Origin of the sequence: Pseudomonas sp. PDM03 (genome assembly GCF_014852385.1) — a bacterium.
Lineage (GTDB): Bacteria > Pseudomonadota > Gammaproteobacteria > Pseudomonadales > Pseudomonadaceae > Aquipseudomonas > Aquipseudomonas migulae.
Window position 1 is genome coordinate 1 of record NZ_JACVBM010000019.1, and the last position, 115,343, is coordinate 115,343.

A 115,343-nucleotide genomic window follows, 5' to 3' on the forward strand; every position below is an offset into this window, starting at 1 on the left:
ACGTCAGCAACGGCTGCATCAGCCCGGTCACCCTCAGCGGCCTCGACGCGTATGGCGGTGAACTGACCGTCTACGAAAAAAACCTCACCTACGGCACCGACCCGGACGCACCGGCCCTGACCCAGACTGGCACCTTCAACGTCAACGCGCCGGATGGCCTGCTGACCCTCACCGTCGGCGGCATCGCCGTGGTCACGGCTGGCGTGGCGGCAGGTTTCCCGCAATCGAGCGAGACCGATACCGGCGCGATCTTCACCATCACCGGTTACAACCCGGCGACCGGTGTGGTGAATTACAGCTATACGCTGCGTTACGACAGCGACCACCCGAATCCCGGTGGTGCCGACAGCATCTCCGAGAACTTCGATGTGGTGGCCAAGGATGTCAACGGCAGCACCGCGACCGGGCAGATCAACGTCAACATCGTCGATGACACACCGAACGCCAACCCCGACGCGACCTCGGTGGCGGAGGGCGGCACCGTCAGCGGCAACGTGTTGTGGAACGACGTCGCCGGCGCCGATGGTCCGTTGCTCGGTGGCGGGGTGGTCGGCGTGCGCGCCGGCTCGGACACTTCGACCCCGGTCAACGGCGGGCTCAACACCCACATCAACGGCACCTACGGTTACCTGACCCTGGACGCACAGGGCAACGCCGAATATCACAGCTACCCGAACGGGGTGAACGGTCCTGGCGCGACCGACGTGTTCACCTACACCTTGCGCGATAACGACGGTGACGAAAGCACCACGACGATCACCATCGACGTCAGCAACGGCTGCATCAGCCCGGTCACCCTCAGCGGCCTCGACGCGTATGGCGGTGAACTGACCGTCTACGAAAAAAACCTCACCTACGGCACCGACCCGGATGCTCCGGCCCTGACCCAGACCGGCACCTTCAACGTCAACGCGCCGGACGGACTGCAAACCCTCACCGTGGGCGGCATCGCCGTGGTCACCGCAGGCGTGGCGGCAGGTTTCCCGCAATCGAGCGAGACCGACACCGGTGCGATCCTCACCATCACCGGTTACAACCCGGCCACCGGCGTGGTGAGCTACAGCTACACGCTGCGTTACGACAGCGACCATCCGAATCCCGGTGGTGCCGACAGCATCTCCGAGAACTTCGACGTGGTGGCCAAGGATGTCAACGGCAGCACCGCGACCGGGCAGATCAACGTCAACATCGTCGATGACACACCGAACGCCAACCCTGAGACAACATCGGTGGTGGAGGGCGGCAGCGTCAGCGGCAATGTGCTGTGGAACGACGTCGCCGGTGCCGATGGTCCGTTGCTCGGCGGTGGGGTGGTCGGCGTGCGCGCCGGCTCGGACACTTCGACGCCGGTCAACGGCGGCCTCAACACCCACATCAACGGCACCTACGGTTACCTGACCCTGGACGCCCAAGGCAACGTCGAATATCACAGCACCCCGAATGCCGTGAACGGCCCCGGTGCGACCGACGTGTTCACCTACACCCTGCGCGATAACGACGGTGACGAAAGCACCACGACCATCACCATCGACGTCAGCAATGGCTGCATCAACGCGGTCAGCGACAATGGCGTCACCATCATCACCAACGTCCTGTCGGGCAACGTCACGGTGCCGGGCGACGTGCTGCTGGCCAACGACATCGATGCCAACTCCAACCCGCTGACCGTATCGCCAACCACCTTCAACACCGGCTGGATTGCCAAAGGCGCGGACTTTACCGGCAGCAACCAGAGCTACAGCTTCACCGGCAACAACGCTCAATCGGTGACCATCGCGCGCAGCGCATTCGTCGCCAACACCGCAGCCATGACCGCGGTGCTGGTGGTCAGCGGAGCGTTGGGCGAAGTCAAAAACAACAACAGCAATGACGAGGACCGCATCACCGTCACCCTCAAACAGGGTGAAACCCTGAACCTCGATCACAACCTGGCGGGCGGTCACGTCACCATGGAGTACTCGGTCAACGGCGGCTCGTTCATCGGCATCGGCGATGGCCAGACCATCACCGCCGCAGTAGACGGCACCTACCAGATCCACATCATCAACATCGATGACGGCGGGCACGGCAACGGCAAGGGCGCGGAAAATTATCAACTGACCATGACCGTCGACTACTCCGGCGCCCACAACACCACCCCGGACTATCACGGCACCTACGCCGTCGACGACAACGCAGCGGTGACCATCAGCTATCAGGACGGTCACACCCTAACCGGCACAACGGGTGACGACATGCTGGTGGCGGGCACCGGCAACAACGTGATCAACGCCGGCGACGGCAACGATGTGCTCACTGCCGGTGCAGGCAACAACGAGCTGCACGGTGGTGCCGGCAATGACTTGCTCTACAGCGGCGCGGGCAACGACCTGCTCGACGGCGGCACCGGTATCGACACCGCGAGCTACGCCCATGCCACCGCCGGGGTCAACGTGGATCTGAGCCTGCTCGGCGCGCAAAACACCGTGGGTGCCGGCACCGATACCCTGACCGCCATCGAAAACCTCACCGGTTCCAGCTTCGATGACAAACTGACCGGCGACAGCCACAACAACATCATCACCGGGGGGCTCGGCAATGACGTGCTCAGCGGTGGCGGCGGCGATGACGTGCTCATCGGCGGCCTCGGCAACAACACCCTCACCGGTGGTGCCGGTGCCGACTCCTTCCTGTGGCTCAAAGGCAACAGCGGCCACGACGTGGTCACCGACTTCACGCCAGGCACCGACAAACTCGACCTGTCGCAACTGCTGCAAGGGGAGAGCGGCACGGCGGCGTCGCTGGATGACTACCTGCACTTCAAAGTCACCGGCAGCGGCGATTCACTGGTCACCAGCATCGACGTCAGCGGCATGGCAGGTGCTGCGCCGAACCAGACTATCGACCTGGCCGGTGTGGACCTGGCCAGCCATTACGGTGTGACACCGGGCGCGGGTGGGGTGATTGCCGGGGCGGATACGGCGACCATCATCAACGGCATGCTGAATGACCACTCGTTGAAGGTGGATACCGTGTGACCTGAAACCTTGAACAACAAAACCCGCCATCTCTGTGTAAGGGATGGCGGGTTTTTTGTTGTGCGTTGTTTAGGGAAGTGTCCGACCGGCGGTAGCAAAACCTGTGATTTCTGACAGTAGCCAGACGTTGGTGACTGCCTTTAAATCATGTCATCGGTTGAGTGAAAGCGTTTTTTACAAGCAGTTCGATAAATCGATTTTTTACTCCCGTCGGCCGTCACCCTGGCCTTTCACGACATTGTTTCCCGAACAAGCGCCGGGTCTTTTTTGATCGTGCGTAGATCCGCCACATCCTGGGCAGTTGAAACCCGTTAACAAGGAACTGTGAAATGACTATCTATGAAAAGTATAAAGTGCTGACTCCGCAAGAACAGCGGTTGTACAACAATAGAGTGATGCTGGCCAATCTCCCCAAACGAGTCAATGATAAAGCTGAGTTGCCGAATACAACTTTGTTACCTGCGACTGCCGATGATCCAGGTAATCAGCTCAAGTATAGCGATCGGGTGTTTCCTCTGGTTGTGGATGTTCCTGTGTTTCCCGACGCCAATTCTCGAGAGAGGGCGAGAGTCACTGTGCAGTTGATGTGGGATGGCACCCTGATCGGACCTGTCCAGGATTTTATAACTCCTTTGACTCCCGCCGAAATTGCTGCGAAATTTCCAATGAAGTTTCAAGTTGAAGTCGGACGTATCAACGTTCCTGGGCCGCATTTATTGTCTTATAAGCAGTTTTACGGGCCGAATGATACCGATGCAACAGATCTTGAAATTAATATTGATATGGATGCACCTGTGCCCGTTGGCAAAGTAGGGGTTCCGGCTGAAATTGAAGCAGATTTAACGATTACCAAGTCCTATCTGGATACTCATGGTTTTGTTAGGTTGACAAGCCGAGAGTGGGGAGGGGCAAAGATCGGAGACGAAATTGAGTTTCGATATGGTTCATCGATACCCAACTCCCGACTCATTGAAAGAGTCGTACGCGACGATCTTTCGATCTTGCCTGTGACCGAAAAACTGACCAAGGGATTTATTGGGTCTGCAGAGGGCACGTTTTCGCTGTTTTTTGTCCTGTTTGACCGTAAAGGTAATCAAAGCTTAATATCCGAGTTTCTTTTGCTTGATGTAGTGCTCTCTGAACCTCCGAGAAACCAGACTCTGCTGGTTGGACTGCACGATGATGATCAGATCCTGGTCGAGGATGCACAGACACCGGTTACTGCCATAATCAACTACGAAAACTGGCAGCTTCAAGACAGGCTGCTGTTGAGCGTCGACGGGCAAACTTCCATCGATGTGCCTATTACCCAGGTTCCGTTCCCACTTCAGCTGTCCTATAAATACCTGCATAACGGCAATGTGGGTCCGAAAACGGTTCCGCTTGTCTATCAGATCAAGCGAGGCAAACTTTTACATCCCAGGACTCCTACTCCGAAAGATCTGAACATTGACCTTGATTCGCCACTGCCGATTGATCCGGATAATCCGGGGTTGCCAGGTTTTCCGCATGACAAGCTTCTCCCGGTGACAGTGCAAGGTACGGTAACGACGGACCCTAACAAGATCAGGGCTGTTGACCTGGTTGACGACGTGGATGCGCAGGTACTTATTTATGAGGGGTTCAAGACGGGTCAGGTTGTATCGCTTTATGTAGAAGGAGTTGCCGTTCCGGAGGACCCTGCAAATACAAGAGGCAAGGGTGGCGTCTGGACGATGGATGGTACTGAAACAGCTACAACGATGTTGACCTTTACTATTGCTCCAGAAATTTTTGAAACAAGCGGAAATAATCCGCGCACCAAGGTTCACTACAATGTGACTCACTCGCTCAACGAGAACTTCAATCGTTCAAAAGATCAGGAAGTTGATGTTTTCCTAGTGCCGGTTACTATCCCAAAACCAAAATTCCTGCACACAGTTGATGATCTGGACGGGCCTACCTTAGGTTGTCGTTCGATCAAAGAAGATTCATTGCTGGGCAAGGTCATTGAAGTAGAGGTTCCAGGTGGCGAGCCTAGGCTGGCAAACCAGGAGCTTTCATTTGTCTATCAGGGTTATGTTAACGATCTTTCCAGCCCTCCGGACAATAAACCAGGGGCACCAATAGCGGGCAACACCGTAACAGTGAAAAAAACACCGACTACTGCTGAAGCCAGAGATGGCTTCCTTGTAAAAATCCCTTATGCGCCGTTTGCCCTGACCGATGACGGTTGGGGCGACCTTAAGTATACGGCGTTAATAGATGGGCAACAGGCCTCGGGCGGATCCGATCCGACCAAAGTAACGATGCGAATCAGTGGGGGGACCTGCCCAATCTAATGACTTGTTTAAGGAGGCACCTGGTGCCTCCTTTTTTGTCATCGATGGGAATGGTTTTTATTGCTCCGGGCAATGCTTGGTTTGACGGATTTTCCGTAGTCGAAAGAGATTAGTCCTACATTTTTTCGTAGGAAGCGTCTGTATCGTCCGCACCCTTTGGTGTCTCCCAACAGTTGGCCAACGGAGACCGGATCACGAGAAGGTGCAGGCAAATGACGACTGAATACAAAGTTTTACGCGTACCTGTGGGTACAGGTGCTTTTAAATCGCTGGCGACATTGCCGGCTTTTTTTTTGATGAGTTGTTCAGCGTTTGCGGCAACTATCGTTGATAACGGCAACACGTTGGATGTCGATTCGTCCACGGCGCCAATCACCGATTATCTGGTGAGAAATAACAGCACGTTAAATGTAACGGGCGCGACGACCAACAGTGTCACAGTCACCAGCGGTTCTACCCTGACGATCAATGGTGGAGTCGTCAACGGCAATAGCGGCGGCAACGGTGTAACGATCAACAGCAGTACGGCGACTATCAATCAGACCACGGTGACCGCCGACGCCACCGCTTTGTTGGTCAACCGTCCTAACGGATCGAACCAGGGCTCTACGGTGACGGCTACTGAAAGTCAGTTCAGTGGTGGCGACACTGGCGCCACAGTATCGGGCCTGAGTACTCTCGACTTGATCAACAGCCAGGTGACGGGAATGGCCGCAGGCAGTCGCGGGCTCGACATTTATGGCGGCGCAGTGCGTGCAACGGCGGGTACCCGCATCAGCGGTGATGTTGCGGGTGCATTTATACAAAAAGACCCGGCGAACGTGGGGAACGCTTCCCTGGTACTGGACAACTCTACCGTTGAAGGTCGCAATGGCGCGGCCATTGTTGTGGCGCAGGGCACCGATGCCAGCATCGAGGTGTTGAACAATTCCACGCTGATTGGCAATAACGGCAACGTGCTTGAAGTGGAAGGCGCCTCGACGGCGAACATGCGGGTTGCGAACAGCGCCTTGCAAGGCAATGTGCAAGTGACTGGCAATAGCACCGCCAATCTCACCTTCGATAGCGCTTCGATGGAGGGCAACATCCTGCGCGAAAACGGTTCTACGGCCAATGTCACCTTGAACAATCGCTCATCGTTCACCGGACGCCTTAACAACAGCAACCTCAGCCTTAACAGCGGTTCGAGCCTGACCATGGTTGGCGATGACCGCATCGGCACCCTGACGTTGAGCGACAGCACGGTTAATTTCGGTGCGCCTGGCGTGCCACGTGCGAATCGTCAACTTGAGGTGGGTACGCTCAATGGCAGCGGCATCATTGCCATGCAGGGCAACTTCCAGACCGGTGAAAGTGACTTGCTGAAAGCCGGCTCGGCCACTGGCAGCTATGAATTGGCTGTCAACGCTTCGGGCAAGGACGCGACGTCTCCTCAACAATTGACGCTGGTGCAAATCGGCAATAATCAGGCAGATTTCGCGCTGTTGGGTGGCCGGGTCGATGTGGGGACATGGCAATACGATTTAGCTGAAAGAACCAACGCCTCCGGCGAAGCGGAGTATTACCTGAACCCTACCACCGGGCTCAGCTCCGGTGCTCAATCGGTAGTGGCATTGTTTCAAACAGCCCTTACCGTGTCCTATGGCGAGTTGAAGTCGCTGGAAAACCGCATGGGCGAGTTGCAGGCGGACGACAAGCGCCATGGCCTGTGGGTACGAGCTTATGGCAACAAGTGGAACGTTGACGACGGTTCGACGGGTGTGGGTTATCGTCAACAGCAGCAGGGTGTCACCCTGGGCGCCGATACCCGACTGGGTGACAGTCCCTGGACTGTCGGTATGCTGGCGGGTTACAGCCAGTCCGATCTGAATCTCAGCGGCGGCACTTCGGCCACGGTTGACAGCTACTACTTCGGTCCCTATTTCGGTTGGCGGAATCAGGACAATGGCTACTTCGTTGATGGCGCCTTGAAGTTCAACCATTTCCGTAACGAGTCCAAAGTCGGTATGAGCGATGGCAAACGTGCCGAAGGCGATTACAACAACTCGGCTGTGAGTGCGATGGTAGAAGGGGGTCGCCAAATTGATCTGGGGGATGGCTGGTTTGCCAAACCTTCTGTTCAGGTATCCGCTGCAATCATCCAGGGAGAAAGCTATTACTTGGACAATGGCATGAGCGCTGAAGGTGACGACACGCATTCGTTGCGCACGAAGCTGGGCGTCATGGCGGGTCGAAGCATCAACCTGGGCGACACTCAGGTGCGTCCATACGGGCGAGTGGCGATGGTCCATGAATTTGCATCGAACGATAACAACGTGCGGGTCAATGGAAACTCGATCAATAACAACCTGTCGGGCCGCGGTTTCGAAGTCGGTGCCGGGGTGATGGTTTCAGTGTCCGAGAGGCTGCATCTTGGTGTCGGTGTCGATTATGCCAAGGGTAAAAATATCGAACAGCCCGTGGCTGCCACCTTCAGTGCGAACTATCAGTTTTAAATGTGTGAGACGAAAAAAAACCGCTAAAAGCGGTTTTTTTTTGCACTGCCACAATGGTCTTTGTTAACTGTCGGTAGAACCGTTCGCCGAAACCCGCGTGAACCTTACTTTATTCGATTCGGCGTTATGATCTTTGGAATCAACGGCACTGACCTCATAGGCTCTGCCTACTGTCAATCCGGTGAGAAGTGTCGCCCAATTTCCATCCTCGTTGGCCGACTCTGCTTTCGGGTCGACGGTCCCGTTGACCTTGAGGTTGACCGACGCTAGCGGTTCGGTTTTGCCGCCGACTCTTACATAACTGGAGGTGGTGTTACCGTTATCGATAATTTCCTCTTTGGCATCATGTACTTGAGTGTCACGTGGCGCGATGGACTTTCTGACCTCAAACGAGTACGGGTCAGACTCACCGCCATCGGGGTATTTTGCCTTGGCAACAAGGCGATAATCCCCGAGTGACAGCGGGCCGATGGGGACTTCGTAGCCGTCAGCTCCGATTTGCCCCTCACCTAAAGAGTCGTTGCCGTTGAAGATCTCGACGTACTCGCCTGCTTCGCCTTCGCCTTTGGCAATCAGGTTGCTCTCATAGGTGAAACCGCCGTCATCGACGGTTGTTCCGTGGGTATCAGTCACGGTGTCCAGCGTTACAAGATCCGCCCCTTTAACGGTAAAGGTTCTGGGCGTAGGGGTTACTTCCTCGTCACCGTAGAGTTTTTTGGCTTTCAGGCTGTGCACGCCCGGGTCCAGTTTGATTTTGATTTCCCACTCTCCGTTACCCTTGGCGGTCGCCGGCGGAAATCCTTCTGGATCGTCGTGGTCGAGGAGCTGAACATCCTTGCCTGGCCTGCACTTGCCCACGACGGTGAGGTTTTGGTCGGAGGTAGTGTCACCTTCCTCGACTGGACTGCCGTTCGAGTCACCGACAGCATCGAGAGACAGGCCGATGTCCGCTGCAACGTTGAAGTTTCGTGGGTCGGATGATTTACCTTCGCCGTAGAGTGCCTTGACGGTGATGGTATAGGAGGTGCCTACCAGCAGATTCTTGAGTTCAAGTGTGTAACCGCCATTTTGGTTAACCGGCGCCTCTTCAAGTGGTGTGCTGCCATTGAACGCCTGAACTCTCTGATTCGGCAGGGCTTTGCCTGTGATGCTCACCAATGGGTAGTAGGTCGTTGCGCCTTCATCAATCGTTCCCTCCTCATCTTTCAGGGACTCGATGATGGGGGCCTCGGCGACCACGGTGAAGGTTCGAGGTGGGCTGGAAACAGGTTTGTTGCCGTAATTACCCATGGCAGTCAGGCTGTATTTTTTGACTTCCTTGACCTCGAACAACTCGGTCTTCCATTGGCCTTCCCCGTCGCTTTGGGCGGATGCCAATGTATTGAAGCCGTCCCGTACCAGAATCGGCTTGTCCGGCTCAGCGGTTCCACTGACCGTGAAGAAGGTATCGGAGGTCGTGCCGTTTTGACCTACAAGGACCTCTTTGGAGTCCCTGACGGCTCTGATACTCAATATCAAATCTGTTTCTTCGGGCGAAGTGCCCGACGGGACGTTCGGTTGTCTGGCTGTCATGGTGATGGACTCCGGTCCTGGTGTGAGTGCCGGATTGATTTAATGCGTGAAGCATGAGCATTGACTACTGTCAGAAATAACAGTTGTGGGAGGGTTTCCGATAAGCGGTTGGAGTGACGGCCAGCATCACATCGCAATGGCCCGGATTTTCAGAGTGTTTTTTGCCGAAGAATATATACCGTCACCAGCACCGCACTGGTCAGCATGAACCCGCGCGCCCACGGCAGGGGCACCAGGTAGCAGGACAACAGAATGCTCGCCCACATCAGGCCGATGGCGTAGACCTTGCCCTTGAGCGGAATGCCGTTGCCGTCGAGGTAGTCGCGAATCCACGGACCCAGCCGTGGATGCTCCACCAGCCAGTTGTAAAAACGCGGCGAACTGCGGGCGAAGCAGGCGGCCGCCAGCAGCAGGAAAGGCGTGGTGGGCAATACCGGGAGGAAAATCCCGATCACCCCCAGCGCTACGCTCAGCCAGCCGATGGCCAGCAGCCCGTAACGCAACATCAGGGAGCGGTTGCCTATGGGGTTGTCCATAGGCAAAACCTTAGTGGTGACGTGGCTTGAGGATCGCCGGTTTTTCGTCTGGCGCGTTGCACAGCAGGTACAGCGCGGTCAGGGCTTCCGGGATCTGCACGATCATGTCGTCCATCAGGTTGGCGTCGGCTGCGATGTCGGAGAACTCGGGCTGCTCGTCGAACAGACCCGAACCGACCATGATCGGCAGCAGCATTTCGCTGACTTCGTCTTCGGCGGTTTCGAACCAGGCCGCTTCGCGCAGGAACACGCCTTCCATGAAACCGATGCACCAGCCACGCAGGTCGGAATCGTCCGGATCGTCGCCGAGGTCCAGTTCGCATGGCAGCTCGAACTCTTCATCGGACGCCAGTTGGCGGGCGATGTGAGCCTTGAGGGCCAGCAGGGTGGATTCGATGGCTTCACGCTCGGTGTCGTCGGCGTAATGCGGCTCTTCGGCGAAGAGGGCGTCGATCCATTCACGGTCGGGAACGCTTTCGGAACAGATCGACAGCGCGGTGAGGTAGCCGTGGGCGGCCACGTAGTCCAGCGCCTCGTCATGCAGTTCATCGGCGTCGAGGAAGACTTGCAGGCGGGTTAGTTGCTCAGCGAAGGACATTAAAGGGCTACCTTGGGAATTAACAGATGCGGGAATTCTAGGCCTTCTTGAGCACTCAGGCCAGCCGCGCGGCATATTTGCGCTCAGTGACCTCACGGAACACCGTAATCCTTGTGGGAGCGAGCTTGCTCGCGAATGCTGTGTGTCAGTCGGCGAGGATTTTGATGGTGTACATATCCATTTTTGTGGTTATGGCTGCTATCGGTTTCGCCCTTACGGCGAGTCACTTGGAAGAGCCCCAAGTAACCAAGGGCTCTTGCCCCTTTCGTTCGGTGCCTCGCTCCGGTCCTGCTCCGTGGGCCCGCCGCCATCGGCCATCCCTGGCCGGGGGCGGCTAACCCGGCATCCATGCCGGGTTGCCCACTGCGCAGAACCTGCGCTCGGCCTCTCGAGGGGGCGCTCAGATCAAAAGCGCAAGGCGAGCTAACGCTCGGCCTGATGAGTGGTGGAAATCAAAAGCGTACGCCGATCCCTGTAGGAGCCGGCTTGCCGGCGAAAAACGTCGGGGCAACGCGTTCATTCAGACAGCCCGCGTTATCGTTGGCGTCCATCGCCAGCAAGCTGGCTCCTACAATTTTGACCGTGTGAACCCGATCCTGTGTAGGAGCCGGCTTGCTGCGGGCGGCGTTCCGACGATTGCGTCCGTCCAACCAACACATTAATTGTCTGACCCACCGCTATCGCCAGCAAGCCGGCTCCTACAGGGGGTTGGTGTACAGATTCGGAATGAGTGAGCGCAGCCAAGAAGGACAACGCGGCCCACCAAAGAGCCAGGTCGGCTTTCAGGCCGCCTCGGCGGCTGTGGCGGTAGTCGCCCCCTCGAGAGGCCGAGTGGAGGTTCTGCGCAGTGGGCAACCCGGCATGGATGCCGGGTTAGCCGCCCCCGGCCAGGGATGGCCGATGGCGGCGGGCCCACGGAGCAGGACCGGAGCGAGGGCATGCCGAGCCACAGCGAGGCACCGAACGAAAGGGGCAAAAGCGCTTTGGTTACTTTCCGCCGGGCCGCGCAGGCTTTTCGAAAGTAACTCGCCGTAAGGGCGAAACCAATAGCAGCCATTACCGCAGAAACGGATATGTACCCAACCCCCCCCCAGATCGCGGTGCAACATGAAATATCCCACGGACGTCACATCGTGATCCTCTTCTAAGCGGCACCCTTTGCAAGGAAGCCCTCGGGTATACTCCCGCGCTTTGTGATGCCCTGCTGGCGTCTCGGCTGAAATGTGAAGCGTCATGCAATGCGCACTTACGATTTGTCAGTGCAGCCTGCGTGGTTCTGAACCAGCCTTGCAGGGATGATTCGGTGATTTTTGGAGTTTTTATGCTCGAACAGGCTCAACGCGTCCTCAAGGACATCTTCGGCTACGACAGTTTCCGTGGCCGTCAGGGTGCAATCATTGAGCGCGTGGCCAGTGGCGGCGACGCCCTGGTGCTGATGCCTACCGGTGGCGGTAAATCCCTGTGCTTCCAGGTGCCGGCGCTGTTGCGCGAAGGGCTGGCGGTGGTGGTGTCGCCGCTGATCGCGCTGATGGACGACCAGGTCGCGACCCTCGAAGAATTGGGCGTCGCTGCCGCTGCGTTGAACTCCACGCTGAGCGCCGAGCAGCAGCGCGATCTCGCCGCGCGGATCAAGCGCGGTGAAGTGAAGATGCTCTACCTCGCGCCGGAACGTCTGGTTCAGCCACGCATGCTGGCCTTTCTGCAAAGCCTTGAAATTGCCCTGTTCGCCATCGACGAAGCCCACTGCGTGTCCCAATGGGGCCACGACTTCCGCCGTGAGTATCTGCAACTGGGCCAGTTGGCGGAACTGTTTCCCAATGTTCCACGCATCGCCCTGACCGCGACGGCGGACAAGCGGACTCGCGAAGAAATCGTCGATCGTTTGCACCTGCAGGATGCCGAGCGCTTCCTTTCCAGTTTCGACCGCCCGAACATTTTTTACCGCATCGTGCCCAAGGAGCAGCCGCGCAAACAGTTGTTGGCGTTCCTCGCGGAGCGGCGCAGCGATGCCGGCATTGTCTATTGCCTGTCACGCAAGAAAGTCGATGAAGTGGCGGTGTTCCTCAGTGAACAGGGTTTCCCGGCGCTGCCGTACCACGCCGGCCTGCCCAACGAAACACGAGCGCTGCACCAGAAGCGCTTCCTCAACGAGGAAGGCCTGATCATGGTTGCCACCGTCGCGTTCGGCATGGGCATCGACAAACCCAACGTACGTTTTGTTGCTCACCTCGATTTGCCGAAATCCCTCGAGGCTTACTACCAGGAAACCGGTCGCGGCGGCCGTGACGGTCTGCCGGCGGATGCCTGGATGGCTTACGGCCTGCAAGACGTGGTGATGCTCAAGCAGATGTTGCAGAACTCCGAAGGTGACGAGCGCCACAAGCGTCTGGAGCATCACAAGCTTGATGCCATGCTCTCGCTCTGCGAAGAAACCCGCTGCCGTCGTCAAACCTTGCTGGCCTACTTCGACGAAGACATGCCCGAGCCCTGCGGTCACTGCGACAACTGCGTTGACGGCGTGCAGACCTGGGACGCTACCGAACCGGCCCGTCAGGCGCTCTCGGCTATTTATCGCACCGGCCAGCGTTATGGCGTCGGGCATCTGGTGGATGTGCTGCTGGGCAAGGACAACGAAAAGGTCCGCAGCTTTGGCCATCAGCACCTGTCGGTATACGGTGTCGGCAAGGCGATGGGCGAGAGTGAGTGGCGCTCCCTGTTTCGCCAATTGGTGGCGCGCGGTCTGGCCGACATCGATCTCGAAGGCTATGGCGGCCTGCGCCTGAGTGACACCTGCCGACCGCTGCTCAAGGGCGAAGTGACCCTGGAACTGCGTCGTGACCTCAAGCCGCAAACCACGGCGAAAAGCAGCAAGAGCCAGGCAAGCCAACTGGTTCGCGGCGAGGAACGCGAACAGTGGGAAGCCTTGCGTGCCTTGCGCCGCAAGCTCGCCGAGGAACATGGGGTGCCGCCGTACGTCATCTTCCCCGACTCGACCTTGCTGGAAATGCTCCGTAGCCAGCCGACCTCGCTGTCGGAAATGGCCACGGTCAGCGGTGTCGGTGCGCGCAAACTGGAGCGTTACGGCGAGGCCTTCCTCGAAGTCCTCGGCGGCCAGGTCGAGGCACCAAAAGTGGTGGCCGACGTGCGCCACGAATTGATAACGCTCGCGCGGGCCGGCATGACGCCGCTGCAAATCGCCGGTCAGCTGCAATGTTCGGAAAAGAATGTCTACACCATGCTCGCCGAGGCCATTGGCAAGCAGCAGTTGTCGCTGGAACAGGCGCTGGATCTGCCCGAAGACTTGATGGGGGAAGTGCAGGACGCGTTCCTCGACGGCGAGGGCGAGTTGCCGCCGGTGGCGGAGATTGCTGCGCTGTTTGCCGGTCGTGTGCCGGAAGGTGTTTTGTATTGCGTACGTGCCGCACTGCAATCGGAATTCGAGATCTGACGCTCAAATCCTGAAACGGTTGTATTGATGTAACGATTCAGTACAGAGCAAACCTTGCCTCAAGCCAAGGGTCATGCTTAGCTGACTAATAATTAGTTTTTCTCTATTTCAGTCTAACCATGAGTGTTTTATGCCGTTAACCGATCAACACCGCTTTGGCATGCAACTGGCCCAGATGTCGCGCGGCTGGCGTGCCGAACTGGACCGCCGTCTGGCCGGCCTGGGTTTGTCTCAGGCGCGCTGGCTGGTGCTGCTGCACCTCGCGCGTTTTGACGACGCCCCGACCCAACGTGAATTGGCGCAAAGCGTCGGCGTCGAAGGGCCTACCCTGGCACGACTGCTCGACAGCCTGGAAAGCCAGGGCCTGGTTCAGCGCCAGGCAGTGCTGGAAGATCGCCGGGCGAAAAAAATCGTCCTCTGTGCACCGGCCCTTCCCCTGATCGAACAAATTGAAACCATTGCCACTCAACTGCGCCACGAGTTGTTCGACGGCGTCGATGAGGCGGATTTGAAGGTCTGCATGCGAGTCCACGGGCACATTCTGGCCAACCTGGAAAAATCTTGAGGCATAAGCAAGCGTCGGCTTTTTGAGATACCCCGTTGGGCAGACTATAAAGAACTACCAGGCAATATCGTGTTCGTAACGGATGTGCGAACACGCACTGGTTGGTTCTGGTTATCTAAGGGATGCTCATGCTCGAGAGTTGGCACGTTGTATTGCGGTGTTGCGCCAGGCTGCTGCTGGCCGGTGGGGCTGTCACCTACTCGGCATGGGCGCCTGCACTGGGTCTGGGTGAGATCACCCTGCATTCGGCGCTTAATCAACCATTGCGTGCCGACATCGCCCTGGTGGATGCCGCCGGTCTGGAGGAGGGCGAGTTGTCGGTCAGCCTGGCGACGGCAGACGAGTTCAGCCGTGCCGGTGTCGAACGGCTTTTCTTTCTCAATGAGCTGAAGTTCACACCGATCCTGCGGGGCAATCGCAGCCTGATCCGGGTGAGCTCCAACAAAGCGGTCAACGAACCCTTCCTGAATTTTCTCGTGCAACTGAACCAGCCGAACGGCCGTGTACTGCGCGAGTACACCGTGCTGATCGATCCTCCGGGAACGCCGGGGATTACTCCGGTCACTGACGAACCCGCTGCCAGTTCACCGAACTCTCCATTCCCGAGCGTTACACCTGCTGTTGCGCCTCCACCCGCGGCGAAGAAAACCGCCCAGACGAAGGTTGAGCCGCCGGCCGCTGTACCGGTGATTGATCCCGTCGCAGAACAGCTGGCTGCCAGCGCGCTGCAAAATCAGCAGCTGCAAAAAACCGTCGATGAGTTGAATGCGAAGCTGCAGGCTCAGGACGAACAGATCGCCGGCCAAAAAAAACAAATCATCGAATTGCAAACCCGCCTGGCGGAGGTCCAGCAAGCACCGCCGGCCACACCGCAAGCCGTGGTGCCTGCCCCGGTCGTGGCACAAGAGCCCGAGGCGTTCAACTGGCCGCTGATTATCGGGTTGTTGGCGCTGCTGGGGTTGGTGGTGGGGCTGATTGTTCGTCGGCAACGACAGCAGATTCAGGCATTGCCCGAAGATCTCCCGGTTTTACCGTCGCGGCATGAGCCGGTGCTTGATCGAACCGTAGCGCCAACTGTGAGGGCCGCCCCTGTCCATCACGAGGAGACGCCGTCTGGCGATGTGCTGGAGGGTGTGGGCATTTACCTGACGTATGGGCGTTTTTCCGAAGCGGCAGCATTGTTGCGAGAAGCCCTGGTCAAGGAACCACAACGCACGGATCTGGCGGTGCAACTGCTGGAAGTCCTCGGTAAACAAGGGGATGTGCCAGCCTATGATGCACAGGAAAGCATTCTGCGAGACGCCGGGTTCGATTCCCGGCAACTTCAGGAAATCCGTGCCCGCTACCCGAAGCTGAACAGCGCGGTGCCCGAGGCGGTGACCACCGTTATCACGACGCCGGTAAAATCCGAAGCAGCGCCGGGCGATGAGTTCCAGTTGAACCTGGAGGACCTGTCGATGGATTCGAGTTGGGACCTGGTCAGTCCATTCGAAAACACTAGACCCTCGGACGAATCGCCCAAACCCGAAGAACCGACCCTGGGCGAGCCCGAGCTGGAATGGATCGCCGAGCCGGACTCACAGTCTCTGGATGACGATTTTCTCAATGAATTCGCCGATGCAGGTCAATCGCTTGAGCTTGAACCGTTGAGACTGGAACCGGGGGCGCCGACCAACGCAGGCAAACTGGAACAGGCTCAGACCTGCATCGATGACGGCGATCTGGACAGCGCCATCGAGCTGCTGAACGAGTTGCTCAAGGACGGCGATGAGCCACTCAAACAGACTGCGCGGACGTTGTTGGCCGGTATCCGCTGACGCTCTATCATGGCGGTGCCCCTTGGCTCAGGAGTTTCGCCCGTCATGACCGCGCATAAACCGGAAATCCTCATCACTTACTGCACACAATGCCAATGGCTGCTGCGTGCGGCGTGGTTGGCGCAAGAACTGCTCAGTACCTTTGGCGACGATTTGGGCAAGGTGTCGCTGGTGCCGGGCACCGGTGGCGTGTTTCACATTTTCTGTAACGATGTGCAGATCTGGGAGCGCAAGGCTGACGGCGGTTTCCCTGAGGCCAAGGTACTCAAGCAGCGGGTCCGCGATCAGATTGATCCGGAACGCGACCTGGGCCACAACGACCGCACTCAGTGAGACGCGGCTTCGGCAGCAACCGCTTTCTTGCTTGAACCGCCGGAGAGCCTGCTGGACACGACAATCGCGACGATGATCAACGCGCCGCCGATCAGCATGCGCAGCGTCGGGTTTTCATTGAACAGCAACCACGCCATGGTGATGCCGTACACCGGCTCCAGCGCAAATACCACGGCGGCGGTTCGTGCCTTGATCACCGCGAGGCTGGCGACGAACAGACTGTGAGCGACGCCGGTACAGAATATTCCCAGCAGGCCGATCCACAGCCAGTCAATGGTGCGCACTTCGCTCAGTTGCGGTGCCGCCACCGGCAGCAAACACAACGAGACCACTACGTTCTGACACAGCGCAGCCTGTACCGGCGGAATTCTCCCGGAACTGGCGCGGTTGGTCAGCGACAGCAACGCGAACAGCAGGCCTGAACCTACCGCCCATAACAGGCCGGTGGTGGCGCCGCTGGTCAGATCGAAGTCTGGCGTGACCAACACCAGCCCGACACTCACCAGTACCACCAGCAGGATCTCGTTGGCGCGAATTCGCTCGCGGAAGATCAACCCTTCCAGGATCACGGTGAACGCCGGGAAACTGGCGAAACCGAGGGTCGCGATCGCCACGCCCGCCACCTTTACCGCAATGAAGAAACTCACCCAGTGTCCGGCCAGCAACAAACCGCTGAGCAGCAATCGGCGCCAGTCCACGGCGTCGAGTTTTTGCCAGCGGGTGTGGCTGGCGAATCGCGCGAAAAGGGCCAGGGCGAGCACGGCAAAGGTCGCACGACCGAAGACGATAACGGCGGGGGAGGCGGCGGCGAGTTTGCCGAACACACCGGTCAGGCCAAACATCAATGCGCCGATATGCAGTGCGCCCAGGGCGGTACGGGGAGTCATTGCGATCCTTGATAAACATAACCAACAGAGGTGCAGTCTAGAGGGCTGTCGGTATGCCTGTCTGTCGTCAGGCTCGCATCATTTGTCGCCAGCCTCGCGCCGCAATTTGCCGGGAGAGACACCAAACTCCCGAAGCACCGCCGCTGAAAATGCACTTTGAGAGCTGTAGCCGACCCGACTGGCAATCTCGCCAACGGGCAATGCCGAATCGCGCAACATACTCACGGCCATGTGCAAGCGACGGCTGCGTATGTAGTCCATCGGCGTCTGCCCGCATTCAGCGACAAATCGCGCATGTAGCCGAGCGCTGGACAGCCCGGCAATGCGTGCCAGATCGGCCACTTGCAACGGATAGGCCGCGTATTGATCGATGTGCGCGTTCAAGGCGGCGTACGGCAGACGCCGACCGCCCACCCCTTCGCTTTTGGCGTTGTTGAGGCTGGCCAGCAACAGCACCGCGCCTTGTTGCGCGATCAGCGGGTCGTTGACCTGACTGCCCGCCAGCCAACTGACCAATTGGCTTTGCCCGGCATCCAGCGGCAGGCGCCCGGCATTGTCGAGCAAGCGGCGGCTGGCATCGGCGTGCTCGCCAAGGGACTGAACCACCCATTGATCGCTCGGCACATCCAGCACCAGGCAGCGGCTGCCATTGGCGCTGCCGCACGCATGATGGAAGCCGGACGGGACGACCACGAAACTCTGCTGAACCACCTGGCTGCCATGCCCGTCGACCTCGAAATCCAGCGCACCCGACAACCCGAACACCAGTTGCGCGTGGTCGTGGCTGTGGACGATCAGGTCGTGAGTGTATTGGCGGAGCGTGAGGATCGGTCTCATCGCAGGTCTCCCGATTAAGGTTGCCAGTCTACACCGCGGGCACTCATGTGCGTTGTCACAGGACTGACTTGTCCCTGTCATGGGCAATTAACCCGACCGGCGCAAGCTTGCGCAAACAATCGCAGAGGGTTGCCCATGACCAGCGCCGAGCTCGCCAAACCCAGTCGTAAGCAACGTGTGCGGACCTTGTGGATTTCCGATGTGCATCTGGGCACCCGGGATTGCCAGGCCGAGCACTTGTCGCAGTTTCTCAAGGGCTACCACGCGGACAAGATCTACCTGGTCGGCGACATCATCGATGGCTGGAAGCTGCGCGGCGGCATGTACTGGCCCCAGGCGCACACCAACGTGATCCGACGCCTGTTGACCATGAGCAAGCGCGGCACCGAGGTGATTTATGTCACCGGCAACCACGACGAATTCCTGCGCCGTTACTCGAAGCTGATACTGGGCAACATTCAGTTGGTGGACGAAGCCGTGCACGTGACCGCCGACGGCCGTCATTTGCTGGTGATCCACGGCGACCAGTTTGACGTGATCACCCGCTATCACCGCTGGCTGGCGTTCCTCGGCGACTCGGCCTACGAGTTCACCCTGACCCTCAACCGCTGGCTCAATCATTGGCGCGCCCGGTATGGCTACGGTTACTGGTCGCTGTCGGCGTACCTCAAGCACAAAGTGAAAACCGCGGTCAGCTTCATCAGCGACTTCGAAGAAGCCATCGCCCACGAATGCGTCAAACGCGAATTGCATGGCGTGGTGTGCGGGCACATTCACCATGCCGAGATTCGCAAGGTCGGCGAGGTGGATTACCTCAATTGCGGGGATTGGGTGGAGTCGTGTACGGCGCTGATCGAGCATTGGGATGGCTCGATCGAGTTGTACCGGTTGGCGGATGCCCAGGCGCGGGAGGCGGAGTTGAAGGCCATCAAAATCGCCGAACCGGCCTGACATTTGAGGTGGCCGGACTGGCCCCTTCGCGAGCAGGCTCGCTCCCACAGGGGAATGCTTTCCAAATGTGGGAGCGAGCCTGCTCGCGATGGACCGCGAAGCGGTCCCGCTGGATCTATCAGGCCGGCGCGTGTTCTTCCATCGCCGCCCTGTAAATCGAGTTCTTCGGATGAGCAAACAACCGCTCCATCATCGGCTCGAAGAAGCTCAGCGGTAACGTTTCATACTCGGGATCAAACGCCGCCGCATCATACTTCGCGCAAAACTCGATGGTCGCCTGATACTGCGGATGCCCGCTGAATTGCTCGCGTAAATGCCGGTCCATCCCCAAGTGATGGAAAAAGTAGTACCCCTGGAAAATCCCGTGTTTCTCCACCATCCACACATTCTCGGCGCTGACAAATGGCTTGAGGATCGCCGCTGCAATGTCCGGGTGGTTGTAGGAGCCCAACGTGTCACCGATGTCGTGAAGCAGGGCGCACACCACGTACTCTTCGTCGCGGCCATCGCGCCAGGCGCGGCTGGCGGTTTGCAGGGAGTGGGTCAGGCGATCCACCGGGAACCCGCCAAAATCACCCTCCAGCAGTTTCAGGTGCGCCATGATCCGTTGTGGTAATTGCCTTGCGTAGGCACTGAAGTCGGCGGCGATGATCGCCCAGTCTTCCTGCGTGCCGTCCTGCATGTGGGTGAAGCGGGCATTGGCATTCATCGGCTAGTCTCTCTTTGCTTTTCTATCGCGGCTGCGCCTAGAACGGTACGCGGCCCAGAATCATGTCGCGAAACATCACAAAATCGCCGAGCAGGCTGTAAAACGGATGTTGAAAGGTTGCAGGACGATTCTTTTCAAAGAAGAAATGCCCGACCCAGGCGAAGCTGTAACCCGCCAGCGGAACGGCCAGCAGCAGCGACCAGGCACCTTTGCCGATGGTCAGTGCCAGAATGCAAATAACCAGCGTCGTGCCAATAAAGTGCAATCGTCGGCAGGTACTGTTGCTGTGTTCGCTGAGGTAATACGGGTAAAACTCAGCGAAGCTGTTGAAACGTCTGATGTTTTCCACGACTGCGATCTCTGTGGTTATTGTTCTGACTGCAAGTTGTTCTGCGGGTAGCTTATTTGAGTCTAGAGTGATCATTGGCATCAGCCAGTGACAATGGGCGCCACTTTAGTATCCTTCGGAAATTGGCCGTAGCATGCGGCTCATCATGTAAGTAAACGCCATGAGCGAACGAACGACTTCTGCAAGCTGGGCGATGGGGATTGTCAAAGCACTGGAGATGGACGGCCTGGATTGCCGGGTTCTGTTCAAGCAGCTGGGGCTCGACTACGCGTCACTGGACGATCCGGATGCGCGCTTCCCGCAAGATTCCATGACACGCCTGTGGCAGCGCGCGGTCGAGCTGTCCGGCAACCCGGCGATTGGCCTGAACATGGGCAAGGTAGTACGACCGGCGTCATTCCACGTGGCTGGGTACGCCTTGATGTCCAGTCAGACTCTGGCCGAAGGCTTTCAGCGGCTGGTGCGTTATCAGCGGATCATCGCCGAAAGTGCCGACCTGAGTTTCCGTCTGCTGGATGAAGGGTATGCCCTGATTCTGACGGTCCACGGCGACCATCTGCCGCCGACCCGACAAAGTGCCGAAGCCTCGCTGGCCTGCGCGCTGGCTCTGTGCGGCTGGCTGACCGGGCGCACCCTGCAACCGCGCAAGGTGTTGGTGCAGGGCGAACAGCCCGTCGATCTCGAACCGTACAAACAAGCCTTCCATGCGCCGCTGGTGTTCAACGCGGCTTATGACGCGCTGATTTTCGAGCGCGCCGACATGGAAGCTCCGCTGCCAACCGCCAATGAGGCCATGGCGCTGCTGCATGACCGCTTTGCCGGGGAATACCTGGCGCGCTTTTCCGAAAGCCGCGTGACCCACAAGGCGCGTCAGGTGTTGTGCCGTTTACTGCCTCAGGGCGAACCCAAGCGCGATACCGTGGCGCAGACGCTGCACTTGTCGCAACGCACGTTGCAGCGACGCTTGCAGGAAGAGGGCACGAGTTTTCAGACGCTGCTCGATGACACCCGGCGTGAACTGGCCGAGCAGTATCTGGCGCAGCCGAGCATGACCCTGCTGGAAATTGCCTACCTGTTGGGGTTCGCTGATCCGAGCAATTTCTTCCGCGCCTTCCGACGCTGGTTCGATGCCACCCCCGGCGAGTACCGGGTGCGGCTGATGGATACGCCGAACCAGGTCAGTGCCGCCAGAACGCCGGAATACACAGAACAAACACCGTAATGATCTCCAGTCGGCCGAGCAGCATGCCGAACGACAGAATCCACTTGGCGGCATCCGGAAGGGTGGCGAAGTTGCCCGCCGGGCCAATGGTTTCGCCCAGCCCCGGGCCGACCCCGGAAACGGTACTGGCGGCGCCGGTCAGCGCAGTCATCCAGTCGACGCCGAGCAGCGACAGCAGCAGGGCGATCACACAGATGGTAATGGTGAAGAAGAACGAAAAGGTCAGGATCGAACGCACGATCTCTTCGTCGAGACGATGGCCGTTGTACTTCTGCTTGATCACCGCGCGCGGGTGAATCAACTGGTTAAGGTTGGCCTTGAGCAGAATGTAGGCGACCTGGAAACGGAAAATCTTGATCCCGCCTGCAGTCGATCCCGAGCAACCACCGACAAAGCCAAGATAAAAGAACAGCATCAGCGAGAAATTGCCCCACAGGCTGTAGTCCCCGAGTGCGAAACCGGTGGTGGTCACCACCGACGTCACGTTCAGCGCCACATGCCGCAGCGCGTCCAGCCAATGCAACTGAGTGGTCCACCAGTACCAGGTGGTGAGCACCAGCCACGTCACCAGCAACATGCCGAGCAAGCCTTGAACCTGTTCATCCTTGATCAGCGCCTTGCGGTTGCCACGCAACGTTGCCACGTACAGGGTGAACGGCAAGCTGCCGAGAATCATGATGACGATCGCCACCCAGTGCACCGCCGGTTGCGTCCACTTGGCCAGTGACTGGTCGGAGGTGGAGAAACCGCCGGTGGAAATGGCCGACATCGCGTGGTTGATCGCATCGAACGGACTCATCCCGGCCCACCAGAACGCCAGGCTGCCGAAAATGGTGATGCCGACGTAGGCCGCTACGATCAAACGCGCCACCATGTGCGAACGGGGCATGACTTTTTCGGAACGGTCCGACGACTCGGTCTGAAACAGCCGCATGCCACCGATACGCAGCAACGGCAGAATCGCGACGGCCATACCGATAAAGCCGATGCCACCGATCCAGTGCAGCAACGAGCGCCACATCAGGATGCCGGGGGACATGTCATCGAGGTGATTGAGCACTGTTGAGCCAGTGGCCGTAATCCCGGACATGCTTTCGAAGAATGAGTCGGTGTAGCTGATGTGCTGGGTCAACAGGAATGGCAGCGCCGCGAAGATGCACACCACCAGCCAACTGCTGACGGTCAGCAGGTACATATCCCGCGGGCGCAAGTGCACGTGCTCGGGGCGGCCGGGGATCACCAGCGCCAGGCCGGCGACAAAGGTGATCATGCTGGCCCAGAGGAACGACGGCAGATCGCCGGTGCGATCGAAAATCAACAGGGTGGCCATGGGCACGACCATGGCGATCGCCAGCGTGATCAGGAAGAGGCCGATGATGAAACCAATGAGACGTAAGGTCGGCAACGCCATGAAGTCCGCTCGGGCTGAAAGTAGGAAGGGCGCCATTCTACGCGTGGGGCAGGGCATGTAAACCGGCATCCCCGTGGCACTTGCAGCTAGAATAGCCGGACATTTTTTTCAGGAGGTGGCCGATGCAGGCTCTCGACGCTTTGCTCAACCGTGTTTCCGTTCCACGACTGGTCGACCCGGCCCCTACCGCCGAGCAGCGCGAAGTGCTGTTTAACGCCGCGATGCGTGCGCCGGACCACGGCCACTTGCAGCCTTGGCGCTTCCTGACAGTCGAAGGCGCGGCGCGTGAGCAGATGGGCGAGTTGCTGGCCGAAGCCGCGAAACTGCAGGACAGCGAAGCGTCCGAAGCGGTGCTGGACAAGGCCCGCAATGGTCCGCTGCGCGCACCGTTGGTGGTCGTGGTGATCGCGCGGTTGCAGGATCACGTCAAGTATCCGAAGTCCGAGCAGTTGCTGGCGGCTGGCTGCGCGGCGCACGGAATTCTGCTGGCAGCTTATGCGCAAGGTATTGGCGCGGTCTGGCGCACCGGTGAGCTGGCGTATTCGGCGCATGTGGCCAAGGGCTTGGGGTTGGCTGAAGGGGAAGAGGTGATTGCTTTCCTGTACCTGGGCACGCCGCTGAAAGAACCGCGCGTTGCAGATAAAGTCGATCTGGCTGAATTCGTCAGCGCGTGGCCCGGCAAAGCCTGACACCACCAATCAAATGTGGGAGCGAGACCGGCAAGCCGGTCTCGCTCCTACAGGGGGTTACGGTTGGACCAGGGCTCCGGGTACTAAAGGTAATTCCAGGCTGGCAATGAACCCGCCATCCGGATGATTGGCCAACACCAGACTCCCGCCATGCCGCTCCGCCGCCCGGCGTGCAATCGCCAATCCCAAACCATGCCCGGCCGCCGTCTGCCCCGGCGCCCGATAAAACGGCTCACCCAACTGGCTCAAATGCTCGGCGTCGACCCCCGGCCCATGGTCACGCACGCTCACCACAATCCGCTCACCCTGACGCACTGCCTGCATTTCAATCGATTGCCCCACCGGGTTGAAGCGCTGGGCGTTGCGCAGCAGATTGTCCACGGCGCGCTCGATCATCGTCGGCCAGCCTTTGAGATTCAGTTGTGGTTCCGCGTCGAGGCGAACGTTCTGCTCCGGCGAACCCAGTTGCGCATCCTTTTGCAGCGAGTTGAGCAGCGCATTCAGATCAACGTCTTCTGCGCTGGCGTTATCGGCATCGACCCGCGCCAGCACCAGGATTTCGCTGATCAGCGCTTCAAGCCGGTCGCACTCGCGGGTCAGGCGTGGCCAGAGTTTTTCCCGTTCTTCTGGGTTGGCCCGTTCGGCCAGTGCCAGCGCTATGCGCAACCGGGCAAGCGGTGAGCGCAACTCGTGGGACACATCGCGCAGCAATTGGCGCTGACTGCCGATCAGGCTTTGCAGCCGTGAGCCCATACGGTTGAAATCGTTGGCGAGCACGCCGAACTCATCGCGACGGTTGGCCAGTTTCACCAGGCTGTTCTGCTGGTAGGTGGTTTGCCCCAGATCATGCACCGCGCCGCGCAAGCGGCTTAGCGGTCGGGTGATGGACAGGGTCACGAACAGGCTGAACAGGGTCAGCACCACGAGCGCGATGCCCAGCGCACTCAGTGGCCAGAGCAGGCTTTCGCGGTGCCATGAGTCCAGCTCCGGGTGCGGAATACGATAAATCAGCAGGTAGGTGTCGCCGGTTTTTTCACTGGTGTACTCGGCGGTCAGACGCCGCCATGGCAGGCGTCGGTCATCGTTGTTCTGCCGTGCTTCGAAGGCGGCCGCGCGGCGCGGAAAGGTGCCGCGAACGAGCGGGTCACCGCTTTCGTTGAGCACCTGAACGTCGATGTGATACTGGCGTTTGCGCTGTTCGAGAATGTCCTGGGCGGCTTCTTCGCCCTGGGCTTCGTAGGTTTGCGTCCATTCTTCGGGCAAGGTGTTGAGGCCCGGGTGGCGACTGAGAATCCACGCGTCCTGGTTGAGCATGTGCCCGAGCAGAATGGACAACCCTGCCACCAGAGCGATGGCCAGCCAGAAGCTGGCCAGGATACGCCAGAACAATGAGCGCACAGAAAATCCTCAAGCTGACTGAATTCCATGTGGGAGCGAGCAGGCTCGCTCCCACATTGAACAGGGTGGTATCAGACCCAACGGGGTTAGCCGTTGGGTCCGGGGTCAGCGCATTATTGCGCTTTTTGCGGTTGTTGCGCTTTCCACGCCTTGAACTCGGCCCATTCGGCGCGGCGCTCAGCCTGTTTTTTCTGGATCTCGTCGAATTGCTTCTGTTGATCCGGCTTCAGCAGGGCGCGCACATCGGCCTCGGCTTTCTTGTGGTTGGCGGCCATTTCATCTTTCATGGCTTTCTGGTCCGCCGGCGAGAGTTTTTCCAGGTACTTGTCGACCACTTGCTTACGCTCGTGCATCTGCTCGCCCATGATCTTGCGGATCTGCTCGCGCTGTTCGCGGCTCAGGTCCAGTTGGCTGTACGGGCCTTTGCCGTGCATGCCGTGCATCTGACCGCCGTGGCGCGAGCCGTCCATCGAACCACCCATCGGGCCGGCGCCTTCAGGCATGGCCATGGCAACGGTTGGCAGGGCGGCAGCGAACATCAGAGCGATAAGAGTCTTGCGCATGGTGAATCTCCTTGTCTCGTTCCCGGTACGTTCCGGATGAGTACAGATTACGCAGATCAAGGTCAGCGGCGGTCAGCGGAGCGTAAAGCTTGGGTAAAGACGATTTGGCATCCACCTGACAAACCCCGGCGCCGTATTGACCTGACACCACACCGACCCTGTAGGAGCCGGCTTGCTGGCGATGCAGACAACGCGGTGTATCAGGTAAGCCGCCATCGCCGGCAAGCCAGCTCCTACAGAGGTTTGTATTCACCGAACCTGTAGGAGCCAGCTTGCTGGCGATGCAGACGACGCGGTCATCGCGGGGAATCAGAGGCTGTAGTAATAGCCACGGCTGCGCAGGGCGACGATGCGCGGGCGGCCGTCGGGGTGGGGACCGATCTTTTTGCGCAGGTTGCTGACGTGCATGTCCAGGCTGCGGTCGTACAGGGTGAGCTTGCGACCGAGGGCGATCTGCGCCAGTTCCTGTTTGTCCAGCGGCTCGCCCGGCTGCTTGAGCAAGGCTTCGAGCAAGCGGCTTTCGGAGACAGTGAGGGTGAATTCCTGTTCATCGATGCTGACCACGCCGCGCACCGGGCTGAAACACAAGTCGCCCAGTTCAAGCTGGCTGGACACCGCCGCCGGATGACTGCGGCGCAAGACGGCGCGCAGGCGGGCGGTCAGTTCCCGTGGGTCGCACGGTTTGGCCAGGTAATCATCGGCGCCGAGTTCCAGGCCCAGGATGCGGTCCAGAGGCTCGCCGCGGGCCGAGAGCATGAGCACTGGCAATTCCGGATGGTCGCTGCGCAATTGCTTGAGCAGTTCCAGGCCGCTGCCGTCCGGCAGCATCACATCCAGCACCACCGCCGCCGGGGACGTTTCAGCCAGCGCGCGACGAGCACTCTGACCGTCGTGGCAAGCCCGGACATGAAAGCCTTCCTGGCTCAGCCAACTGACCAGCAGCTCACACAGCTCCTGATCGTCATCAATTAATAACAGCTCGCTCATGACTCACTCAATTTAGCCATTGTCGACGTTTTCGACTTGCACCACTGGCGAAGATACCGCAGAGCAGGGCTAATAGCGCAACTCCTGCGCCGATCACAAACCATTGCTGCTGGTCTGTCAAAAAGCGCGGCAGCGGACTGCTGGCCTGGGCTTCCTTGAGTTGCAGCTTCAGACGCTGATTCTCCTGGCGCAACCGGCTCAGCTGAGGGCTTTCGCGTTCGGCATCTGCACTTTGCAGTTGTTTGCTCAGTTCTTCTCGTTGCTGTTCGCTCACCTTCAAGCGTTGCTGCAACTCGCTGATCTGGCTCCCGGCGCTCAAGGACAGAGGCGTCGAACTACCACCGGCGGCACTTTCTTCACCGTGGGCGGGCGCCACGATCGACAACGTGACCAACATCAGACACAACGGACCTTTGCGCATCGGAGCTCCTGAATCCAATCGATTATTGGGCAGGTTGTCGGCAGGCAAACGAGAATAATGAGCGATTGAGAGCGCGATGAACCGACAAGGTTCATCGCGAGGGAGAGATTTACGGCAGGACTTGCTTGAACGGCTTGACCGAAACGTTGGCGTAGACGCCTGCGGCGATGTACGGATCGGCATCAGCCCAGGCCTGGGCGGCGCTCAGGGAATCGAATTCGGCGACGATCAGGCTGCCGGTGAAACCCGCAGCGCCCGGGTCATTGCTGTCGACTGCCGGGTGTGGGCCGGCCAATACGATACGACCTTCACCTTTGAGCACTTGCAGACGCTCAAGGTGTGCAGGCCGTGCGGCCAGGCGGGCTTCCAGGGAGTTGGCGACGTCTGTGGCAATGATTGCGTAAAGCATGTCAGTCCTCGGTTTTTGGCGTAGTGGTATCGGCGTCGTGCAGGTGGCGGGACAGGTAAATACCCTGAGCGACCAGGAACAACAGCGTCATGCCCAGGCTGCCGAAGACTTTGAAGTCGACCCAGTATTCCTGAAACGTGAACGCGACAAACAGGTTGGCGGCACCGCAGAACAGGAAAAATGCGATCCAGGCGATGTTCAGGCGAGTCCAGACCTGGTCCGGCAGGGTCAGTGCGTGGCCCATGATGCGCTTGATCAGCAGCTGGTCACCGATGAAGTGGCTGCCGATGAACGCCAGGGCAAACAGCCAGTTGACCACCGGGGCTTTCCATTTCAGGAAGGTCTCGCTGTGGAACGCCAGTGTCAGGCTACCGAAGACCAGGCACGCGATGAGCGTCAGCCATTGGCTTTTTTCCAGCTTGCGCTGCTTGATGAAGAGCGTGCCGTACACCACCAGGGAGCTGATGATCAGCATTGCCGTGGCGCTGTAAATACCGCCTACAGTCACTGGATGACCGGCGATGTCGACGACCCGTGGATCGATTTTGAATACGATGAAAAACAGCAGGAGCGGGATGAAATCGATGAATTGTTTCACAGTGGCAGCCAGAAGCAGGATGTGGCGGCATAATAACAAACATATGGGCGCGCGATAGCGCCGGCTGATTTGAGGTTACACATCCCTGTGAATGTTGATTTGCACTGCCATAGCACGGCCTCCGATGGCGCCCTGGCGCCTGCGGTTCTGGTTGCGCGTGCGTTCGAGAAAGGCGTGCGAGTCCTGGCCTTGACCGATCACGACACCCTTGAAGGCCTCGATGAGGCCCGTAGCGCCGCAACGGCGCTGGGGATGCAACTGGTCAACGGCGTCGAGTTGTCCTGCACCTGGGGCGGCGCAACCATTCATGTGCTGGGCTACGGATTTGATGTCAATGCCGCGCCGTTGGTCGATGCCATCGCCAAGTTGCACGATGGCCGTTGGCTACGTTCCGAAGAAATAAGCCGCAAACTGGCGTTGAAGGGCATGCCGGGTGCGCTGGAGGGCGCCCGGGCGATTCAACGGGAACTGGGCGACAGCGGCAACGCGCCGGCCCGCCCGCACTTCGCTGACTGGATGGTGCGCGAAGGTTACGTCAAGGATCGCGCCGAAGCGTTCCGCAAATGGCTGGGCGCCGGCAAGCTGGGGGACGTCAAGCAACACTGGCCGACCCTGGAAGAGACCGTCGAAACCCTGCGCGCCGCAAAAGCCTGGGTAAGCCTGGCGCATCCCTGGCACTACGATTTCACTCGCAGCAAGCGTCGCCGCCTGATTTCTGACTATATTCAAGCTGGGGGCCACGCTATCGAAGTGGTCAATGGCCATCAGCCCGCCGAGCAAGTGGGCAGCCTGGCGATTCTCGCCCGCGAGTTCGGTCTGCTGGTCAGCGCTGGCAGTGATTTTCATGGCCCTGGAGGCTGGTCCGAGATCGGTGAATACCGCCCGCTCCCGGAGGATCTGCCACCACTGTGGTGTCGATTCAAACATGACCCAATTATTGCCGCCGTCTGAACAGGTAGAGAATGTGAGTCAATTTTTCCAGATACATCCGGAAAACCCGCAAGCGCGCCTGATCAAACAGGCTGTCGAGATCATCCGCAGCGGCGGGGTGGTGATTTATCCCACAGACTCTTCCTACGCCATTGGTTGCCAGATCGGCGACAAGAATGCCGTGGAGCGCGTGCGCCGGTTGCGTCAACTGGACGAGAAACACAACTTTGCGCTGATTTGCAGCGACCTGTCGCAACTCGGGCTGTTCGCCAAGATCGACACCGGGACCTTCCGCGTGCTCAAGGCGCACTTGCCGGGGCCTTACACCTTCATTCTCAACGCCACCCGTGAAGTCCCGCGGCTGTTGTTGCACCCGAAAAAACGCACCATCGGCTTGCGTGTGCCAAGCCATCCGATTGCCCTGGCGCTGCTGGAAGAACTCGGTGAGCCGCTGATGAGCGTGACGCTGATCATGCCGGGCGACACCGACCCGCTGAGCGATCCTTACGAAATGCGCCAATTGCTCGAGCATCAAGTGGACCTGATCATCGACGGCGGTTTCGGCGGCATCAAGGCATCCACGGTGATCAACCTCGCCGATGGCGAGCCGGAAGTGATCCGCGTCGGTTGCGGCGACCCGACGCCGTTCATGGCCGAGGCGTAAATGTCTGCAGTAGAACCCGTTATCGACAGTCAGGCCGGCGCCCAGCAAGAACTGCCGTTCGCCATGGTCTATGGCCAGGCGGTGCTGGAAATGCCGCTGGACCTGTACATTCCGCCGGATGCGCTCGAGGTTTTTCTCGAAGCCTTCGAAGGCCCCCTCGACCTGCTGCTGTACCTGATCCGCAAACAGAACATCAACATCCTCGACATCCCGGTGGCGGAAATCACCCGTCAGTACATGGGCTATGTCGAGTTGATGCAGTCGGTACGCCTGGAACTGGCCGCCGAGTACCTGGTGATGGCCGCGATGCTGGCCGAAATCAAATCGCGGATGCTGTTGCCGCGCGCCGAAACCATCGAAGACGAAGAAGACGACCCGCGCGCCGAACTGATCCGTCGCTTGCAGGAATACGAACGCTTCAAGGCAGCCGCCGAAGGCATCGATGGCCTGAGTCGCGTCGGTCGTGATGTGGTGGTGCCCAAGCTGGATGCCCCGGAAGCACGGGCGCGCAAGCTGTTGCCGGATGTGAGTCTGTCAGAGTTGTTGATGTCCATGGCCGAGGTGCTGCGCCGTGGCGACATGTTCGAAAGTCACCAGGTCAGCCGCGAGGCGCTGTCCACGCGCGAACGCATGAGCGACGTGTTGGAGCGGCTCAAGGGTGGCGGTTTCGTGCCCTTTGTCGAGCTGTTCACCGCTGAAGAAGGACGTCTGGGGGTGGTGGTGACCTTTATGGCGATCCTCGAACTGGTCAAGGAATCCTTGGTCGAGCTGGTGCAGAATGAGCCGTTCGCGGCGATCCACGTGCGAGCCCGAGCCGAATAACGAGTTGAATCATGAACCTGACTGAACCCCGCGAGCTGGCGCCATTGCTTGAAGCCTTTCTGTTGGCCTCGGGAAAACCGCAATCGCTTGAACGCCTGTTCGAACTCTTTGAGGAGGGCGAGCGGCCGGAACCGCCGGTCTTCAAGAAAGCCCTGGCGATTCTGGCCAAGTCCTGCGACGGCCGTGCGTTCGAGCTGAAGGAAGTCGCCTCCGGCTATCGCCTGCAGATCCGCGAAAAATTCTCGCCATGGGTCGGGCGTTTGTGGGAAGAGCGCCCGCAGCGGTATTCCCGCGCCATGCTCGAAACAATGGCCCTGATTGCCTATCGCCAGCCGATCACCCGGGGCGAGATCGAAGACGTGCGGGGCGTGGCGGTCAACAGTCACATCGTCAAGACGTTGCTGGAACGGGAGTGGATTCGCATCGTCGGTTATCGCGACGTGCCCGGAAAACCGGCGATGTTTGCGACGACGAAGGCGTTTCTCGATCATTTCAACCTGAAGAATCTTGACGATCTGCCGCCGCTCGCAGAACTGCGCGAGCTGGAGCCTGACCCGGTGCTCGACTTCGACGATGCGCCCGTGCCAGCCGGTTTGCAGGAGCTGGCGGACGCCAGCGCCGAGCCGGAAGAGCCGAAGGAAGAAACCAGTTTCCATACGTTGTTGCTGGAGCTGGACACCATGGAGGAGGGGCTCAAGACCGACTTCGATGACATTTTGCGTGATGGCGAGATGAGCGTGACCGAAGAGGTTTTGGCGCAGCCGGAAGCGGTCATTGAGGCTGAACTTCAAGTCGAACCAGAAGCCACCGTCGAAGAAGAACGGGAAGATGATGTGCTCGGTGTGGCCGAGGCGCGCGAAAAGCTCCTGGCCGCCGTCGCCGCGCTCGAACAGCCGAAACCCGAGCCCGAGCCCGAGCCCGAGTTGTCCGATGAAGAAGCCGAAGCCCGGGCCCTCGCCGAAGCCATCGAAGCCGAACGCCGCGAGTTTGAAGACTGACCCAAATCTCGTAGACGATGAGATCCCTGTAGGAGCCGGCTTGTTGGCGATAGCGGTGGGTCAGTCAATAAATGTACTGGCTGACCCACCGCTATCGCCAGCAAGCCGGCTCCTACAGGGTTGGTGTTCAACCAAAGCCCCCCTGCATCAGCGTCTGCCCAGTCCTCACCGAAGCGGCGCTGCGTCTGATCAAACTCGATACCACCGGTCGGCGGAAATCCAGGTAACTGGCCATTCATCAGCTAGTCTCTGATGCGCAAACGCCGACATGAGCGTATGATTCGCGACCCTTCGGCGATCCCTTCGCCCAAGTACAAGCTTTCAACTCTTCAGGCAAAGCCTGAACAGACCACACCGGGAGGTGCCCAGATGAGTATCAACGACCAGAAAGACGACCAGGAAATCGGCCCAGCAGGCGAGAAACTGCAGAAAGTCCTCGCCCGTATCGGCGTCGGCTCGCGCCGTGACGTAGAAGCCTGGATCAGCCACGGCCGCATCAAGGTCAACGGCAAAGACGCCACCCTCGGGCAGCGCGTCGACATGCACGACGCCATCACCATTGATGGCAAGGTGATCAAGCGCGAAGAAGCCGCCGAGTCGGTACGCCGCGTGATCATGTACAACAAGCCCGACGGTGAAATCTGCACCCGCCTTGACCCGGAAGGCCGCCCAACCGTTTTCGACAAGATGCCACGGCCCAAAGAAGGTCGCTGGATCAACATCGGTCGTCTGGACATCAACACCACCGGTCTGCTGATGTTCACCACCGACGGTGAACTGGCCAACCGCCTGATGCACCCTTCCTACGAAATGGACCGTGAATACGCGGTACGTGTGCGTGGCGAAGTCGATGATGAGATGATCGAGCGTCTGAAGGCAGGCGTCGTCCTTGAAGACGGCCCGGCCAAGTTCACCGACATCAAGCAAGCGCCAGGTGGCGAAGGTTTCAACCACTGGTACCACTGCGTGGTGATGGAAGGTCGCAACCGCGAAGTTCGTCGTCTGTGGGAATCCCAGGGCCTGGTGGTCAGCCGTCTGAAGCGCGTGCGTTTCGGTCCGGTGTTCCTCAACTCCGACCTGCCGATGGGTCGCTGGCGCGAAATGAGCCAGTACGAAGTCGACATTCTGAGTGCGGAAGTGGGTCTGACGCCTGTGGCCATGCCGCAGATGAACGCCAAGAGCAAAGACAAGCTCGACCGGATGCAGCGTAAATCGTCGCGTCCGATGGGCAAGACCGAGCGCGTGCGTTCGTTGCGTCCTGCTATCGGTAACCAGTCCGCCGCTACACCGCGTGATACCCGTGAACCGCATATCGAAGGCGAGCGGCCAGCCCGCAAGCCAGCAGCGCCACGCGCCGACGGCGAGCGTGGTCCACGCACGCCGCGTCCGGCCAACGGTCGCACTGAACGTGGCGAAGGCCGCGGTGCTCCCGCGGGTCGTGGAGAGTCAGGTCGCGGTACGCCAGTGGCGGATCGTCCATCGGACACCAAGCGCCCGGCCAAGCCAGCGCCAAAACGTCCGGGCATCAAGCTGGTCGAGGGTGACAAACCATCGGGCAAGCGCCGCGGCGCGCCAGCTGGTTCGGGCCAGCGTCCGGGCTTCGGTCGTCGCAAGCCTGAGTAAGGGCTGAGCGGCAGATGAAAAACGCCAACCTTTGGGTTGGCGTTTTTTTTTGCCCTGGTTTCGGATCTGCATTGTTGTTGAGGACTTCATCGCGAGCAGGCTCGCTCCCACAGGGGGGCGAGTACTTTCCGAAACATGTGATCAAATGTGGGAGCGAGCCTGCTCGCGAAGGGGCCAGTCGCAGCGCTGCACTATCCATGTTGGAGTGTCGGCGTTACGGCGTGTAACGAAAAATTGACGAAGCCCGCTGATTGGCCAAGTGAAATCGCCGCCACCTGAGCACTGTAAGAAAATACTTACGCCCACAACACACCCGAACGCTTTCCCACCCTCTGGCCCGCTTGTTTCAGCGGCTCCAGAAGGGTGTCATGCGCCCCATGCCTGTCGTGCAGGTGCATAACAAAAAGGAGGCGCAATGTACGCCGTGACTCATCTCCATCTCTCCCCGTGGGGCGGTTTTCCTATCGCTCACGCCGACGACCCGCAAAGGTCTGACTCTCTTTTTGCAGCCGCCCGAAACCCTCGGGGCGGACACAGGCAATCCCGGCAACCGACGCGCTGATCCAGCGGTGTCTGGCAGCAGGGGGTTAGCGGTGTACAATGCGCCGCGTTTTACCTGTGACCTCCTGCGCACCTGCGCAAACCTCAAGGCTATCCGCCTTGTTCACTCCGCCGCGTCACGAGCGTGTCGGGTTCGATTTCGTCACAGATAAAAACAAACAGGTGACGCATGACCGTTGTAAATACGCTGAACTCCTGGTGCCTGCGCTGGGGTTTGATCGGCGCTGCTTAAAGTCGCAACCGAGCAGCAACGTCTATTGAACATCATCAAACCTTGCGTGAGACCCTTTTCATGAGTGGACAAAACTCGCATTCAGGCGAGCTGAAACGCGGCCTGAAGAATCGTCATATTCAACTGATCGCCCTCGGTGGCGCGATTGGTACCGGCCTGTTCCTCGGCTCGGCCGGTGTACTGAAATCCGCTGGCCCGTCGATGATCCTCGGCTACGCCATCTGCGGCTTCATTGCCTTCATGATCATGCGCCAGCTCGGCGAAATGATCGTCGAAGAGCCGGTGGCTGGTTCCTTCAGCCACTTCGCGCACAAATACTGGGGCGGTTTCGCCGGTTTCCTGTCGGGCTGGAACTGCTGGATCCTGTACATTCTGGTGGGCATGTCGGAGCTGACCGCTGTCGGCAAATACATCCACTACTGGGCGCCGGACATCCCGACCTGGGTCTCGGCAGCCGGGTTCTTCGTGCTGATCAACCTCATTAACCTGGCCAACGTCAAAGTCTTCGGCGAGGCGGAGTTCTGGTTCGCGATCATCAAGGTTGTAGCGATTGTCGGCATGATTGCCCTGGGCAGCTACTTGCTGGTCAGCGGGCACGGCGGCCCGGAAGCGTCGGTGACCAACCTGTGGTCACACGGTGGTTTCTTCCCGAATGGCGTCAGTGGTCTGGTGATGGCCATGGCGATCATCATGTTCAGTTTCGGCGGCCTGGAAATGCTCGGCTTCACCGCAGCAGAAGCGGACAAACCGAAAACCGTGATCCCGAAAGCGATCAACCAGGTGATCTACCGGATCCTGATTTTCTACATCGGCGCACTGGTCATCCTGCTGTCGCTGACGCCATGGGACAGCCTGCTGGCGACCCTGAACGCCTCCGGCGATTCCTACAGCGGCAGCCCGTTCGTGCAAGTGTTCTCGATGCTCGGCAGCAACACCGCCGCGCACATCCTCAATTTCGTGGTGCTGACCGCGGCGTTGTCGGTGTACAACAGCGGCACCTACTGCAACAGCCGCATGCTGCTGGGCATGGCCGAGCAGGGCGATGCGCCGAAAGCCCTGGCGAAGATCGACAAGCGTGGCGTGCCGGTGCGTTCGATCCTTGCTTCGGCGGCGGTGACGCTGATCGCGGTGCTGTTGAACTACCTGATCCCGCAAAACGCACTGGAACTGTTGATGTCGCTCGTGGTGGCCACGTTGGTGATCAACTGGGCGATGATCAGCTATTCGCACTTCAAGTTCCGCCAGCACATGAACAAGACCAAGCAGACGCCGCTGTTCAAGGCCCTGTGGTATCCGTACGGAAACTACATCTGCCTGGCGTTCGTGGTGTTCATCCTTGGCGTGATGCTGTTGATCCCGGGCATTCAGGTTTCGGTGTATGCGATTCCGGTGTGGGTCGTGTTCATGTGGGTTTGCTACGGCATCAAGAACAAGCGCAGTGCTCAACAAACGTTGCAGGCTGCAGTGAAATAACGCAGCGCGCAGACACAACAAACCCGGCCATGTGCCGGGTTTTTTGTATCTGGTGTACACACAAAACCCCTGTGGGAGCGAGCCTGCTCGCGATAGCGGCAGGTCAGGCAATGATGATGTCGACTGACACGGCCTCATCGCCAGCAGGCTGGCTCCCACAGGGACGGTGCTAATCAAGGTATCCTGCGCACTCTGAATACGGACGCTTTTCCATGCTGGTGATTTCCAACAATGTGCATCTGCCGGATGCCGAGATCGAATTGACGGCCATCCGCGCCCAGGGCGCCGGTGGGCAGAACGTCAACAAGGTCTCCAGTGCCGTGCACCTGCGCTTCGACATTCCGGCCTCGTCCTTGCCCGAGTTCTACAAGGAGCGGCTGCTGGCGCTGCGTGACAGCCGCATCACCAGCGACGGCGTGTTGATCATCAAGGCCCAGCAATACCGCACGCAGGAGGCCAATCGCGCCGATGCGCTGGAGCGGCTGACCGAGTTGATCCTCAGCGCCACCAAGGTCGAAAAGAAACGCCGTCCGACCAAGCCGACCCTCGGCTCGAAGAAGCGTCGGCTCGAATCCAAGACCAAGCGCGGCAGCATCAAGGCCGGGCGCGGCAAGGTCGATTTCTAGCGGGCGTCTCGTTCTTCACGATACTTGGGCGCTTGCCTGTACAGGTAAACGCTCAGTGCCAAACCGCTCAAAGCGGCGAGGGCGGCGAACAGGAAGATTGAAGCAAAACCAAATCCGGCGGCAATCGCGCCCGCCAATGGTCCGGTAATCCCCAGCGACAAATCGATGAACAGCGAATACGCGCCAACCGCAGCGCCACGGCTGGACGCTGGCACCAGATTGACCGCTTCCACGCCCAGCGCCGGGAACACCAGGGAAAAACCGAAACCGCTCAGCGCCGCGCCGGCCAAGGCCCAATGAGCATCCGGTGCCAGCCACAGCAGCAACAGCCCCAGGGTTTCCACCGACAGGCAGGCAATCGCCACGCGAAAACCACCGAGGCGGTTGATCAGGTTGCCGAACAACAGCCGCGCGCCGATGAAGCTCGCGCCAAACAGGCTCAGGCACAACACTGCGTTGTCCCAGTGTTGCGTGGCGTAATACAGGGTGATGAAGGTGGCGATGGTGCCGAAGCCGATAGAACCCAGCGCCAGGCCGCAACCGTGCGGCAGCACTCGACCGAGCACATGCATGAACGGCAATCGTTCCCCGGCCACGATGGGCGCGGCGGTTTTCGGCCAGGCCAGCGCCAGGCCCAGCACGGCCAGCAACACGATGCTCACGCCCATGCTCCACAAGCCCAACTGACTGACCAACATCACGCCAAGCGGTGCGCCGACAGCCAGTGCGCCATAACTGGCGATGCCGTTCCACGAGATCACTTTGGCGGTGTTCGCCGCGCCTACCCGGCCGATGCCCCAGCCGATCGAGCCCGAGCCCACCAGGCTTTCCGCGCTGCCAAGCACCAGGCGGCCGATCAACAGGCTGATCAGGCTCAGCATCGGCAGGCTTTGGGTCCAGGCCGAAATCAGCATGAATACGCCGCTCAGACCGCAACCGGCGAGGCCATACATGACCGCCAGTTTGCTGCCCTTGTTATCAATGATTTTCCCGGCGTATGGACGGCTGAGCAGGGTGGCCAGGTATTGCACGCTGATCACCAGGCCGGCGACTACGGCACCGAAACCCAGATCGCTGTGGACGTAGCCGGGCAATACGGCCAGGGGAATGCCGATGTTGAGATAGCCGATAAAAGTGAACAGGACGATGGAAACGACTTGCAGCGTGACCGCCAGGGGGCGCTGGTTTTCAGACATGGGTAAAGGTCCACGGGAAAGCAGGATAGATAGGCTGCTTATGATAGCGGCGTGAGAGGCCGCGGGCGTGGAAAAGTAAAACTATTTGCCGGGTGGGGGGCGAATCAGGGTTTGGCGGGGGCGACCAGTTGTGTCGTGACCAGGGCGGCCAGGGCATTTTCTTCGCTGCCGAAACGGGCGAGCAATGCCGCTTGTTTCTCGGGGGAGAGGCGATTCCAGATCTCGATCATCTTCTCGGCGGTGCCGATCAGAACGCTGGCCTGGGTCTCGCTAAAGTCATCGGTCATGGATAAGTGGCTCGGTTTCAGGCGGTGTGGAAAGCGCATGTTAGCGCTTTCCACACGGTCTGGCATTGCGGGTGTTTCAGTCTTCGCTGTCGGCCTGGCGGCGTTCAGTGGCTTCTTTCGGCTCGGGCTGTTGGGCGCCGGCTTGCTGCGTGGGTGTCTGCTCAGTTTCGTGCAGGCTTGGGAAGGGGAGATTAGGGATCTCGTGCATGTTTCGCGCTCCTCGCAAAGTCTGTTGATAGATCTGGTAGATCCGCGCTTTTACAAAGCCTGGGCAGGATACAGCAGGAGAAATGACAATCAGACTTTTATATCCATTTGTTACGACGGATGGGCTTGTCTAGACAGGTTTGTATGGGTGGTGAAAAGCAAGTGTGGGAGCGAGCCTGCTCGCGATAGCGGAGTGTCAGCCAACATCTATGTCGACTGATACACCGCTATCGCGAGCAGGCTCGCTCCCACAGGGGATATAGGTGCTTGAGGTTATTTGCAGACCTTTGCAATGGCTTCGGCCAGCAGATCAAGACGCGTCGCATCAATCCCCGCCACGTTTGCCCGGCCGGTACCAACCATGTAAACGCTGTGATGATCACGCAACTGTTTAACCTGGTCAGGCGTCAATCCGGTGTAGGAAAACATCCCGCGTTGCACACCAATGTGCGCAAAGCGCTCGCGCAAACCATGAGGCTCCAGCGCCTCGACCAGACCGCTGCGCAGTTGGGCGATACGCAAGCGCATGGCTTCCACTTCGTCGGCCCAGAGGCTTTTCAGCTCCGGATCGCCGAGGATCGTTGCCACGACGGCGGCGCCGTGATCCGGTGGAGTCGACCACAAGTTGCGGGCGATATTGGCCAGTTGGCTGCGGATATCCACCAGTTTGTCAGTCGTCTTCGCGCAGACAATCAACGCCCCCGTGCGGTCGCGGTACAGGCCGAAGTTCTTCGAGCAGGAGCTGGTGATCAATACTTCCGGCAGTTCGGCAGCGAACAACCGGGTCGACCACGCATCCTGCTCCAGTCCGTCGCCGAAACCCTGGTAGGCGAAGTCGATCAGCGGCACCAGATTGCGACTGCGCACCACTTCCAGTACCCGGCGCCAGTCGTCATGGGACAGATCGAAACCGGTCGGGTTGTGGCAGCAAGCGTGCAGCAAAACCACATCGCCCTCAGGGGCTTCGTTGAGTGCTGCCAGCATCGCTTCAACATCGAGGCGGTTGTCGCTGCCGACATAAGGGTAGTGGTTAACCTTGACCCCGGCCGTGGCGAAAATGGTTTCGTGAATCGGCCAGGTCGGGTTGCTCAACCACACGCCACGTCCCGGCAGGCACTGGGCGATGAAGTCTGCGCTCAAGCGCAACGCACCGGTGCCGCCTGGCGTCTGGGTGGCGCCGGCGCGTTGTTCGGCGATCAGCGCAGAATTGGCACCGAGCACCAACTCATTGATGGCTTTGCCGAACGCCGGTTCGCCGTGACCGCCGATGTAGGTCTTGGTGGTCTGGCGATCCACCAGGCGTTGCTCCGCAATCTTCACGGCCTGGGGGATCGGCGTCAGGCCAAAGGCGTCTTTATAGACGCCCACGCCAAGGTCGAATTTGCGCGGGTTGGGGTCCTGCGCATAGGCCTCCATCAGGCCGAGAATCGGGTCGCCGGGTACTCGACCTATGGCGTCGAAATGCATTATTTGCGGCCCTCGGCGTCCTTGGCCACTTCGTCAGTGCGCGCGGCCATGATGAAATCGTTGCGGTGCAGGCCTTTGATGGAGTGGCTCCACCAGGTCACGGTGACTTTGCCCCATTCGGTCAGCAGGCCCGGGTGGTGACCTTCAGCCTCGGAGATTTCCCCGACGGCGTTGGTGAACGCCAGCGCGTGCTTGAAGTTCTTGAACAGGAATACCTTCTCCAGCTGCATGACGCTGTCGCGGACTTCGATGTTCCAGTCAGGGATCTGCTTGATCAGTACCGGCAGCTCTTCGTCGCTGACCTGAGGGGCGTCGGCGCGGCAGGCTTCGCAATGGGCTTGGTTCAATGTGGACATGATGTGTTCCTGAATTCGAATGATTGGAAATCGGCCGTCAGTGCAACCACGCTAAACCAAAGCGTCGATTCCTGACAGGCTCACTTGATTCTAAAAGCTGCGGATCACGCGGCTTTCGGCGGAAATTTCGGTGCGTGCAAGCCCAGCTGCATGCCTTGCTTGACCATGCCCATGATGTCTTCGTGGGCGAGGTCGAACAGACGCTTGAGGTTCGGCAGGACGAAATACAAAGGTTGCAGGATGTCGATGCGGTAAGGCGTGCGCATGCATTCCAGTGGGTCGAAGGCCTGATGCTCAGGTTCGTTCGACAGGCTGTAAACGGTTTCTTTCGGCGAGGAAAGAATGCCGCCGCCGTAAATGCGCTGGCCTTCGGGTGTATCGACCAGGCCGAACTCGATGGTCATCCAGTACAAGCGCGCCAGGTACACGCGTTCTTCCTTGGAAGCCTTCAGGCCGAGTTTGCCGTAGGTGTGGGTGAATTCGGCGAACCAAGGGTTGGTTAGCAGCGGGCAGTGACCAAAGATCTCGTGGAAAATGTCCGGCTCTTGCAGGTAATCCAACTCTTCGCGGGTACGAATAAACGTCGCCACCGGAAACTGCTTGTTGCCCAGTAATTCAAAGAAGGTCTGAAAAGGAATCAGCGCGGGTACTCGGGCAACCTGCCAGCCGGTGGTTTCACCGAGGACTTTGTTGATTTCGCCGAGTTGCGGAATGCGGTCGTGGGGCAGACCGAGTTTTTCGATACCGTCCAGGTATTCCTGGCACGCACGCCCTTCGATCACTTTCAGTTGGCGAGTGATCAGCGTGTTCCACACCGCATGTTCTTCCGCGGGGTAGTCGATAAAACCTTGCGCATCGGGCTCGCGAGCCACGTACTGCGTCTGCTTCATGCTGCTCTCCTGCTAGGGGATTTCGTTCTTGTTATGTCCTGCTATGGACTTAGAAATACCTCAGGAATTGCGATGTTGCAGCACGTGTAAGCCGTTGCATGTAGGAAAATTCGTTGGTTTTCGTAAGCTTTTCGTTACGGATTGGCGGCTGTGGCGCAGCGCATGAGTTTTTCGGGTTTGAAATGGCTCACAGGTGTCACATAATCTTGACGACTATCTGAGGGCGCCCAGAGAAATATTTCCCCTGTGGGCCTCGATTGATTGGTAAACCGCTGTATGTAGGAGCCGGCTTGCTGCGGGCGGCGTTCCGACGATAGCGTTCTCAAGGACGCCATCGTCGGAACGCCGCCCGCAGCAAGCCAGCTCCTACAGGGAGCGATCCATCGCCTTAATTTACCTTCGGGCCTTTTATGCGTATCAAAGTCCACTGCCAGAACCGCATCGGCATCCTGCGCGACATTCTCAATTTGCTGGTCGAGTACGGGATCAACGTCGCTCGCGGTGAAGTGGGGGGCGAGCATGGCAACGCGATCTACCTGCATTGCCCGAACCTGATCAATATTCAGTTCCAGGCGTTGCGTCCGAAATTCGAGTCGATTGCCGGGGTCTTTGGCGTCAAGCGTGTAGGCCTCATGCCGAGCGAGCGTCGGCACATGGAGCTTAATGCTTTGCTCGGGGCCCTGGAATTTCCGGTGTTGTCGATCGACATGGGCGGCTCGATTGTCGCGGCTAACCGCGCGGCGGCGCAGTTGCTCGGCGTGCGTGTCGATGAGGTGCCGGGGATTCCCTTGTCGCGTTACGCCGAGGATTTCGATTTGCCGGAACTGGTGCGCGCCAACAAGTCGCGGATCAACGGGCTGCGGGTCAAGGTCAAGGGTGACGTGTTTCTGGCCGACATCGCGCCGCTGCAATCGGAGCATGACGACAGCGAGGCCATGGCCGGTGCGGTGCTGACGCTGCACCGTGCCGACCGGGTAGGGGAGCGCATTTACAACGTGCGCAAACAGGAGTTGCGCGGGTTTGACAGCATCTTCCAAAGCTCGAAAGTGATGGCGGCGGTGGTACGTGAAGCCCGGCGCATGGCACCGCTGGATGCGCCGCTATTGATAGAAGGCGAAACCGGCACCGGCAAGGAATTGCTGGCACGCGCCTGCCACCTGGCGAGCCCCCGGGGGCAGTCGCCGTTGATGGCGCTCAATTGCGCCGGCCTGCCGGAGTCCATGGCCGAGACTGAATTGTTTGGCTATGGCCCCGGCGCGTTTGAAGGCGCCCGTGCCGAGGGCAAGCTCGGGCTGTTGGAACTGACGGCGGGCGGTACGCTGTTTCTCGATGGCGTGGGTGAAATGAGCCCGCGCTTGCAGGTGAAATTACTCAGATTCCTGCAGGACGGTTGCTTCCGTCGTGTAGGCAGTGATGAAGAGGTTTACCTCGATGTGCGAGTGATCTGTGCCACGCAGGTCGACCTGTCGGAATTGTGCGCTCGTGGCGAGTTTCGCCAGGATTTGTATCACCGTTTGAACGTGCTTTCGCTGCATATCCCGCCACTGCGCGAATGCCTGGATGGTTTGACGCCGCTGGTGGAGCACTTCCTTGATCAGGCCAGTCGGCAGATCGGTTGTCCGCTGCCGAAACTGGCGCCGGCGGCCATGGAACGGCTCAGTCACTACCATTGGCCGGGCAACGTCCGGCAGTTGGAAAACGTGTTGTTTCAGGCGGTTTCGTTGTGCGAAGGCGGGACGGTCAAGGCTGAACATATTCGACTGCCGGATTATGGCGTGCGTCAGCCGCTTGGCGATTTCTCGCTTGAGGGCGGGCTGGATGAGATTGTCGGGCGGTTCGAGAAAGCGGTGCTGGAGCGTTTGTATTCCGAACATCCGAGCAGTCGGCAGTTGGGCAAGCGGTTAGGGGTTTCGCATACGACCATTGCCAACAAGTTGCGTGAGTATGAAGTCGGCAAGACTGAGTCCTAGCTGACATTTGCTGTGTTTGTGCCGGCCTCATCGCGAGCAGGGCTCGCTCCTACAGGGGATTGCATTCCAAATGTAGGAGCGAGCCCTGCTCGCGATAGCGGTATCCTGTTCAGCCTCAAGGTCAAGCCTTGCCACTTACCGGCATAACACCGCCGGTTTTTCGTCTTTGACACATTCCCCCATTTCCCCCTGAACGCCCCAAGTCCTTTGTTTGCCGGGCCCCGCGCCGCCAGAAAAAAGTTGGTCTGCAAATTGCTTATCGCTCAGCAGTACAGCGGTGGGCGGCAAACGTCCGGCATGCAGAGGAAAGAGTGTGGACAAGTACCTTTATGTGGCAATGACCGGCGCCAGCCAGAATGCACTGGCGCAGAAGGCTCATGCGAACAACCTGGCGAACATCTCCACCAACGGCTTCCAGAAAGACCTGGAGCAGGCGCGTTCGATGCCGGTGTTCGGTGACAGCTTTCCGGCGCGTGCGTTTGCGATGTCCGAACGTCCGGCCACCGACTTCTCCGCGGGCTCTCTGGTACAAACCGGTCGCGACCTCGACGTCGCGGTGCAGGGCAACGGCTGGATCGCGGTGCAGAACCCCGACGGCGGTGAAAGCTACGTGCGCACCGGCAGCCTGAACGTTGACGCTTTGGGCGTGTTGCGGGCCGGCAACGGCATGCCGGTGATGGGCAACGGCGGGCCGATTTCCGTGCCGCCCGAGCAGCAAATCGAAGTGGGTGAAGACGGCACTGTCAGCATTCGTGCGATGGGCGAAGGCCCTCGAGTGATGGCTGAAGTCGACCGCATCAAGCTGGTCAACCCGGATTTCAAGAACATGACCAAAGGCCTGGACGGTTCGATCCACACCAAGGATGGCAAGCCGGCGCAAGCCGATGCCAACGTCAAACTGGTGTCCGGGTTCCTGGAGTCGAGCAACGTCAATGCCGTGGAAGAGATGACTTCGGTACTGGCGCTGGCCAAGCAGTTCGAGCTGCACATCAAGATGATGAACACCGCCAAAGACGATGACCAGGCCATGGCTCGGGTCTTGCAGATCAGCTAATTATCAGAACGTCGCGCCGTAAAACAGGCGCACGAGGAGAATCGAATGCTTCCGGCTCTATGGGTTGCCAAAACAGGTCTGTCCGCCCAGGACACCAACCTGACCACCATTTCCAACAACCTGGCGAACGTGTCGACCACGGGTTTCAAACGTGACCGCGCCGAGTTCCAGGACCTGCTGTACCAGATCAAACGCCAGCCAGGCGCCCAGTCGACCCAGGACAGCGAACTGCCGTCGGGTCTGCAATTGGGTACCGGTGTGCGCATTGTCGGCACCCAGAAAAACTTCAACGCCGGTAGCCTGCAAACCACCGAGCAGCCGTTGGACATGGCCATCGACGGTCGCGGTTTCTTCCAGATCCTGCAACCGGACGGCACCACGTCCTACACCCGTGACGGTACGTTCCACCTCGACTCCAACGGCCAGATCGTGAACGCCAACGGCTTCGCCCTCGAGCCGGCCATTGTCATTCCGAACGACGCGCAGACTTTCACGGTCGGTCGCGACGGCACCGTGTCCATCACCATTGCCGGCAACCCGGCATCCCAGGTGATCGGCAACCTGCAAACCGCCGACTTCATCAACCCGGCCGGCCTGCAAGCGGTGGGTAACAACCTGTTCCTGGAAACCGCTGCCAGCGGCGCGCCGCAAGTCGGCACGCCAGGCCTGGCCGGTTTCGGTACCACGCTGCAGAACACCCTGGAAACTTCCAACGTCAGCACCGTTGAAGAGATGGTCAACATGATCACCACTCAGCGCGCTTACGAGATGAACTCCAAGGTGATCTCCACCGCCGACCAGATGCTCTCGTTCGTAACGCAGAATCTGTAATCAAGTCTATGAGGCGGTCATGAGGCCGCCTGCAACACCGTGAGGTAGGGTCATGAATCGCTTTGTATCTGTCCTGGCACTGAGTGGCGTCGTCGCGCTGGCGGGTTGCGTCGGTCCGACGCCCAAGCCCAATGACCCTTACTACGCCCCGGTGTTGCCGCGTACGCCATTGCCGGCTGCCGCGAACAACGGCTCGATCTACCAGGCCGGTTTCGAACAGAACCTGTACAGCGACCGCAAGGCGTTCCGGGTCGGTGACATCATTACCATCACCCTGAACGAAAAAACCCAGGCCAGTAAAAACGCCAACTCGCAAGTGGCCAAGAACAGCAAGGCCGGCATTGGCCTGACGTCGTTGTTCGGTGTGGTGCCCAACACTAACAACCCATTCAATGAGAATGATCTGACACTGAATGCGAGTTACAGCGGTGACCGCGCGACCAAGGGCGACAGCAAGGCAGGGCAGGGCAACAGCCTGACCGGTTCGATCACCGTGACCGTCGCCGACGTCTTGCCCAACGGCATCATTGCCGTGCGCGGCGAGAAGTGGATGACCCTCAATACCGGTGATGAACTGGTACGGATCGCCGGCCTGGTCCGGGCCGATGACATCGCGACCGACAACACGGTTTCGTCAACGCGCATCGCCGATGCACGCATCACCTATTCGGGCACCGGTTCGTTTGCCGATGCGAGTCAGCCAGGCTGGTTCGACCGTTTCTTCCTCAGCCCGCTGTTCCCTTTCTAGGTGGTCACGTTGAATTTCAAACACCTGATGGTGGCTGCGTTCCTGATGTCCGCAGCCTTCGGTGCTCAGGCCGAGCGGCTGAAGGATATCGCCAGTATTTCCGGCGTACGTTCCAACCAATTGATCGGCTACGGCCTGGTGGTCGGGCTCAACGGTACCGGCGATCAGACGACGCAGACGCCGTTCACCCTGCAAACTTTCAACAACATGCTCTCGCAGTTCGGCATCAAGGTGCCGCCCGGTTCGGGCAACGTGCAGTTGAAGAACGTCGCGGCGGTATCGATCAGTGCCGACTTGCCGGCCTTCGCCAAACCGGGTCAGCAGGTGGACATTACCGTGTCCTCCATCGGTAACTCCAAGAGCCTGCGTGGCGGCACCTTGCTGCTGACGCCGCTCAAGGGTATCGACGGCAACGTTTACGCGGTCGCCCAGGGCAACCTGGTCGTCGGCGGTTTTGATGCTGAAGGTCGTGACGGTTCGAAGATCACCGTCAACGTTCCGTCGGCCGGTCGCATCCCTGGTGGTGCGTCGGTCGAGCGTTCGGTGCCGAGTGGTTTCAACCAGGGCAACAGCCTGACGTTGAACCTCAACCGTTCCGACTTCACCACCGCCAAGCGCATCGTCGACAAGATCAACGACATGCTCGGCCCTGGCGTTGCCCAGGCCATCGACGGCGGTTCGATTCGCGTCAGTGCGCCGCTGGATCCGGGCCAGCGCGTCGACTATCTGTCGATCATCGAGAACCTTGAAGTCGATCCGGGTCAGGCGGTGGCGAAAGTCATCATCAACTCCCGCACCGGCACCATCGTGATCGGCCAGAACGTCAAGGTGTCCCCGGCCGCCGTGACTCACGGCAGCCTGACCGTGACCATCACCGAAGACCCGATCGTCAGTCAGCCCGGCCCTCTGTCCAATGGTCAGACCGCTGTTGTGCCGCGTTCGCGGGTCAACGCCCAGCAGGAAGCCAAGCCGATGTTCAAGTTCGGCCCGGGAACCACCCTCGACGAGATCGTGCGTGCGGTGAACCAGGTCGGCGCGGCGCCAGGTGACTTGATGGCAATCCTTGAAGCACTGAAACAGGCCGGCGCATTGCAAGCCGACCTGATCGTGATCTGAGGCCGGCGACCATGGATATGCACAAGAGTGGTCTGGTCAGCAGCGCCGATTCGGGGTCCTATTCGGACCTCAATCGTCTGAATCAGCTCAAGGTCGGCGACAAGAACAGTGACGAAAACCTGCGCAAGGTGGCGCAGGAATTCGAGTCGCTGTTCCTCGGTGAAATGCTCAAGTCCATGCGCAAGGCGACCTACACGCTGGCCGAGGGCAATCCGCTCAACACGCCGGCGGCCAAGCAGTACCAGGAAATGTACGACCAGCAGTTGGCCGTTTCCATGTCCCGCGAGGGCGGTGGTATTGGTCTGGCGGACGTACTGATGCGCCAGATGTCGAAGAACAAACCACTGGCGCCGGGCGAAGCGGCAACGCTGTCGGCGGCCAAGCAGGAAGCGGCAAAAGCGGCGGTGCAGACGCCGGTGGCGGCGGGCACGGTCGGGACCAACGGGCCGCTGTCGCGAGTCAATGGCCAACGTCCGTTGTGGGCTTCGCGCTCGATCAGCACTCCACAGGCGGCAGGCGAGGGCGCACATCGCAACGACATGGCGCTGATCAATCAGCGGCGCCTGGCGTTGCCGCCGAAACTGGCTGACCGCTTGCTGGCGGGCCTGGTGCCTTCGGCGACGACGACCGCCGCGACGCTCAATAACCCTAGATTGCCAGAGCGCACCACGCCGACCGGTTCGGGGCCTTTGTTCAACGGTGACTGGCTGGCGACTGCGCAAGCATCAGCGAACACCGGCTTGCAGATTCATGGTCGTGCCATCGCTCAGATACCGTTGGCTCCAGCGAAAAAAACCTTCAGTTCTGCCGACCAGTTCGTCAACACCATGTTGCCGATGGCCAAGGAAGCCGCCGAGCGCATCGGTGTCGATCCGCGTTACCTGGTGGCTCAAGCGGCGCTGGAAACCGGCTGGGGCAAATCGGTCATGCGCGCACAGGATGGCAGCAGCAGCCACAACCTGTTCGGCATAAAGGCAAGCAGCAACTGGAAGGGCGATTCGGCGCGGGCGATCACCAGCGAATTCCGAAATGGCGCGATGGTCAAGGAGACGGCCGAGTTCCGTTCCTATGGCTCTTACAAGGACAGCTTCCATGACCTTGTGACTTTGTTGCAAACCAACAATCGCTATCAAGATGTCGTGAAGTCGGCCGATAACCCAGAACAGTTTGTACGCGAGTTGCAAAAGGCCGGTTACGCAACCGACCCGGACTACGCGAGCAAGATTTCGCAGATAGCCAAGCAGATGACGAGTTACCAGAACTACGCTGCGGCGGGCGTTTCCACCACGCCTTTATAGGCACAAGGATTAAGGTCGAACCATGAGTTTGCTCAATATCGGGATGTCGGGTCTGGCCGCAGGCCAATCCTCGTTGATGACCACCGGCAACAACATTGCCAACGTCGACACCGCCGGGTACTCGCGCCAGCAAACAGTGCAGGGCACCAAGGCCTCGCAGCAGTTCGGCAATGTCTACATCGGCACCGGCACGACCCTGGCCGATGTGCGTCGCGTGTACAACAGCTACCTTGATGCGCAGTTGCAGACCACCACCTCGCTCAACAGCGATTCGGCCGCCTACCTGAATCAGGTCACGCCGCTGGACAAATTGCTCTCCGACACCAGCACCGGCCTGAACGGCGCACTGACCAAGTTTTTTGCCTCGGTGCAGAACGTCAACGCCAAGCCGGGTGACGACGCGTCCCGCCAGTTGCTGCTCAGCGATGCCCAGGCCTTGAGCAACCGTTTCAACTCGGTCTCCGCGCAGTTGACCCAGCAGAATGCCAATATCAACGGCAACCTGACGAACATGGCGGATCAGGTCAACAAGCTGGCCGCTACCGTGGCGCAGTTGAACCAGAAGATCTCCGAAGTTTCCAGTTCCGGCGGCATGCCGAACGAGCTGCTCGACGCCCGTAACGAAACCGTGCGCCAGCTGGCGACCTTCACCGGTGCGCAAGTGGTGGAGCGTGAAGGCAATCTCGACATTTACCTGGGCAGCGGTCAGCCGCTGGTCATGGGTAATACGGTCAACAAACTTGAAGTGGTGCCGGGCAAAGACGATCCGGGCCGCTTGTCGCTGCAACTCAATCGTGGTTCGAGCACCATTGATATCACCTCGATCATGACCGGCGGCGAAATCGGCGGGTTGCTGCGTTATCGCAGCACCGTACTGGACCCGGCCATGAACGAATTGGGCCGTGTGGCGCTGGTCGTCGCTGACCAGATGAACAGCCTTCAGGCTCAGGGCATCGACAAGAACGGCGCCTTCGGTTCGAACCTGTTCAACAACATCAATTCGGCCAAGCTGGTCTCCGAACGCAGCGTCGCCAGCCTGAACAACGTGGGCGCCGGTAACTTTGATGTGAGCATCAAGGACACTGGCAAGCTGACCATCAGCGATTACAAGGTCACGTTCACCACTGCGACCGATTTCACCGTTCAGCGCCTGCCGGACAACACGCCGATGGGCCCCTTCAGCACGGTGGCGCCGGCAACGGCACCGGTCATCGACGGCGTCGAGATGAAGTTCAACGCGGCTTCTGCCACGGCGGGCGACACCTTCAGGATTACCCCGACCCGCGATGCTGCGGAAAACATCAAGACCGAGATGACCGACTCCAAGCGTCTGGCCATCGCGGCACCGCTGGGCGCGGCGATTGCAGCGAGCGGCAGTGGCAGCGGCACCCTGACGATCCCGGCCAGCGGTCAGCCGACCCTGACCACCAAGTTCGACATCTACGACGCGGCGACCACCACCGCGATGCAGAACGGCCTGAAAAACTCCACGCCGACCAAGATAGTCTTTGGTGCGGTGTCCGCCGCCGGCACCAGCCAGACCTACCAGTTTCTGGATGCCAAGGGTGGGGTGATCAGCAGCGGTACCATCAAGCCGGGTGAGACCAACACCCTGAACCTGAGCATTCCGCTCACGGATGCCGCGGGTGCACCGATCCCGGCTCCGCCCGCGACCCAGTACTCCGCGGCCTTCAGCATGACCATCGCCGGTGCCCCAAGCAGCGGCGCGGCGATCAACGTCTCGCTCACTCAGCCGGGCAGCCTGGACAACCGTAACGGCACCGCACTGGCTGGCTTGCAGACCGCGCAGACCGTGGACACCGGTTCGGCCAGCAAAGGCATTTCCCTGAACGACGCTTACGGCAAACTGGTCGAGGGCGTGGGTTCCAAGGCTGCACAGGGCAAGCTCGACAGCGCGGCGACCAGCGCCATCCTGGCGAATGCCAAGGGCGCGCGCGACTCGCTCTCGGGTGTCGACCTCGATGAGGAAACCGGCAACCTGGTCAAGTATCAGCAGTACTACACCGCGTCTTCGCAGATCATCAAGGCTGCGCAGGAAATCTTCAGCACACTGATCAACAGTCTTTAAGGAGTCGTAGCCCATGCGCATTTCTACCGCCCAGTTTTACGAGTCCTCGGCTGCCAACTATTCGAAGAACTTCGCCAACGTGGTCAAGAGCAGCGAAGAGGCAAGCAGCCTGGTTCGCGTCAACACCGCCGCCGATGATCCGGTCGGCGCCTCGCGCCTGCTGCAATTGGGTCAGCAGGCTTCGATGCTCGATCAGTTCAACAACAACATGACGACGATCAAGGCCACGCTTGGCCAGACTGAAGCCGTCATGACCAGTATCGGCAACGTGCTGCAACGCGCCAAGGAACTGGCCCTGGGTGCCGGCAACGCCGGTTATACCGATTCCGACCGCCAGGCCAACGCTTCGGAACTCAGCCAGATCGAAGAACAGCTGTTGAGCCTGATGAACACCAAGGACGAAAACGGCAAATACATTTTCGCCGGCTCCAAGGGCGATACCGTTCCGTTCTCGCGTAATACCGACGGCACCTACAGCTATAACGGTGATCAGGTCACGCTGGACCTGCCGATTGGCGACACCCAGTCGATGGCCACCAACAGCACCGGTTGGGCTGTGTTCCAGCAAGCCATCAACACCAGTCGCACACAGTCCACCATGACCACGCCGACGCCGGCCGTCGATGGCGGTCGCGTGGTGCTGTCCAATGGTCAGGTGAATTCGGACGTGACCTACAACGCCAAATTCCGTGGCGGCGAACCCTACACCGTGAATTTCCTCAGCCCTACGCAGCTGGAAATCCGCGACTCGCTGGGTAATGACGTCACGGCCGAAGCTTCTGGCAATGGCGTGTTCAGCTCCTCCGGTGGTGCCGCCACACAGACAATCAACTTCCGTGGCGTTGACCTGAAGTTGAACATCAACATGAAGACGGGCGACGTTCCGGCGACCGTGTTTCCGGCGCCTCCGTCCCCCAATGCCTACAGCTTCACCCTGGCGGCCAAGCCGGACAGCTTCAATGCGACCCGTGCCCCAGGCAACCTGTCCAGCGACGTCGTCACCAATACGAGCATCTCCAACAGTGCCGCCTACCACGCCAGCTTCCCGGAAGGCGGGGCCGTTCTCAAGTTCACCAGCGCCACGGCTTTCGACTTGTATGCAGCGCCTCTGACCGCGAGCAGCAAGCCGGTTTCCAGCGGTGTTCTGGCGGGCAACGTCGCCACCGCATCGGGTGTCGACTTTACGCTGAGCGGCGCACCGTCGATGCAGGCTGGTGACCAGTTCTCCGTTACGGTCAACACTCACCAGACGCAGAACGTTCTGGACACGGTCGCCCAGCTGAAAACCGCGCTGTCGACGCCGACCAACAACAATCCGCAGGCCATTCAAGCACTCAACGCGGCCATTGGTTCCGGTATCGGTAACCTGACCAGTGGCATTGACCAGTTGACCTCGGGCCTCAGCTCCGTGGGTGGTCGCGGTGCGTCGCTGACGACTCAGACCGATATCAACCAGAGCCTGGTGCTGGCCAACACGCAGACCCAGGGCGCGATCCGTGATTCGGACCCGGCCACGGTGATGACCCGCCTGACCTTGCAGCAAACCATGCTGCAAGCCTCGCAACTGGCGTTCAGCAAAATCGCTCAGTTGGGGTTGTTCAACAAAGTCTGAGTCAAGGCCTTCGCGCCATAGGCGCGAAGGTTCAATACACCCGAGTGCAAACCGTCATTTTTCAGCGGTTCAGGGCTGCTCCACTCGTTCCAGAGTGAGCGCCCACCGCTCGCGAGTTCCCCTGCCGTGAAACCAGCTCCTCTTGTCAGCATCGCCATTCCCGCCTACAACCCGCTGTACTTTAAGGCAGCGCTGCAAAGTGCGCTGAACCAGACCTATGCGTCGCTTGAAGTGATCGTGTGTGACGACAGCGACAGCGACAGCGACGAAATCCATGAGTTGGTCCAGGCCTGTACAGTGCCGCAAAGCGTGACATTGCGTTATGTGCGCAATGAACAACGCCTGGGGTTCAAGGGGAATCTGATGGCCTGCGCCGAGCAGGCAACCGGGGAGTACCTGAAGCTTCTCTGTGATGACGATCAACTGCTGCCTGAGAGCATTGCCCGCCAGGTGCAGGGTTTCATTGACCATGACGATGTGAATCTGGTGATTGCCCTGCGTCAGTATTGCGACGGCGATTACCTTCTGCTTCCCGAGCGTCTGGAGAACTCCAGCTTTGCCTCGGGGGACACGCTGTTCAAGGGTGAAGACCTGCTGGATGTGCTGGAAAGCTCGGCCCTGAACTTTCTCAGCAATTTGAGTGGCGCGCTGATGCGCACTCATCAGGTGCTGGAGTATCTGCCCGCGTTGACCCAGGTCGGCGAAGGGTTTGTCGCCCGTCTCGATTTCGCCTTGTTTGTTTGCCTTTTGCGTCGTGGCAACCTGGCGGTTATCGCACAGGTGCTCAGCTTCGAACGCTTGCACCCGGCGCGCCTGAGCAATCAACTGGAGGTCGAACAGGCCGTGGCGGTCGAGCTCGGCTGGCTGACCCAAATGCTGTCGGTGCGCAGCGGCGAGCCGGCACCTGCGCCGGGGCATGTTCGCTTTATCGATCTGGCCAGCGCCGCCCTCGGTGAGCCGTATGACTGGGAAGAAATGGCGCTGGGTCGTTCCCTGGGCTTTACCTCGACGTTGATCCGTTCGCGGGTGGGTGAAAACTGTGACTGTTTTGCTGATGTGTACCAGCAATGGCTGGCGTGTCGCACCCTGAACCCGGCCCAGCAGCGCCTGTTGCCTGCGCGTCTTGCCTCGTGGGCATGGCAGCCGCGAATTGTGCCGGTGGTGATGGATGCCGACGCTGACGATGCGGTACTGGGCGTCACACTGGAGAGCATCGAACGGCAGGTCTATGGCGCCGAAAGGGTGTTGGTGCTCTCGGGTGAAAATTGCACCAGTGCCCTTGCGGGCAACGTGATTCGTGTGGCCTTGCAAGGCGACGGGCTTGAGCAACTCAATGGCCTGATGCAGGCCGACAGTGCGGACTGGTTCTATCTTCTGCGGGCCGGTGATCGCCTGAATGAACTGGCCTTGCTGCTTTTGGCCGAGCGGATGGTCGAGAGTGCCGACGCGCTGTGTATCTATACCGATGAAGGCGGCTTGCGCAATGACGTGTCGGTCGAGCCGATCCTCAAGCCCGATTTCAATCTGGACCTGCTGCGCAGTTATCCCTATGTCGGGCGGACACTGGCCATCCAGCGTCAAGGCTTTGTAGCCGCGGGTGGTTTCACCCCGGACTTCGCTGAGCTCAGTCCTCATGACCTGGTCTGGCGCCTCGTCGAAAGCCACGGCCCGCATGTCGTGGAGCATGTCGCCCAAGTGCTGGTCGAATCCTCGTTCGGCCTGGCGCAATGGCTCGCTCTGCCGCAGGTTATCGAGCAGAACTCCCGCGTACTGTCTGCGCACCTTGATCGTATCGGTGCGGCACACGAGGTGCGGCCAGGCAGCGTGCCGCTCATCAATCGAATTGACTACCAGCATGGCGTTCAGCCGCTGGTGTCCATTGTGGTGGTGGCCCAGGATCAGCTCGGTCGGCTTGAGCGTTGCATCGAAAGTGTGCTGGAGCACACGGCCTATGCTCACTACGAATTGTTGATCGTCGACAACGCAAGCACCTCGATCGAGGCGCGTGACTGGCTGGCCGCCATGTCGCAAATGGGCGGTGAAAAACTGCGCGTGCTGCAGTGCGATTACCCTGATAACCCGGCAGCGGCGCAGAACTTTGCCGTTGCTCAGGCACGCGGCGAGTACGTGCTGTTGCTCAGCCCGGACAGCCTGATCGTCAATCGTGACTGGCTTGGGGAGCTGCTGAATCACGGCTTGCGTCCGGAGGTGGGCGTCGTCGGTGGCCGAATGGTCAGCCCTCAGGGGCGTATCGAAGGTTCGGCCCTGGTGCTGGGGATGCGCGGCCCTGTCGGCGTGCCTTGGCGCGGGGAGGTGATGACCGCTCCGGGGTATATGCAGCGCCAGCAGGCGGTGCAGAATTTGAGTGCTGTGAGAACCGAGTGCCTGCTGGTCCGCAAGCAGGTGTTCGATGAGCTTCAGGGGTTTGACGAGCAGGCCTTTTCCCAAAGACTCGGCGGCCCTGACTTCTGCCTGCGTGTGAAGCAGAAGGGCTATCTGGTGGTCTGGACGCCGTATGCCGAGTCGGTCCACGTGGCTGCCGAGGCGGAGAGCGGGCCGGTGGTGTCAGATCTGCTGGCTGAGCAGAAGCGGTTTTATCAGCGCTGGCTGCCGATCATCGCAAGAGATCCGGCGTACAACGTCAACCTGAGCCTGGGCACCAATAATTTCAGCCTTGAACCGGGTTACAAGAACGACTGGAATCCGTTCGCCCGTCACATGCTGCCACGGGTGCTGGCGATCCCGATCAACGAGACCGCCGTAGGCCATTACCGTGTCACCCAGCCGTTTCTGGAGCTGGAAGCTGCGGGTCAAGTGCTCGGTAATCTTTCTTACCATACGCCTTCGGACATTGAGCTGGAGCGCCAGTCGCCGGACGTCATCATCCTGCAAGGGCGCTACAGTGAGGGCGCGGTGAATGAAGTGGAGCGGGTCAAAAACAGCTCCAAGGCTTTCCGGATCTTCGAGCTCGACGACTATGTCATCGACGTTCCGAAGAAAAACGCTCACGTGCGCAAGGCCATGGTTGGCGTTGAACAAATCGTGCGGCGTGCAGTTGGGTTGTGCGACCGGGTGGTGGTGTCGACCCAACCGCTGGCCGATACCCTCAAAGGTATGCATGACGATATTCGCGTGGTGCCGAACATGCTCGCTCCGTATCTGTGGACCGGTCTGAGCAGCCAGCGACGTACGTCGCGCAAGCCGAGGGTCGGTTGGGGCGGAGGCACCAGTCACGATGGGGATCTGGCGATCATTGCCGATGTCGTTCGTCTGCTGGCGGATGAAGTGGAATGGGTGTTCTTCGGCATGTGCCCGCCGGCGCTCAAGCCTTTCGTGCATGAGTTCCATCCCGCCGTTGGCTTGCAGGCTTACCCTGCCAAACTGGCGAGCCTGAACCTTGATCTGGCTTTGGCGCCGTTGGAGTTTCATATCTTCAACGACTGCAAGAGCAACTTGCGACTGCTGGAATATGGCGCGTGCGGTTATCCGGTGATCTGTACGGACACTGAGGCTTATCGCGGTTATCTGCCGTGTACCAAGGTGGTGAGTAACAGTACCGAGGAATGGCTTGAGGCAATTCGTATGCACCTGGCTGACCCGGATGCGAGTTACCGCATGGGTGATGCGTTGCGCGAGGAAGTGCTGCGCGATTATATGCTGCAGGGTAGCAATCTGAATTATTGGGCTGAGGCTTGGTTGCCGGGTTGATCTCGGGGTTCTGTTGCGATTAGGGGGGCATATCCGTTTCTGCGGTTATGGCTTCTATTGGTTTCGCCCTTACGGCGAGTTACTTGGAAAAGCGCCAAGTAACCAAGCGCTCTTGCCCCTTTCGTTCGGCCCTTCGCTAAGGCTCAGGGTCCCCTCGCTCCGGTCCTGCTCCGTGGGCCCGCCGCCATCGGCCATCCATGGCCGGGGGCGGCTAACCCGGCATCCATGCCGGGTTGCCCACTGCGCAGAACCTGCGCTCGGCCTCTCGAGGGGGCGACCACCGCCACAGCCGCCGAGGCGGCCTGAAAGCCGACCTGGCTCATTTGCGTACGCGTTCTCTTTCACTGCTGCGTTCACTCATTCCGGATATGTACACCGATCCCCTGTAGGAGCCGGCTTGCTGGCGATAGCGTCCGTCCAATCAATAAACAGGTGACTGATCCACCGCCATCGCCAGCAAGCCGGCTCCTACAGTTGATCGTATTTATCCAAACACATCTGCATTTCCCTTGTAGGAGCCAGCTTGCTGGCGATGGCGTTCTTTCAGGCGATAAATGCGGCGACTGACCCACCGCTATCGCCGGCAAGCCGGCTCCTACAGGGATCGGCGTACGCTTTTGATTCCCACCACTCATCAGGCCGAGCGTTAGCTCGCCTTCCGCTTTTGATCTGAGCGCCCCCTCGAGAGGCCGAGTGGAGGTTCTGCGCAGTGGGCAACCCGGCATGGATGGCGGCGGGCCCACGGAGCAGGACCGGAGCGAGGGCATGCCGAGCCACAGCGAGGCACCGAACGAAAGGGGCAAGAGCCCTTTGGTTACTTTCGCGCTTTTCGAAAGTGACTCGCCGTAAGGGCGAAACCACCAGCCGACACAACCGAAAAAACGGATATACACCCAAGGCCAGAGCCCACCCACCCCAGCGAAAGAGCTGGCGCGTTTCCTGCAAGCCCCCCCGATATCGCCATAAAACGAGCACTTCCGGTGAATCCAGAAGCGCCCTGAGCGGCATTGAAGGTTTTATCCAGAAGGCCTGCAAAAGCTTGATACAGCTTGGCTGAGCCCTGTGACGAACAAGAGGGGAGACGATGAAGGCAGTTATTTTGGCGGGCGGCCTGGGCACGCGCATCAGTGAGGAGTCGCACCTCAAACCCAAGCCGATGATTGAAATCGGCGGCAAGCCAATTCTCTGGCACATCATGAAGCAGTACTCCGCTCACGGGATCCATGACTTCGTGATTTGCCTGGGCTACAAGGGCTACGCGATCAAGGACTTCTTCGCCAACTACTTCCTGCACACCTCTGACGTCACGTTCGACATGTGCAACAACCGCATGGACGTTCACCAGAACTACAGCGAGCCATGGCGCGTCACGCTCATCGATACCGGTGAAGACACCATGACCGGCGGGCGCTTGCGTCGGGCCAGCCGCTACCTGGAAAACGAAGACGCGTTCTGCTTCACCTACGGCGACGGCGTGTCCGATTTGAACATCGGTGCCCTGGTGGACTTCCACCTGTCCCACGGCAAGCTCGCCACGGTCACGGCAGTTCAGCCGCCTGGCCGTTACGGCGCACTGGAACGCGACGGTCACCTGGTCCGCGGTTTTACTGAAAAGCCGCGCGGTGACGGAGGCTGGATCAATGGTGGCTTCTTTGTGCTGTCGCCCAAGGTCCTGCCGCTGATTACCGCCGACGAGACGGTTTGGGAATCCGAGCCTTTGGTCGGCCTGGCCAGCAGCGGTCAACTGGCTGCCTACCAGCACGATGGTTTCTGGCACCCGATGGACACCCTGCGCGATAAAAACCATCTGGAGCAGTTGTGGCAGAGCGGGGAGGCCCCATGGAAGCAATGGGACTGAGCCCGGAATTCTGGCGCGGCAAGCGAGTTCTGCTGACGGGCCACACCGGTTTCAAAGGCAGTTGGCTGACGTTGTGGCTGCAAAGCCTCGGCGCGAAAGTCAGCGGGTTTTCCCTTGATCCGTCCACCGAGCCGAGCCTGTTCGAGCTGGCACGTGTCCACGAAGGCATCAACGATCAGCGCGGTGACCTGCGTGACCTGGGGGCCCTGCTTGAACTGATCGCCGACACCCAACCGGAAATCGTCCTGCACCTGGCGGCCCAGCCGTTGGTGCGCGAGGGTTATCGCGATCCGTTGGGGACTTACTCCAGCAACGTCATGGGCACCCTGAACCTGCTTGAAGCGATCCGTCAGGTCGGCGGCGTACGCGCCTGCGTGCTGGTGACCACCGACAAGGTCTACGCCAATCAGGAATGGTTGTGGCCCTACCGTGAAAACGAAGCCCTCGGCGGCCACGATCCTTACAGCAGCAGCAAAGCCTGCTGCGAGTTGCTGGCGCAGTCGTATGCGGCGTCGTTTTTCCCGGCCGAGAAGTATGCCGAACACGGTCTGGCCCTGGCCACGGCCCGAGCCGGCAACGTGTTGGGCGGCGGTGATTTTGCCCCTGAACGTTTGATTCCCGATGTCCTGAAAGCCTGGTCCGCCGACGAGCCGGTGACCCTGCGCTACCCGCAAGCCGTCCGCCCGTGGCAACACGCGCTGGAGCCGCTGGCCGGTTACCTGCAACTGGCCGCCGCTCTTTACGAGCGAGGCCCCGAGTTCGCTGGTGCGTGGAACTTCGGCCCGAGCGAAGCGGACATGTGCAGCGTCGGCGAAGTGGTCGAACTGCTTGCCAACCGCTGGCCACAAGCGCGCGGATTGCGCATCGAACCGAGCGAACTGCATGAAGCAGGCCTGCTGCGCCTGGACAGCAGCCGCGCCCGCCAACTGTTGGCCTGGCAGCCGCGCTGGTCGCTGCAACAATGCCTGACCCAGACCCTCGACTGGCATCTGGCCTGGCAAAACGGCGACGACATGCGTGGCATCACGTTGGGTCAGTTGAACCTGTACCGAGGCGCGCTGTGAGCGAGTTTTCGTTGAAGGCACTGCCGCTGACGGGTTTGTTCAGCGTGCAGCACAAACGCTTCGAAGACGATCGCGGGCACTTCGCCCGGTTGTTCTGCGAGGGCAGCCTGAGCGCCTTCGGCCAAGCGTTTTCCATTCGCCAGATCAACCATTCCTGCACCCGCGCACGCGCGAGTGTGCGTGGCCTGCATTACCAGAATGCCAACGCGCCGGAAGCCAAGCTGATCACCTGCCTGCGCGGTGAAGTCTGGGATGTGGCGGTGGACTTGCGGCCCGACTCCGCAACGTTCCTGCACTGGCACGCCGAACACCTGCGGGCCGGTGACGGTCGCAGCCTGCTCATACCTGCCGGGTTTGCCCACGGCTTCCAGACCCTGACCGACGACGCCGAATTGCTTTACCTGCACAGCGCCGACTACGCGCCGGAGCATGAAGGCGGCTTGTCGGTGAACGATCCACGGCTGGCAATTGCCTGGCCGTTGCCTGTCAATAATCTGTCAGCCAGGGACGCCAGCCATCCCTTGCTCGATGAACGTTTCGCTGGAGTGCGTCTATGAACTGCCGTGGTTGCGGTACTCCTTTGGCCTTGCCGCTGATCGACCTCGGCACTTCGCCGCCGTCGAACGCCTACGTTCGTGCCGATCAGCTGGAACAGGCTGAACAGTGGGTGCCACTCAAGGTTGCGGTATGTCAGCAGTGCTGGTTGGTGCAAACCGAGGATTACACCAGCGCCGACAGCCTGTTCGACGCTGAGTATGCGTATTTCAGTTCGTTCTCCAGCACCTGGCTGGCGCATGCCGATCGCTACGTCGCCGAGATGGTCGAGCGCTTCGGCCTGACCGCCGACAGCCGTGTGGTGGAAATCGCTGCCAACGACGGTTACCTGTTGCAGTACGTCGCCGGTCGCGGCATCCCTTGCCTGGGCGTCGAGCCAACCCGCAGCACCGCGCAAGCGGCGCGGGAAAAAGGCCTGGAGATCCGCGAGTTGTTCTTCGGCCGTCACACCGCTGCGCAATTGGTCAGCGAAGGCTGGTCTGCGGATCTGATGGCCGCCAACAACGTGTTGGCCCACGTGCCGGACATCAATGACTTCCTCGGCGGCTTTGCGACCCTGCTCAAGCCGACCGGCGTGGCGACGTTCGAGTTTCCGCAACTGCTGACGCTGATGGCCGGGCAACAGTTCGACACGCTGTATCACGAGCACTATTCCTACCTATCCCTGACCGCCGTGCAGACATTGTGCGAACGCAACGGCCTGGAAGTGTTCGACGTCAGTCAGCTGTCGACCCACGGCGGTTCGCTGCGGGTTTTCGTCCAGCGTGCCGATGGCGTTCGTCGTGACGTGCAGCCTGCGGTTGCTCAGCAACTGCAAGCCGAAATCACCGCCGGGGTGAAAACCCCCGAGTACTACGCGACCCTCGCGCCAGCCGCCGAGGGCATCAAGCACCAATTGCTGCGCTTCTTGTTGCAGGCGAAAGCCGATGGCAAACGAGTGGTCGGTTACGGCGCCGCCGCCAAGGGCAACACGTTGCTCAACTACGCCGGGGTCAAGCCTGATCTGTTGGCCTGGGTCGCCGACGCCAATCCGCACAAACAGGGCAAGTTCTTGCCTGGCAGCCGGATTCCGGTGGTGTCGCCCGAGCGTATCGCCCTCGAACAACCCGACTACATCCTGGTTCTGCCATGGAACCTGTTGCCTGAAATCACCCAGCAATTCGCCTCGGTCAAAGAGTGGGGCGCACAGTTTGTCGTTGCCGTTCCGGAGTTGAGTATTCAATGAGCAGAATTCACTACACCAAACCGAGTGTCGGCGAACTGGAAGCCCGGTATGCCCTGGATGCCGTGCAGAACGGTTGGGGCGCGCGTTGCTACGAATACCTGACGCGTTTCGAGCACGGGTTTGCCGAGCACCTTGGTGCGACCTATGCCATCGCGACGTCGAGCTGCACCGGCGCGCTGCACATGGGGATGGCGGCGCTGGGCATCGGCGCGGGTGATGAAGTGATCCTGGGCAACACCAACTGGATCGCTTCGGCGGCACCGATCACCTATCTGGGCGCTACGCCGGTGTTTGTCGATGTTCTGCCGGATAGCTGGTGCCTGGATCCGGAGCTCGTCAGGCAGGCAATTACCCCGAAGACCAAAGCCATTCTCGCGGTTCATCTTTACGGCAACCTGTGTGACATGGATGCATTGCTGGCGATCGGTCGCGAACACGGTATCCCGGTCATCGAAGACGCCGCCGAAGCCATCGGCTCGCAGTGGCGCGGCAAGGCTGCCGGCTCGATGGGGGCGTTCGGTGCGTTTTCATTCCATGGCACCAAAACCATGACCACCGGCGAGGGCGGCATTTTCGTCACCTCGGATAAAGCCTTGTATGAGCGCGTCCTGACCTTGTCCAACCATGGTCGTGTTGCGGGCAGCACCAAACAATTCTGGCCAGAGTTCATTGGCTTCAAATACAAGATGAGCAACTTGCAGGCGGCCGTCGGCTGCGCTCAGGTTGAGCGGATCGAAGAGCTGATCGAGCGCAAACGGACGATATTCGCCAATTACGCCCGCGCGCTGTCATCGCTGCCGGGGGTTTCGCTGAACCCCGAACCTGCCCATGCCCGCAACGGTTACTGGATGCCCACGGTGGTTTTCGATGCCGGGACCGGGATTCATCGCGACGAGATGATCGCCGCGTTCCAGGCCGCCGATATCGACGCCCGCGTGTTCTTCTGGCCACTGTCGTCGTTGCCCATGTTCAGCGAACACGTAGTTGATACACCGGTTTCTTTTGCCTTGCCGGAGCGTGCGTTCAACCTGCCGAGTTATCACGACATGACTGACGCCGATCAGGCTCGGGTGGTGGATGTGGTGCGTACACTGCTGGCAAAAAGGCAATCACTGTGAAGATGTACTTGCTGGGCGCGGCCAACCCGGAAGCGGTGCGCATGCTGCACGCGGTGAAGCGCAGCACACCGAATGTCGAGTTTGCGTTTCTGGACAATGACCCGAACAAACACGGGACACCGTTTTTTGGTGTTCCGGTCATTGGCGGTTCGGCGTTGGTCAGTGAGCTCAAGGGGCCGGACGTACGTTTCGTCAACCTGATCACCGGCAGCACCCGACTGCGCTACGAGACCACCCGCCAGCTGGTCGAGGCCGGTGCAACGCTGGGCCAGTTCATCCACCCCGGCATTGACCTGACCATGATTCGCATGGGGCAGGGCAGTTATCTGCAGGAAGGCGTAATCATGCAGGCCGAGGTGACGCTGGGAGACAACACCAGCATCAGCGCCGGCAGCGTGGTGGGGCATGAAGGGCAAATCGGCCACTCGGTGTTCATGGCGCCCGGCGTATGCATCGCCGGTTGCGTGGAGATTGGCGACGGCACGTTCATCGGCACCAACGCCACGATTCTGCCGCGCTTGCGTATCGGACGCTGGGTGACCATCGGCGCCGGCGCCGTCGTCACCAAAGATGTCCCGGATTATTCAGTCGTGGCGGGCAATCCCGCCAGGATCATCAAGACCAACGTGGTGCCTTACCCCGACGGTAAGGTCTTCAACTAACCCGTTTGCCTATTTTTTTTGGAGCGTTTCAATGAATCCCCATGAGCAGTTTCGCGAAGAAGTAAAAGACAACATCGAAGGCCTGAAGAAGGACAAGGCGCTGCAAGCCGAGTCGCTGGGCTGGGTCGGCACCACGGCCAAACACAAGTACACCTACAACTTCAGCTGGATGGGCCGGCCGATCATTCAGTTCCCGCAGGACATGGTCGCCATGCAGGAAATCATCTGGAACCTGCGTCCGGATGTGATCGTTGAAACCGGCATCGCCCACGGCGGTTCGCTGGTGTTTTACGCCTCGATCCTGGAACTGATGGGCCATGGCGAAGTGCTGGGTGTCGACATCGATATCCGCCAGCACAACCGCGAAGCGATCGAAGCTCACCCGATGAGCAAACGCATCCAGATGATCCAGGGTTCGAGCATCGACACGGCCATCGTCGACCAGGTGCGCGAGCGCATCCAGGGCAAGAAAGTGCTGGTGGTCCTGGACTCCAATCACACCCACGAACACGTGCTCGAAGAGCTGCGCCTGTATGCACCGATGGTCTCGGTGGGCAGCTATTGCGTGGTCATGGACACCGTGGTCGAAGACATGCCGGAAGATGCGTTCCCGGACCGCCCATGGGGCAAGGGTGACAACCCGAAAACCGCGGTCTGGGCCTACCTGGAAGAGAACCGTGATTTCGAGATCGACCAGGCCATTCACAGCAAGCTGCTGATCACTGTCGCGCCGGATGGCTACCTGCGCCGAGTACGTTAAGCGACACCTCTATTCAAGCGTTAATCAGGCAATCGGTCTGTGGTGGGGAAGGATATGCAAGGCATTTACGGTTCTGAAAACATGCAGCCCTTGAGTGAACTGTTCACTCTGGTGCTGATTACACACAATCGCCCGACGTTCCTGCGCAGGGCATTGCAGTACTACAGCACGTTGCCTTGCAAGATCCTGGTTCTCGATTCGTCGGCCATCGCGCTCGAGGGCGCGGCCGCGGTTGCGGACACCATCGACTATCGGCATTTGCCGCAATTCGGCTACTGGGGAATCCAGGCCAAACTGGTGTACGGCGTCGAGCAGGTCACCACGCCTTACATGGTCTTCGCCTCCGACGATGATTTCCTGATGCACGGTGGCCTAACCGAGTCGGTGAGCTTCCTCGAAGCCAACCCCGACTACGGTCTGTGCCATGGCTATTGCCTGATGTACCTGACCCACTCCAACTATGTGCAGTACTACCTTCGTGACAAGAAAGTAAACGAGGACTACAACGCCGAGCTCGGTCAGGATCGTGTACTCGATTACGTGAGCCAGTACATTCCGCCGTTCTATGCGGTCCATCGGACTTCGCTGCTACGTGACTGGTATGCCGCGATGCCTGAAGGAACGATCTTCCAGTGGCAGGAGATCGGGCATGTCTACTACATGCTCGCCCGGGCCAAGGCGCGGATTCTTCCAATTCCTTACGTGGTGCGTGAGGTCAACTATGGCCGCTCGGATCACAACACCGAGATCATGACGACCCTGGCCCTCAAGGACGCCCGGTCTGTCGCCGACCGTGAGCGTTTTGCCGGCTTCCTGGCATCGCTGCCGACCGGCATCAAAGGTCTGGATGAACACCAGACCGCGCAGATTGCGCTGCAAAGTTTTGCCGCCCTCGCCGAGAGCCTGACGAAACGCAACGCGCTGACCATCGAGCCGATTTTCGAGTCTTACTGGACGGATCCGACGATAGGGCCGAAGCGGGTCTTCGGCCCTCAGCAATACGTTGAAATGCCGTTCTATAACAGTGCCTTCTTCGACCAACTGACGCAGTGCGAATTCCTGCTTCATTCGATGCCGGCGGGACGCTTGCAACTCGAAGAAATGGAAGGCGCGTTGCTCAAGCAGGAAGCGTTGCAGCGCACCTATTCCAATGACACTCCGGCGACCATCCAGACCCGTCTGATTGAAGCCGTTGGCCTGGGAGCGTTCAACCGTCGGGTGATGCAGAAACTGGCGCAGCAGCTGTTGGATATGGATGAAGCCGCTGATGCCCGGATACTGACCGACTGGGTTGAGCGTCTGGACAGCGTGCCAACCTTCGACAGCCGTCAGTTGCTCGACACAATGCCGTCGGGTCGTCTGCAAAACTGGCTGCAGGCCCGGCAACCGAACGACACCGCGGTGCGCAAAATCAACCAGCACCTGGCGGCCAACGAAGGGGGCCCTCAGTTCGGCATTCTGTTGCTCGATCTGGACGCAGACATGGACAAGCTTCAGGTCACTCTGGACAGCCTCATGGAAAGTGCGTTCCGGGCGTTCAAGGTGGTGATCTTCACCACGGGCGACTTGCCGGCAGTCACCACGGCACAAAACACCCTGCATTTCGTCAAGGTCACGGTGGCCAATTACGTCGACAAGCTGAACCAGATCGCTCGTCAGTCGACTTCGGACTGGTTGCTGCTGGCCGAGGCGGGTGACGAGTTCACCGCTGCCGGCTTCCTGCGTGCCAGCCTCGAGTTGCAAGGCGCCGAGGGTTGCCGTGCGGTGGCGATGGACGAAATTCATCGCCAGGAGAATGGCACGTTGGTCGATGTGTTCCGGCCAGCCTTCAACCTCGACCTGCTGCAGAGCCTGCCGTCACTCATCGCACGGCACTGGCTGATTCGCCGCGAAGCGCTGGTAGAAGTCGGCGGTTTTGCCCGGGAGTTCGCCTCGGCGCTCGAGTTCGACCTGCTGCTGCGCCTGATCGAAACCGGTGGCCTGGCCGGCCTTGCCCATTTGGCCGAGCCGTTGCTGATCACCGCCGCTCCTGAGTCGACAGCCAACGAACACGAGCGTCAGACGCTGGTCCGTCATCTGGTGACCCGCGGTTATCAAGCCCAGGTCAGTGCCGAAGCATCGGCAGGTTTGCGTATCGAATACCGTCATGCGGGGCGTCCGAAGGTATCGGTCATCATCCACAGCCAGGACAACCTGGAGCACTTGCAGCGCTGCCTGGTCAGTGTCTTGCAGCGCACGCGCTATCAAAACAACGAAGTTATCATTGCCGATAACCACAGCCAGTCCGCCGAGCTTCACACCTGGCTGGACAGCCTGGAACGAAACGGACGGGGCCGGATTCGTCTGGTCAAGGCTGAACAGCGTCTCAGCACGTCGGCCCTGATCAACCTCGCAGCCGGCGAGGCTCAAGGCGAATACCTGGTGCTGCTGGCGGCGGACGCCGAAGTGGTCAACGCCAACTGGATCGAGGCGCTACTCAATCAGGCCCAGCGTCCCGAAGTCGGCGTGGTCGGTGCCAAGCTGGTGGACCGCGAAGGCAGCGTGACCGGTGCCGGGTTGATTCTGGGGCTCAACGGCGGGATTGCTTCGCCCTTCATCGGTGAGAAGAAGGACGCGTCGGGCTACATGCGCAGACTGCTCGTCGAGCAGAATTACGCGGCTGTCAGCGGTGCATGCCTGATGATTCGCAAGGACGTATTCGACGCACTCGGCGGTCTGGATCGGGAGCATTTCGATGACGTGTACGCCGATGTCGATCTGTGCCTGAAAGTCGCCGACGCCGGCTTGCTCACGGTGTGGACGCCGCAAGTGCAAATCGCCCACCCGGGCACCTTGCCGGACGCTCCCCAGGCAGTGGCGGCCCTGCGCGACAAGTGGCAGGCGCGTTTCGCGCACGACGAGGCTTACAACAACAACCTGGCCTTGACCGGCAAGGGCTTTGCCCTGAGTGAACCGGCCCCGGTGAACTGGGCGCAGTTGCTCGCATAAGCCTGACTGACAGGTACAAGGACTCAAGGCATGTTCAACGGTAAATCGATTTTCATCTCTGGCGGTACCGGCTCGTTCGGGCGCAACTTCATCCGCCGGCTGCTGGAGCAATATCAGCCGAAGCGGGTGGTGGTGTTCTCGCGCGATGAGCTCAAACAGTACGAGATGCAACAGACGTTCAACGCGCCGTGCATGCGTTACTTCCTCGGTGATGTGCGCGATGCCGACCGTCTGCGCCAGGCCATGCGCGGCATCGATTACGTGGTGCATGCCGCGGCACTGAAACAAGTGCCGGCGGCGGAGTACAACCCGACCGAATGCATCCGCACCAACGTCAACGGCGCGGAAAATATCATTGCCGCGGCCATCGACAACGGCGTGAAGAAAGTCGTCGCACTGTCCACCGACAAGGCTGCCAGCCCGATCAACCTGTACGGCGCGACCAAGCTGCTGTCGGACAAATTGTTCGTCGCCGCGAACAATATTGCCGGCGACCAGAACACCCGTTTTTCGGTGGTCCGTTACGGCAACGTTGCCGGTTCGCGTGGCTCGGTGGTGCCGTTTTTCAGCAAGTTGATCGCCGAGGGCGCCACGGAGCTGCCGATCACCGATGAGCGCATGACGCGTTTCTGGATCACCCTCGATCACGGTGTGCAGTTTGTGCTCGACAGCTTCGCCCGCATGCACGGTGGTGAAGTGTTTGTGCCCAAGATCCCGTCGATTCGTATCGTCGATCTGGCACTGGGCATGGCTGAACATTTGCCGCACAAGAACGTCGGCATTCGTCCGGGAGAAAAACTCCATGAGTTGATGGTGCCGCTGGACGACGCGCGGATGACCCTGGAGTTTGCCGATCACTACACCATTCAACCCTCGATTCGTTTCACCAGCGTCGACGTGGATTTTGCCGTCGACAAACTGGGCGAGCAGGGCAGGCCTGTCAGTGAAGACTTCGAGTACCGGTCCGACACCAATCCGCACTACCTGTCGGTTGGCCAGATTGCTGATCTGCACGCGAAACTGCCGGCATGATTCCCTACGGTCGGCAGAGCCTCGATCAGGCAGATATCGATGCGGTGGTCGCCGTGCTGCAGTCGGACTGGCTCACTCAAGGGCCGACCATCGAACGCTTCGAACAGGCATTGGCGCAACGTTGCCAGGCTGATTTCGCCGTGGCGGTGTGCAATGCCACGGCGGCGTTGCACATTGCCTGCCTTGCGGCCGGGCTCGGCCCGGGCGATCGGCTATGGACTACGCCGAATACGTTTCTGGCTTCGGCCAACTGTGGTCGCTATTGCGGCGCCGAGGTGGATTTTGTCGACATTGATCCACTGACGTGGAATCTCGACGCTTACGCACTGGCGTCGAAGCTTGAGGCCGCCGAGCGCGATGGTACGCTGCCGAAGGTGCTGGTGGCCGTAGCGTTTTCCGGGCAGAGCTGCGACATGCGCATGATCGCCGGACTGGCCGAACGTTACGGTTTTACGGTGATCGAGGATGCGTCCCACGCGGTCGGTGCTTCCTATGCCGGACGTCCGGTGGGCTGCGGCGAATTTGCGGCGATGACGGTGTTCAGTTTTCACCCGGTGAAAATCATCACCAGCGCCGAAGGGGGCATGGTGTTGACCAACCGCCCTGAACTGGCCGAGCGCTTGCAGCGTCTGCGCAGCCACGGCATGACCCGCGATCCGCAACAGATGACCGAAGCCAGTCACGGCCCCTGGTACTACCAGCAGGTGGAACTGGGCTTCAATTACCGGATCACCGATCTGCAGGCGGCACTCGGTCTGTCGCAACTGGACAAGCTCGATGGCTTCATCGCGCGCCGCCGTGAACTGGCGGCGCGTTATGAGCGATCGCTGGCGTACTTGTCGCTGACCTTGCCCGGCGCGCAGCCCGAGGCCGAATCGGCGTGGCATCTGTACGTGGTGCGGTTGCACACCGACCGGATCAACCTCAGTCATCGCCAGGTGTTCGAAGGCTTGCGAGCGGCCGGGGTCGGTGTGAACCTGCACTACATACCGGTGCATTTGCAGCCGTACTATCGCGACCTGGGGTTTGCCGAAGGCGACTTCCCGCAGGCTGAACGTTATTACGCCGAGGCCATCAGCCTGCCGATGTTTCCTTTGCTGAGCGATGAGCAGCAGGACTATGTGGTGGCGCAACTGCGGCGCCTGGTTCTTGAGGAGTAGTGTTGTGAGCAGCGTTGCGATCATTCCGGCCCGCGGCGGCAGCAAGCGAATCCCGCGCAAGAACCTCAAGCCGTTCGATGGCGTACCGATGATCGTTCGTTCGATTCGCGCGGCGCTGGAGTCGCAACTGTTCGACCAGGTGATCGTCAGCACCGACGATGAAGAAATCGCCGAGGTCGCGCGGGCTCACGGGGCTCAGGTGCCGTTCTTGCGTCCGGCGTCGTTGGCCGACGACTTCACCGGCACCGCCGCGGTGATCGTTCATGCCTTGAATCAATTACCCGCGTTCGACTATGCCTGCTGCATCTACGCTACCGCACCGCTGTTGCAGGTACGGTTTCTGCGTCAGGGACTTGAACTGCTGGAGCAGCATCCGGAAAAATCCTTCGCGTTTTCCGTGACCGATTTCGGCTTTCCCGTGCAGCGCGCCTTGACCCTCGACGAGCAGGGCGCGCTGACATCGTTGTACCCCGAGTTCCGCAACACCCGGTCGCAGGATCTGCCCGCAGCCTTTCAGGACGCCGGTCAGTTCTACTGGGGGCGCAGCGAGGCCTGGTTGCGCGGCGACGTGTTGTTTTCCCCTGCGAGCCTGCCGGTGATCCTGCCGCGGCATCTGGTGCAGGACATCGACACCCTCGAAGACTGGACACGCGCCGAATACTTGTACGCGGCGCTGAAGGCCGGTGGTGAGTTGCAATGAGAGTGCTGATCCGCTCCGACGCGTCGCCCACCATTGGCAGCGGGCACATCGCTCGTTTGTTGCCGTTGGCCAGGGTTTTGCGCAAACAGGGCTCACATGTTGCTTTTGCATGCCGCCAACTGCCGGGGCATCGGCTGGACATGCTGGCAGCCGAAGGCTTCGAAACCTTTGCGCTGCCCGATCGTTATCCCGACGAAGACCCGCAACAAGCCATCGAATCCATGCTGCCGTGGCAGGCGGACATCGACGCGCTGGCGCACGCCTTGGAAAACCATCCGGCATTCGACTGGATCATCGTCGACCACTATGGGCTCGATCATCAATGGCAGACGGCGGCCCGGCGCTGGGCGCCACGGATCGCCGCGGTGGACGACCTCGCCACTCGCCAGTACGCCGTCGACCTGCTGCTCAACCAGAACCTGTCGGGTACACCAGAGGCTTATGGTTCGCTGCTTGAGCCCGGTTGCCAGACGTTGTTCGGCCCGCGATTCGCGATGCTGCGCGATGAGTTCTGCTGCCCGGCAATTGCGATCAAGCCCCAGGTAAAACGGGTGCTGGTCAATTTCGGCGGTTTCGATGCGGCGATGCAGACTTATCACGCGATGTTGGCGATGGCCGATTTCCATGCGCTGGAAGTTGATTTCGTGGCCGGTGCCGATAACCCGGCATGGGACAAGATGATGGCCATGGCGGCGAGTCATCCCAACTGGCGCTTGCACAGTTTTGTCAGCGATTTCTACCGCCTGATGACCGAGGCCGACCTCTTCGTCGGCGCCGGTGGGGGAACCAGTTGGGAGCGGGCGGCCCTGGGGTTGCCGACGATTTGCATTGCGGTCTCGAATAATCAGCAGGCCAACGGAGAGGTCATGGCGGCCTCGGGCGCCCATGTGTACCTGGGACCCCGTGAGCAGGTGAGCGTCGAACAATTGCGTCAGGCCATAGGTTTTGTCGCGAGCAATCCTGGGATACGCCAGAGTCTGGCCGAGCATTCGCGCCAGTTGGTGGATGGTCGGGGCGCACAGCGGGTGGCGGCCGCCCTGGCCGGCGCAGTGTTGCTGATCCGCCCCGCGACCACCGACGATGCACAGCTTCTGTTCGATGGGCGTAATGCCGAAGCGGTACGGCGCTGGTCGCAGGAGACCGGGCTGATCGAATGGTCGTCGCATCAAAACTGGCTGGCCGTCAGTTTGAACAATGCACAGCGTCTGCTGTTGATCGCCGAGGCGGATGACGGCCCGGTGGGCGTGTTGCGTTATGACTTGTGCGAATTTGAAGCTGAAGTCTCGATTTATCTGTTTGAAGATCGCATCGGCCTGGGCTGGGGCAGGGCGCTGCTGGCTCGGGGCGAGGCTTTCGTGACCACCCATTGGCCGCAACTGCGGACTATCACCGCTCAAGTGGTGCCAGAGAACCAGCCGTCGCTGAAGGTATTTCGCGAAGCCGGTTTCACTCAGAATGCTTGCGCGTTCACGCGCGTATTAAAGGATCACTGCAATGACTAGCTTCAAAATTGGCGACCGCTTGATCGGGGCCGATGCGCCGCCGTTCATCATCGCCGAGATGAGTGGCAACCATAACCAGTCACTGGACATGGCCCTGCAAATCGTCGATGCCGCAGCCAAGGCGGGTGCGCACGCCTTGAAGCTGCAAACCTATACAGCCGACACCATGACCCTGGACCTGTCCGAGGGCGAGTTCTTCATCAAGGACCCGAACAGTCTGTGGGCCGGATCGTCCTTGTACGCGCTGTACGAAAAAGCGCATACGCCGTGGGAGTGGCACGCACCGATTTTCGCCCGCGCCAAGGCGCTGGGCATGCTCGCGTTCTCCACGCCGTTTGATGGCACCGCAGTGGACTTCCTCGAAAGACTCGACGTGCCGGCCTACAAGATCGCCAGTTTCGAGAATACGGACCTGCCGTTGATTCGTCGGGTCGCTGCGACCGGCAAGCCATTGATTATTTCTACCGGCATGGCCAGCATTGCTGAACTCGACGAAACCGTGCGTGCCGCCCGCGAAGCCGGTTGCAAGGATCTGGTGTTGCTCAAGTGCACCAGCACCTACCCGGCGACGCCCGCCAACAGCAACGTGCGGACGATTCCTCATTTGCGCGAATTGTTTGGCTGTGAAGTCGGGCTGTCTGACCACTCGATGGGCGTCGGTGTGTCTGTGGCCGCGGTGGCTCTCGGGGCGACGGTGGTGGAAAAGCACTTCACTCTCGACCGTAGTGCCGGTGGCGTGGACGCCAGTTTTTCGCTGGAGCCGGCGGAGCTCGCCAGCCTGGTGATAGAAACCGAGCGCGCGTGGCAGGCCATGGGGCATGTGCATTACGGTGTGACGGACGCCGAGCGAAAGTCTCTGATGTACCGCCGCTCGCTCTACGTGACCCGGGACATGGCTGCCGGCGAACCCTTTACTGTCGCTAATCTGCGAGCCATTCGTCCGGGGCTGGGGTTGGCTCCAAAACACGCGGAAACCCTTCTGGGCCGCCGTGCCTGTAAGGCTATCCCGCGCGGAACGCCGCTGGACTGGTCGTTGGTCGAATAACCCCTTATGGTGCCGATTCGGCAAAATAGAGTGACCTGCGAGTCATAACGCGCATCTTCACTGTATTGTATTAACCGGGAAGGTGGCGCCTGGCCTGTTTTTGGCCCAGTGATAGCCTTTTATTCTTCCCGCTGTCGCCTCAATGAGGCGGCATTTTTCTCCGTTTGTCGGCGCCCCTCGAATCATTACGAGCGGTGGTATTGGGCTGTTTATTATTGGGAAGCCGTAATGATTGGCATAAAAAGCATTGCGAGCTACGTTCCTGTAGCCGGCGTGGACAATTACGCACAAGGTGCAAAATTCGAAAAGGATGAAGAATTCATCCTGGGCAAGATCGGTTCGGCCTTCCTGCCGCGCAAAGACGCTGGTCAGGAAACCTCGGACCTGTGTGTCGAAGCAGCCAATGCGCTGTTCGCCAACAATCCGGACTTGAAACGTGAAGACATCGACGTGCTGATCGTCGTCACGCAGAACGGCGACGAAGAAGGCCTGCCGCACACCGCCGCCATCGTTCAGGACAAACTGGGCCTGCCGACCACCGTCGCCGCGTTCGATATTTCCCTGGGTTGCTCGGGCTACGTCTACGGCATCTACGCCATCAAGGGCTTCATGGAAGCCGCAGGCTTGAAGAATGGCCTGCTGATCACCGCAGATCCGTACTCGAAGATCGTCGACCCGGAAGACCGCAACACCACCATGCTGTTTGGCGATGCCGCCACTGCAACCTGGATGGGCGAAAACGCGCCATGGCAACTGGGCAAGGCCAAGTTCGGCACCGACGGTTCCGGTGCGCCGCACCTGAAGGTGACCGACGGGGTGTTCTTCATGAACGGCCGTCAGGTGTTCAACTTCGCGCTGCTGAAAGTCCCGGCGCACTTGCACGAACTGCTGACCGATTCGCAGCTCACCGCTGACGATATCGATGCGTTCTGCATTCACCAGGGCAGTGCCGCGATTGTCGACGCTGTGGCTCGACGCTTCGAAGGCGAGCCGGAGAAGTTCATCAAGGACATGGTCGAGACCGGCAACACCGTGTCGTCGAGTATCCCGCTGCTGCTGGAGAAACACGTGCTGGACTCCACCTGGAAACGTGTGGCGTTGAGCGGTTTCGGCGTTGGTTTGTCATGGGGCTCGGCGATTATCTATCGCCCTTGATCCTTCAAAAGCCAGGCATAAAAATAGCGTTCAAGGTGTAACCTTGAGCGCTATTTTTTTTTTGCCCGAATGAAAAGCGAGGCTCCATGAGCGAGTTGTTTGAGCGCAACGGCGAGTTGATTCAGCGGCGTTGGCCCAAGGTCTGGCATCGACTGTCGGTGGAGAACAGCGCCGAGTTGCGCGCTGATCTGGTGGATGGCCAGGGCTCGACATTGAGCATCAATGGCATTCAGTTGACCAGTCGCCATGACCGCACTCGCGAAGCGTTGCTCCAGGCCGGCAGCCTGCCTGTCGACAGTCCGGTGGTGCATGTCTATGGCACCGGGCTGGGGGATTTGCAGCTGCAATTGCTGGAGCGAACCGGGCTTGAACGGTTGTACGTGCACATTCTGAACGGCGCGGTGTTTTCCCTGGTGCTGCAACTGCTCGATCAACAGTCGTGGCTCGCCGATTCACGAGTGGTGCTGCTGTACGCCGGCGATCTGGCGGAAATCCAGTTGCCGTACTTCGCGCTGCCTTCGGAGCTGGTGCTGGCGGACGACTACAACGCCAAGATCCGTGACCGGCTGATCAGCGAAACCCACTTGACCTTCAACAATCGCGAATTCAATGCCGACAATCCGGAGATTGCCGAGCGTTTGCAGGCGAGTGTCGAGCGTGTTCGCGCCGATGCCGATGCTGCCGAGCTGTTTGCCACCTGTTCCGGCAGGGAAGTGTTTGTCATTGCCACCGGACCCAGCCTGGAACAGCACTTCGACACGCTGCGCGCGGTACGCGAACAGGCGCAGCGGCCGTTGTTCATTTGCGTCGATACGGCCTACCGACCGCTTATCGAGCATGGGATCAAACCGGATGTGGTGGTCACGATTGATCAGCGCATCTCGACGCGACATTTGCCGCCCGATGCCACGCGCGATATCACGCTGGTCTACATGCCCATGGTTGATCCTGAGGTCTTGGGGGGCTGGCAGGGCAAGCGTTACGTGGCCTATTCCGCCAGCCCTGTCTATAGGGACATGCGCGAGCAGTTGCCCAAGGCCCAACTGTTTGTCGGTGGCAGTGTGATTCACCCGGCGGTGGACCTGGCGGTACACATGGGGGCCAGCCAGATCACGCTGTTCGGCGCCGATTTTGCTTTTCCGAACAACAAGACCCACGCCGGCTGGAATGACGGTGACCTTGGGCCGAACGTGGGCGCCGCCCGGCACTGGGTGCTCGATGGCCACGGTCAGCGAGTCAAGACGCAGCTCAATTTCCGCAGTTACTTGTGCGAGCTGGAACGGTACATCGCCGGGCATCCTCAGATGGCTTTCTATAACAGCAGTCGGGCAGGGGCGATGATTGTCGGCACGACGTTTCACCCGGAGCTCACGCGATGACTGGATCCTCCCTGATTGCCGAGGCGCGTCAGTGTTCTGTTTTGTTCCGTCTGGGGCGAGATGTCGAAGCGGCGCTGCTCATGGTCCAGATATGCAGTGATGTGCAATCCGCAATGGGGCACGAGACTGTCGAGGTCCAATCCGGCTGGACGGCGTTGCTCACCCACATGCAGGCCCGTCAGGAGGCGCAGGATTGGTTGGCGCTGGCCGATTATCTTGATTGTGAGTTGCCCCAATTGCTGGAAGCGGCCACGGCCGGTCAAGGCTTTTGACAATGTGCCGGTACAGGCGAGTCCTCGCTGTCCCGTTACCGGCATTTCCCTGACGTCACTTTTTTGGATTGGCTTGCCGCCAAGCCCTTGTTTTATGGGGGGTGGCAGTGTGATGGCAAATTTTTTTCAAAATGGCCTAAAGCAACCTGCATTCGCGACGATAACTATTACGAAGGTTCTCTAGGCCATACCCGGCGGTTGCCAGGGCCGGAAGCCGCAGTACCCAACCAACGAGGAATTCGTCATGGCTTTGACAGTAAACACCAACACTACGTCGCTGAACGTTCAGAAGAACCTGAACCGTGCTTCCGATGCGCTTTCGACTTCGATGACTCGCCTGTCTTCCGGCCTGAAAATCAACAGCGCCAAAGACGACGCCGCCGGCCTGCAAATCGCTAACCGTATGACCTCGCAGATCCGTGGTCAGACCATGGCTATCAAAAACGCCAACGACGGTGTTTCGATCGCTCAGACCGCTGAAGGCGCTCTGCAAGAGTCGACCAACATTCTGCAACGTATGCGTGAAATTGCACTGCAATCGCGAAACGACTCCAACGGCACTGCTGACCGTACCGCTCTGGACAAAGAATACCAACAGTCGGTTGCAGAACTGACCCGTATTGCTCAGTCCACCAACCTGAACGGCAAAGCGCTGATCGACGGTACTGCTGGCGCAATGGAATTCCAGGTAGGTTCGAACACTACTTCCGACAACCAGATCACTCTGACCCTGTCGACCAGCTTCGACGCCAGCGCCCTGGGCATGACCGGTACCACCATCTCCGGTACTTCCAACTCGGGTAACCACAACTCTGTTCTGTCGGCAATCTCGGCAATCAACGTTGCTCTGGACAAAATCAACTCCACTCGTGCTGACCTCGGTGCTGCTCAGAACCGTTTCTCCACCACGATCTCCAACCTGCAGAACATCAACGAAAACGCCAGTGCTGCACTGAGCCGCGTACAAGATACCGACTTCGCTGCTGAAACTGCACAGCTGACCAAGCAACAAACTCTGCAACAAGCTTCCACCGCAGTTCTGGCTCAGGCCAACCAACTGCCATCCGCTGTACTGAAACTGCTTCAGTAATAGCTGAGTAGGTTTTGGCGGGGGAGTGCGCACGCGCGCTCTCTCGCTTTTTCAGTTTAAGAGGTGATGGACATGGATATGAGCGTGAAGCTGAACTTGTCTTATCCAGCTGCGAAGCCGGCGACGACTGTTGCTGACCATCCGGTGGAGAAGCCTCGAGCCGATGCTGCCAAAGTGGCAACGGTCAAGGATGAGCCAAAAGACGTGGTAACCGAGCAGGACAAACTGAAGATGGCCGTTCAGGAAATTGAAAAGTTCGTTCAATCGGTCAAGCGCAATCTGGAGTTCTCGATCGATGAGCCTTCAGGCAAAGTAATTGTCAGAGTGATTGCCAGCGACTCGGGTGAAGTGGTTCGCCAGATCCCCAACGAAGAAGTGCTCAAACTGGCCAATAGTTTGAATGATGCAAGCAGCCTGTTGTTCAGCGCTAAAGTCTGACAGCTGGCACGAATTTTGTTGCTATGTTCTTTTGGGCGTTGTAATGGTCAAAAGGCCGGCGACACACTGAAGGGAGTCCCACATGGCAAGTCCAATTCTACCGGGTCTGGGGTTAGGCTCCGGCCTTGACACCACGGCTATCGTCAAAGCTTTGGTTGATGCTGATAAGTCGGCCAAGCAAACCCAGATCAACCGGCAGACGAACACCAATACATCGCAGATTTCCGGTGTCGGGACCCTCAAGAGTGTGTTGGCGAATTTCCAGGCCGCGATCAAAAACCTTGGTGATACCAAGACCCCTCAGTTCCTGGGTTACAACGCCACGAGTTCCGATCCCAAAGTGCTGACCTCTGTCGCCAGTAACTCGGCGGTCAACGGCACATATGTCATCAAGGTCAACTCCCTTGCGACTTCATCCAAGGTGGCGACCGCTGCGTTTCCCCTTGGCCCTACCAGTGCCATTCAGGACGGTACGCTCAATATCTCTCAAAATGGTATTGCCCGACCGGTCACCATTCCTCCTGGCGCTACGTTGCAGACGGTGCGGGATGCGATCAACACCCAGCAAGGCGCCAATGGCTTCAGTGCCAACATTGTCACTGACTCCTTCGGTTCGCGTCTGGTCCTGGGGTCTACCGCGACCGGTTTGGGTTCCGATATCACGCTCGGTGGTATTCCGGGCCTGGAAATTACCACGGGCCAGAAAATGGGTCCCACGCCTGATGAGAATTCGGCGGGTGCCATCGGCGAACTCGCTGCGAATGCCAGCTTCACGGTTGACGGGCTGGCTATCTCCAGCAAATCCAATACCGTGGATAGCGCCATTTCCGGCCTGACACTGAATCTGGTGGCTGGGGGTGGGGCGACCTCCACTGTGACGGTCGGGCCGAACAGTGACGGTTTGAAAAAATCGATCCAGGCCTTTGTCGACGCTTACAACCAGGTGGTCACCACCGTCAGTACGCTGAGCAAGCCCTCCCTGGATAAAGATGGCAAGCCAACCATTCCCGCGGCATTGACCGGTGACTCGCTGGGTCGCAGTGTTCTGGCGTCGATCCGTGAGCCGTTGGCAAGTACCGGTGCTGGCGACAAACTGACCGTTCTTTCGCAGTTGGGTATTACCACTAACCAGAAAACCGGTGCGCTCGATTTTGACAGCACCAAGTTCTCTGCGGCGATGGATACGCAGAAACTGGGTGGTGAAATTCAGAAGCTGTTCCTGGGTGATCCAGCGGCGACCGGCGATGCGGCCAAGGGGCTGCTGGAACGAATGAATTCGGCGATTACGCCTTATACCGTCACTGGCAACGAAGGCATCCTCGATGCGCGTTCGGCCAGCCTGGCGAAGGTTAAAACCAACCTGGCCAGCCAGCAGGAGGCACTGGATCGTCGGATCGAGACGCTGACAGCCGTGCTGACCAAAAAGTATAACGACATGGATCTCCTGGTCGGCAAGCTCAAGGCCACGGGGAACAACATTACCTCGATGTTCGAGGCAATGAACGCGCAGAAAAACGCCTCGTAACGCGCAAGCGCCAAAAGCCCGGCAGCGGATTCCGCCTGTCGGGCTTTTTTTGTTTCAATCTAAAGTTTTTTGACGCCGTGTCGATACACTGGCTATACGAATCACAAAGTTTGGATGAGGTAGAACATGAACCCGATGTTAGCCCTTCGGCAGTACCAGAAGATTGGCGCTCAAGCCCAGACTTCCGAAGCCAGCCCCCATCGCCTGGTGCAAATGCTCATGGAGGGTGGGCTGGATCGCATCGCTCAGGCCAAGGGTGCCATGGAGCGCAAGGATATCCCCAACAAAGGCATTTTCATCGGCAAGGCGATCGGGATCATCGGCGGCTTGCGTGAAGGCCTGGACCTGGAAAATTCTGTTGAGTCTGTGGGTGAGTTGGACAAGCTGTACACCTACATGATGAAGCGTCTGACAGAAGCCAACGTCAAAACCGATCCAAAGATTCTCGACGAAGTCGCTGATTTGCTTCGCACCGTCAAAGACGGCTGGGATGCTATCGCCGCACCGGGTCCGCAGTTTTAAGGAGATCACCATGAGTCTTGTATTGCAGCGTATCGAACACACCCGTGATGCCCTCGTCGGTGCCTTGGCCGAGCGCAATTGGGAAGCCATCGGTGAGTTGGATCTGGCTTGTCGTTCCTGCATGGAAGACGTCTTGAGTGAAGCTTCGGTAGACGAGGCCGCCTTGCGCGACAATCTTGAGGAGTTGCTGGGGGTGTATAAGCAGCTTCTGGAGGCGGCGACAGGGGAACGACAAGCAATAGTTGATGAGATGTCGCAGATCCATCAAGCACAGAACGCTGCAAAGGTTTACCATCTGTTTGGTTAATTAATCCTCAGTTAATCCAAACATAGTGCGCCATAAATTTGACTGTGCACGGTTTTTTGACTTAACTAGTGGCTGGTTCCAGATTTCAGGCGTCTACAGGCATAACGTGTCTGCAAGCGTCTAGCTTGCCCCATCATTTCGGGCATTGAGTTGACTAGGGAAGTTGCTATTGCATGTGGCGTGAAACCAAAATTCTGCTGATTGATGACGATAGCGTCCGCCGCCGCGACCTGGCGGTGATTTTAAATTTTCTTGGCGAAGAAAATTTACCCTGCGGTAGCCATGACTGGCAGCAGGCTGTCGGCTCTTTGTCATCAAGTCGTGAAGTGATCTGTGTCCTCATCGGGACGGTCAATGCTCCTGGTGCACTTCCGGGCTTGTTAAAGACACTCTCTACCTGGGATGAGTTCCTTCCGGTTTTGTTAATGGGCGATAATTCTTCCGTTGACCTGCCAGAAGACCAGCGTCGCCGAGTGCTTTCGACCCTCGAAATGCCACCCAGCTACAGCAAACTGCTCGATTCGCTGCACCGTGCCCAGGTCTATCGCGAGATGTACGACCAGGCCCGCGAGCGCGGTCGTCATCGTGAGCCCAACCTTTTCCGCAGTCTTGTCGGCACCAGCCGGGCGATTCAACACGTCCGTCAGATGATGCAGCAAGTTGCCGACACCGACGCCAGCGTGCTGATCCTCGGCGAGTCGGGGACTGGCAAGGAAGTGGTCGCGCGCAACCTGCACTACCATTCCAAGCGTCGTGACGCGCCGTTCGTCCCGGTCAACTGCGGGGCGATCCCGGCCGAGTTGCTGGAAAGTGAATTGTTCGGTCATGAGAAGGGCGCCTTCACCGGGGCGATCACCAGTCGCGCCGGGCGCTTTGAACTGGCCAACGGCGGCACGCTGTTCCTCGACGAAATCGGCGACATGCCGCTGCCGATGCAGGTCAAGCTGCTGCGCGTGCTGCAGGAGCGTACTTTCGAACGCGTGGGCAGCAACAAGACCCAAAGCGTTGATGTGCGCATCATCGCGGCGACTCACAAGAATCTCGAAAGCATGATCGAGATCGGCACTTTCCGCGAAGACTTGTACTACCGCCTGAACGTGTTCCCTATCGAGATGGCACCGCTGCGTGAACGTGTCGAAGACATTCCGCTGCTGATGAACGAGTTGATCTCGCGCATGGAGCACGAGAAGCGCGGTTCGATCCGTTTCAACTCCGCAGCGATCATGTCGCTGTGCCGTCACGGCTGGCCGGGCAACGTTCGCGAACTGGCCAACCTGGTGGAGCGCATGGCGATCATGCACCCGTACGGGGTGATCGGTGTGGTCGAGTTACCGAAGAAATTCCGTTACGTCGATGACGAAGACGAGCAACTGGTCGACAGCCTGCGCAGCGATCTTGAAGAGCGCGTGGCCATCAACGGCCACACTCCGGACTTCACCGCCAACGCCATGCTGCCGCCGGAAGGCCTGGACCTGAAAGACTACCTCGGTGGTCTGGAACAGGGCCTGATCCAGCAGGCGCTGGATGATGCCAATGGCATCGTGGCGCGCGCTGCCGAGCGGTTGCGGATCCGTCGTACCACGCTGGTAGAGAAGATGCGCAAGTACGGCATGAGCCGTCGCGACGGTGATGAACAGGCGGATGATTGACGCCTGTTTTTCAAGTCGTTCATTTGTAGGCGGTTTTTTTTAGGCACGGGTATTGCTACATCCCTCGCAACGTTCCGTTTAACTGACGGTCAGCCAAGCGAGAGAGCCCGATGCCCCAAGCCGCCCAGATGTCTCCTGTCCCTGATGCTTCGGGACAAACGTCGTCCGTAGAGCAGGCAAGCCGGCTTGGCCTTGAGCAGGCTTTCGCGTTGTTCAACCAGATGTCCAGTCAGTTGACCGACTCCTACAGCATGCTCGAAGCCCGGGTTGCCGAGCTCAAGGGCGAGCTGGCGGTGGTCAGCGCTCAGCGCATGCAGGAACTGGCGGAAAAAGAACGCCTGGCCAACCGCCTGCAAAACCTCCTCGATCTATTGCCCGGCGGCGTTATCGTCATCGACGCCCAAGGCATCGTGCGTGAAGCCAATCCCGCTGCTTGTGAATTGCTCGGCCTGCCTCTCGAAGGCGAGCTGTGGCGTCATGTCATTGCCCGATGCTTCGCGCCGCGCGAAGACGACGGTCACGAAATCTCGCTCAAGGACGGTCGGCGTCTGTCGATCGCCACCCGCTCGCTGGATGCCGAGCCCGGCCAGTTGGTGTTGCTCAATGACCTGACCGAAACCCGTCATCTGCAAGATCAACTGGCTCGCCACGAACGCCTGTCTTCCCTCGGTCGAATGGTTGCGTCGCTGGCTCACCAGATTCGTACGCCGCTGTCCGCCGCATTGCTTTACGCCAGTCATTTGACCGAGCAAGAACTGCCGGTTGCCACGCAGCAACGTTTTGCCGGGCGGCTTAAAGAGCGTTTGCATGAGCTGGAGCATCAAGTGCGCGACATGCTGGTGTTCGCCCGTGGCGAGCTGCCGCTGACCGATCGCGTCACACCGAAAATGCTGATGCAATCCTTGCAGGCAGCGGCGCTGACCCATGTGCAGGATTTGCCGGTTCGCTGGCAGTGCGACAGTCATGCGGGTGAGTTGCTGTGCAATCGTGACACGCTGGTCGGGGCGATTCTCAATCTGATCGAGAACGCGATCCAGGCCAGTGCCGGCGACGTTCGCTTGAAAGTCCATCTCTACACCCGAGACAACAACCTGCGTGTCTGCGTCAGTGACAGCGGCAGCGGCATCGATACGAAAGTGCTGGCGCGTTTGGGCGAGCCATTTTTTACCACTAAAACCACCGGGACCGGCCTTGGCCTGACCGTGGTCAAGGCCGTGGCTCGTGCCCATCAGGGAGAATTGCAGCTGCACTCGCGGTTGGGTCGCGGCACCTGTGCGCAGGTGATTCTGCCGCTGTTTTCTGATGAGAAGCGCAGTGCTCAGGGAGTGGAGTGAACGACATGGGGATCAAGGTTTTACTGGTCGAGGATGACCGCGCATTACGCGAAGCACTGACCGATACGTTGTTGCTCGCAGGGCATGACTACACAGCCGTGGGGTCGGCCGAAGAAGCGCTGGACGCCGTCGGAGCCGAGGCGTTCAGCCTGGTGCTCAGTGACGTCAACATGCCGGGCATGGACGGCCATCAACTGCTCGGATTATTGCGTGCTCGCCAGCCGCAGTTGCCGGTGCTGCTGATGACGGCGCACGGCGCCGTAGAGCGCGCGGTCGATGCGATGCGTCAGGGCGCGGCGGATTATCTGGTCAAGCCGTTCGAGCCCAAGGCTTTGCTGGATCTGGTTGCGCGGCATGCGCTGGGCAGCCTCGGCGCTGCCGACAGCGAGGGGCCTGTAGCGTTCGAGCCGGCCAGTGCGCAGTTGCTGGAATTGGCCGCACGGGTGGCGCGCAGTGATTCGACGGTGTTGATCTCCGGTGAGTCCGGGACCGGTAAAGAAGTGCTGGCGCGTTACATCCATCAGCATTCTCATCGCGCCAGCCAGCCGTTCATTGCGATCAATTGCGCGGCGATTCCCGACAACATGCTCGAGGCAACGCTGTTCGGTCACGAAAAGGGTTCGTTTACTGGTGCCATCGCGGCGCAGGCCGGCAAGTTCGAGCAGGCCGACGGCGGAACCATTCTGCTCGACGAAATTTCCGAAATGCCCCTGGGTCTTCAAGCCAAGTTGCTGCGCGTGTTGCAGGAGCGTGAAGTCGAGCGGGTCGGCGCGCGCAAACCGATCACGCTGGATATTCGGGTCGTCGCCACCACCAATCGTGACCTTGCCGGTGAAGTGGCGGCAGGGCGTTTCCGTGAAGACCTTTACTATCGCCTGTCCGTATTTCCGTTGGCCTGGCGTCCGTTGCGCGAACGCACCGCCGACATCCTGCCGCTGGCCGAGCGGCTGCTGACCAAGCACGTCAATAAAATGAAGCATGCGGCGGCGCGACTGTCGCCCGAGGCGCAGGCGTGTCTGATCGGCTATCCATGGCCGGGCAATGTGCGGGAGCTGGATAACGCGATTCAGCGTGCATTGATTCTGCAGCAGGGCGGTGTGATCCAGCCGCAGGATTTCTGCCTGGCCGGGCCGGTCGCCTGTGCGCCGTTGCCGGCATTGGCCGCCGTGCCGGTGCGGGGCGTGGAAGTCGAGTCCGAGTCTGCCGGTGCGCTGGGTGACGACCTGCGTCGCCGCGAATTCCAGATGATCATCGATACCTTGCGCTCTGAGCGGGGTCGTCGCAAGGAAGCGGCAGAGCGTCTGGGTATCAGCCCGCGCACCCTGCGTTACAAACTGGCGCAAATGCGTGATGCCGGAATGGATGTGGAAGCGTACCTGTTCGCCACCTGATTTTACTTTATGGGAGCGAGCCTGCTCGCGATGGAGTCAGGAGCGACGCGTTATCGCTCACGACCATCGCGAGCAGGCTCGTTCCTGCAGAAAATTGTGAGCTGATGAAGGGCTTTTGTTCGGGGCGGCCACGGAGATGGCACCCTTGTTGCTAACACCTCACTACCCGCCGAGTGAGTGTCAAAAAATTGCGGGTCGTCAATGAGAGTAGACCATGAGCCAAGGTATTGAATTCAATCGGTTGATGCTGGACATGCGTTCCATGCAAATGGATGCCATGTCTGCGCCGAAATCGACTGCCGCCGTCCCTGAATTGAGCGGCAGCAGCTTTTCCGACATGCTCGGTCAGGCCGTCAATAAAGTGAGCGACACCCAGCAAGCTTCCAGTCAGTTGGCCAGTGCCTTCGAGATCGGCAAGAGTGGTGTCGACCTGACGGACGTGATGATTTCTTCGCAGAAGGCCAGCGTGTCTTTCCAAGCGTTGACCCAAGTGCGTAACAAGCTGGTTCAGGCATACCAAGACATCATGCAGATGCCGGTTTAAGGACGAGATTGAGTCATGGCAGAAGCAGTCGCCGATAATGTTCCGGCCAAGGCCACACCGATAGACGGCAAACCGCCGCTGTTCGGCTTGTCCTTCCTGGAAAACCTCTCCGAGATGACCATGTTGCGTCAGGTGGGCCTGTTGGTCGGCCTGGCTGCGAGCGTGGCGATTGGCTTCGCCGTGGTGTTGTGGTCCCAGCAGCCGGACTACCGGCCTCTTTACGGCAGCCTTGCCGGTATGGACGCCAAGCAAGTCATGGATACCCTGGCTGCGGCTGACATTCCCTATACCGTTGAACCGAACTCCGGTGCCTTGCTGGTCAAGGCCGATGACCTGTCCCGTGCGCGCCTGAAGCTCGCGGGCGCTGGTGTCACTCCCAGCGACGGCAACATCGGTTTCGAGATCCTCGACAAGGACCAGGGGCTCGGCACCAGCCAGTTCATGGAAGCGACCCGTTATCGTCGCGGCCTCGAAGGCGAACTGGCCCGGACCATCTCCAGCCTGAACAACGTCAAGGGTGCCCGCGTGCACCTGGCGATTCCGAAAAGCTCGGTGTTCGTACGTGACGAGCGCAAGCCGAGCGCTTCGGTGCTGGTTGAGCTGTATTCCGGTCGTTCGCTGGAGCCGGGTCAGGTGGTGGCGATCATCAACCTGGTCGCGACCAGCGTTCCAGAACTCAGCAAATCGCAGATCACCGTCGTCGACCAGAAGGGCAACCTGCTCTCGGATCAGGCGGAGAACTCCGAACTGACCATGGCCGGCAAGCAATTCGATTACAGTCGTCGTATGGAAAGCATGCTCACTCAGCGTGTGCACAACATCCTGCAACCGGTGCTGGGCAACGACCGCTATAAAGCCGAAGTCTCGGCGGACGTGGATTTCAGTGCTGTCGAGTCGACCTCCGAGCAGTTCAACCCGGACCAGCCGGCGTTGCGCAGCGAGCAGTCGGTCAACGAGCAGCGCACCGCCAGCAATGGCCCGCAAGGCGTACCGGGTGCCCTGAGCAACCAGCCGCCATCGCCAGCCTCGGCGCCGCAAACCACCGGTGGCGCTACCGCGTCGGCCGGCATGGTGCAGCCAGGCCAGCCACTGCTGGATGCCAACGGTCAGCAAATCATGGACCCGGCCACCGGTCAGCCGATGCTGGCACCGTACCCGGCGGACAAGCGTCAACAATCCACCAAGAACTTCGAGCTCGACCGTTCCATCAGCCACACCAAACAACAGCAAGGGCGTTTGAATCGCCTGTCGGTGTCGGTAGTGGTGGACGATCAGGTCAAGATCAACGCAGCCAACGGCGAAACCACCCGTGCACCGTGGAGCGCCGACGAATTGGCGCGCTTCACTCGTCTGGTACAGGACGCCGTCGGTTTCGACGCCAGTCGTGGTGACAGCGTCAGCGTGATCAACATGCCGTTCTCCGCCGAACGCGGTGAAGTGATTGCCGATATTCCGTTCTACTCCCAGCCGTGGTTCTGGGACATCGTCAAGCAAGTGCTGGGTGTCTTGTTCATCCTGATACTGGTGTTCGGTGTGCTGCGTCCGGTGCTCAACAACATCACCAATGGCGGCAAAGGCAAGCAGCTGGCCGGCTTTGGCGGCGACGTGGAACTCGGTGGCATGGGCGGCCTGGACGGCGAACTGGCCAACGACCGCGTCAGCCTCGGCGGCCCGACCAGCATCCTGCTGCCGAGCCCGAGCGAAGGCTATGACGCACAGTTGAACGCAATCAAGAGTCTGGTGGCAGAAGATCCGGGTCGCGTGGCCCAGGTCGTGAAAGAGTGGATTAACGCAGATGAGTGATAACCGAGCCGTTGCCGCCAAACTGTCCCGGGTCGACAAAGCCGCAATTCTGCTGCTGTCTCTCGGTTCTACCGATGCCGCCCAGGTGCTGCGCCACATGGGGCCCAAAGAGGTCCAGCGTGTGGGTGTGGCCATGGCGCAGATGGGTAACGTGCACCGTGAGCAGGTCGAGCAGGTGATGAGCGAGTTCGTCGACATCGTCGGCGATCAGACCAGCCTGGGCGTCGGCTCCGACGACTACGTGCGCAAAATGCTGACTCAGGCGCTGGGCGAGGACAAGGCCAACGGCCTGATCGACCGGATCCTGCTGGGCGGCAACACCAGTGGCCTCGACAGCCTGAAGTGGATGGAACCGCGCGCCGTCGCCGACGTGATCCGTTACGAGCACCCGCAGATTCAGGCGATCGTCGTGGCGTATCTCGACCCGGACCAGGCCGGCGAAGTGCTGGGCAACTTTGACCACAAGGTGCGACTGGACATCATTCTGCGGGTTTCCTCGCTGAATACCGTGCAGCCAGCCGCCCTGAAAGAACTCAACCAGATTCTCGAGAAGCAGTTCTCCGGCAACTCGAATGCCTCGCGCACCACCCTGGGTGGCATCAAGCGTGCGGCCGACATCATGAACTTCCTCGACAGCTCGATCGAAGGTCAGCTGATGGACTCGATCCGCGAAGTCGACGAAGACCTGTCCGGTCAGATCGAAGACCTCATGTTCGTGTTCAACAACCTGTCCGATGTCGACGACCGCGGGATTCAGGCGTTGCTGCGCGAAGTCTCCTCCGATGTACTGGTACTGGCCCTCAAAGGCTCGGACGAAGGCGTCAAGGAAAAGATCTTCAAGAACATGTCCAAACGGGCGGCCGAACTGTTGCGCGACGACCTCGAGGCCAAAGGCCCGGTGCGTGTCAGCGACGTGGAAACCGCACAGAAAGAAATCCTCACCATTGCTCGCCGTATGGCCGAAGCCGGAGAAATCGTTCTCGGCGGGAAGGGCGGCGAAGAGATGATCTAAGGTCACTATGTCGTCCAAACATGATGAGTCCCAGACCGACCTGATCCGCGCCAAGGACGTCGCGGGTTTCGACACCTGGTCGCTGCCCAGTTTCGACCCGCCTGCACCGGAGCCCGAGCCGGAACCAGAGCCCGAGCCGCCGGAAATGGAGGAAGTGCCGCTGGAAGAAGTCCAGCCACTGACCCTCGAAGAACTCGAAAGCATTCGCCAGGAGGCCTACAACGAAGGCTTCGCCACCGGCGAAAAAGAAGGTTTTCACAGCACCACGCTCAAGGTCCGCCAGGAAGCAGAGGCGGTCCTGGCGCCGAAAGTCGCCGCGCTTGAGCAACTGATGGCCAACCTGTTCGAGCCCATCGCCGAGCAAGACACCCAGATCGAAAAATCGCTGGTCGACCTCGTTCAGCACATCACCAAACAGGTGATTCAGCGGGAGCTGGCCATCGACTCGACGCAGATCGAGCACGTCATGCGCGACGCCCTCAAGCTGTTGCCGTTGGGCGTGGGCAATGTGCGGCTGTACATCAATCCGCAGGATTTCGAACAGGTCAAAGCCCTGCGCGAACGCCATGAAGAAACCTGGCGCATTGTCGAGGACGAAGCCTTGTTGCCTGGCGGTTGCCGGGTCGAGACTGAGCACAGTCGTATCGACGCCACCGTTGAAACGCGCATCGCGCGGGTCATGGACAAACTGTTCGATCAATTGCACGAACAGGCCCTGCACCCGGCCGCGCCGGACCTGAGCCTGGAGCTGCCGATCGAGGCCAAACCTGCCGTCGACGCCAAACCTGCGGTCGAAGCCGAGCCGGACGTTCCCGATGCGCCTTGATCGCACCAGCTTCGCCAAGCGCCTGGGCAGTTATGCCGAGGCCACGGAGCTGGCCGGCGCACCGATCCTTGAAGGCCGCTTGCTGCGCATGGTCGGCCTGACCCTCGAAGCTGAAGGCCTGCGCGCCGCCATGGGCAGCCGCTGCATGGTCATCAACGACGACAGTTACCATCCGGTGCAGGTTGAAGCCGAAGTCATGGGCTTCTCCGGCAGCAAAGTCTTTCTGATGCCGGTCGGCAGCGTCGCCGGCATCGCGCCCGGCGCCCGTGTGGTGCCGTTGGCCGATACCGGTCGTCTGCCGATGGGCATGAGCATGCTCGGACGGGTGCTCGATGGCGCCGGTCGTGCGCTGGACGGCAAGGGCGGCATGAAGGCTGAAGACTGGGTGCCGATGGACGGCCCGACGATCAACCCGCTCAAGCGTCACCCGATCAGCGAGCCGCTGGACGTGGGCATTCGCTCCATCAACGGCTTGTTGACGGTCGGTCGGGGTCAGCGGCTCGGACTGTTCGCCGGTACCGGCGTCGGCAAGAGTGTGCTGCTGGGCATGATGACCCGCTTCACCGAGGCCGACATTATCGTCGTCGGGCTGATCGGTGAACGGGGTCGCGAAGTTAAGGAATTCATCGAGCACATCCTCGGTGAAGAAGGACTCAAGCGTTCGGTGGTCGTGGCGTCCCCGGCGGACGATGCGCCGCTGATGCGTCTGCGCGCCGCGATGTATTGCACGCGGATCGCCGAGTATTTTCGCGACAAGGGCAAGAATGTCCTGTTGCTGATGGACTCGCTGACTCGTTTCGCCCAGGCCCAGCGGGAAATCGCCCTGGCCATTGGCGAGCCGCCGGCGACAAAGGGTTATCCGCCATCGGTGTTCGCCAAGTTGCCGAAACTGGTGGAACGGGCCGGTAACGCTGAAAAGGGCGGCGGTTCGATCACCGCGTTTTATACCGTGTTGTCCGAAGGCGATGACCAGCAGGATCCGATCGCCGACGCGGCGCGGGGTGTGCTCGACGGGCACATCGTCCTGTCCCGGCGTCTGGCTGAGGAAGGGCATTACCCGGCCATCGACATCGAAGCGTCGATCAGCCGGGTCATGCCGTCGGTGGTGTCGCCGGAACACATGACCCGCGCCCAGTATTTCAAGCAGTTGTGGTCGCGCTATCAGCAGAGTCGCGACCTTATCAGTGTCGGCGCCTACGTCGCCGGCGGTGATCGCGAGACCGACCTGGCGATTTCCCTGCAGCCGCAGCTGGCCAAATACCTGCGCCAAGGGTTGAACGACAGCATCAGCCTGGGCGAAAGCGAATCCTATCTGGGCTCGATCTTCGCGCCTGCGGCTGGCGGTTAATCGATCATGGCCCAGAGTCGGGCAGGGCGTCTGGCGCCGGTGGTCGAAATGGCCGAAAAGGCCGAGAAAACCGCCGCTCAGCGGTTAGGCCATTTTCAGGGCCAGGTTCGCGTGGCAGAAAGCAAGCTCGCCGACCTTGAAGCCTTTCGACTCGACTATCAGGAGCAATGGATCGTGCGCGGCAGCAGCGGCGTCTCGGGCCAGTGGTTGCTGGGTTATCAGGGCTTTCTCGCGCAACTGGGCATCGCCATCGATCAGCAGCGGCAAAGCCTGGCGTGGCACCAGAACAATCTGAACAAGGCACGGGAAACCTGGCAGCAGGCATTTGCCCGGGTCGAAGGCTTGCGCAAACTGGTTCAGCGTTACGCTGACGAGGCACGACAGCTGGAAGACAAGCGCGAACAGAAGCTGATGGACGAGTTGTCCCAGCGGTTGCCGCGTGAGAGTCCGTACTGATTCAGGTCGACCGCGTTATCGTTCTTCGCGGGCAAGCCTCGCTCCTACAGGTTTCGCATCGTCCATGATTTCGCGAACGGCACAAATCCCGCAGGCGCGAGGCTTGCCCGCGAAGGCGTACTCGAAAACTCCGCCCCTTTCCAGCCTTGCCCCTATCCCCGTCAAGTGCTAAACCTTGTACAGGTACGTTCACCAATGACAAGGATGCCGTTCAATGTCAGTCGTTACAGAAGTCTCTCCGGATGGGCAAAAGCTGACGATATCGATCAAGGGACGATTCGATTTCGCCAAACATCAGGAATTTCGCGAGTCCTACGAGCACAAGCAGCTTTCCGCAGTGGTCGTCGATTTGAAAGAAGCGACCTACCTAGACAGTTCTGCACTGGGCATGCTGCTTCTGCTGCGTGATCACGCCGGTGGCGACGATTCCGACATTCGCGTCGTCAACAGCAGTTCTGACGTGAAGAAGATTCTCGCCATCTCCAACTTCGACAAACTGTTCGACATCAGTTGACCAACGTGCAGCCGCTCGAGCCGCTGACGATCCTGATTGCCGAAGACAGCGCGGCCGACCGCATGCTGCTGTCGAGTATCGTCCGTCGCCAGGGCCATGAAGTCCTGACGGCGGCCAACGGTGCCGAAGCGGTCGAAGCGTTTCGTTTGCAACGACCGCAACTGGTCTTGATGGACGCCATGATGCCGGTGATGGACGGTTTCGAGGCGGCACGGCAGATCAAGGCGCTGGCCGGGGAAACCCTGGTGCCGATCATCTTCCTGACGTCGCTGACCGAAAGCGAAGCCTTGGCGCGCTGCCTGGAGGCTGGTGGTGACGACTTTCTGGCAAAACCCTATAACCAGGTGATCCTCGCCGCCAAAATCAAGGCAATGGACCGCTTGCGTCGGTTGCAGGCCACCGTGCTGGAGCAGCGCGACCAAATCGCCAGGCACCACGATTACCTGCTCAACGAGCAGCGTGTGGCCAAGGCCGTGTTCGACAAGGTCGCCCATTCCGGCTGCCTGAACGCCCCCAACATCCGCTACCTGCAATCGCCTTATGCGCTGTTCAATGGCGATTTGCTGCTCGCGGCGTTCACTCCGGCCGGCGACATGCACGTGCTGCTCGGCGATTTTACCGGCCATGGCTTGCCGGCGGCTGTCGGGGCGATGCCGCTGGCCGAGGTCTTCTACGGCATGACCGCCAAGGGTTATGGTCTGTCGGAAACCCTGCGCGAGATGAACGCCAAGCTCAAGCGCATCCTGCCGGTGGACATGTTCTGCTGTGCGACGCTGCTGTGCCTGAGTTTTCAGCGGCGCTCGGTGGAGGTCTGGAACGGCGGGATGCCGGACGGTTACCTGCACAGTTTCGCCAGTGGCGAGCGCACACAGCTGACCGCTCGGCATTTGCCGCTTGGCGTGCTGAGCCCGCAGACGTTCGATGACCGCACCGAAGTGTTTCCGATGGCGGTCGGGGATCGGGTGTTCCTGTTGTCTGACGGGGTGATCGATACGTGCGATGCCAATGAGCAGTTGTTCGGCGTCGAGCGATTGCAGCGGGTGTTTGCGGCCAATCGTCGGCCTGATCAGCTGTTCGAGGAGATCGAACAGGCGCTGCGGGATTTTCGCGGTGAGGCTCGCGACGATGTCAGCATGGTCGAAGTCAGCCTGCTGGAGGCTGCACAGCTGAGTCCGCCGGCCCTGGTGTATTCCGACAGCGGTCAGTCCTGCCCGCTGGACTGGTCGGTGAGTTTCGAGTTTCGTGCGGCCACCCTCAAGCGCTTCAATCCATTGCCGTATCTTTTGCAGTTGCTGCTGGAGGTGCATGGTTTGCGCGCCCAGAGCGGTGCGCTTTACAGTGTGCTCGCGGAGTTGTACTCCAATGCGCTGGAGCACGGTGTGCTGGGGCTGGACTCAAGCCTGAAACGCGATGCCTCGGGTTTTGCCCGCTATTATCAACAGCGCAATGCACGTCTGGACGAGCTGCAGGACGGCTATGTGCGGGTGCATTTGCAGGTTACGCCCAAAGGCGAGGGTGGTTGCCTGACGATTCGTGTCGAAGACAGTGGCAAGGGTTTTGATGTCGACAGGGTGATGGCGCGCCCCCTCGATGGTGCCCGTCTGTCGGGACGTGGGGTCAGTCTGATCCGCCAGTTGAGCCGTAACGCCAACTGGTCCGACGATGGTCGTAGTGCCCGCGTGGAATTTTTCTGGGAGGCTCTGGCATAATCCGCGCATTCTTGATCAAGGAGTGAGCAAGTGGCTGACACACATCTGGATCGCGACGTGCTGAGCGCGTTGCAAGAGGTCATGGAGGAAGACTATCCGACGTTGCTGGATACTTTCCTCGCCGATTCCGAAGAGCGCTTGAGTCTGTTGCACAAGGCTGGCGATGCGGAGACGCTCGGTGCTACGGCGCACAGTTTCAAGGGCAGTTGCAGCAACATGGGCGCCATGCGCCTCGCCGAGCTGTGCAATGAGCTCGAGCAACGCAGCAAGCAGAAGTCTCTGGAAGGCATCGAGAAACTGGTCGGAGAAATCGATGGCGAATTCGCCATTATCCGTCCCCTCTATGAAGCTGAACGCCAGCGCTCTCTCACTGACAATGCGACCGTCCGGCGTTTTTAACGCCGCTTAAGCAAAACTGGCGCAACCCTTGCAGATATCACCGCAACTGTACCTACGATCCCAGTGCAGCGGAGACCGTTTCATGCCCGTTACCCCCAATATTCTTCTTCAGGCCGCCGCTCAGGCCAAGACTCAAGCCGCCTCCGCCAATCCACCGGCGCTGTCCGCTGAGCCCGGGGACAAAGCCTCCAGCTTCGCTCAGGTCTACGCCAATCAAGCCCAGAACAAGCCCTCGGCGGCCACTGACGGATCGCCGAAGCCGGTGCGCGATAAAGCCCCGGACAGCCCCGATAAAAAGAGCGTCGGCAACGACAATGCTGCCGCCCCGGAACCGACGGTTGCCGATAGCGGCAAAACCTTGCCCGCCGATAAACCGGCACCGGCCGACGACAAGGCTGCCAGCGATGATGCCGCAGCTGCCGCGGATACCGCAGAAACCCCGGTAGTCGTCGACACGGCGCCGGTTGATCCGGCTCTCGATCCGTCATTGCTGCCAGTGTTGCAAGCCGTGGTGGCAGCTCCGGTTCCGCAAGCACCGCCAGTGGTGGTCACTGAGCAGCCGCAAGTGCAGGCGACTCCTGTTGCTGCGCCAGTGGCGGCGGTACAGGTTGCCGCACCGGCGGATGACGCGTTCGATCCGGAAGCCGATCCGCTGGATGCGCTGCCGGCCGTGCGCATGGCCATGGAGCAGAGCGGTCATATTTCCGCTGCCAGTCAGGCGCAACCCAAGGCAGCGCCGACGGCTGCTCAGGCCCAGGCTGATGGCGAACCCACCTCGGCACAGAACTTTGCCGCCGGCATGGCGGGCATGCTCGATGTGCAGGCGGACAAGGACAGTACCAGCCAGGGCGGTGAGAAAACCTTCAGTGGGTTGATCGATGACGGCCTCAAGGATTTGAAGTCGGCGAGCAGCGATACCCGCGTCGACGACTTCGCCAACCGTCTGGCGGCGCTGACTCAGGCAGCTACACCGAAAACCGCCAACGCGGTACCGGTGAATCAACCTATCACGATGAATCAAAGCGGCTGGACCGAAGAAATCGTGAACCGGGTCATGTACCTGTCCAGCGCCAATCTCAAGGCGGCCGATATCCAGTTGCAACCGGCCGAACTGGGTCGTCTCGACATTCGGGTGAACATGGTGCCGGACCAGCAGACCCAAGTGACCTTCATGAGCGCGCATCCAAGCGTTCGCGAAGCGCTCGATGGTCAGATGCACCGCTTGCGTGACATGTTCGCGCAGCAGGGCATGGGGCAGGTCGATGTCAACGTGTCCGACCAGTCGCGTGGCTGGCAGGGGCAGGGTCAGGAACAGCAGGCTCAGCAGGGGCAGGGCGGGCGCAGCAACGCCAGCGGTGGTCGCCTCGATGGCGTGGATGAAGAGCTCGCACCGACCGTTGCCGAAGTCGCGGCCAGCACCACCAGTGTCATCGGTTCCAGCGCCGTCGACTACTACGCCTGATTTAGTCAGGCACCAAACCCTGTGGGAGCGAGACCGGCTTGCCGGCGAATGAGGCACTGACAGTCAATATCTTCATCGACTGTTGCACCGCAATCGCGAGCAGGCTCGCTCCCACATTTGTTTTGTGGTGAATCGTCATCCGCCGTCCCCTGTCTCCCGACACTTCTGGCATAACACTTGCTCTTGCCTTGCCGTGCGACTGTGAAAACCCGAATAGTGACGGATTATTGGCATGGCGAAGAGCGAAGCAGTAGTAAAAGACCCCGCAACCAAAGGCAAAATCAAGCTGATCATTGTGATCGTGGTGGCCCTGCTGCTGGCGATCGGCTTGTCCGTGGGAGCGACCTGGTTCTTCATGCACAGCGCTCAGAGCAAGCCTGCCGCCGCGGTTGAAGCTGCCCCGGTCGGCAAGCAACCAGCGGTTTTCGAGCAAATGGCGCCGGCCTTCGTGGCCAACTACAACCAGAACGGCCGCCAGCGCTTCATGCAGGTGAGCATCACCATGCAAGGTCGCAATCAGGCTGACCTGGAAGCCCTGAAAGTCCACATGCCGGTCATCCGCAACAACCTTGTCATGCTGTTCTCCGGGCAGGATTTCGCGACCCTGGCGTCGCCGGTCGGTCAGGAAATGCTGCGCCAGAAAGCCACGGCCAGTGTCCAGGAAGTGGCGCAGAAAGAGCTCGGCAAAGTGGTCATCGAACAGTTGCTTTTCACTAATTTCGTACTGCAGTAGGAACACGACATGGCCGTGCAGGACCTGCTGTCCCAGGATGAGATCGATGCGCTGTTGCATGGTGTCGACGATGGTCTGGTACAGACCGATACCGCTGCCGAACCCGGCAGTGTCAAAAGCTACGACCTGACCAGCCAGGATCGCATCGTCCGTGGACGCATGCCGACCCTGGAAATGATCAACGAGCGTTTCGCCCGCTACACCCGCATCAGCATGTTCAACATGCTGCGCCGCTCGGCGGACGTTGCCGTCGGTGGTGTGCAGGTGATGAAGTTCGGCGAATACGTGCACTCGCTGTACGTGCCGACCAGCCTCAACCTGGTCAAGATCAAACCGTTGCGTGGCACGGCGCTGTTCATCCTCGACGCCAAACTGGTGTTCAAACTGGTGGACAACTTCTTCGGCGGCGACGGCCGTCACGCGAAGATCGAAGGGCGTGAATTCACCCCGACCGAACTGCGTGTGGTGCGCATGGTGCTGGAGCAGGCCTTCGTCGATCTGAAGGAAGCCTGGCAGGCGATCATGGAGGTGAACTTCGAGTACATCAACTCGGAAGTGAACCCGGCCATGGCCAACATCGTCGGCCCGAGCGAAGCCATTGTGGTGTCGACCTTCCACATCGAACTCGATGGCGGTGGCGGCGACCTGCACGTGACCATGCCGTACTCGATGATCGAGCCAGTGCGCGAAATGCTCGACGCCGGCTTCCAGTCGGACCTCGACGATCAGGACGAGCGTTGGGTCAATGCCCTGCGCCAGGACGTGCTCGACGTCGACGTGCCGATCGGCGCCACGGTTGCCCGTCGCCAGTTGCGCCTGCGGGACATTCTGCACATGCAGCCGGGGGACATTATCCCGGTCGAAATGCCGGAAGAAATGATCATGCGCGCCAATGGCGTGCCTGCGTTCAAGGTCAAGATGGGCTCGCACAAAGGCAACCTCGCGTTGCAAGTGATCGAGCCGATCGAGCGCCGTTGACCGGCGCCTCTACATATTCGCTTTTAACTGACGGCTGCTCTCTGATGGGTTGCCCGCCGAGGACACATGATGGCTGACGATATGAATACCCAGGACGACCAGGCGCTGGCTGACGAATGGGCTGCGGCCCTGGAAGAAACCGGCGATGCCGGGCAGGACGACATTGACGCCTTGCTGGCGGCTGACGCTGCTGGTTCGTCGTCGAACCGTCTGCCGATGGAAGAATTCGGCAGCGTGCCGAAAAACAACGATCCGGTAACCCTGGACGGTCCGAACCTGGACGTGATCCTCGACATCCCGGTGTCGATTTCCATGGAAGTCGGCAGCACCGACATCAACATCCGTAACCTGCTGCAGCTCAACCAGGGTTCGGTGATCGAGCTCGATCGCCTGGCCGGTGAGCCGCTGGACGTGCTGGTCAACGGTACGTTGATCGCTCACGGTGAAGTGGTGGTGGTCAACGAGAAGTTCGGCATCCGCCTGACCGACGTGATCAGCCCAAGCGAACGCATCAAGAAGCTGCGCTGAGTGAAAAAGCTTTCGGGGTTGTTACTGGCCTTGCCGTTCAGTGCGTTGGCGGCCGAACCGGCGGCTAATGCTGCCGTGGCTGTCGCACCTGCTGTCAGCAGCGGTGTGGCGGGCCAGTTGACGCAATTGGTGCTCGGTCTGCTGCTGGTGCTGGGGTTGATCTTCTTCCTCGCCTGGCTGCTGCGCCGGGTCCAGCAGGCCGGGCCTGCGGGCAAGGCGCAGGTGATCGAGTTGATCGGTTCCCGGGCGCTGGGTCCGCGTGACCGATTGATGCTGGTGCAGGTTGGCAACGAGCAGATTCTGCTCGGTTTGAGCCCCGGCACCATCACCGCGCTGCATGTGCTCAAGGAGCCGGTGCACGTACCGGTCACCGAGAAAGCGACCCCGGAATTTGCCCTGCGCCTGATGGAACTGATGGGCAAGGATCAGAAGGATAAGAAGTAATGGGTGCGCTACGCATCATCTTGACGCTGGCCCTGATGCTGGCCGCGCCGCTGGCCTTCGCCGCCGATCCGTTGTCGATCCCGGCGATCACCCTGGGCACCAACGCCCAGGGCGCTCAGGAATATTCGGTCAGCCTGCAAATCCTGTTGATCATGACCGCGCTGAGTTTCATTCCGGCGTTCGTCATGCTGATGACCAGCTTCACGCGGATCATCATCGTCTTCTCGATCCTGCGTCAGGCCCTGGGACTGCAGCAGACGCCGTCGAACCAGATCCTCACGGGCATGGCGCTGTTTCTGACCCTGTTCATCATGGCGCCGGTGTTTGACCGGGTGAACCAGGATGCCTTGCAACCGTATCTGGCGGAAAAACTCACCGCCCAGGATGCCGTGGCCAAGGCTCAGGTGCCGATCAAGGACTTCATGCTGGCGCAGACGCGCAGCAGCGATCTGGAACTGTTCATGCGCTTGTCCAAGCGCACGGACATTGCCACGCCGGATCAGGCGCCGCTGACCATTCTGGTGCCGGCCTTCGTCACGTCCGAGCTGAAAACCGCGTTCCAGATCGGCTTCATGATCTTCATTCCGTTCCTGATCATCGACCTGGTCGTCGCCAGTGTGCTGATGGCCATGGGTATGATGATGCTCTCGCCGCTGATCATTTCCCTGCCGTTCAAGATCATGCTGTTCGTGCTGGTGGATGGCTGGGCGCTGATCATCGGGACATTGGCGAGTAGCTTCGGCGGTGTTTCGCCATGACGCCGGAAGTCGCGGTAGACATCTTTCGTGAAGCGCTCTGGCTGACCACCATGATGGTCGCCGTGCTGGTGATTCCGAGTCTGCTGGTGGGTCTGTTGGTCGCGATGTTCCAGGCGGCCACGCAGATCAACGAACAAACCCTGAGCTTCTTGCCGCGCCTGCTGGTCATGCTGGTGACTCTGATCGTTGCCGGTCCGTGGCTGGTGCAGACGTTCATGGAATACATCCTGCAGTTGTACGGCAATATTCCTCGGGTCATCGGCTAAGCCATGCAGTCACTGCTGCAACTGACCGATACCCAGATCAGCACCTGGGTGGCGACGTTCATGTTGCCCCTGTTTCGCATCGGTGGCTTGCTGATGGTCATGCCGGTTTTCGGTACGACCCTGGTGCCCCAGCGGGTGCGTCTGTATTTCGCCCTCGCGATCACGCTCGTGATTGCGCCCGGGTTGCCGCCGATGCCGCCGGTCAATGCGCTGGACCTGAGCGGGCTGCTGCTGATTGCCGAGCAGATCCTCATCGGCGCGGTGATGGGGTTCGCCCTGCAGCTGTTCTTCCAGGCCTTCGTGGTCGCCGGGCAGATCGTTTCGATTCAGATGGGCATGGGCTTCGCATCGATGGTCGACCCCACCAACGGCGTGTCGGTGGCGGTGATCGGGCAGTTCTTCACCATGCTGGTGACGCTGTTGTTCCTGGCCATGAATGGCCACTTGGTGGTCTTCGAAATTCTCACTGAAAGTTTCACCACGCTCCCGGTCGGTAGCGGCTTGATGGTTTCGCAATTCTGGGACCTGGCCGGCAAGCTCGGTTGGGTGCTGGGTGCGGCATTGTTGCTGGTGCTGCCGGCGATCACCGCGCTGCTGGTGGTCAACATCGCGTTTGGCGTGATGACCCGCGCCGCGCCGCAACTGAACATCTTTTCCATCGGCTTCCCGCTGACCCTGGTGCTCGGGCTGTTCATTGTCTGGGTCGGGCTGGCGGACATCATCAATCAGTACCAACCGCTGGCTAGCGAGGCCTTGCAGTGGTTGCGCGAACTGGCACGGGCGCGCTGAGTCATGGCTGAGAGCGAAAGCGGTCAGGACAAAACAGAAGACCCCACGGAGAAACGTAAAAAGGACTCCAGGGACAAGGGCGAGATTGCGCGCTCCAAAGAGCTCAATACCTTGGCGATCATGCTTGCCGGTGCCGGTGCGCTGCTGATTTTCGGCGGGGCTTTGGCGCAGGACATGATGGAGCTGATGCGCATGAACTTCACGCTGTCGCGGGAAGTGATTCTGGATCAGCGCAGCATGGGTACCTTCCTGCTGCACTCGGGGCAGATTGCCCTGTTGGCGATTCAACCTGTGATGATCACCTTGCTGCTGGCGGCATTTCTCGGCCCGATTTCCCTCGGTGGCTGGTTGTTCGCGGCAGGCTCGATGGCGCCGAAATTCAGTCGCATGAACCCCGGCGCGGGGCTGAAGCGGATGTTCTCGGCCAAGGCGCTGGTGGAACTGCTCAAGGCCCTGGCGAAGTTTTTCATTGTGCTGTTCGTCGCGCTGGCGGTGTTGAATTCCGACATCGACGACCTGATGCGCATTGCGCACGAGCCGTTGGAAATGGCGATCATTCACAGCTTGCAAGTGGTCGGCTGGAGCACTCTGTGGATGGCGTGCGGCTTGATCATCATCGCCGCCGTCGACGTGCCGGTGCAGCTCTGGGAAAGCCACAAGAAGCTGCTGATGACCAAACAGGAAGTGCGCGACGAGCACAAGGATCAGGAGGGGAGGCCGGAGGTCAAGCAGCGCATTCGCCAGTTGCAGCGCGAGATGTCCCAGCGCCGGATGATGGCGGCCATCCCCGAGGCCGATGTGGTCATTACCAACCCGACTCACTATGCCGTGGCGCTCAAATACGACCCGGACAAGGGCGCGGCGCCGATGCTGATTGCCAAGGGCAGTGATTTCCTGGCCCTGAAAATCCGTGAAATCGCCGTGGCCAACGAGGTGCTGCTGCTGGAGTCTCCGGCCTTGGCGCGTTCGATCTATTACTCCACGGAGCTGGAGCAGGAAATTCCTGGCGGGCTCTATCTGGCCGTCGCTCAGGTATTGGCCTACGTCTACCAGATCCGACAGCACCGCGCGGGCAAGGGCAAGCGGCCGGATCCGCTCAAGGATGACTTGCCGATTCCACCGGATCTGCGCCGCGATTCCTGATTCGTACACGGTCCCCTGTAGGAGTGAGCCTGCTCGCGATAGCGGTGTAACAGTCAATGAATGTGTTGAATGTTGCACCGCTATCGCGAGCAGGCTCACTCCTACAGGGGTGTAAATAAATTCAGGTAAACCCCTCTGTTTCAAAGCCCGGCAAAAGTTGGAAGGCTTCTTGCAGTAGCCGCCCTGCGTCTGCTTCAGGCGTCAAAAGTTTGCTTTAAAGGAACGGGGAAAACCGGTGGATCGCTCTCAGTTACTCAACAGTGCCCGCACAAACGTTGCCGACTTAAGTCGGGGCAATCTGGGCGTGCCGTTGTTGCTGCTGGTCATGCTGGCCATGATGATGCTGCCGGTGCCGCCGTTCCTGCTGGACGTGTTCTTCACGTTCAACATCGCGCTGTCGATCGTCGTGCTGCTGGTCTGCGTCTACGCGTTGCGGCCGCTGGATTTCGCGGTGTTCCCGACCATTCTGCTGGTGGCAACGTTGTTGCGACTGGCGCTGAACGTGGCCTCCACGCGAGTGGTGATGCTTCACGGGCAGGACGGCCACGCCGCCGCCGGTAAGGTGATCCAGGCGTTCGGTGAGGTGGTGATCGGCGGTAACTACGTGGTCGGTATCGTGGTCTTCGCGATTTTGATGATCATCAACTTCGTCGTGGTGACCAAGGGTGCCGGGCGGATTTCCGAGGTGAGCGCGCGTTTCACCCTCGATGCGATGCCCGGCAAACAAATGGCGATCGACGCCGATTTGAACGCCGGCCTGATCGATCAGAACCAGGCCAAGATGCGCCGGATGGAAGTGGCCCAGGAAGCCGAGTTCTACGGTTCCATGGACGGTGCCAGCAAGTTCGTGCGTGGCGATGCCATCGCCGGTTTGCTGATTCTGTTCATCAACCTGATCGGCGGCATGGCGGTCGGTATCTTCCAGCACGGCATGACCTTCGGCGATGCGGGCAGGGTTTACGCGTTGCTGACCATCGGTGACGGTTTGGTGGCGCAATTGCCATCACTGTTGTTATCTACAGCTGCAGCGATCATGGTGACCCGTGCTTCCGGTTCGGAAGACATGGGCAAACAGATCAATCGCCAGATGTTCGCCTCGCCCAAGGCGCTGGCCGTGGCAGCGGGCCTGATGGCAGTGATGGGCCTGGTGCCCGGCATGCCGCACTTTTCCTTTCTGAGCATGGCGGCCCTGGCGGCCGGCGGCGCGTACCTGTTCTGGAAGAAGCAGAACGTCGTCAAGGTTCAGGCCCTGCAAGAGGTCAAGCGTCAGCAGGAATTGCTGCCATCGCCGGCTCGCGCTCAGGAAACCAAGGAGCTTGGCTGGGATGATGTGACGCCAATCGACATGATTGGCCTGGAAGTCGGCTATCGTCTGATTCCGCTGGTGGACCGCAATCAGGGTGGTCAGCTGCTGGCGCGGATCAAGGGTGTGCGTAAAAAACTGTCCCAGGATCTGGGCTTCCTGATGCCGACTGTGCATATCCGTGACAACCTCGACCTCGCGCCGAGCGCCTATCGCCTCACCCTGATGGGGGTGATCCTGGCCGAAGCGGAGATTTATCCGGATCGCGAACTGGCGATCAACCCCGGTCAGGTCTACGGTTCGCTCAACGGTATTACCGCCAAAGATCCGGCTTTCGGGCTGGAGGCGGTCTGGATCGAAGTCAGCCAGCGTGCACAGGCACAATCCCTCGGTTACACCGTGGTCGATGCCAGTACGGTAGTGGCAACCCATTTGAACCAGATTCTGTACAAGCACTCCAGTGAGCTGATCGGCCACGAAGAAGTGCAGCAACTCATGCAATTGCTGGCCAAAAGCTCTCCAAAACTGGCGGAAGAGCTGGTGCCGGGCGTGGTTTCGTTGTCGCAGTTGCTCAAGGTTCTGCAGGCGTTGCTGGCCGAACAGGTGCCCGTACGGGACATTCGCAGCATCGCCGAGGCGATCGCGAACAATGCCGCCAAGAGTCAAGATACTGCCGCGCTGGTGGCCGCCGTCCGCGTCGGCGTATCTCGTGCAATCGTCCAAAGCATTGTGGGGACTGAGTCGGAGCTGCCAGTTATCACCTTGGAGCCAAGGTTGGAACAAATATTGCTCAATAGTCTTCAGAAGGCAGGACAAGGCTCGGAAGAGGGCGTTCTGCTGGAGCCAAGCATGGCTGAAAAACTGCAACGCTCGTTGATCGATGCGGCGCAGCGTCAGGAAATGCAAGGTCAGCCGGTGATTCTGCTGGTGGCCGGCCCGGTTCGCGCGATGCTGTCGCGATTCGGCCGACTGGCAGTCCCGGGTTTGCATGTGTTGGCTTACCAGGAAATCCCTGACAACAAGCAAGTGACCATCGTTGCGACAGTAGGGCCCAACGGCTGAGGTAGTGGTTTATGCAAGTTAAGCGTTTTTTCGCCGCCGATATGCGTCAGGCCATGAAGCTGGTTCGTGATGAGCTGGGCGCTGATGCCGCCATCATTGGCAACCGCCGGATCGCCGGTGGTGTCGAGCTGACGGCCGCTCTGGATTACAAACTGTCGGCGCTGGCCCCGCGTGTTCCGAACATGGAACTCGAGGATGAGCTGCGCAAGACCCAGTCGCGGATCGTCACCGCCCAGGCCGAACTGAGCCTGCGCAGCGATGGCGAGAGCGACAAGTCCACCAATCGCCAGTTGTTCGCCGGCCTGCCGTTGACTGCCGCCGAGCCGCTGATCGAGCCGACCTACGCTGAACCTCGTCGCCCGGCACCGGCCCCCGCGCCTGCCTCGACCGGTGTTGATCCGCGTGCCTTCGACTCGATGCGTTTCGAACTCAACAGCCTGCGCGAACTGATGGAAGTACAGCTCGGCTCGCTGGCCTGGAATCAGTTGCAAGGCAGCCGCCCGGCCCAGGCCAACCTTTGGCGCCGCCTGCAACGCATCGGCTTGTCCGGGCCGTTGTCCCGCGATCTGCTGGAACTGATTACCGACATTGATGAACCTCGTCAGGCCTGGCGCATGTTGCTGGCGCACCTGGCGCGGATGATCGCCACACCGGAAGTCGAGCCACTGGAAGAGGGCGGCGTGATTGCCATGGTCGGCCCGGCCGGCATGGGCAAGACCACCACCCTGGCCAAGCTCGCGGCCCGTTACGTGCTCAAGTACGGCGCGCAGAATATCGCGCTGGTGAGCATGGACAGCTACCGCATCGGTGCTCAGGAACAACTCAAGACCCTCGGCCGGATCCTCAATGTGTCGGTGACGCACGTCGATCCGGGCCAGTCCCTGGTGCAGGCGCTGGATCCTTTGCTGCGCAAGCGCGTGGTGCTGATCGATACCGCGGGCCTTCAGGCCAGCGATCCGGCATTGCGCATGCAGCTCGAAAGCCTGGCTGGTCGTGGCATCAAATCAAAAAATTATCTGGTTCTGGCAACCACCAGCCAAAAACAGGTTCTAACCGCCGCTTATCACAGTTACAAGCGTTGCGGGCTGGCTGGCTGCATCCTGACTAAACTGGATGAGACGGCAAGTCTGGGCGAGGTGTTGAGCCTGGCGATCAGTCATGAATTGCCGGTGGCTTACCTGACTGATGGACCGCGTATTCCGGATGATCTGCATCTGCCGCGTCGTCATCAGTTGGTCAGTCGCGCCGTCAGCGTGCAAATGCAGGAAGAACCCAGCGAAGAAGCCATGGCTGACATGTTCGCTGATATTTATCACAGCCCGACCAAGCAGGTTGGCTGAGGTATTAATGAACAGTTTTTGTACCTACATCGATGGTCTGCCATGCATTGTTCAGTTGATGAACGCGCAGCCAGTAATGTGGCCTCCGTCTATGCAAGACAAGGTAAAGAAATAACATGGGCAGCATGCATCCCGTACAGGTGATCGCGGTGACCGGCGGCAAAGGTGGCGTCGGGAAGACTAATGTGTCAGTGAACTTGTCCCTGGCTCTAGCTGAGCTCGGCCGGCGCGTCATGCTGCTGGACGCCGATCTGGGGCTGGCGAATGTCGACGTCCTGCTGGGACTGACACCCAAACGTACCCTGGCCGACGTCATCGAAGGTCGCTGTGAGCTGCGCGACGTATTGTTGCAGGGGCCAGGCGGCATCCGCATCGTCCCGGCCGCGTCCGGCACACAGAGCATGGTTCATCTGAGTCCGGCCCAGCATGCCGGCCTGATCCAGGCGTTCAGCGATATCGGCGACAATCTCGACGTGCTCGTGATCGACACCGCTGCGGGTATTGGTGACTCGGTAGTCAGTTTTGTTCGCGCCGCGCAAGAAGTCTTGCTGGTGGTCTGCGACGAGCCGACTTCGATCACGGATGCCTACGCCCTGATCAAACTGCTCAACCGCGACTACGGCATGAACCGCTTCCGCGTCCTGGCCAACATGGCCCAGAGCCCGCAGGAAGGCCGCAACCTGTTCGCCAAGTTGACCAAGGTCACGGACCGCTTCCTCGACGTCGCCTTACAATACGTCGGTGCGGTGCCGTACGACGAAAGCGTGCGCAAGGCTGTGCAGAAGCAGCGCGCGGTCTATGAAGCCTTCCCTCGTTCCAAGTGCTCCCTGGCTTTCAAGGCCATCGCACAAAAGGTCGATACCTGGCCGCTGCCTGCCAACCCGCGCGGGCACCTGGAGTTTTTCGTCGAGCGCCTCGTGCAACAAACGGCAGGACCCGTGCTATGACAGCCAGCGGTTACAACCTCTACAAGAAGTCGGCGCGTGACGCGCAGTACGAGCTGATCGAGCGTTACGCGCCACTGGTCAAACGCATTGCTTACCACCTGCTGGCGCGACTGCCAGCCAGTGTCCAGGTCGAAGACCTGATTCAGGCCGGGATGATCGGCCTGCTTGAAGTATCCACCAAATATGACGCCAGCAAAGGCGCGAGTTTCGAGACGTACGCGGGCATCCGGATCCGCGGCGCCATGCTTGATGAAGTGCGCAAAGGGGACTGGGCGCCACGTTCGGTCCACCGCAATACCCGCATGGTCAGCGACGCAATTCGCTCGATTGAAGCTAAAACCGGCCGTGACGCTAAAGATCACGAAGTTGCGGCCGAACTCCAATTGAGTCTCGACGATTACTACGGGATTTTGAACGACACCCTGGGCAGCCGCTTGTTCAGTTTCGACGACCTGTTGCAGGACGGCGAACACGAAGGGCTGCATGAGGATGGCGCGAGTGCTCATCTCGAGCCGTCGCGCGATCTGGAAGATGAACGCTTCCAGGCAGCGCTGGCGGACGCGATTGCCAATTTGCCGGAGCGTGAGCGACTGGTGTTGGCGCTGTACTACGACGAAGAGTTGAATCTCAAGGAAATCGGTGAGGTCCTGGGGGTCAGCGAATCTCGGGTCAGCCAGTTACACAGCCAGTGCGCGGCCCGTTTGCGGGGGCGTTTGGGGGAGTGGCGAGCGCGCTGAAGGCAGTGTGGGGACACTGCGAACTTGGCTGGTGTGGTGTTGAACTGCGCCGGTCTCGATCTGTTGTGCTCCAGACAGTCATTGAGTGCTTTGCCGGATTGATTGAAATGGCGCGTCCAGGTGCTGGGCGCGTTTAAGACTGCTTGGAGGTCGAATTGGACAAGAACATGAAAATCCTCATCGTTGATGACTTCTCAACGATGCGGCGGATCATAAAAAACCTGTTGCGTGACCTTGGGTTCACCAACACGGTCGAGGCCGACGATGGCATTACTGCCATTCCGGTTCTCAACAGCGGAAGCATCGACTTTCTGGTAACGGACTGGAACATGCCTGGCATGACCGGTATCGATCTGCTGCGCCACGTGCGCGCCGATGAAAAGCTCAAGCACCTGCCAGTGCTGATGGTGACCGCTGAAGCCAAGCGCGAGCAGATCATCGAAGCGGCCCAGGCCGGCGTAAACGGCTATGTGGTCAAACCCTTCACGGCCCAGGCGTTGAAAGAAAAAATCGAGAAGATTTTCGAACGCATCGGTTGAGAAACTGCGCCACGGGGAAGCTATGGACCAAAACGAATCTTCACAGGGCGATTTTGAATCGACCCTGAAAAAACACGCGGTCGAACTGGTCGAAAGCCTTGAAAAAGGCAGGTTCGGTGACGCTGTGCAACTGATCCATGAGCTCAACCAGACCCGTGACCGCGGCCTGTATCAGGAAGTGGGCAAGCTCACCCGCGAGCTGCACAGTGCGATCGTCAATTTTCAGATTGACCCGCACATGCCGCAAGCCGAGGAAGTGTCCCAGATCACAGATGCCACCGAGCGTCTGGGTTACGTTGTCAAGCTGACAGAGGCCGCAGCCAACCGCACCATGGATCTGGTCGAAAACTCCACGCCGCTGGTCAACAGCCTGAGCGATGAAGCTCAGGCGCTGAGCACGGACTGGGGGCGGTTCATGCGTCGCGAAGTCGGGGCTGAGGAGTTTCGTGAACTGGCACGGCGTGTCGATGGTTTCCTGACACGCAGCAGCGTGGACAACCGCGCGGTGTCGAGCAACCTCAACGACATTCTGCTCGCTCAGGATTACCAGGACCTCACCGGTCAGGTGATCAAGCGTGTGACCCAATTGGTCACCGAAGTTGAAAGCAACCTGCTCAAGCTCGTGCTTATGGCCAGTCAGGTGGACCGCTTTGCGGGCATCGAACATGACCGTGAAGCGATGCTTGCAGAAAAAGATCCGCAAAAACATCTCTCTCAGGGTGAAGGTCCGCAGATTCATGCCGATAAAAGAGAAGATGTTGTGTCCGGTCAGGACGATGTGGACGATTTGTTATCCAGCCTGGGATTCTAGAGTTTTAGCATTTTAGGTTTTTTAGGTTTTTAGACCTTAGGAGCACCCCCTTAATGAGCTTCGGCGCCGATGAAGAGATCCTTCAGGATTTCCTGGTTGAGGCCGGCGAGATTCTAGAGCAACTGTCCGAACAGCTGGTCGAGCTTGAAAGCCGACCGGATGATGCGGACTTGCTCAATGCAATTTTTCGCGGTTTTCACACTGTAAAAGGGGGCGCCGGCTTCCTCCAGCTCAACGAGCTGGTGGAGTGCTGTCACATCGCCGAGAACGTGTTTGACATCCTGCGCAAGGGTGAACGTCGCGTCGACTCGGAATTGATGGACGTGGTTCTCGAAGCGCTGGACGCGGTGAACAGCATGTTCAGCGAAGTCCGCGAGCGTGGCCCGATAACGGCCGCCACGCCAGAATTGCTTGCGGCCCTGGCCCGTCTGGCCGAGCCGCAAACCGCCGATCAAGCCGCACCTGTGGCTGAAGTGGTGGAAGAGCCGGCTGCCGAAGCCGAATCAGGCGACATCACCGATAACGAATTCGAACAACTGCTGGACTCGCTGAACGCCGTCAAGGCTCAGGCTGAGGCCCCGGCCGCTGTTGCGCTGCCGGCCGGCGATGCCGCGACCAGCGATGAAATCACCGATGCCGAGTTCGAGTCATTGCTCGATCAGTTGCACGGCAAAGGCCAGTTCGCCGTCGACGCGGTGGCAACACCCGCTGCGCCTGCCGCACCGGCTGCGCCGAAAGCGCCAGGTGACAGTTCCGACATTACCGACGACGAGTTCGAAGCACTGCTCGATCAGCTGCACGGCAAGGGCAACTTTGCGGTCGATGCGCTGGAATCGGCCATTGCCTCGGTACCGACCCCGGCTGCGCCAACCGCAGCAGCGGCTGGCGGCGATCTGATCTCGGATCACGAGTTCGAATCGCTGCTCGACGAATTGCATGGCAAAGGCAAGTTCACTGAAGTCGGCACCGGTTCCGCCGCCTCTTCGGTAGCAACGCCCGTCGCCAAGGCCCCGGCACCTGTCGCCAAGGCGCCCGAACCAAAAGCCGAAGCAGCGAAGCCTGCTACCGCCGCTGCACCGAAACCTGCCGCCGCTGCTGCACCGGCGCCTGCCCGTGCAGCGGCCGCGCCGCCTGCGGAAAAACCGGCCAGCGAAGCCGAGACCACCGTGCGGGTCGACACCGCGCGTCTCGACGAAATCATGAACATGGTCGGCGAGCTGGTACTGGTGCGTAACCGCCTGGTTCGCCTGGGTGCCAACAGCGCTGATGAAGCCATGTCCAAAGCCGTGTCGAACCTCGACGTGGTCACGGCCGACTTGCAAACCGCGGTCATGAAGACCCGGATGCAACCGATCAAGAAAGTCTTCGGGCGCTTCCCGCGTCTGGTTCGCGACTTGGCTCGCCAGCTCAAGAAAGAGATCAACCTGGAATTGGTCGGCGAAGAAACCGACCTCGACAAAAACCTTGTCGAGGCCCTGGCCGACCCGCTGGTCCACTTGGTGCGCAACTCGGTCGACCACGGTATCGAAGAGCCGGCCGATCGCGAAGCGATGGGCAAACCGCGCAGCGGCAAAGTGATTTTGTCCGCTGAACAGGAAGGCGACCACATCCTGCTGTCCATCTCCGATGACGGCAAGGGCATGGACGCCGACGTGTTGCGCGGCATCGCGGTGAAGAAAGGTTTGATGGACAAGGATGCGGCGGACCGCCTCAGCGAGTCCGACTGCTTCAACCTGATCTTCGCACCGGGTTTCTCGACCAAGACCGAGATCTCCGACGTGTCGGGTCGTGGCGTGGGCATGGACGTGGTGAAAACCAAGATCGCCCAGCTCAACGGCACCATCAATATCTACTCGACCAAGGGCAAGGGCTCGAAGATCGTCATCAAGGTCCCGTTGACCCTGGCGATCATGCCGACGCTGATGGTCATGCTCGGCAACCAGGCGTTTGCGTTCCCGCTGGTGAACGTCAACGAGATCTTCCACCTCGACCTGTCGACCACCAACGTGGTGGACGGCCAGGAAGTGGTGATCGTGCGGGACAAGGCGCTGCCACTGTTCTACCTCAAGCGCTGGCTGGTCAGCTCCGCCGCTCACGAAGAGCAGCGCGAAGGCCATGTGGTGATCCTTTCGGTGGGCACCCAGCGGATCGGCTTCGTTGTCGATCAACTGGTCGGCCAGGAAGAAGTGGTCATCAAGCCATTGGGCAAAATGCTCCAGGGAACCCCGGGCATGTCGGGCGCCACCATCACCGGTGACGGTCGCATTGCGCTGATTCTCGATGTTCCGAGCATGCTCAAGCGTTACGCCGCACGGCGTATTTGATTCTGGGGGAGCGGGGCGACGAAGCCTCGCCCCCGCCTAACGGAGTGTTTATGGTAGTCAAAGTCCTGGTGGTGGACGATTCGGGGTTTTTCCGCCGCCGCGTCTCGGAAATTCTTTCAGCGGATTCGAATATCCAGGTCGTCGGTACGGCGACCAACGGAAAAGAGGCGATCGATCAGGCACTGGCCCTCAAGCCGGACGTGATCACCATGGACTACGAGATGCCGATGATGGATGGCATCACGGCAGTGCGGCACATCATGCAGCGCTGCCCGACGCCGGTGTTGATGTTCTCCTCGCTGACGCACGAAGGCGCCCGGGTCACCCTGGACGCGCTGGACGCCGGCGCGGTGGATTTCCTGCCGAAGAATTTCGAAGACATCTCGCGCAATCCCGAGAAGGTCAAGCAACTGCTGTGCGAGAAGATTCTCAGCATCTCGCGCAGTAACCGTCGTGTCAGCGCCTACAGCGCGCCGGCACCGGTCGCTGCACCCGCACCGACACCTGCGCCTTCCACCATCGGCAGTTATGGCAGCAGCGCACCTGCTCGTCCGGCCCCCGCACCGATCCCGGCTCGCACATTCGCAGCCAGCCCATCGTCGCCAGCGCCGAAACGCAAAGCCTACAAACTGGTTGCCATCGGCACGTCCACGGGCGGCCCGGTTGCCCTGCAACGGGTTCTGACCCAGTTGCCGGCCAATTTCCCGGCCCCGATCGTGTTGATCCAGCACATGCCGGCCGCCTTCACCAAGGCGTTCGCCGAGCGTCTGGACAAGCTCTGCCGCATCAGCGTCAAGGAAGCCGAGGATGGCGACATCCTGCGTCCGGGCCTGGCGCTGCTGGCGCCAGGTGGCAAGCAAATGATGATCGACGGCCGTGGCGCGGTGAAAATCCTGCCGGGCGACGAACGTCTGAACTACAAGCCGTGTGTGGACATCACGTTCGGTTCGGCCGCCAAGTCCTACGGTGACAAAGTTCTGGCGGTGGTACTGACCGGCATGGGTGCCGACGGTCGTGAAGGCGCGCGCCTGCTCAAGCAGGGCGGCAGCTCGATCTGGGCTCAGGACGAAGCCAGTTGCGTGATCTACGGCATGCCGATGGCCATCGTCAAAGCCGAACTCGCCGATGCGGTGTACGGTCTCGACGACATTGGCAAGCACCTGGTCGAGGCGTGCATCTGATGGACGTACTCAGCCTTATCGGGATCATCATGGCGTTCGTCGCCATCATCGGTGGCAACTTCCTTGAAGGCGGCCATCTCGGCGCGCTGGCCAACGGTCCGGCAGCGTTGATCGTGCTTGGCGGGACTGTTGGCGCGGCGCTGCTGCAATCGCCGATGAGCGCGTTCAAGCGCGCCATGCAGATTGTTGGCTGGATCCTGTTCCCGCCACGCGTGGACCTGGCCGGCGGCGTCGACCGCGTGGTGAACTGGAGCCTGACCGCCCGCAAGGAAGGTCTGCTCGGTCTGGAAGGTATCGCCGACGCCGAACCCGACGCCTACTCGCGCAAAGGCCTGCAACTGCTGGTGGACGGTGCCGAGCCGGAAGCGATTCGCAGCATTCTGGAAGTGGATTTCTACACCCAGGAAAGCCGCGACATCGAAGCCGCCAAAGTCTTCGAAAGCATGGGCGGCTACGCGCCGACCATCGGCATCATCGGTGCGGTGATGGGCCTGATCCATGTCATGGGCAACCTGGCCGATCCGTCGCAACTGGGCAGCGGCATCGCCGTGGCCTTCGTCGCCACCATCTACGGTGTCGCCAGTGCCAACCTGGTGCTGTTGCCGATTGCCGCCAAACTCAAATCCGTTGCATTGCGTCAGTCGCGTTATCGCGAAATGTTGCTGGAAGGCATCCTGTCGATCGCCGAAGGTGAAAACCCTCGCTCTATTGAGTTGAAGCTTCAGGGCTTCATGGATTGATGGGAGACATGGACCATGGCACGCCGTCGCCAACCTGAAGAACACGTAAACCATGAACGCTGGCTCGTTTCCTATGCCGACTTCATTACGTTGCTGTTCGCCTTTTTCGTGGTGATGTACTCGATCTCTTCGATCAACGAAGGCAAGTACAAGATCATCTCGCAAGCGTTGATCGGCGTGTTCACCGATTCGGATCGTTCGCTCCAGCCGATCCCTATCGGTGAAGAGCGTCCGAAAACCGTGACCCCGGCCAAGCCGCTGGTCAAGGACAGCGAACAGGTCGACGCCGGCATCGCCGGTGCCAGCGACCCGCTGAAAAGCATTGCCGATGACATCAGCGCCGCGTTCGGCGACTTGATCAGCTCCAACCAGATGACCGTTCGCGGCAACGAGCTGTGGGTCGAGATCGAACTCAATTCCAGCCTGTTGTTCGGCAGCGGCGATGCCATGCCCAGCGACATGGCGTTCAACATCATCGATAAGGTCGCAGTGATCCTGAGGCCGTTCGACAACCCGATTCACGTCGAAGGTTTCACCGACGATCAACCGATCCGCACCGCGCAATACCCGACCAACTGGGAGCTGTCCTCGGCCCGTTCGGCGAGCATCGTGCGGATGCTGGCGATGCAGGGGGTAAATCCTGGTCGTTTGGCGTCGGTGGGTTACGGCGAATTCCAGCCGGTGGCCAACAACGCGACCGCCGAAGGCCGTGCGCGCAACCGTCGTGTGGTGTTGGTGGTGTCACGAAATCTTGATGTCCGTCGCAGTCTCACTGGCACCGGAACCGCTCATGCGCAACCGGATGCCGCGTTGAAGCGTGCTGGCACACAAACTGCACCTGCACCAGTCAAGTCGCCGGGACGAGAGAGCGCCGTCAATTCTCCGTCACCCGCATTAACACGTTGAGCTATTTCCCGGTCGAATCGACCGGGAGGAACAATCCGAATGAGAGTCTGGGCCGTTGCCAATCAAAAGGGTGGTGTTGGTAAAACCACTTCCTCTATCGCTTTAGCCGGGTTGCTGGCTGAGGCGGGCAAGCGCGTGGTCGTGGTCGATCTCGATCCCCACGGCTCGATGACCAGCTACTTCGGTTACGACCCCGACAGCCTGGAACACAGCAGCTACGACCTGTTCCTGCACCGGGGCAGCGTGCCGCAAGGCTTGCCCGGTCAGTTGCTGTTGCCCACCAGTCACGCGAGTATTTCCCTGTTGCCGTCGAGCACCGCGCTGGCGACGCTTGAGCGCCAGTCGCCGGGGCAGAGTGGTTTGGGCCTGGTGATTGCCAAGAGCCTGGCGCAATTGTGGCAGGACTTCGATTACGCGGTGATCGACAGCCCGCCGTTGCTCGGTGTGCTGATGGTCAATGCCTTGGCGGCCAGTCAGCAATTGGTGATTCCGGTGCAGACCGAGCACCTGGCGGTCAAAGGCCTGGAGCGCATGGTCAATACGCTGGCGATGATCAACCGTTCGCGCAAGCAGCCATTGGCATTCAACATCGTGCCGACCCTGTTCGACCGGCGCACGCAGGCGTCGCTCGGGACCTTGCGGGTGTTGCGCGACAAGTATCCGGAAGAAATCTGGCAAGGCTACATCCCGGTCGATACGCGTTTGCGCGACGCCAGCCGTGCCGGCGTGACGCCTTCGCAATTCGACGGCAAGAGCCGCGGCGTGCTGGCCTATCGCGCGCTGCTCAAGCACTTGCTGACGCAGCAATCCGTTGCGCAGGTGGCGTGAAATGAATCGCCCGGTAAAAATCACTTCCCGTCCGCAACTTGCGCTCCAGTCCTATCTGGACAGCTTGTTGATGGACGCGACCGAAGAGTTGCCGCCGGAAATCGAAGCGATTCCCGAGGTGGTCGAGGTTGAAGCGGCGCTGGACGAATTCCAGGCCGCGGTGCTTGAAGAGCAGGCGCGCGATGCGCAGAAGCCGGCCGAGAAACCGCCAGTCGTTGCCGCGCCGCTCACCGCACCTGTGGTGAAAGCCCCGGTGGCGCTGATGGAAGCGCCGGCTCTGGCGCCGGTATCGACCATCGCACCGCTGCTGCAAGCGCTGGTTCCGCCGACCGCTCCGCTGCTGCAAGAGCTGGTACCGCCGACAGCACCGCAGTTGCAAGCGCTCGTGCCGCCGATCGTCGAAGTCCATCTGCCGCCGAGCAACACGCCGCCGCCAGTGGAAACCGACGGCCGTCCCGCGTGGGCCGCCGAACCGTTCGAATGCCTGTTGTTCGATGTCGCCGGGTTGACCCTGGCGGTGCCGCTGGTGTGCCTGGGCTCGATTTATTCCCTGGCCGGTCAGGAACTGACACCGCTGTTCGGTCAGCCGGAATGGTTCCTCGGAATCCTGCCGAGCCAGGCCGGCAACCTGAAAGTGCTCGATACCGCCCGTTGGGTCATGCCCGACCGCTATCGCGATGACTTCCGTCAGGGCCTGCAATACGTTATTTCGGTTCAGGGCTACGAGTGGGGGCTGGCAGTGCATCAGGTCAGCCGCTCGTTGCGTCTGGACCCGAACGAAATCAAATGGCGCACCCACCGGGGTCAACGGCCATGGCTGGCGGGCACGGTGATTGAACACATGTGTGCGTTGCTCGACGTTTCCGAACTGGCCGAGCTGATCGCCAGCGGTGGGGCGAAGCACATGGGCGGCGGCAAGCCGTCCCACAAACCGACATAAAAAACACGCGGGGCAAGTGACTTGCCATCGCACTGAACACACACCGCTAGGGCGGTTTTTCGAGGGGTCAGGGTATGAATGATAAGGCGTCGTCTGCAAAAGGTTCCGAAGATCCGATCCTGCAATGGGTAACCTTCAAGCTGGACAATGAAACCTACGGCATCAACGTGATGCGCGTTCAGGAAGTCCTGCGCTACACCGAAATCGCCCCGGTCCCGGGTGCCCCGAGCTACGTGCTGGGCATCATCAACCTGCGCGGCAATGTGGTGACCGTGATCGACACCCGTCAGCGCTTCGGCCTGATGAATGCCGAGATCAGCGACAACACCCGGATCGTCATCATCGAAGCCGACAAGCAAGTGGTCGGGATCATGGTCGACAGCGTGGCTGAAGTGGTTTACCTGCGTCAGTCGGAAATCGAAACCGCGCCGAACGTGGGTAACGAAGAGTCCGCCAAGTTCATTCAAGGCGTGTGCAACAAGAACAACGAATTGCTGATCCTGGTCGAGCTGGACAAGATGATGAGCGAAGAAGAATGGTCGGAACTGGAGAGTATCTGATTGATTCTTGAGGTTGCGGTCATTGTCCTGTTCCTCTTCTGGGCAGGCACGCTGGCAATGTTTCTGGCGTACATTCGCGGTCAGCGGCATATCGCCGCGCAACAGGCCGAGGGCGATGCGCTGCGCGATCAGCGCATCAAGGACCTGGGCAAACGCGTCGACAACTACCAGAACGGCAGCGTGCGCATGGGTGAAGACCTGCACGAGCTGCGCGCGGTAGTCGGGCCGTTGCCGGACAAGCTGGCTCAGCTTGAACAGCGCGACCCGTCGAGCCTGTCGTTTGCCCAGGCAGCACGCCTGGTCGGAATGGGCGCGAGCGTCGATGAACTGACTCAGTCCTGCGGCTTGACCCAGGCTGAGGCGGAGTTGATGAGCAAGCTGCACAAGAACTGACAACGCTTTTGTAGTAGCCGGCTTGCTGGCGATGGCGTCCGAAAGGGCGCTGCAAGACTCAAGGCCGCTTCGCCGGCAAGCCGGCTCCTACAGGGTTTGGTGTGTTCCCGGACTTTTCACACGACGGCGATTTTGTAGGCGCTGGCTTGCCAGCGATGGCGTCCGAAAGGGCGCTGCAAGACTCAAGGCCGCTTCGCCGGCAAGCCGGCTCCTACAGGTCAGTGGTGTTCACAGGTTCGTGCTACACCACAAAAAACTGTAGGAGCCGGCTTGCTGGCGATAGCGTCTTCGAATCCTCAGTAATCATCCCCGCGATCGGTGATGTCCTTCTCGATCATCGGTGCACTCGGGTCATGCCCCGCCGGAAACTTGCCTTTCAGGTTCCAGGCAAACGCAATGATCTCGGCGATCGTGCGGTACAACTCCTCCGGAATACTGTCCCCAAGCTCCATCCTCGCGAGCAATTTCACCAGCTCGGCGTTTTCGTAGATCGGTACTTCATAATCGCGGGCAATCTTGAGGATTTCTTCCGCCAGTTCTTCGTCGCCCTTGGCCGTGAGGGTAGGGGCGTGGGTGCCGTCGTATTTGAGGGCGATGGCCTGGCGTGGAGTATCGGGATTTCTCATGCGGTTTCGTCGACCCAACGTTGTTCCAGACGGGTTTGAGGACCTTGCGGCGGTGTGCCAAGGTGGCAATCGAGATCACCGACATTCAGGCCAGATGCCAGCAAGCGTTCGCGCAGCCCGACAAGATTGCTCTCGATCAGACTCGCGGTGTACGGCCGCTCGGCCCACAGCTGGCTGGACAGGCTGCCGTTGATCAACTGCGCCTGAATCTGCAACGGCCCCAACGGCTCCATGTCGAACGCCAACTCGACGCGCCACAGTTGTTGCTTGGGCTCGCGTTCGTCACGGCGTTCATTGGGTTGTTCTTTCTCCGGCGCTTCCTCGCGCTGGAACTTGACCTGCAGCGGCACAATGTCCTGCATATTGCGCATCGGGATTTCCAGCTGCCAGGTGCTCATCAGCCGACCGTCGTCCGTAACGCCGGTTTGCTCCAGGCTCGACAGTTGATGGCTTTGCAGGCGTGAAACCGCCGCTGCCGCCAGACGCAGCAAGTGCTCCAGATCACCTTCGCCGTCCGCGCTCTGCAGGAAGCGTTCCGGCAAAGGAAAACTGGTCGGCTGCGGTTTGGCGCTGACCTGGCCGAGCATGCCCAGGGCGCTACGCACAAAGCTAGGCATGGTCTGGGCCAACGTGTTGGCAGCGATGATCGCATTGAGATTGGTGTTGGCCGGCAACCCCGGTGTCAGTTGCGCGATCAACTTCAGCAAATCACCTTTCATGTCCGGTGCCAGCGTCGGATTCGTCCCGGCGAGCAGTTTCGCCTCAAGGAACAGCCCGCTATTGGCCAGCGCCTGGGCCAGGCCTTTTGGCGTGCTGAGTTGTTGCACGTCCGGCAGGCCGGCGAGCAACTTGTCCACGGCGATACGCAGGTCGCTGGATGTCTGATTCGAGGCTGGCAGGTTTTGCAGCAGTTTCAGTAATCCGTCCAGCGAGCCCTGGCGGCTCTGTTGGCTGACCAGTTGCTGGGTGACGGCCAGTTGCTCCTGGCGGCTGCTCAACGGGACGAATTTCAGGGTCTGGGTGTCTTGCACCAGCGCGCTCAGCAAAGTGCCGATGCGCAGCGGCGTCGGGCTGTCGATGTTCAGGGTGCTGCCGCTCAGCGCCGTATTGAGCAAGCTCACCATCGAACGAAACACCGTCGGCTGGCCCGGCACTTGCGGCAGCACCTGGGAGGTCAGCACTTTGCCTTGCAGCAGGGTGCCCACCGGCAGTTGTGTGGTGTCGATGCGGGTGAGGGTGGCGACGCTGGAGGCAATGGCTTGTTGCACCGTCACGGCGAGGTTGCCGGCCGATGGCTGGGTAATTGCCAGGTTCGTGCCCTGTGGCAGCGGTTGGCTGCTGGTGGCCTGAACCGTGGTCTGACGGCCGCTTTCAAGGGTGACCTTGAGCAGCAGTTGAAAGGACTGATCCGCCTGCTTCAGCGACAGCACTTCGGCTTTGGCGGTCTGCCCGACGGTAATCAGGCCCTCCATCGGCGTCAGCAGCTTGAGCAGTTCGCCACTCACCACCTGCGGTCGCGACGTCGCGGGCGTGGTCGGTGGTAGCGGGAGGATGTTCATTTCGCCTGTCATACGCGGTCACAACCTGAGGAAATTGCCCTCTTTAGAGTAGGGCATGGCATGTATAATGCCGCCCGTCTTTCGGAGAGTGGCGAAAACATTGCAATTGATTGACGCAGCTCTCTAGAACAGGCCGCCAATGCATCTATGCTGCATCTCTTTAGCGGCCGCACCGCCGCCGACTTGAACCGTAAAGGCCCGTGATCTCTTGACCAGTCCAGTCCTGCAAACCGTTGCCCTTGCCTGTGAGCGAGACCTTCGACTGCTCTTCGAAAATCTCGAATTGAGACTGGCCAGTGGCGAAATGTTGCAAATCAGCGGCCCCAACGGCAGTGGCAAAACCAGCCTTTTGCGTTTGCTTTCGGGTCTGATGCAACCGACCGCCGGTCAAGTGCTGCTCAATGGCCAGCCGCTGAACGAACAACGCAGCGAACTGGCGCGCAATCTGCTGTGGATCGGTCATGCCGCGGGCATCAAGGATCTGCTGACCCCCGAAGAAAACCTCAGCTGGCTCTGCGCGCTGCATCAACCGGCCTCCCATGAAGCCATTTGGGCAGCGCTTGCTGCTGTCGGACTGCGCGGTTTTGAAGATGTTCCGTGCCACACCCTGTCCGCCGGTCAGCAGCGCCGCGTGGCCCTGGCGCGGTTGTATCTGGACAGCCCGCCGCTGTGGATCCTCGACGAGCCGTTCACTGCGCTCGACAAGCAAGGCGTGGCGCAACTCGAAGAACACCTGGCCGCGCACTGTGAGCGTGGCGGCATGGTGGTACTGACCACGCACCATACGCTGAGTCGAATGCCGACCGGCTATCGCGACATTGATCTGGGGAATTGGGCCGTATGAGTGTTTTCGGCCTGTTGGTCGCCCGTGAGGCTCGCTTGTTGTTCCGCCGTCCGGCGGAATTGGCCAATCCGTTGGTGTTCTTCGCGATCGTGGTTTCGCTGTTCCCGTTGGCGGTCGGTCCCGAGTCTCAATTGTTGCAAACCTTGTCTCCGGGACTGGTCTGGGTGGCCGCCCTTTTATCGGTTTTGCTCTCGCTGGACGGGCTTTTCCGCAGTGATTTCGAAGACGGTTCCCTTGAGCAGTGGGTCCTTTCGCCGCACCCCCTGCCTCTTCTGGTTTTGGCCAAGGTACTGGCACACTGGGCCTTCTCTGGTCTGGCACTGGTTTTGCTCGCTCCACTGCTGGCGTTGATGCTCGGTTTACCCACCG

At 59.8% G+C, this 115,343-nt stretch carries 106 protein-coding genes (1 of these 106 running past the window's edge); 84 read left to right on the forward strand and 22 right to left on the reverse strand.

Going from position 1 to position 115,343, the window contains the following annotated elements; translation table 11 throughout:
* The 3 genes from IB254_RS22700 to IB254_RS22710 form a co-directional block, all read left to right on the forward strand.
* On the forward strand, positions 1–3,017 hold a 3,017-nt coding region (locus IB254_RS22700), incomplete at its 5' end, for a beta strand repeat-containing protein (protein WP_192419547.1).
* Between the two features lie 329 nt (positions 3,018–3,346).
* Positions 3,347–5,338 (forward strand): hypothetical protein, encoded by a 1,992-nt coding sequence (locus IB254_RS22705; protein WP_192419549.1) that lies wholly within the window; start codon positions 3,347–3,349, stop codon positions 5,336–5,338.
* A gap of 212 nt (positions 5,339–5,550) precedes the next feature.
* A complete protein-coding gene (locus tag IB254_RS22710) occupies positions 5,551–7,833 on the forward strand; it encodes an autotransporter outer membrane beta-barrel domain-containing protein (protein ID WP_192419551.1) in 2,283 nt (760 codons plus the stop codon).
* A 63-nt stretch (positions 7,834–7,896) separates the two neighbouring features.
* Here IB254_RS22710 and IB254_RS22715 read toward each other — a convergent pair whose 3' ends face one another.
* From IB254_RS22715 to IB254_RS22725, 3 genes are all read right to left on the reverse strand, one after another.
* Entirely contained in the window at positions 7,897–9,405 is a 1,509-nt protein-coding gene (locus tag IB254_RS22715; protein ID WP_192419553.1) for a hypothetical protein, read from the reverse strand.
* Between the two features lie 149 nt (positions 9,406–9,554).
* Positions 9,555–9,941: a YbaN family protein gene (locus tag IB254_RS22720; RefSeq protein ID WP_008040608.1), complete on the reverse strand. Its 387-nt coding sequence runs from the start codon at positions 9,939–9,941 to the stop codon at positions 9,555–9,557.
* Between the two features lie 10 nt (positions 9,942–9,951).
* Positions 9,952–10,539, reverse strand: coding sequence for a YecA family protein (locus IB254_RS22725; protein ID WP_008035840.1), 588 nt, complete (start codon positions 10,537–10,539; stop codon positions 9,952–9,954).
* A 1,321-nt stretch (positions 10,540–11,860) separates the two neighbouring features.
* Here IB254_RS22725 and recQ point away from each other — a divergent pair.
* From recQ to IB254_RS22745, 4 genes are all read left to right on the forward strand, one after another.
* The gene (gene recQ, locus IB254_RS22730) at positions 11,861–13,987 is read left to right on the forward strand and encodes a DNA helicase RecQ (RefSeq protein WP_008043638.1); all 2,127 of its coding nucleotides are present in this window, start codon (positions 11,861–11,863) and stop codon (positions 13,985–13,987) included.
* A gap of 130 nt (positions 13,988–14,117) precedes the next feature.
* Positions 14,118–14,552, forward strand: coding sequence for a MarR family transcriptional regulator (locus tag IB254_RS22735; RefSeq protein WP_008030423.1), 435 nt, complete (start codon positions 14,118–14,120; stop codon positions 14,550–14,552).
* A 128-nt stretch (positions 14,553–14,680) separates the two neighbouring features.
* Positions 14,681–16,369 carry a FimV/HubP family polar landmark protein gene (locus tag IB254_RS22740; RefSeq protein ID WP_192419555.1) on the forward strand — a complete coding sequence of 563 codons (1,689 nt, stop codon included), beginning with the start codon at positions 14,681–14,683 and terminating at the stop codon, positions 16,367–16,369.
* Between the two features lie 45 nt (positions 16,370–16,414).
* Positions 16,415–16,702: a SelT/SelW/SelH family protein gene (locus tag IB254_RS22745; protein WP_192419557.1), complete on the forward strand. Its 288-nt coding sequence runs from the start codon at positions 16,415–16,417 to the stop codon at positions 16,700–16,702.
* Here IB254_RS22745 and IB254_RS22750 read toward each other — a convergent pair.
* Both IB254_RS22750 and IB254_RS22755 read right to left on the reverse strand, forming a co-directional pair.
* Positions 16,696–17,589, reverse strand: a complete 894-nt coding sequence (locus tag IB254_RS22750) for a DMT family transporter (protein ID WP_192419559.1) — start codon at positions 17,587–17,589, stop codon at positions 16,696–16,698. The two genes, IB254_RS22745 and IB254_RS22750, sit on opposite strands and share 7 nt — an antisense overlap.
* Positions 17,590–17,667: 78 nt before the next feature.
* On the reverse strand, positions 17,668–18,426 hold the full coding sequence (locus tag IB254_RS22755; protein WP_192419561.1) for a helix-turn-helix transcriptional regulator: 759 nt from the start codon (positions 18,424–18,426) through the stop codon (positions 17,668–17,670).
* Positions 18,427–18,561: 135 nt separating this feature from the next.
* Between IB254_RS22755 and IB254_RS22760 the strand changes: the two genes are divergently transcribed.
* Positions 18,562–19,377, forward strand: coding sequence for a UDP-2,3-diacylglucosamine diphosphatase (locus tag IB254_RS22760; RefSeq protein WP_008043641.1), 816 nt, complete (start codon positions 18,562–18,564; stop codon positions 19,375–19,377).
* A 118-nt stretch (positions 19,378–19,495) separates the two neighbouring features.
* Here the strand turns inward: IB254_RS22760 and IB254_RS22765 are convergent, their stop codons facing one another.
* Both IB254_RS22765 and IB254_RS22770 read right to left on the reverse strand, forming a co-directional pair.
* Positions 19,496–20,086 carry an HD domain-containing protein gene (locus IB254_RS22765; protein ID WP_192419563.1) on the reverse strand — a complete coding sequence of 197 codons (591 nt, stop codon included), beginning with the start codon at positions 20,084–20,086 and terminating at the stop codon, positions 19,496–19,498.
* 37 nt (positions 20,087–20,123) lie between these two features.
* Entirely contained in the window at positions 20,124–20,435 is a 312-nt protein-coding gene (locus IB254_RS22770; protein ID WP_192419565.1) for an Mpo1-like protein, read from the reverse strand.
* 160 nt (positions 20,436–20,595) lie between these two features.
* Between IB254_RS22770 and IB254_RS22775 the strand changes: the two genes are divergently transcribed.
* Positions 20,596–21,657: an AraC family transcriptional regulator gene (locus IB254_RS22775; protein ID WP_225602467.1), complete on the forward strand. Its 1,062-nt coding sequence runs from the start codon at positions 20,596–20,598 to the stop codon at positions 21,655–21,657.
* On the opposite strand, the gene IB254_RS22780 is transcribed toward IB254_RS22775, so the two are convergent.
* Positions 21,614–23,068, reverse strand: coding sequence for a TrkH family potassium uptake protein (locus IB254_RS22780; RefSeq protein ID WP_008030441.1), 1,455 nt, complete (start codon positions 23,066–23,068; stop codon positions 21,614–21,616). The two genes, IB254_RS22775 and IB254_RS22780, sit on opposite strands and share 44 nt — an antisense overlap.
* Positions 23,069–23,190: 122 nt before the next feature.
* On the opposite strand from IB254_RS22780, the gene IB254_RS22785 reads away from it, so the two are divergent.
* On the forward strand, positions 23,191–23,757 hold the full coding sequence (locus IB254_RS22785; protein ID WP_192419567.1) for an NAD(P)H nitroreductase: 567 nt from the start codon (positions 23,191–23,193) through the stop codon (positions 23,755–23,757).
* Between the two features lie 57 nt (positions 23,758–23,814).
* Here the strand turns inward: IB254_RS22785 and IB254_RS22790 are convergent, their stop codons facing one another.
* The 6 genes from IB254_RS22790 to IB254_RS22815 form a co-directional block, all read right to left on the reverse strand.
* Entirely contained in the window at positions 23,815–25,155 is a 1,341-nt protein-coding gene (locus IB254_RS22790) for a sensor histidine kinase (RefSeq protein WP_008043647.1), read from the reverse strand.
* 113 nt (positions 25,156–25,268) lie between these two features.
* Positions 25,269–25,718, reverse strand: a complete 450-nt coding sequence (locus IB254_RS22795) for a hypothetical protein (protein ID WP_008030449.1) — start codon at positions 25,716–25,718, stop codon at positions 25,269–25,271.
* Positions 25,719–26,027: 309 nt separating this feature from the next.
* The gene (locus tag IB254_RS22800) at positions 26,028–26,705 is read right to left on the reverse strand and encodes a response regulator transcription factor (protein ID WP_008030451.1); all 678 of its coding nucleotides are present in this window, start codon (positions 26,703–26,705) and stop codon (positions 26,028–26,030) included.
* Between the two features lie 7 nt (positions 26,706–26,712).
* Positions 26,713–27,126 (reverse strand): hypothetical protein, encoded by a 414-nt coding sequence (locus IB254_RS22805; protein ID WP_008042694.1) that lies wholly within the window; start codon positions 27,124–27,126, stop codon positions 26,713–26,715.
* Positions 27,127–27,235: 109 nt separating this feature from the next.
* Positions 27,236–27,535, reverse strand: a complete 300-nt coding sequence (locus IB254_RS22810; protein ID WP_008156126.1) for a YciI family protein — start codon at positions 27,533–27,535, stop codon at positions 27,236–27,238.
* A gap of 1 nt (position 27,536) precedes the next feature.
* On the reverse strand, positions 27,537–28,133 hold the full coding sequence (locus tag IB254_RS22815; RefSeq protein WP_008042693.1) for a septation protein A: 597 nt from the start codon (positions 28,131–28,133) through the stop codon (positions 27,537–27,539).
* A gap of 87 nt (positions 28,134–28,220) precedes the next feature.
* Between IB254_RS22815 and IB254_RS22820 the strand changes: the two genes are divergently transcribed.
* The 7 genes from IB254_RS22820 (at position 28,221) to arfB (ending at position 36,062) form a co-directional block, all read left to right on the forward strand.
* The gene (locus IB254_RS22820; RefSeq protein WP_192419569.1) at positions 28,221–29,084 is read left to right on the forward strand and encodes a PHP domain-containing protein; all 864 of its coding nucleotides are present in this window, start codon (positions 28,221–28,223) and stop codon (positions 29,082–29,084) included.
* Between the two features lie 13 nt (positions 29,085–29,097).
* Entirely contained in the window at positions 29,098–29,727 is a 630-nt protein-coding gene (locus IB254_RS22825) for an L-threonylcarbamoyladenylate synthase (protein WP_192419571.1), read from the forward strand.
* A 63-nt stretch (positions 29,728–29,790) separates the two neighbouring features.
* Positions 29,791–30,549 (forward strand): segregation and condensation protein A, encoded by a 759-nt coding sequence (locus IB254_RS22830; RefSeq protein WP_404943248.1) that lies wholly within the window; start codon positions 29,791–29,793, stop codon positions 30,547–30,549.
* 11 nt (positions 30,550–30,560) lie between these two features.
* On the forward strand, positions 30,561–31,547 hold the full coding sequence (gene scpB, locus IB254_RS22835) for an SMC-Scp complex subunit ScpB (protein WP_192419573.1): 987 nt from the start codon (positions 30,561–30,563) through the stop codon (positions 31,545–31,547).
* 369 nt (positions 31,548–31,916) lie between these two features.
* Entirely contained in the window at positions 31,917–33,170 is a 1,254-nt protein-coding gene (rluB, locus tag IB254_RS22840) for a 23S rRNA pseudouridine(2605) synthase RluB (RefSeq protein WP_008030465.1), read from the forward strand.
* Between the two features lie 853 nt (positions 33,171–34,023).
* Complete coding sequence (locus IB254_RS22845; RefSeq protein WP_192419575.1) at positions 34,024–35,436, forward strand: amino acid permease; 1,413 nt, start codon at positions 34,024–34,026, stop codon at positions 35,434–35,436.
* Between the two features lie 212 nt (positions 35,437–35,648).
* Complete coding sequence (gene arfB, locus IB254_RS22850; protein ID WP_003222786.1) at positions 35,649–36,062, forward strand: alternative ribosome rescue aminoacyl-tRNA hydrolase ArfB; 414 nt, start codon at positions 35,649–35,651, stop codon at positions 36,060–36,062.
* Here arfB and IB254_RS22855 read toward each other — a convergent pair.
* The 6 genes from IB254_RS22855 to phhA form a co-directional block, all read right to left on the reverse strand.
* Positions 36,059–37,258, reverse strand: a complete 1,200-nt coding sequence (locus IB254_RS22855) for an MFS transporter (protein WP_192419576.1) — start codon at positions 37,256–37,258, stop codon at positions 36,059–36,061. The genes arfB and IB254_RS22855 overlap by 4 nt on opposite strands.
* A 104-nt stretch (positions 37,259–37,362) precedes the next feature.
* Entirely contained in the window at positions 37,363–37,545 is a 183-nt protein-coding gene (locus IB254_RS22860) for a hypothetical protein (protein ID WP_008030471.1), read from the reverse strand.
* Positions 37,546–37,621: 76 nt separating this feature from the next.
* Entirely contained in the window at positions 37,622–37,753 is a 132-nt protein-coding gene (locus tag IB254_RS29700; protein ID WP_008030474.1) for a hypothetical protein, read from the reverse strand.
* A gap of 272 nt (positions 37,754–38,025) precedes the next feature.
* Positions 38,026–39,219, reverse strand: coding sequence for an amino acid aminotransferase (locus tag IB254_RS22865; RefSeq protein ID WP_192419577.1), 1,194 nt, complete (start codon positions 39,217–39,219; stop codon positions 38,026–38,028).
* Positions 39,219–39,575, reverse strand: coding sequence for a 4a-hydroxytetrahydrobiopterin dehydratase (locus tag IB254_RS22870; RefSeq protein WP_008030478.1), 357 nt, complete (start codon positions 39,573–39,575; stop codon positions 39,219–39,221). Before IB254_RS22870 ends, IB254_RS22865 begins: the two co-directional genes overlap by 1 nt.
* Before the next feature lie 104 nt (positions 39,576–39,679).
* Entirely contained in the window at positions 39,680–40,465 is a 786-nt protein-coding gene (gene phhA, locus IB254_RS22875; RefSeq protein ID WP_192419578.1) for a phenylalanine 4-monooxygenase, read from the reverse strand.
* A gap of 410 nt (positions 40,466–40,875) precedes the next feature.
* Here phhA and IB254_RS22880 point away from each other — a divergent pair, with 410 nt between their 5' ends.
* The 65 genes from IB254_RS22880 to IB254_RS23200 all read left to right on the forward strand — a co-directional run bounded on the left by IB254_RS22880 (position 40,876) and on the right by IB254_RS23200 (position 111,945).
* Entirely contained in the window at positions 40,876–42,435 is a 1,560-nt protein-coding gene (locus tag IB254_RS22880; protein ID WP_111451850.1) for a sigma-54-dependent transcriptional regulator, read from the forward strand.
* Between the two features lie 313 nt (positions 42,436–42,748).
* On the forward strand, positions 42,749–43,489 hold the full coding sequence (locus IB254_RS22885) for a flagellar basal body rod protein FlgF (protein ID WP_008030482.1): 741 nt from the start codon (positions 42,749–42,751) through the stop codon (positions 43,487–43,489).
* 45 nt (positions 43,490–43,534) lie between these two features.
* Positions 43,535–44,320 (forward strand): flagellar basal-body rod protein FlgG, encoded by a 786-nt coding sequence (gene flgG, locus IB254_RS22890; protein ID WP_008042682.1) that lies wholly within the window; start codon positions 43,535–43,537, stop codon positions 44,318–44,320.
* Between the two features lie 52 nt (positions 44,321–44,372).
* The gene (gene flgH / locus IB254_RS22895) at positions 44,373–45,068 is read left to right on the forward strand and encodes a flagellar basal body L-ring protein FlgH (protein ID WP_008042681.1); all 696 of its coding nucleotides are present in this window, start codon (positions 44,373–44,375) and stop codon (positions 45,066–45,068) included.
* Between the two features lie 27 nt (positions 45,069–45,095).
* The gene (locus IB254_RS22900; RefSeq protein WP_032832736.1) at positions 45,096–46,184 is read left to right on the forward strand and encodes a flagellar basal body P-ring protein FlgI; all 1,089 of its coding nucleotides are present in this window, start codon (positions 45,096–45,098) and stop codon (positions 46,182–46,184) included.
* A gap of 11 nt (positions 46,185–46,195) precedes the next feature.
* Complete coding sequence (gene flgJ / locus IB254_RS22905; RefSeq protein ID WP_192419579.1) at positions 46,196–47,482, forward strand: flagellar assembly peptidoglycan hydrolase FlgJ; 1,287 nt, start codon at positions 46,196–46,198, stop codon at positions 47,480–47,482.
* A 22-nt stretch (positions 47,483–47,504) separates the two neighbouring features.
* On the forward strand, positions 47,505–49,571 hold the full coding sequence (flgK, locus tag IB254_RS22910) for a flagellar hook-associated protein FlgK (protein WP_192419580.1): 2,067 nt from the start codon (positions 47,505–47,507) through the stop codon (positions 49,569–49,571).
* A 13-nt stretch (positions 49,572–49,584) separates the two neighbouring features.
* Positions 49,585–51,183: a flagellar hook-associated protein 3 gene (locus IB254_RS22915; protein ID WP_192419582.1), complete on the forward strand. Its 1,599-nt coding sequence runs from the start codon at positions 49,585–49,587 to the stop codon at positions 51,181–51,183.
* 126 nt (positions 51,184–51,309) lie between these two features.
* Positions 51,310–54,891, forward strand: a complete 3,582-nt coding sequence (locus IB254_RS22920; RefSeq protein ID WP_192419583.1) for a glycosyltransferase — start codon at positions 51,310–51,312, stop codon at positions 54,889–54,891.
* Between the two features lie 1,084 nt (positions 54,892–55,975).
* Positions 55,976–56,749, forward strand: coding sequence for a glucose-1-phosphate cytidylyltransferase (rfbF, locus tag IB254_RS22925; RefSeq protein ID WP_192419584.1), 774 nt, complete (start codon positions 55,976–55,978; stop codon positions 56,747–56,749).
* Positions 56,731–57,813, forward strand: coding sequence for a CDP-glucose 4,6-dehydratase (gene rfbG / locus IB254_RS22930; protein WP_008044634.1), 1,083 nt, complete (start codon positions 56,731–56,733; stop codon positions 57,811–57,813). The genes rfbF and rfbG overlap by 19 nt, the downstream gene beginning before the upstream one ends.
* The gene (locus tag IB254_RS22935; RefSeq protein ID WP_192226012.1) at positions 57,810–58,370 is read left to right on the forward strand and encodes a dTDP-4-dehydrorhamnose 3,5-epimerase family protein; all 561 of its coding nucleotides are present in this window, start codon (positions 57,810–57,812) and stop codon (positions 58,368–58,370) included. The genes rfbG and IB254_RS22935 overlap by 4 nt, the downstream gene beginning before the upstream one ends.
* Positions 58,367–59,593 (forward strand): class I SAM-dependent methyltransferase, encoded by a 1,227-nt coding sequence (locus IB254_RS22940; RefSeq protein ID WP_192226014.1) that lies wholly within the window; start codon positions 58,367–58,369, stop codon positions 59,591–59,593. Before IB254_RS22935 ends, IB254_RS22940 begins: the two co-directional genes overlap by 4 nt.
* The gene (locus IB254_RS22945) at positions 59,590–60,711 is read left to right on the forward strand and encodes a DegT/DnrJ/EryC1/StrS family aminotransferase (protein ID WP_192419585.1); all 1,122 of its coding nucleotides are present in this window, start codon (positions 59,590–59,592) and stop codon (positions 60,709–60,711) included. Before IB254_RS22940 ends, IB254_RS22945 begins: the two co-directional genes overlap by 4 nt.
* A complete protein-coding gene (locus IB254_RS22950; RefSeq protein ID WP_192226018.1) occupies positions 60,708–61,373 on the forward strand; it encodes an acetyltransferase in 666 nt (221 codons plus the stop codon). Before IB254_RS22945 ends, IB254_RS22950 begins: the two co-directional genes overlap by 4 nt.
* Positions 61,374–61,404: 31 nt before the next feature.
* Entirely contained in the window at positions 61,405–62,133 is a 729-nt protein-coding gene (locus IB254_RS22955) for a cephalosporin hydroxylase family protein (protein ID WP_192226020.1), read from the forward strand.
* A 54-nt stretch (positions 62,134–62,187) separates the two neighbouring features.
* Positions 62,188–65,121 carry a glycosyltransferase family 2 protein gene (locus IB254_RS22960; RefSeq protein WP_192419586.1) on the forward strand — a complete coding sequence of 978 codons (2,934 nt, stop codon included), beginning with the start codon at positions 62,188–62,190 and terminating at the stop codon, positions 65,119–65,121.
* 30 nt (positions 65,122–65,151) lie between these two features.
* A complete protein-coding gene (gene pseB / locus IB254_RS22965) occupies positions 65,152–66,153 on the forward strand; it encodes a UDP-N-acetylglucosamine 4,6-dehydratase (inverting) (RefSeq protein ID WP_008044619.1) in 1,002 nt (333 codons plus the stop codon).
* Positions 66,150–67,313 (forward strand): UDP-4-amino-4,6-dideoxy-N-acetyl-beta-L-altrosamine transaminase, encoded by a 1,164-nt coding sequence (gene pseC, locus IB254_RS22970; protein WP_192419591.1) that lies wholly within the window; start codon positions 66,150–66,152, stop codon positions 67,311–67,313. Before pseB ends, pseC begins: the two co-directional genes overlap by 4 nt.
* Before the next feature lie 4 nt (positions 67,314–67,317).
* Positions 67,318–68,013, forward strand: a complete 696-nt coding sequence (gene pseF, locus IB254_RS22975) for a pseudaminic acid cytidylyltransferase (protein WP_192419592.1) — start codon at positions 67,318–67,320, stop codon at positions 68,011–68,013.
* A complete protein-coding gene (gene pseG / locus IB254_RS22980; protein ID WP_192419593.1) occupies positions 68,010–69,515 on the forward strand; it encodes a UDP-2,4-diacetamido-2,4,6-trideoxy-beta-L-altropyranose hydrolase in 1,506 nt (501 codons plus the stop codon). Before pseF ends, pseG begins: the two co-directional genes overlap by 4 nt.
* Entirely contained in the window at positions 69,508–70,560 is a 1,053-nt protein-coding gene (gene pseI, locus IB254_RS22985; protein WP_192419594.1) for a pseudaminic acid synthase, read from the forward strand. Before pseG ends, pseI begins: the two co-directional genes overlap by 8 nt.
* A gap of 228 nt (positions 70,561–70,788) precedes the next feature.
* Positions 70,789–71,715 (forward strand): ketoacyl-ACP synthase III, encoded by a 927-nt coding sequence (locus IB254_RS22990; RefSeq protein ID WP_008035244.1) that lies wholly within the window; start codon positions 70,789–70,791, stop codon positions 71,713–71,715.
* Between the two features lie 86 nt (positions 71,716–71,801).
* Positions 71,802–73,094, forward strand: a complete 1,293-nt coding sequence (locus IB254_RS22995; RefSeq protein ID WP_192419595.1) for a motility associated factor glycosyltransferase family protein — start codon at positions 71,802–71,804, stop codon at positions 73,092–73,094.
* A complete protein-coding gene (locus IB254_RS23000; protein WP_192419596.1) occupies positions 73,091–73,366 on the forward strand; it encodes a hypothetical protein in 276 nt (91 codons plus the stop codon). Before IB254_RS22995 ends, IB254_RS23000 begins: the two co-directional genes overlap by 4 nt.
* Before the next feature lie 244 nt (positions 73,367–73,610).
* The gene (locus tag IB254_RS23005; protein WP_192419597.1) at positions 73,611–74,456 is read left to right on the forward strand and encodes a flagellin domain-containing protein; all 846 of its coding nucleotides are present in this window, start codon (positions 73,611–73,613) and stop codon (positions 74,454–74,456) included.
* Positions 74,457–74,528: 72 nt separating this feature from the next.
* Positions 74,529–74,894, forward strand: coding sequence for a flagellar protein FlaG (locus IB254_RS23010; protein ID WP_192419599.1), 366 nt, complete (start codon positions 74,529–74,531; stop codon positions 74,892–74,894).
* 82 nt (positions 74,895–74,976) lie between these two features.
* A complete protein-coding gene (gene fliD, locus IB254_RS23015; protein ID WP_192419601.1) occupies positions 74,977–76,419 on the forward strand; it encodes a flagellar filament capping protein FliD in 1,443 nt (480 codons plus the stop codon).
* 126 nt (positions 76,420–76,545) lie between these two features.
* Entirely contained in the window at positions 76,546–76,941 is a 396-nt protein-coding gene (gene fliS, locus IB254_RS23020; RefSeq protein ID WP_008035229.1) for a flagellar export chaperone FliS, read from the forward strand.
* A 10-nt stretch (positions 76,942–76,951) separates the two neighbouring features.
* Positions 76,952–77,248 carry a hypothetical protein gene (locus IB254_RS23025; protein WP_008044601.1) on the forward strand — a complete coding sequence of 99 codons (297 nt, stop codon included), beginning with the start codon at positions 76,952–76,954 and terminating at the stop codon, positions 77,246–77,248.
* Between the two features lie 173 nt (positions 77,249–77,421).
* Positions 77,422–78,897: a sigma-54 dependent transcriptional regulator gene (locus IB254_RS23030; protein ID WP_008044600.1), complete on the forward strand. Its 1,476-nt coding sequence runs from the start codon at positions 77,422–77,424 to the stop codon at positions 78,895–78,897.
* A gap of 110 nt (positions 78,898–79,007) precedes the next feature.
* A complete protein-coding gene (locus tag IB254_RS23035; protein WP_412548232.1) occupies positions 79,008–80,231 on the forward strand; it encodes a sensor histidine kinase in 1,224 nt (407 codons plus the stop codon).
* A 5-nt stretch (positions 80,232–80,236) separates the two neighbouring features.
* Entirely contained in the window at positions 80,237–81,622 is a 1,386-nt protein-coding gene (locus IB254_RS23040; RefSeq protein WP_192419602.1) for a sigma-54-dependent transcriptional regulator, read from the forward strand.
* Positions 81,623–81,836: 214 nt separating this feature from the next.
* Entirely contained in the window at positions 81,837–82,166 is a 330-nt protein-coding gene (gene fliE, locus IB254_RS23045) for a flagellar hook-basal body complex protein FliE (protein ID WP_008044594.1), read from the forward strand.
* A gap of 15 nt (positions 82,167–82,181) precedes the next feature.
* Positions 82,182–83,969, forward strand: a complete 1,788-nt coding sequence (gene fliF / locus IB254_RS23050; protein WP_008044586.1) for a flagellar basal-body MS-ring/collar protein FliF — start codon at positions 82,182–82,184, stop codon at positions 83,967–83,969.
* Positions 83,962–84,981, forward strand: coding sequence for a flagellar motor switch protein FliG (fliG, locus tag IB254_RS23055; protein ID WP_008006649.1), 1,020 nt, complete (start codon positions 83,962–83,964; stop codon positions 84,979–84,981). The genes fliF and fliG overlap by 8 nt, the downstream gene beginning before the upstream one ends.
* A gap of 7 nt (positions 84,982–84,988) precedes the next feature.
* Positions 84,989–85,807 (forward strand): flagellar assembly protein FliH, encoded by an 819-nt coding sequence (gene fliH / locus IB254_RS23060; protein ID WP_192419603.1) that lies wholly within the window; start codon positions 84,989–84,991, stop codon positions 85,805–85,807.
* Positions 85,797–87,155 (forward strand): flagellar protein export ATPase FliI, encoded by a 1,359-nt coding sequence (gene fliI / locus IB254_RS23065; RefSeq protein ID WP_192419604.1) that lies wholly within the window; start codon positions 85,797–85,799, stop codon positions 87,153–87,155. Before fliH ends, fliI begins: the two co-directional genes overlap by 11 nt.
* A 6-nt stretch (positions 87,156–87,161) precedes the next feature.
* Positions 87,162–87,611, forward strand: a complete 450-nt coding sequence (fliJ, locus tag IB254_RS23070; protein WP_192419605.1) for a flagellar export protein FliJ — start codon at positions 87,162–87,164, stop codon at positions 87,609–87,611.
* Between the two features lie 214 nt (positions 87,612–87,825).
* On the forward strand, positions 87,826–88,125 hold the full coding sequence (locus IB254_RS23075; protein ID WP_192419606.1) for an STAS domain-containing protein: 300 nt from the start codon (positions 87,826–87,828) through the stop codon (positions 88,123–88,125).
* Positions 88,126–88,130: 5 nt separating this feature from the next.
* Positions 88,131–89,834, forward strand: coding sequence for a SpoIIE family protein phosphatase (locus tag IB254_RS23080; RefSeq protein WP_192419607.1), 1,704 nt, complete (start codon positions 88,131–88,133; stop codon positions 89,832–89,834).
* A 30-nt stretch (positions 89,835–89,864) separates the two neighbouring features.
* Positions 89,865–90,233, forward strand: coding sequence for an Hpt domain-containing protein (locus IB254_RS23085; protein ID WP_192419615.1), 369 nt, complete (start codon positions 89,865–89,867; stop codon positions 90,231–90,233).
* An 82-nt stretch (positions 90,234–90,315) separates the two neighbouring features.
* Positions 90,316–91,695 (forward strand): flagellar hook-length control protein FliK, encoded by a 1,380-nt coding sequence (locus IB254_RS23090; protein ID WP_192419616.1) that lies wholly within the window; start codon positions 90,316–90,318, stop codon positions 91,693–91,695.
* A 232-nt stretch (positions 91,696–91,927) separates the two neighbouring features.
* Positions 91,928–92,428, forward strand: coding sequence for a flagellar basal body-associated protein FliL (gene fliL / locus IB254_RS23095; protein ID WP_192419617.1), 501 nt, complete (start codon positions 91,928–91,930; stop codon positions 92,426–92,428).
* A 9-nt stretch (positions 92,429–92,437) separates the two neighbouring features.
* Positions 92,438–93,406 carry a flagellar motor switch protein FliM gene (gene fliM, locus IB254_RS23100; RefSeq protein ID WP_008024584.1) on the forward strand — a complete coding sequence of 323 codons (969 nt, stop codon included), beginning with the start codon at positions 92,438–92,440 and terminating at the stop codon, positions 93,404–93,406.
* A 69-nt stretch (positions 93,407–93,475) separates the two neighbouring features.
* Positions 93,476–93,934, forward strand: a complete 459-nt coding sequence (fliN, locus tag IB254_RS23105; protein ID WP_008039811.1) for a flagellar motor switch protein FliN — start codon at positions 93,476–93,478, stop codon at positions 93,932–93,934.
* Positions 93,935–94,378 (forward strand): flagellar biosynthetic protein FliO, encoded by a 444-nt coding sequence (fliO, locus tag IB254_RS23110; protein ID WP_192419618.1) that lies wholly within the window; start codon positions 93,935–93,937, stop codon positions 94,376–94,378.
* Positions 94,378–95,136, forward strand: a complete 759-nt coding sequence (gene fliP / locus IB254_RS23115) for a flagellar type III secretion system pore protein FliP (RefSeq protein ID WP_008039813.1) — start codon at positions 94,378–94,380, stop codon at positions 95,134–95,136. The genes fliO and fliP overlap by 1 nt, the downstream gene beginning before the upstream one ends.
* The gene (fliQ, locus tag IB254_RS23120) at positions 95,133–95,402 is read left to right on the forward strand and encodes a flagellar biosynthesis protein FliQ (protein ID WP_008024593.1); all 270 of its coding nucleotides are present in this window, start codon (positions 95,133–95,135) and stop codon (positions 95,400–95,402) included. The genes fliP and fliQ overlap by 4 nt, the downstream gene beginning before the upstream one ends.
* Positions 95,403–95,405: 3 nt before the next feature.
* On the forward strand, positions 95,406–96,191 hold the full coding sequence (fliR, locus tag IB254_RS23125) for a flagellar biosynthetic protein FliR (RefSeq protein WP_192419619.1): 786 nt from the start codon (positions 95,406–95,408) through the stop codon (positions 96,189–96,191).
* Between the two features lie 3 nt (positions 96,192–96,194).
* Positions 96,195–97,334, forward strand: a complete 1,140-nt coding sequence (gene flhB / locus IB254_RS23130; protein ID WP_192419620.1) for a flagellar biosynthesis protein FlhB — start codon at positions 96,195–96,197, stop codon at positions 97,332–97,334.
* A gap of 235 nt (positions 97,335–97,569) precedes the next feature.
* The gene (gene flhA, locus IB254_RS23135) at positions 97,570–99,699 is read left to right on the forward strand and encodes a flagellar biosynthesis protein FlhA (protein WP_192419621.1); all 2,130 of its coding nucleotides are present in this window, start codon (positions 97,570–97,572) and stop codon (positions 99,697–99,699) included.
* A gap of 11 nt (positions 99,700–99,710) precedes the next feature.
* A complete protein-coding gene (gene flhF, locus IB254_RS23140) occupies positions 99,711–101,039 on the forward strand; it encodes a flagellar biosynthesis protein FlhF (protein ID WP_192419623.1) in 1,329 nt (442 codons plus the stop codon).
* A gap of 116 nt (positions 101,040–101,155) precedes the next feature.
* The gene (fleN, locus tag IB254_RS23145; RefSeq protein WP_008001746.1) at positions 101,156–101,986 is read left to right on the forward strand and encodes a flagellar synthesis regulator FleN; all 831 of its coding nucleotides are present in this window, start codon (positions 101,156–101,158) and stop codon (positions 101,984–101,986) included.
* Positions 101,983–102,723, forward strand: coding sequence for an RNA polymerase sigma factor FliA (fliA, locus tag IB254_RS23150; RefSeq protein WP_007894214.1), 741 nt, complete (start codon positions 101,983–101,985; stop codon positions 102,721–102,723). Before fleN ends, fliA begins: the two co-directional genes overlap by 4 nt.
* Positions 102,724–102,890: 167 nt before the next feature.
* Complete coding sequence (locus IB254_RS23155) at positions 102,891–103,262, forward strand: chemotaxis response regulator CheY (protein WP_008006721.1); 372 nt, start codon at positions 102,891–102,893, stop codon at positions 103,260–103,262.
* Between the two features lie 22 nt (positions 103,263–103,284).
* The gene (locus tag IB254_RS23160) at positions 103,285–104,073 is read left to right on the forward strand and encodes a protein phosphatase CheZ (protein WP_192419625.1); all 789 of its coding nucleotides are present in this window, start codon (positions 103,285–103,287) and stop codon (positions 104,071–104,073) included.
* A gap of 53 nt (positions 104,074–104,126) precedes the next feature.
* Positions 104,127–106,397, forward strand: a complete 2,271-nt coding sequence (locus IB254_RS23165; RefSeq protein WP_192419627.1) for a chemotaxis protein CheA — start codon at positions 104,127–104,129, stop codon at positions 106,395–106,397.
* Positions 106,398–106,447: 50 nt separating this feature from the next.
* Positions 106,448–107,578: a protein-glutamate methylesterase/protein-glutamine glutaminase gene (locus IB254_RS23170; RefSeq protein WP_192419629.1), complete on the forward strand. Its 1,131-nt coding sequence runs from the start codon at positions 106,448–106,450 to the stop codon at positions 107,576–107,578.
* Positions 107,578–108,318: a flagellar motor protein gene (locus tag IB254_RS23175; RefSeq protein ID WP_008024616.1), complete on the forward strand. Its 741-nt coding sequence runs from the start codon at positions 107,578–107,580 to the stop codon at positions 108,316–108,318. Before IB254_RS23170 ends, IB254_RS23175 begins: the two co-directional genes overlap by 1 nt.
* A 15-nt stretch (positions 108,319–108,333) precedes the next feature.
* Entirely contained in the window at positions 108,334–109,224 is an 891-nt protein-coding gene (gene motD, locus IB254_RS23180; protein ID WP_008024618.1) for a flagellar motor protein MotD, read from the forward strand.
* A gap of 39 nt (positions 109,225–109,263) precedes the next feature.
* Positions 109,264–110,052 (forward strand): ParA family protein, encoded by a 789-nt coding sequence (locus IB254_RS23185; protein ID WP_008039835.1) that lies wholly within the window; start codon positions 109,264–109,266, stop codon positions 110,050–110,052.
* A 1-nt stretch (position 110,053) separates the two neighbouring features.
* A complete protein-coding gene (locus IB254_RS23190; RefSeq protein ID WP_192419631.1) occupies positions 110,054–110,992 on the forward strand; it encodes a CheW domain-containing protein in 939 nt (312 codons plus the stop codon).
* 74 nt (positions 110,993–111,066) lie between these two features.
* Positions 111,067–111,552 carry a chemotaxis protein CheW gene (locus tag IB254_RS23195; RefSeq protein ID WP_008024622.1) on the forward strand — a complete coding sequence of 162 codons (486 nt, stop codon included), beginning with the start codon at positions 111,067–111,069 and terminating at the stop codon, positions 111,550–111,552.
* Positions 111,553–111,945: a DUF2802 domain-containing protein gene (locus tag IB254_RS23200; protein ID WP_192419632.1), complete on the forward strand. Its 393-nt coding sequence runs from the start codon at positions 111,553–111,555 to the stop codon at positions 111,943–111,945.
* Positions 111,946–112,241: 296 nt separating this feature from the next.
* On the opposite strand, the gene IB254_RS23205 is transcribed toward IB254_RS23200, so the two are convergent.
* Together IB254_RS23205 and IB254_RS23210 are read right to left on the reverse strand one after the other, a co-directional pair.
* Positions 112,242–112,571, reverse strand: a complete 330-nt coding sequence (locus IB254_RS23205) for an EscU/YscU/HrcU family type III secretion system export apparatus switch protein (RefSeq protein ID WP_008026830.1) — start codon at positions 112,569–112,571, stop codon at positions 112,242–112,244.
* On the reverse strand, positions 112,568–114,142 hold the full coding sequence (locus tag IB254_RS23210; protein ID WP_192419634.1) for a flagellar hook-length control protein FliK: 1,575 nt from the start codon (positions 114,140–114,142) through the stop codon (positions 112,568–112,570). Before IB254_RS23210 ends, IB254_RS23205 begins: the two co-directional genes overlap by 4 nt.
* 196 nt (positions 114,143–114,338) lie before the next feature.
* Here IB254_RS23210 and ccmA point away from each other — a divergent pair, with 196 nt between their 5' ends.
* Complete coding sequence (gene ccmA, locus IB254_RS23215) at positions 114,339–114,974, forward strand: cytochrome c biogenesis heme-transporting ATPase CcmA (RefSeq protein WP_008026825.1); 636 nt, start codon at positions 114,339–114,341, stop codon at positions 114,972–114,974.
* Positions 114,971–115,343, forward strand: the 5' portion of a protein-coding gene (ccmB, locus tag IB254_RS23220; RefSeq protein ID WP_008026823.1) for a heme exporter protein CcmB. 296 nt of this gene lie beyond the right edge of the window; the window shows 373 of its 669 coding nt (coding positions 1–373); its start codon is at positions 114,971–114,973; its stop codon lies beyond the right edge, outside the window. The genes ccmA and ccmB overlap by 4 nt, the downstream gene beginning before the upstream one ends.

Coding starts and splice junctions, on each gene's coding strand:
- IB254_RS22705 (WP_192419549.1), top strand. CDS start 3,347: ATGACTATCTATGAAAAGTATAAAGTGCTGACTCCGCAAGAACAGCGG.
- IB254_RS22710 (WP_192419551.1), top strand. CDS start 5,551: ATGACGACTGAATACAAAGTTTTACGCGTACCTGTGGGTACAGGTGCT.
- IB254_RS22715 (WP_192419553.1), bottom strand. CDS start 9,405: ATGACAGCCAGACAACCGAACGTCCCGTCGGGCACTTCGCCCGAAGAA.
- IB254_RS22720 (WP_008040608.1), bottom strand. CDS start 9,941: ATGGACAACCCCATAGGCAACCGCTCCCTGATGTTGCGTTACGGGCTG.
- IB254_RS22725 (WP_008035840.1), bottom strand. CDS start 10,539: ATGTCCTTCGCTGAGCAACTAACCCGCCTGCAAGTCTTCCTCGACGCC.
- recQ (WP_008043638.1), top strand. CDS start 11,861: ATGCTCGAACAGGCTCAACGCGTCCTCAAGGACATCTTCGGCTACGAC.
- IB254_RS22735 (WP_008030423.1), top strand. CDS start 14,118: ATGCCGTTAACCGATCAACACCGCTTTGGCATGCAACTGGCCCAGATG.
- IB254_RS22740 (WP_192419555.1), top strand. CDS start 14,681: ATGCTCGAGAGTTGGCACGTTGTATTGCGGTGTTGCGCCAGGCTGCTG.
- IB254_RS22745 (WP_192419557.1), top strand. CDS start 16,415: ATGACCGCGCATAAACCGGAAATCCTCATCACTTACTGCACACAATGC.
- IB254_RS22750 (WP_192419559.1), bottom strand. CDS start 17,589: ATGACTCCCCGTACCGCCCTGGGCGCACTGCATATCGGCGCATTGATG.
- IB254_RS22755 (WP_192419561.1), bottom strand. CDS start 18,426: ATGAGACCGATCCTCACGCTCCGCCAATACACTCACGACCTGATCGTC.
- IB254_RS22760 (WP_008043641.1), top strand. CDS start 18,562: ATGACCAGCGCCGAGCTCGCCAAACCCAGTCGTAAGCAACGTGTGCGG.
- IB254_RS22765 (WP_192419563.1), bottom strand. CDS start 20,086: ATGAATGCCAATGCCCGCTTCACCCACATGCAGGACGGCACGCAGGAA.
- IB254_RS22775 (WP_225602467.1), top strand. CDS start 20,596: ATGAGCGAACGAACGACTTCTGCAAGCTGGGCGATGGGGATTGTCAAA.
- IB254_RS22780 (WP_008030441.1), bottom strand. CDS start 23,068: ATGGCGTTGCCGACCTTACGTCTCATTGGTTTCATCATCGGCCTCTTC.
- IB254_RS22785 (WP_192419567.1), top strand. CDS start 23,191: ATGCAGGCTCTCGACGCTTTGCTCAACCGTGTTTCCGTTCCACGACTG.
- IB254_RS22795 (WP_008030449.1), bottom strand. CDS start 25,718: ATGCGCAAGACTCTTATCGCTCTGATGTTCGCTGCCGCCCTGCCAACC.
- IB254_RS22800 (WP_008030451.1), bottom strand. CDS start 26,705: ATGAGCGAGCTGTTATTAATTGATGACGATCAGGAGCTGTGTGAGCTG.
- IB254_RS22805 (WP_008042694.1), bottom strand. CDS start 27,126: ATGCGCAAAGGTCCGTTGTGTCTGATGTTGGTCACGTTGTCGATCGTG.
- IB254_RS22810 (WP_008156126.1), bottom strand. CDS start 27,535: ATGCTTTACGCAATCATTGCCACAGACGTCGCCAACTCCCTGGAAGCC.
- IB254_RS22830 (WP_404943248.1), top strand. CDS start 29,791: ATGGTCTATGGCCAGGCGGTGCTGGAAATGCCGCTGGACCTGTACATT.
- scpB (WP_192419573.1), top strand. CDS start 30,561: ATGAACCTGACTGAACCCCGCGAGCTGGCGCCATTGCTTGAAGCCTTT.
- rluB (WP_008030465.1), top strand. CDS start 31,917: ATGAGTATCAACGACCAGAAAGACGACCAGGAAATCGGCCCAGCAGGC.
- IB254_RS22845 (WP_192419575.1), top strand. CDS start 34,024: ATGAGTGGACAAAACTCGCATTCAGGCGAGCTGAAACGCGGCCTGAAG.
- arfB (WP_003222786.1), top strand. CDS start 35,649: ATGCTGGTGATTTCCAACAATGTGCATCTGCCGGATGCCGAGATCGAA.
- IB254_RS22855 (WP_192419576.1), bottom strand. CDS start 37,258: ATGTCTGAAAACCAGCGCCCCCTGGCGGTCACGCTGCAAGTCGTTTCC.
- IB254_RS22860 (WP_008030471.1), bottom strand. CDS start 37,545: ATGACCGATGACTTTAGCGAGACCCAGGCCAGCGTTCTGATCGGCACC.
- IB254_RS29700 (WP_008030474.1), bottom strand. CDS start 37,753: ATGCACGAGATCCCTAATCTCCCCTTCCCAAGCCTGCACGAAACTGAG.
- IB254_RS22865 (WP_192419577.1), bottom strand. CDS start 39,219: ATGCATTTCGACGCCATAGGTCGAGTACCCGGCGACCCGATTCTCGGC.
- IB254_RS22870 (WP_008030478.1), bottom strand. CDS start 39,575: ATGTCCACATTGAACCAAGCCCATTGCGAAGCCTGCCGCGCCGACGCC.
- phhA (WP_192419578.1), bottom strand. CDS start 40,465: ATGAAGCAGACGCAGTACGTGGCTCGCGAGCCCGATGCGCAAGGTTTT.
- IB254_RS22880 (WP_111451850.1), top strand. CDS start 40,876: ATGCGTATCAAAGTCCACTGCCAGAACCGCATCGGCATCCTGCGCGAC.
- flgG (WP_008042682.1), top strand. CDS start 43,535: ATGCTTCCGGCTCTATGGGTTGCCAAAACAGGTCTGTCCGCCCAGGAC.
- flgH (WP_008042681.1), top strand. CDS start 44,373: ATGAATCGCTTTGTATCTGTCCTGGCACTGAGTGGCGTCGTCGCGCTG.
- IB254_RS22900 (WP_032832736.1), top strand. CDS start 45,096: ATGGTGGCTGCGTTCCTGATGTCCGCAGCCTTCGGTGCTCAGGCCGAG.
- flgJ (WP_192419579.1), top strand. CDS start 46,196: ATGGATATGCACAAGAGTGGTCTGGTCAGCAGCGCCGATTCGGGGTCC.
- flgK (WP_192419580.1), top strand. CDS start 47,505: ATGAGTTTGCTCAATATCGGGATGTCGGGTCTGGCCGCAGGCCAATCC.
- IB254_RS22915 (WP_192419582.1), top strand. CDS start 49,585: ATGCGCATTTCTACCGCCCAGTTTTACGAGTCCTCGGCTGCCAACTAT.
- rfbF (WP_192419584.1), top strand. CDS start 55,976: ATGAAGGCAGTTATTTTGGCGGGCGGCCTGGGCACGCGCATCAGTGAG.
- rfbG (WP_008044634.1), top strand. CDS start 56,731: ATGGAAGCAATGGGACTGAGCCCGGAATTCTGGCGCGGCAAGCGAGTT.
- IB254_RS22940 (WP_192226014.1), top strand. CDS start 58,367: ATGAACTGCCGTGGTTGCGGTACTCCTTTGGCCTTGCCGCTGATCGAC.
- IB254_RS22945 (WP_192419585.1), top strand. CDS start 59,590: ATGAGCAGAATTCACTACACCAAACCGAGTGTCGGCGAACTGGAAGCC.
- IB254_RS22955 (WP_192226020.1), top strand. CDS start 61,405: ATGAATCCCCATGAGCAGTTTCGCGAAGAAGTAAAAGACAACATCGAA.
- IB254_RS22960 (WP_192419586.1), top strand. CDS start 62,188: ATGCAAGGCATTTACGGTTCTGAAAACATGCAGCCCTTGAGTGAACTG.
- pseB (WP_008044619.1), top strand. CDS start 65,152: ATGTTCAACGGTAAATCGATTTTCATCTCTGGCGGTACCGGCTCGTTC.
- pseC (WP_192419591.1), top strand. CDS start 66,150: ATGATTCCCTACGGTCGGCAGAGCCTCGATCAGGCAGATATCGATGCG.
- pseG (WP_192419593.1), top strand. CDS start 68,010: ATGAGAGTGCTGATCCGCTCCGACGCGTCGCCCACCATTGGCAGCGGG.
- pseI (WP_192419594.1), top strand. CDS start 69,508: ATGACTAGCTTCAAAATTGGCGACCGCTTGATCGGGGCCGATGCGCCG.
- IB254_RS22990 (WP_008035244.1), top strand. CDS start 70,789: ATGATTGGCATAAAAAGCATTGCGAGCTACGTTCCTGTAGCCGGCGTG.
- IB254_RS22995 (WP_192419595.1), top strand. CDS start 71,802: ATGAGCGAGTTGTTTGAGCGCAACGGCGAGTTGATTCAGCGGCGTTGG.
- IB254_RS23000 (WP_192419596.1), top strand. CDS start 73,091: ATGACTGGATCCTCCCTGATTGCCGAGGCGCGTCAGTGTTCTGTTTTG.
- IB254_RS23005 (WP_192419597.1), top strand. CDS start 73,611: ATGGCTTTGACAGTAAACACCAACACTACGTCGCTGAACGTTCAGAAG.
- IB254_RS23010 (WP_192419599.1), top strand. CDS start 74,529: ATGGATATGAGCGTGAAGCTGAACTTGTCTTATCCAGCTGCGAAGCCG.
- fliD (WP_192419601.1), top strand. CDS start 74,977: ATGGCAAGTCCAATTCTACCGGGTCTGGGGTTAGGCTCCGGCCTTGAC.
- fliS (WP_008035229.1), top strand. CDS start 76,546: ATGAACCCGATGTTAGCCCTTCGGCAGTACCAGAAGATTGGCGCTCAA.
- IB254_RS23025 (WP_008044601.1), top strand. CDS start 76,952: ATGAGTCTTGTATTGCAGCGTATCGAACACACCCGTGATGCCCTCGTC.
- IB254_RS23030 (WP_008044600.1), top strand. CDS start 77,422: ATGTGGCGTGAAACCAAAATTCTGCTGATTGATGACGATAGCGTCCGC.
- IB254_RS23035 (WP_412548232.1), top strand. CDS start 79,008: ATGCCCCAAGCCGCCCAGATGTCTCCTGTCCCTGATGCTTCGGGACAA.
- IB254_RS23040 (WP_192419602.1), top strand. CDS start 80,237: ATGGGGATCAAGGTTTTACTGGTCGAGGATGACCGCGCATTACGCGAA.
- fliE (WP_008044594.1), top strand. CDS start 81,837: ATGAGCCAAGGTATTGAATTCAATCGGTTGATGCTGGACATGCGTTCC.
- fliF (WP_008044586.1), top strand. CDS start 82,182: ATGGCAGAAGCAGTCGCCGATAATGTTCCGGCCAAGGCCACACCGATA.
- fliG (WP_008006649.1), top strand. CDS start 83,962: ATGAGTGATAACCGAGCCGTTGCCGCCAAACTGTCCCGGGTCGACAAA.
- fliH (WP_192419603.1), top strand. CDS start 84,989: ATGTCGTCCAAACATGATGAGTCCCAGACCGACCTGATCCGCGCCAAG.
- fliI (WP_192419604.1), top strand. CDS start 85,797: ATGCGCCTTGATCGCACCAGCTTCGCCAAGCGCCTGGGCAGTTATGCC.
- fliJ (WP_192419605.1), top strand. CDS start 87,162: ATGGCCCAGAGTCGGGCAGGGCGTCTGGCGCCGGTGGTCGAAATGGCC.
- IB254_RS23075 (WP_192419606.1), top strand. CDS start 87,826: ATGTCAGTCGTTACAGAAGTCTCTCCGGATGGGCAAAAGCTGACGATA.
- IB254_RS23090 (WP_192419616.1), top strand. CDS start 90,316: ATGCCCGTTACCCCCAATATTCTTCTTCAGGCCGCCGCTCAGGCCAAG.
- fliL (WP_192419617.1), top strand. CDS start 91,928: ATGGCGAAGAGCGAAGCAGTAGTAAAAGACCCCGCAACCAAAGGCAAA.
- fliM (WP_008024584.1), top strand. CDS start 92,438: ATGGCCGTGCAGGACCTGCTGTCCCAGGATGAGATCGATGCGCTGTTG.
- fliN (WP_008039811.1), top strand. CDS start 93,476: ATGGCTGACGATATGAATACCCAGGACGACCAGGCGCTGGCTGACGAA.
- fliP (WP_008039813.1), top strand. CDS start 94,378: ATGGGTGCGCTACGCATCATCTTGACGCTGGCCCTGATGCTGGCCGCG.
- fliQ (WP_008024593.1), top strand. CDS start 95,133: ATGACGCCGGAAGTCGCGGTAGACATCTTTCGTGAAGCGCTCTGGCTG.
- fliR (WP_192419619.1), top strand. CDS start 95,406: ATGCAGTCACTGCTGCAACTGACCGATACCCAGATCAGCACCTGGGTG.
- flhB (WP_192419620.1), top strand. CDS start 96,195: ATGGCTGAGAGCGAAAGCGGTCAGGACAAAACAGAAGACCCCACGGAG.
- flhF (WP_192419623.1), top strand. CDS start 99,711: ATGCAAGTTAAGCGTTTTTTCGCCGCCGATATGCGTCAGGCCATGAAG.
- fleN (WP_008001746.1), top strand. CDS start 101,156: ATGGGCAGCATGCATCCCGTACAGGTGATCGCGGTGACCGGCGGCAAA.
- fliA (WP_007894214.1), top strand. CDS start 101,983: ATGACAGCCAGCGGTTACAACCTCTACAAGAAGTCGGCGCGTGACGCG.
- IB254_RS23155 (WP_008006721.1), top strand. CDS start 102,891: ATGAAAATCCTCATCGTTGATGACTTCTCAACGATGCGGCGGATCATA.
- IB254_RS23160 (WP_192419625.1), top strand. CDS start 103,285: ATGGACCAAAACGAATCTTCACAGGGCGATTTTGAATCGACCCTGAAA.
- IB254_RS23165 (WP_192419627.1), top strand. CDS start 104,127: ATGAGCTTCGGCGCCGATGAAGAGATCCTTCAGGATTTCCTGGTTGAG.
- IB254_RS23170 (WP_192419629.1), top strand. CDS start 106,448: ATGGTAGTCAAAGTCCTGGTGGTGGACGATTCGGGGTTTTTCCGCCGC.
- IB254_RS23175 (WP_008024616.1), top strand. CDS start 107,578: ATGGACGTACTCAGCCTTATCGGGATCATCATGGCGTTCGTCGCCATC.
- motD (WP_008024618.1), top strand. CDS start 108,334: ATGGCACGCCGTCGCCAACCTGAAGAACACGTAAACCATGAACGCTGG.
- IB254_RS23185 (WP_008039835.1), top strand. CDS start 109,264: ATGAGAGTCTGGGCCGTTGCCAATCAAAAGGGTGGTGTTGGTAAAACC.
- IB254_RS23190 (WP_192419631.1), top strand. CDS start 110,054: ATGAATCGCCCGGTAAAAATCACTTCCCGTCCGCAACTTGCGCTCCAG.
- IB254_RS23195 (WP_008024622.1), top strand. CDS start 111,067: ATGAATGATAAGGCGTCGTCTGCAAAAGGTTCCGAAGATCCGATCCTG.
- IB254_RS23205 (WP_008026830.1), bottom strand. CDS start 112,571: ATGAGAAATCCCGATACTCCACGCCAGGCCATCGCCCTCAAATACGAC.
- IB254_RS23210 (WP_192419634.1), bottom strand. CDS start 114,142: ATGACAGGCGAAATGAACATCCTCCCGCTACCACCGACCACGCCCGCG.